The following is a 115,343-nucleotide window of genomic DNA, read 5'->3' on the forward strand; positions in this document are numbered from 1 at the left end:
TCCTTTGTAATCTCATTAAAGACCACACGGCAATCGGAATGAATATCAAGATCAAGCATATGGGCTAGATGCCAAGCGATCGCTTCTCCTTCACGGTCCGGGTCAGCCGCTAAAAAGACTTTTTTCGCTTTTTTAGCCGCTGTTTTCAAATCTTTAATGACTGGCCCCTTGCCGCGAATGGTAATATATTTTGGTTCATAATTATTTTTTATGTCAACGCCCATTTGGCTTTTCGGCAAATCGCGAATATGTCCCATCGAGGCTTTTACTTTATACTTTTTTCCTAAATATCGTTCAATCGTCTTTGCTTTTGCTGGTGATTCAACAATGACGAGATAATCTGACATACCGTTTCCTCCCTTAAGAGGTTATATTTAAAATCTTCATTATTATTAATGATTCTTATGACATTTGTCAAACAAGATGTAAAAAAATTTTTTATTTTAATGGAAAAATAGCGGAGAATTCCTCCATAATATCCCACGAAGAACGGACAAGCTTTGCGCCCATCTGAATCAATTGATTGGTTCCATCTGCCTGCTCAAGAAAAATGGAGCCCGGCACCGCAAACACCTCTCTTCCCGCTTCCAAGGCAAGGGAAGCAGTAATGAGTGAACCGCTTTTCTCTTTTGCTTGAACGACAACCGTTCCAAGCGACAAGCCGCTAATAATCCGATTTCGCAGCGGAAATTGCCATTTTTGCGGCTTTGTGTGCGGCGGATATTCTGAAACCACTAAATGTTCATTCATTAGCTTTTCTGCCAGTGAGCGATTTTGTTTGGGATAAATATGCTCGACTCCTCCGGCAATGACGGCAATCGTTTTTCCCCCGGATTGGACAGCCGTTTGATGCGCAGCTGCATCAATTCCTAAAGCAAGGCCGCTGACAATCGTCCAGTCATGCTGAATCAACGGCGGCACTAAAAGGCGCAGAGCACGAATCCCTTCCTCGGTCGGCTTTCTCGTTCCAACCATACTGATCATTTTACAAGATGAAAGCCATTCAATATTCCCTTTGGCATATAACACCCAAGGCGGGGCAAAGATGTGTTTGAGCCACTTCGGATAAATGTCATCAAAAACAGTAACGATATGAATATTTTTGTCCCTATATGTTTTTATCATACTTTGAATATCAATGGAATGTAAATCTTGGAAAAACAAAGAATATTGTTCGGGAGAAATCGACATGGAGGAAGCAAGAGTTGAATAAGAGAGTGAAAAAATCGAAGAAAGCGATGGATCTTGTTGCAAGAGGCGATGAATCGTTTTCCAGCCTGCACCGCGACAATGATGAAGATGAATCAGACGTTCACGAAGCGAGGTATACATTTCGTCTCTCCTCTCTTAAAATCCTTTCAAACACAGCTGCATCAGACACATATACGGAAACACATGACCACAAATTTTCTTCTTCTGGAACAAGAACACCGCTTGACCAGCGATTTATATAGAGCTGAGCTCACCTGTCAGCCTTTCTTTTTAGCGGCGCCATCCAGTCTAGCTGATTTGAATTCTATCAATCCAATCGGAGGTGTCCGTCAGTATCTATGACGGTCAAAGACCGTCGAAAAAAATAGGATTCTACCTCTGAATAGACTCATGGTTCCGTCTTTTTATTCGATCTCTATCCAAGTGTGTTGATGGGCTAATGCCTCATAAAACTAGCAATATCATGATCGGGGAAACGCATGCGAATCGTAAATGGTGACAGGAGAAAAGCAAACGATCTTGATGGAGACACCTACCTAGTTTGATCCATGATGTAGGAGAGAGGCAATCATGGAGGTGATTTCTTCATTGGCACAAATAACATAGCGATTTTTCAAGTTATCTATTTGAGCTGCAACTTGGCATATCAACCGCTTCACTTTTTCGCTGAAACAACGGCTTGATTTCGACTGTCGAATGACTGAGAACAATCACACATGTTGAATTTTCGTTTACCCATTTATGCCCCTTGTCAAAAAACCGCTCTCACACAATAAAGGACGTCAGTTATCCTTTGTAAGCAAAAAACCATCCCGCACTGAGCGGACGGGCTCTTGCATGCGGGACGGTTGCTCCTTATTGATTAATGTGTTTTACATTTTTCATAAAGCCCTTGCTCTTTTAACACGGCAATTAATGTTTCGCCGATCACAGCAGGAGTATCCGCTACTTTAATGCCGCATTCATTCATTTTCTTAATTTTTTCTGCTGCTGTCCCTTTGCCGCCGGAAATGATCGCACCAGCATGGCCCATACGTTTTCCAGGAGGCGCTGTTTGACCGCCAATGAAGCCGACTACCGGCTTTTTCATGTTCGCTTTGACCCACTCAGCCGCTTCTTCTTCTGCTGTACCGCCGATTTCACCAATCATAATGACTGCATATGTTTCTTCATCTTCATTAAATGCTTTTAAAACATCGATAAAGTTTGTACCGTTGACAGGGTCGCCACCGATACCAACTGCTGTAGATTGCCCAATTCCTGCTTGCGTCAACTGATGTACCGCTTCGTATGTCAATGTGCCAGAGCGAGATACGATACCGACATGGCCCTTTTTATGGATGTAGCCAGGCATAATGCCGATTTTGCATTCTTCTGGTGTGATCACGCCAGGGCAGTTCGGTCCGATCAAACGCGTTTTCTTTCCTTCCATGTAGCGTTTCACTTTGACCATATCAAGCACAGGAATGCCTTCTGTAATGCAGACAACAAGGTCTAATTCCGCATCAACTGCTTCCATAATCGCTTCCGCAGCAAATGCAGGCGGAACATAAACAACAGAGGCATTTGCTCCTGTTTTTGCAACCGCTTCAGAAACCGTATTAAATACCGGAACTCCTTCGACTTCTGTACCGCCTTTTCCTGGCGTTACACCGCCAACAATTTTCGTTCCGTATTCAAGCATTTGCTTCGTATGGAATAATCCTTGCGATCCTGTAATCCCTTGAACAATGACTTTTGTATCTTTGTTAACAAAAACGCTCATTCTTCTCCCTCGCCTTCTTAACGTACTAATTCCACGATTTTTTGTGCGCCGTCTGCCATCGATTCAGCAGCTGTAATGTTTAAGCCAGACTCCTCTAAAATTTTCTTCCCTAGTTCAACGTTGGTGCCTTCTAAACGAACAACAAGCGGAAGCTCCAAGCCGACTTGTTTCGTTGCTTCAACAATTCCAGTTGCAATGACATCACATTTCATAATGCCGCCGAAAATGTTAACAAAAATGCCTTTTACTTTCGGGTCAGACAAGATGATTTTGAACGCTTCTGTTACTTTTTCCGTTGTCGCGCCGCCGCCGACATCTAAGAAGTTCGCCGGTTCGCCGCCGTAGTATTTAATGATATCCATTGTTGCCATCGCAAGGCCAGCACCGTTTACCATGCAGCCGATGTTGCCATCAAGCGCAATGTAGTTCAAATCAAATTTAGATGCTTCCACTTCTTTTGGATCTTCTTCGTCCAAGTCGCGGTATTCAAGCACATCTTTATGGCGATAGAGCGCGTTGGAATCAAAATTTAACTTCGCGTCAAGCGCCATGACTTTGCCGTCGCCCGTGACGACAAGCGGGTTGATTTCGGCGATCGAGCAATCTTTTTCCACAAATACTTGGTATAAGCCCATCATAAATTTGACTGCTTGATTGATCAGCTCTTTCGGAATGTTGATGTTAAATGCCAAGCGGCGCGCTTGAAACGCTTGCAAACCTACCGCAGGATCAACATACTCTTTAAAAATTTTCTCCGGTGTTTTTGCGGCTACTTCTTCAATCTCTGTACCGCCTTCTTCAGAGCCCATCAGCACAACGCGAGAAGTTGCACGATCAACAACAAGGCCGATATAATACTCTTTCTTGATATCGCATCCTTCCTCAATTAAAAGGCGCTTGACCTCTTTTCCTTCAGGTCCGGTTTGATGAGTGACAAGCACTTTTCCTAGCAGTTCGCTTGCATATGTACGAACTTCCTCTAAGCTTTTCGCTACTTTTACCCCTCCGGCTTTTCCGCGGCCGCCAGCGTGGATTTGCGCTTTTACGACACAAACAGAGGTTCCTAATTCTTTAGCCGCTTCGACTGCTTCTTCAACAGAGAATGCTACGCGCCCGTTTGGCACGGCAACTCCGTAGCTTCTGAGGATCTCTTTGCCTTGATACTCATGAATATTCATATCCCATCCTCCTATGTATAAAAATAAAAGTACTAGCGCTTTCATTGTATAATGTTACTTTCCATATTGTCTACCATTTCGACACAAAATCAGAAAAATCCTCTCTGACAAAAGGCTGCTTTGCTGTTGAGCAAAGCAGCCTTTAATCATGTGCATCTAATTGGCGATCCATTTGATAGACAAAAGCAAACAGCTCTGCAACGACTTGATATAGCTGTTCAGGAATGGCTTCATTAATCTCTAGTTCGCTTAACAACTCGACAAGCGATGGATCTTTTTGAATCGGAATGCTATGCTCTTTGGCCGTCGCAATTAAATTTTCTGCTACCTTTCCTTTTCCTTTAGCAATAACGGTAGGAGCTGATTGCTCATGAGGACGATACGTCAATGCAACCGCTTGTTTCATTTTTTCTTCTTTCATATTCGATAATCCACCCCTGAATGGCTCATCAAAATACGCGAGAACAGCCAATCATTTTTCTGCTGCTGCTCGGCTGCTGCTACCTTTATTCCTGACAACACATATCCGCATGCCTCTAATCGTTCCTTTAATAACGGCTGCATTCGAGACACCAGCTGCTCGATTTGCGGTGTATGATTCCATAAGGTTACATGAAGAATACTGTTTTGAATGCGAACATCTACTATGGTTTCCTTCAGCTGCTCTAATTGCAAATAAAACAAGATATGACAATAGTGCGGATCAATTTCTCCACTTCTCTTCTTTCTTCCCTGCCAGCGCACGATTACATCCGTTACGTGATCTGCGAAGCGGAGCGGAAACTGCCAAAACAACTGCTGAATCGGTCCTTGTGATTGAGAAAGGAGCTGCTGCCCTGTCAAGCGATGAATCAGCGCTTCAAGCTGTTCCTTTAAAGCAGGGAGCTGTACTTCGTCGTACACGCGCAGCAGAAGCGGTTTTAGCTCGTCAAAATGGACGGGAGAATCAGCTTTCATCCATTTTTTTAATTCCGCTTCATAATTCAGCCCGAGCCATTGCCCGATCTTTTTCATATGGTGAGCAATCACCACAGAAGCCGCTTCATCGTCCAAAGATAACAGCGGCTGGTCCGGTAGCTCCCCTTTTAAATAAGCTTCATAAAAATCCGAAAGCCGAGAAGGTAGCTCTCCATCGTTGAGAGCGGTCATAAAAGCGCGCACCTGCTCGTTTGCTTTGCTTCGATTTGTTTGCCAATCGTGCTGCAGTTGTGCAATCCAATCAGAAAGCTGCTTCTTTGCATCATGCTCCTCAAGAAAGGCAGACGACAGCGGAAGGGAAAATGTCTTGCCGTGAATTTGAATTTGCTTGGCAAACCAACTCCATGAATTTTCTGTTACTTCCTGCGGCCATCCTCCTACTTTTTGTAAAGTTCGATATGCCTCCCGGTCTCCCTGCTGAATCCAATCTTTTAGCAAAAAAAAGAGGGTTTGATCGATGTCGTCCATCCGGCTTGTCATGCGCTGCAGCGTTGTTAATAGCGTACGAATGGCGTCCGGTTTTTGGTCATCTGGCATGGAGGCGAGCAAATCTTGCAGTTTTAGCAGCTGATTTGATAATAAATCGGGCTGTTGAACCGCCTTTATCGCTTGAAAGACGTCTTCGGTGAGCGGAAGCTGGTTTGTGTACATCCATTGAATTGCCCGTAAATTCATTTCTGTCTCTTTTGTTGCTATAAGCCATTTGGTTGCTTGAAGCACCTCTTCTTTCACAACAGGGAGCTGCTTTTGCAACAAAAAACGGAGAAGCGGTTGAGCCTCACGCGGAAGCCCCCAGCTTTTTGTCAAATGTAATACGGCGTGATTGATTCCTGCTTCATCGCCTGCTGTCTCTGATTTTGCAATGAGCTGTAAGCGAACGGTTTCATGTTCAGCTAAGAGCTGAAACCAGTAACGTCCTCCTTCTGATAATGGCGTCTGCATCTCCGCCAGAACCGTTTCCTGTCCAATTTTTACGAGCGCGCGATGCTGATCATTGATTTTTTCCACACTCCCATATATGACCTGGCCGCTGCGAAACGGCAGCGATTTTGCTGATTCCATGCGATGAAATTTTCCCCATCCATCCGTCTGCCGAATCGATGTCATTTTGCTCCTCCCCCTTGCTTGATGTGCCTGTGGGACATCAGTTCTGCTTAAGCGCCTCTTTTACTGGCGCGAAGGAACGTCGATGCTCGTTCATAATTCCGTATGTGCGAATGGCTTGCAAATGCTGCTCCGTTCCATACCCCATATGCTTTTCAAATCCATATTGCGGGTATTTAGCGCCAAGCTCTTTCATGATGCGATCGCGCGTCACTTTGGCCATTACGGAGCCTGCAGCAATTGAAATGCTGGCAGCATCTCCTTTAATGAGGCTTCGCTGCGGAATAGCCAATGGTAGTTCCATTGCATCAATCAGCAAATATTGCGGTTCTGGATCAAGCATCTTGACCGCCTGTATCATCGCTTTTTTCGTTGCCTGATAAATATTCAGCTCATCGATTTCCGCTGCGGAAACAATCCCAATTCCGACAGAAATAGCATGGCGCTGAATATGGACAAACAAGTGTTCGCGCTTTGCTTCTGACAGCTTTTTAGAGTCATTTAATCCCGGCAAATAAAAATCCTTTGGCAAAATAACAGCTGCAGCTACAACCGGACCCGCTAATGGACCGCGCCCCACCTCATCAATGCCAGCGATATACGAAATTCCTTGGCGATAGAGCTGTTGCTCATGCTGTGACATCTTTTCCCAAAGACGACGCTCTTTTTCCGCTGCTTGTTTTCGTTTGTGCCAGCGAGCAATAAGCTTTTGGACGCTAACCCGCTCGTCGTTCATAAATTCCTGAAACAACGGATGCTGGGCGTCGTCAATCGTTTGCAATAGCTGTTCGATCTCTTTTGCTGTACGCTTCATGTCATGATTCGTTCCTTTCTCTTATATCTTTTATATCGGCGCGCTTTCTAAAAAATAAAGCCTGTTTTTGGGGCTTTCAAACTGTTGATTCGCTCTTTCATCCTGCGTAACTTGCTTCGTTCATCCGCGCTGCTCCTTGTTTGACAAGGGGATTCAAAACAGTTCGAGGTAAAGAAGGGGGGGCCTAAAATGATTGTAGACAAAGTCCATTTTGACTTTGTCTACAATCTGACCTCCTGTTTTTCGAACGTTATGGTTTTTCAAAGCTGAGACGTCCTAACTTTTCTGTACGGACATCACGCAGAACAAGCTCTGCTACTTTATCGTAATCGATGGCCCCACCGGCCATTAAACAACCGCGGCGTTTGCCAATTTCATCAAATAGCTCAACGATATCTTCGGGAATTTCTTGAAGAGAATAGCGCTCTTTTAAACGATCTGGATAATGTTGGTTTAAAAAGCGAAGGGCATAAACCGCCACGTCCTGCAAATTTAAAATCGCATCTTTAATCGCTCCTGTGGCAGCGAGCTTTAGCCCTACCTCCTCCTCTTCAAACTTCGGCCACAAAATTCCCGGAGTATCTAACAGCTCCATTTCTTTTCCAACCTTAATCCATTGTTGTGCTTTGGTCACGCCTGGCTTGTCCCCTGTTTTGGCGATATGTTTGCCAGCTAGTCGATTGATGAGGGTTGATTTTCCGACATTGGGAATGCCGACAATGAGCGCGCGCATCGGTCGCGGGTTTTTAATTCCCTTGGCTGCCATTTTAGCAAATTTATCTTTCAGCATATTTTTAGCTGCAGCCACAATTTGTTTGGTTCCTTTTCCGCCTTGAGAGTCTATGGCTAACGCATGCAAGGCTTGCTGTTCAAAATAGGAAATCCACTGTGCAGTAATGGCTTCATCCGCCATATCTGCCTTGTTTAACAAAACGATGCGCGGTTTATTCGCTAAAATCTCATCAATCATCGGATTTCTTGAAGATAAAGGGATTCTCGCATCCACTAATTCAAAAACGATGTCAATTAATTTTAGTTTTTCCTGCACTTCGCGTTTCGCTTTTGCCATATGGCCCGGAAACCACTGGATTGTCATTGCTTCCACCTACTTACTTAATAATACGGGCATCAGAAAGCGGCCAATATACAATATTGGTTTTTCCCACTACCTTTTCCATCGGAATAAAGCCGATGTGACGGCTATCTTTGCTGAAGCGGCGGTTATCGCCCATCACAAACAAATAACCTTTTGGCACGGTTGCTTGCCCTCCTGGAATGTCCTCCAACGTAAACGGCTCTGTTAATGGCCCATCAATCACTTGTTTTTTATATTGGTCTAAGTACGGTTCTTTATAAGGCTTTCCGTTTACATACAATGTATCATCTTTATATTCGATGCGATCACCAGGCAAGCCGATGACCCGCTTAATATAATCTTTCCCCTCTTCAGCATGAAAAACGATAATGTCAAAACGGTGCGGCTCACCAATTTTATAAGACAGCTTATTAACAATCATGCGATCACGATCGTGAAGAGTCGGCATCATGGATTGGCCGTCAACGACAATCGGGGCAAAAATGAAATAGCGAATGCCTCCGGCCAACAACACCGCAATCACGATCGCTTTTAACCATTCCCATGTCTCACTTTTTTGTTTTGCCATTTCTTTCTCCCACCTACGTCTAATTTGATTAGAAAAAAGGAGCTTGAACACCAAGCTCCTTGTTTCATCATTGACATGTCCATGTTGTACGCTTCGACCCGCTGCCGTTCGGTCGGCGAATACAGCGGACCAACTAGCGGATTTCCTTGATGCGTGCAGCTTTACCGCGAAGTTGACGCAAGTAGTAAAGTTTTGCACGACGCACTTTACCGCGGCGAACAACTTCAAGCTTCGCAATTTTTGGCGTATGAACTGGGAACGTGCGCTCTACACCTACACCGTAAGAAACTTTACGAACAGTGAATGTTTCGCTCACGCCAGCACCGCGACGCTTGATCACAACGCCTTCAAACACCTGAATACGCTCACGGTTTCCTTCGACAACCTTTACGTGAACGCGCACTGTGTCACCAGGGCGAAACTCAGGCATGTCTGTACGTAATTGTTCTTTTGTGATTTCTTGAATTAAATGATGCATCATCTTCAACTCCTTCCAACAGATGCTCATACCAATGCTTTTCCATCATTGCAGCGGAACATCGTTCTAAACGACTTAAGCAGGCTTAAGTCACAAAGATTATACTAGCATAAAGGGGTATTGTATGCAATAGTTACCGTTCGTTTTTTTGAAATTCCTCCAACCACTTTTTTTGTTGTTCCGTTAATTCGTATGTTTCAAGCAAATCCGGACGGCGCAAAAAAGTACGGCGCAGTGATTCTTTTTGCCTCCATTCCTCAATTAAGCGGTGATTTCCTGATAACAGGACCTCTGGCACCTTGAAGCCGCGAAAATCGGCGGGGCGTGTATAATGAGGATGCTCTAGCAAACCCGAGCTGTATGAATCGTGTACAGAGGAAGCTTCGTTTCCTAAGACTCCCGGCAACAGGCGGACCACACTGTCGACGATGACCATTGCCCCTAGTTCTCCTCCTGTTAGGACGAAGTCGCCAATCGAAATTTCATCGGTTACTAAATGCTCACGAATCCGTTCGTCATATCCTTCATAATGCCCACAAACGAAAATTAAGTGAGATTCCTTAGCCAGCTCTTCCGCTTTTCGTTGCGTGTACCGTTCGCCTTGCGGACAGAGCAAAATAATGCGCGCGTTTGGCGAATGCTGCGTTAAATGAGCAACGGCATCGAAAATCGGCTGCGGCTTTAATACCATTCCTGCACCGCCTCCATATGGATAATCATCCACCGTCTGGTGCTTGTTATCAGCAAATTCGCGGAAATTCACCACATTAATAGCTACTGCTCGCTTTTCCTGCGCTTTTTTTAAAATCGATTCATTAAACACGCCTGCAAACATATTTGGGAACAATGTTAAAATATCAATTTTCATTATTCAAGCAATCCTTCCATCGGACGAATCGTAATTTTCTTTTCTTCAGGATTGACGCGGATGACGACATCATCAATGTACGGAATCAGCGCATCTTTCTCATGTTTCCGCTTGACTACCCATACATCATTGGCGCCAGGAGTCAATATTTCCTTGACGATGCCAATCGTTTCACCTTCTTCTGTGATCACGGTGCAGCCAATAATTTCATGGAAATAATACTCTCCCTCTCCCAACTGGCCAAGCTGGCTCTCAGGGACTTTCAAAGCCGCTCCCTTAAATTTTTCTACAAGATTGATGTTATCATATCCCTCAAAAGACAATAAATCAAACGATTTATGGACGCGATGGCTTTTCACCTTCACTTCGATCGGTTCCGATGAGTGGTCCATAAAAACGTAGAGAAGGTTGCCAATTTTATAGCGTTCTTCGGCAAAATCCGTTTTGGAAACGACTCGCACCTCGCCGCGAATACCATGTGTATTGACAATTGTCCCTACATGAAACCATTTTGTCATGTTTGATCCTCACCTCTTTTCAACGAATTTCTTTTACAAATCCATCTTCGATCACGATCGTTCGTTTCACGGCCACATCTTCCCAGCGGTCTCCTACGTTCACTTCAATTAACGCTTGCACTTCCCGCTCTTTCAATTCGCTCCCTAACGGAAGAATTTGCAATTGTTCGATTTGGAAATCAAGAAGCTTAATTTTTTCTAATCTCTCATTTAGTTCTTTGATAAAATATTGCTTTAATGCATGAGACGGTTGCTTTGTGCTCTTTTCAAGCCGCTTTTGCTCAAAACGCAGCTGATCACACTCCTGCTGGAGCTGCCGCTTTCTTTTCAGGAATCGATCATATAGCTCTTTTTTGCTTTTATTCGTTAAAATTTGCTTGATTTCGACGGTCTGAATAATTTTCATAGCCCCACCCCTAAAGCGGTAATCAAACAAGGGAGCACTCCTGTCTCTTAGGACAGAGCGCACCAGCTTTGAAAAAGAGGCTTCCTCTCGAGGCGATGAAAGCCTAGGTCATCCAAACATTGATGCTTCCTTATTATATAAAAAAAGGGGAGGATTTGTCCTCACCCTTTATCTTTAATTTGCACGATCACGCGCTTTGGCTGATCGGACGCAGCAGCGTACACGACCGTCCGAATGGCATGAATCGTGCGGCCCTGCTTTCCAATCACCTTTCCGATGTCTTCTTCGTGCACCGATAAAACATAGGTAACCGTATTTTCATGCGAAGACTCCGTTACCACTACATCTTCAGGATAATCGACAAGCGCCCGTACAATCGTCTCAATTAACGCTTTCATCTACGATCACGGCCATTACTTGCCGTATTTTAAATGATGGAATTTCTCTAAAATTCCTTGCTTAGAAAAAAGATTGCGAACTGTGTCAGATGGTTTCGCGCCGTTTTGTAGCCATTTTAACGCCAACTCTTCATTGATTTTTACTTCAGCTGGCTCTGCAACCGGGTTGTATGTGCCGATTGTTTCAATAAAACGGCCGTCGCGCGGTGAGCGAGAGTCCGCTACTACAATACGATAAAAAGGTGATTTTTTCGCACCCATGCGTTTTAAACGAATTTTTACTGCCATTTTTCTAGCACCTCCGTAAATAGTTCACACAAGATAGTATATTAGCAATAATCATCTAGTTTGTAAAGTTTTTTTTCTTAACACATTATCCCCTACATAAAAGGGAATTTAAACCCTTTTTTCTTTCCTTTTGGCATGGTTGTCATCATTTTCATCATTTTTTTCATTTCATCAAACTGCTTAAGCAAGCGGTTAACTTCCTGAACGGATGTACCGCTTCCTTTTGCAATCCGCTTTTTGCGGCTTGCATTAATGATTTCAGGATTGATTTTTTCTTCTTTTGTCATCGAACGAATAATCGCTTCCACGCGGCCAATTTGCTTGTCGTCAATTTGAATATTGTTTAATCCTTTAATTTTATTAGCTCCTGGAAGCATTTTTAAAATTTCGTCAAGCGGCCCCATTTTACGCACTTGACCAAGCTGTTCAAGAAAATCATCGAATGTGAAGGACATTGTGCGCATTTTTTGCTCAAGCTCTTTCGCTTTCTCTTCATCAACAGCGGCCTGGGCTTTTTCAATGAGCGTCAGCACATCGCCCATTCCTAAAATACGCGAAGCCATTCTTTCAGGATGAAACGGTTCCAGCGCATCCATTTTCTCGCCCATCCCGACAAATTTAATCGGCGTGTCTGTTACAGCTTTAATGGACAATGCGGCACCGCCGCGCGTATCGCCATCAAGCTTCGTTAAAATAACCCCTGTTAAGCCGAGCTGTTCATTGAAGCTTTGCGCAACATTCACCGCATCCTGTCCCGTCATCGCATCAACGACTAGAAAAATCTCATCCGGATTTGTCAATTCTTTAATTTGCTTTAATTCATCCATGAGCGTCTCGTCAATGTGAAGCCGGCCGGCTGTGTCGATTAGAACATAGTCATGATGTTCTTCCTTCGCTTTGGCAATTGCCTGTTTGGCGATTTCGACCGGGCTTACTTGATCACCGAGCGCAAATACTGGCATATTCAGCTGCTTACCGAGTGTTTCAAGCTGCTTAATCGCTGCAGGGCGATAAATATCAGCCGCAACTAAAAGCGGCTTGCGGTTGTACTTCTTGCGCAACAGATTTGCAAGCTTGCCCGTTGTTGTCGTCTTTCCGGCTCCCTGTAAGCCAACCATCATAATCACCGTGGGCGGGCGGCTGGCGACCGCAATTTTACTTTGCTCTCCTCCCATTAGCGCGGTTAATTCTTCTTTCACCACTTTAATAACCTGCTGGCCCGGAGTTAAGCTTTTTAAGACTTCCTGTCCAACAGCTCGCTCGCTGACACGCTTGACAAAATCCTTGACAACTTTAAAGTTGACATCCGCTTCTAACAAAGCAAGCCGAACTTCTCGCATCATCTCTTTAACATCGGCTTCTGTTACCTTTCCTTTGCCGCGGATTTTGTTCATGACACTTTGCAGACGGTCGGCTAATCCTTCAAATGCCATCCATTACCGCCTCCTACTCTAATTTCTCTAACGCTTCGATCATCTGAAGCAGCTCTCGGTCATCGGCATACTGCTGCAAGGTCCGCTGCTTTAGCTGCTTAATCAGCTTTTGCCGGTCCTGAAATTTTTGAAACAGCAGCAGTTTTTCCTCGTATTCCTCGAGCATCGCTTCCGTTCGTTTAATGTTATCATAAACCGCTTGACGGCTTACTTCATACTCTTCTGCAATTTCGCCGAGGGAGTAATCATCTAAATAATAAAGTGACATGTAGCTCCGCTGTTTCGGAGTTAACAACGATTGATAAAAATCGTATAGATAATTCATTCTCGTTGTTTTTTCAAGCACGAGACTCCCTCCTCGCTTGTTAAGTAAAATACCTTTACAAATGATTAGTTTAGCGTCTTTTCACAGCGGTGTCAAGTGTTGAGCTTTCAGCTTGTTTCATTTCTTTGCTTGAGTAATAAAACAGGCTCAAAATCGCTTTTTGTAAAAATCCAACAGTCCGTTGTAAAAGTTCGCCGGTCCCAACGATTGTTGTTGTCTAGTATAAACAGAGCTTTGTATTTGCAAAGATAGCGCCTTTCTTGTTTTTGTATATAGGGGCCACTTGACATACTAAGTGTTTGTCGCAGACACTGTGGGTTCCTTCTTGATAAAAAAAGATGTCTCAAAGTCTTGTTGAGACATCCTTTTGCTCTTTTACTCTTCTACCAAGTTGGCAAACAAACCGTATACGTATTGTTCCGGATCAAATTCCTGTAAGTCATCCATCTTTTCGCCAAGGCCGACAAGCTTGACCGGGATGTCCAACTCGTTGCGGATTGCTAAGACAATCCCTCCCTTCGCTGTTCCATCCAATTTCGTCAGCACAATGCCTGTCACGTTTGTTGCTTCTTTAAAAATTTTCGCTTGGCTCATTGCGTTTTGTCCGGTTGTCGCATCTAAAACAAGCAATACTTCATGCGGCGCCCCCGGGATTTCTCGTTCAATGACACGTTTTACTTTTTCAAGCTCTTTCATTAAGTTCACTTTATTTTGCAAGCGTCCTGCTGTATCACACAGCAAAACATTGACTTTGCGCGCTTTAGCTGCTTGAATGGCATCATACATGACAGCGGCTGGATCGGAGCCAGCGGATTGCTTGATTACTTCAACCCCGACTCGTTCTCCCCATACTTCTAGCTGCTCAATCGCCCCAGCGCGGAACGTATCCCCCGCTGCCAGCATGACGGTTTTCCCTTCTGATTTTAACTTATGCGCCAATTTGCCAATCGTCGTCGTTTTTCCGACACCGTTGACGCCGACAAACAAAATGACCGTTAAGCCATCTGGCTGCATATTCAGTGTGGCCAATTCATCATGGCTCCCGCGATAAATATCGACAAGCTTTTCCGAAATAACAGCTTGCATTTCTTTCGTCTCTTGAATGTTCCGCCGCTTTACCTCCATTTTTAACTCATCAATTAACTCCATGACGGTTGTAACGCCAACATCAGCGGAAATTAAAATTTCCTCTAATTCTTCAAAAAACTCTTCATCCACTTTTCGATAACGGGCAATTAAATCATTGACCCGTCCCGTGAAGGAATCGCGTGTTTTTGAAAGACCTTGTTTAAACTTCTCTGTGACTGCATCTGTTTGTTGGGTAATTTTTTCTTTTAGCTTCTTGAAAAAATTCATCGTTTTAATCACCTTTCCTGCCTTACGATTTCACAAGTTGTTTAGAATCTTCCAAGCGGACAGATACGAGCCTTGACACCCCTGATTCTTGCATCGTGACGCCATAAAGCACGTCCGCCTCCTCCATCGTTCCTTTGCGATGGGTGATAACGATAAATTGGGTTTGACTGCTAAATCGTTTCAAATACAGAGCATAACGATGGACATTGGCTTCGTCAAGAGCGGCTTCCACCTCATCCAGAACGCAAAACGGCACCGGCCGTACTTTTAAGATGGAAAACAATAGCGCAATCGCCGTTAGCGCTCGCTCGCCGCCAGACAATAGGCTTAAATTTTGCAATTTTTTCCCTGGTGGTTGTGCGACGATTTCCACCCCTGTATTTAATAGATCATTCGAATCTGTAAGTTGCAGATCCGCGCGCCCTCCGCCGAACAGCTGCTGGAATACATCACCAAAATGCGAGCGAATCTGTTGGAATGTCGTCAAGAAGCGCTTTTTCATCTCTTGATCCATCTCGTCAATCACTTGATGCAGCGTTTCCTTTGCATGCTGCAAGTCACTTTTTTGTTCTGTTAAAAATTGATAGCGCTCCGATACGCGGTCATACTCATCAATAGCGCCTAAATTTACCGTTCCAAGTTCATCAATCGCCCGCTTAATGAGCTTCACTTTTTTCCGAGCAGCCTCCGCTTCCATTTGCAGTGGATATTTTTCTTTCGCCGCTTCAAACGTAAGCATATATTCTTCACGCAAGCGGCTAAGCAAGTTTTCAAGCTCCACATCAAGACGATTTAATTTGACTTCTTCATCTTTAATAATCTCTGTTAATTGTTTATATTGTCGTTTTTTCTCTTTTAGCTCGCGCTCACTATTTTCGAGCATTTCTTGATATTGAAGTCTTTGTTCACGTCGGCTAGCTATGAGCTCAAGCGTTTCTTGTTTGTCTTGCACTTTTTGTTGACGCAACTGATCCAGCTGCTCCTCTCCAGAAACATTGGAATTCATTTCGTCTGTAAGTGTCAGTAAATCTTCTTTTGCCGCTTGAAGCTGCTTCTCTGTTTCCTCTTGCTCAAGGGTCAGCTGCGCGATCTTCTCCTGAATATGCTTCAACAGCTGCTGCTTTTCAGCAACCGCTACTTTCTGCTCCGTAATCGCAGCTTGCAACGCTTCTTTCGAGCTTTGCTCATCCTGCTTTTGCAGCGTAAGATGCTGCATTTGCTCGTCAATTTCAGCAAGCTTGGCTTCCATTTGGTAGAGCTTTTGTTCCACCGTTGTGATTTTTTCGCGCAGCTGCCTCATTTCCTGCTCGTCATGCGCTTTTTCTTCATCATATAAAGCCAAGCGTTCGCTCGTATTCTTTTCCTGCCACTCTACTTCGCGCCAAGCACTTTTTATTTCCTGCAAAGCAAAGCGTCTTTCCTCTATTTGCTTCCGCAGCTCCACCATTTCTGCCTCGCGCTGGGCCGCTTCCTTTTTTTTCGACTGTACAAATAATTCAAGCTGCTCTGTTTTTGCTTCCATGTCTCGGAACTTATCAGTGATCGTTTCTAGCTCTCGGTTTCTGCTAAGTAAAGAATTTGTTTTCTTAGCTACGCCCCCTCCAGTCATCGCTCCCCCAGGGCTAACAACATCTCCTTCAAGGGTGACAAGACGATAACGATAATGAAGAAGCCGAGCTAGCTCATTCGCTCCCTTTAAATTTGTCGTCACAATCACATTGCCAAGCAGATGGGCCAGTACTGTTTGATAGATGGAATCATAGGAAACCAGTTCGTTTGCTACGCCAACAAAAGCTGGATGATTTTTAACAATGGCCAGCTGTTCAGATGGAAGTTGTTTAGGCTGGAGGACGTTCATCGGCAAAAAAGTCGCTCGTCCATATGAATGCTTTTTTAAATAGTGAATGGCTGCGCGTGCCGCTTCTTCGTCAGCAACCACAATATGCTGCATCGCTCCTCCGAGCGCAATCTCTATCGCCGTTTCATATTTGCTGGATACATGAATAAGCTCGACAACGGCTCCGTGAATTCCTGAAAGCTGTTCACGCGCCTTTAAAATTTCCTTAACTCCTTGAAAAAATCCAGCATAATCATGCTGCATTTCCTCCAGCATTTCTTTTCTTGACTTGGTTTGCTGTAAATATTGATAAGCTTGATAAAGCATTGATTCCTTCTGCTCAATTTCTTGTTTCAGCTCGGCAAGCTGAGCGCTTTTTTGCTGAAGCTGTGTTTCCTGCTCCTTCAGCTTTCGCTCCGTTTGCTGATATTTGCTTTCCAAAGCGATATATTGTTCTTTTATACGATTTCGCTCTGTTAAATGTTTTTCGTTCTCTTTCGTTAGCACACTCTGCTTTTTTTCCAATTTTTCAAGCAAAGCCTGCAAATGAGTGCGCTCATTTTTTAACGAAGCTTGTTCATGAACAAGCTCAATATAATCGCTTTTTAACCTTTCCATTTGCTCTTCAACACTGATATCATAGGAGGCAAAAGCACGCTGCTTTTCCTTCAGCTCCGTTTGAAGCGCATGAAGCTCTTCGCGTATGCGGGTTAGCTGCTCCCTCTCCTTTTCCAAAGTTGAGCATAGCTTTCCGCTTTTTTCAGAAAGGGAGGAGATCGTCTCTTCAAGCTGCTTCTGATACTGTGCCGCATTTTTTTTTCGTTCTTTTAATACTTCCTTTCGCCCTTCAAGCTTTTCCAGTTCTTCACTTACAACAAGCAACACTTGCTGAAGACCGTCAATCGATTCATCAAGTGCGGTCATTTGGTCACGCAACTGCTCCACTGTTGCTTCTTCTTTTTGCAACGCCGCTGATAAGGCCATTTCCTTTTGCTGGTGGTCTGTCAGCTGATCGCGTAAATGATTCCATTGGCGATGCAGCTCTTCAATTTCATGGGCAATCAGCGCCACTTCAAACGTTTCCAGCTCGTTTCGTTTTTCAAGATAGTCCTGGGCAATAGAAGCTTGGATTTTCAACGGTTCCAGCTGGCTTTCTAGCTCATGTAAAATATCATTGACGCGATGTAAATTTTCTTGTGTCTCATTCAGCTTATGCTCCGCTTTCTTCTTACGAATTTTATATTTGAGCACCCCTGCCGCTTCTTCAAAAATCGTCCGTCTTTCCTCCGGTTTGCTGCTTAAAATTTCTTCGATTCGCCCCTGTCCAATAATTGAAAAGGCTTCTTTTCCCAATCCTGAATCCATAAATAGATCAATAATATCTTTTAAACGGCATGGCTGCTGATTAATAAGAAATTCACTTTCTCCTGAGCGATAGACGCGTCTCGTGACACTTACTTCCTGATAATCAAGCGGCAAAAACCCATCTTCATTATCGAGTGTCAAAGTAACCTCAGCAATATTTAGCGGCCTGCGTGAGTCGCTTCCCGCAAAAATAATATCTTCCATTTTCGCACCGCGAAGCGATTTGGCTGACTGTTCGCCTAATACCCAGCGAATGGCATCCGTAATATTGCTCTTTCCGCTGCCATTCGGGCCGACAACAGCCGTCACACCCGGCACAAATTCGATCGAGACCCGATCGGCAAATGATTTAAATCCAACAATATCTAATCGTTTGAGGAACATCCGTACCCCGCCTCGCTATCTTTCATCTAAATCTTCATTATTGTATCATAACTACTTGCTCAAACCTATATAGAACTTTTTCTTCAATTTTGCAAATGCAAAGCAGAAAAAGCTTAAAAACACGAAGCTGCTATCTAAATGGAACGGGCGATGTTTGTATTTCCACTTTCCTATCTAGACTAAAGCATCGCTTGTCTGTATGTCATTAGAGAAGAAAAAGGGCCGACTATTTTCGAATGAGCCAACCCTTTTTTCACAGCACTGTTTTTCTTATTCCTGTTTCGGCGTTTTTAGCTTTTGCAGCGCCATTTGTGCAGCTTTTTGCTCCGCTTCCTTTTTCGATCTTCCAGCACCAACTCCAAGCTCTTCACCATTTAAAGAAACGCGAGAAACAAACTCTTTGTTATGCGCAGGTCCTTTTTCTTGCAAAATGGCATATTCGATAACGCCACTACCATCCCGCTGAACAAGTTCCTGCAGCTGGCTTTTATAATCCATCACATGAGAAAAAGCACCTTCATTGATCTTCGGAAAAATGGTTTGCTCCAAAAACCGAATGACCGCATCAATTCCTTGATCTAAGTAAAGAGCACCGATAAACGCCTCAAATACATCTGCTAGAAGCGATGGCCGCATTCGCCCGCCGGTGATCTCCTCTCCTTTGCCGAGCAAAACAAGCTGGCCGAATGAAAGGTCATTTGCAAATTTTACAAGAGATGGCTCACATACAATCGCTGCACGCAATTTCGTTAATTCACCTTCCGTCATATTTGGAAAATGACGAAAGAGATATTGAGAAACGGTCAGTTCCAGTACAGCATCTCCTAAAAACTCAAGACGCTCATTATCCTCATGCGGTCGTTTGCGATGCTCATTCACATACGATGAATGGGTAAAAGCCTGAATTAGCAGCTTTTCATCCAGAAAAAATATGCCGATTTTCTCCTGCAACTGTTTAAATTTTACTCGTTTTTTTTCGCTCATGCGCTGCTCTTTGTCTTTCTGCTTCGACATAAATAAGGACCTCCGGGACTTCATTCAATCAAAGTATTCGGCAATTCATCAAAAGCATAGAAAGCCCCGTTAGAGCAACGGGACTTTTCTGCATTATATCGTTTACTTACATGCGGCTTTTTATGTAGTTCACAGCATCTCCTACTGTGACAATTTTTTCTGCTTCCTCATCGGAAATTTCCATATCAAACTCGTCTTCTAGCTCCATGACAAGTTCAACCACATCTAATGAATCAGCACCTAAATCATCTTTGAAAGAAGCTTCAAGTGTTACTTGAGACTCCTCCACGCCTAAGCGGTCAACGATGATTTTCGTTACGCGCTCTAATACATCTGCCACGACAATTCACCTCCTCTCATGATTATAGTAAATTTATCGGCAAAATACTAGCGGATAATCCAGATTCGTTACATGACCATTCCGCCATCGACATGAATCGTCTGTCCGGTAATATAGCTCGCTGCATCCGATGCCAAAAATGCGACCATATTGGCAATGTCCTCTGGATTGCCGAAACGGGCAAGTGGAATTTGCTTTAACATTTCTGTCCGAATCTCTTCATTCAAACGATCTGTCATATCCGTCGCAATAAATCCCGGAGCAATAGCGTTTACCGTGATGCTACGGCTTGCCAATTCCTTAGCGGCTGTCTTCGTTAAGCCGATCACACCTGCCTTAGCAGCTACGTAATTGGCTTGCCCTGGATTCCCCATTACACCAACCACTGAAGCGATATTAATAATGCGGCCGTAACGCTGCTTGAGCATTGGACGTGTAACCGCCTTTGTACAGTTAAACACGCCTTTTAAGTTAATATTGATGACATCATCCCACTCTTCTTCTTTCATGCGCATGAGCAAATTGTCACGGGTAATTCCGGCGTTATTGACTAAAATATCCACGCGGCCATAGCGATCGATCACCTCTTTCACCATTTGCTCAACCGCTTCTGTATTCGACACATCCGCTTGAATTGCCAGTGCTTCGCCGCCAAGACGGTAAATCTCATCCACTACTTCCTTTGCTTTCGCTTCGCTTCCGGCATAATTGACAGCTACCTTCGCTCCTTGACGGGCAAATTCTAAAGCAATCGCTCTTCCAATTCCGCGCGATGCCCCGGTTATAAGCGCTACTTTTCCTTGCAACATGTTTATTCTCCTTTCAACGCTGCGATTGTCGCTTCAAAAGAAGCCGTATCGTTTATCGCATAAACGCGCACATCGCGATGAATTTTCTTCACAAGACCTGATAATACTTTTCCTGGCCCAATTTCTACAAACGTATCGACACCGAACTCAATCATCGTTCTTACGGACTCCTCCCAACGAACAGGAGAATAAAGCTGCTCAATTAAAAGCGTTTGAATCATTTCTTTTTCTGTCATTGGCTTCGCTGTTACGTTCGCGATGACAGGCACATTCGCATCATGAATTGCTACTTCGTTTAGCACTTTTGCCAATTTTTCAGCCGCTGGCTTCATAAGCGATGAATGAAAAGGACCGCTTACTTCAAGAGGGATAACACGTTTGGCACCTTTTTCTTTCGCAAGCTGTGCTGCTCGCTCTACTCCTTCTTTCGATCCAGAAATAACAATCTGCCCTGGACAATTCAAGTTAGCAAGCTGAACAGGCTGGCCTTCTTCAGTAATCTGCTTCGTAATGGCTGCAAGTTCATTCGCTTCCATCCCAAGAACAGCAGCCATCGTTCCTTCACCGGCAGGTACCGCTTCCTCCATAAACTCTCCTCTTTTTCGGACAGCATACACTGCGTCTGTAAATGACATCGCTCCTGCTGCCACAAGCGCCGTGTACTCTCCTAAACTATGTCCAGCAACGTAGTCAGGCGTTAGACCGGCCTCTTTTACTTTTTCAAACAGCGCAATGCTCGTTGTTAATAAAGCGGGCTGCGCATTATATGTAAGCGTCAATGTTTGCTGCGGTCCTTCAAAAATAATCGTAGAAAGGGAAAGACCCAGACGTTCATCAGCCTGTTGAAAAATGGAGGCTGCTTTTGCATCCGTTTCTGCTAATTCTTTTCCCATCCCTACTGTTTGCGAGCCTTGACCCGGGAAAATCAAAGCTAGTTTTCCCATCTATCATTCCCTCCTTTATGAGTGAATATGTTCCATTTCCTGCTTAATCGTGCCAATCATATCCGTAATCACCATTTCGCGCGTCTGACGAATGGCGTGGAAAATCGCTGTCGCATCAGAGGAACCATGCGCTTTCACGACAGGAGCGTTCAATCCAAACAAAGCAGCACCGCCATACTCAGAATAATCCATCTTGCGCTTCATTTCTAAAAGCTTCGGCTTCAGCACAGCGGCTGCCAGTTTGCTAGAAAAACTGCTCGTCAACCCCTCTTTTAGCATCGAAAATACGGAAAGAGCCGTACCTTCAATCGTTTTTAGCGCGACATTTCCGGTAAAACCATCCGTTACCACCACATCAGCCACTCCTTGAAGCAAATCCCTCGCTTCAACATTTCCGATGAAATTCACATTCGCCTCTTGCAGCAGAAGAAAAGCGCGTTTAGTCAAATCATTTCCTTTTTGGTCTTCCGTTCCTACATTTAATAGACCGATGCGCGGTTTCGCAATTCCCCTTGCCTTTTTAGCGTAAACAGAGCCCATTAGCGCGTATTGCACCAGATGTTCAGGACGTGCATCGACGTTTGCGCCGACATCTAAAAATACAAATCCTTCGCCTCCTAGGGTTGGCAGCGTTGGTGCTAATGCTGGACGCTCAATCCCTTCGATTCTTCCGACAATAAATAGGCCAGCAGCCATCAATGCTCCTGTATTTCCCGCTGAAACGCAGGCATCGGCACGACCTTGTTTCACTTCTTCTGCCATTAATACCAAGGATGATTGTTTTTTTCGTCTGACGGCTCGAACCGGCTCATCCGTTGCTTCAATTACTTCATCGGTATGTACAATGTCAATGCGGTCAGCAGCGGGAAGATAGGAGCGAATTTGCTGTTCGTTGCCAAAGAGAATGATTTCTATGTCCTGAAAATGCTGAACTGCTTTCGCAGCCCCAAGCACAATTTCTTTTGGGGCATGATCTCCCCCCATGGCATCAATCGCTATTCTCATCATCTACTCCATCCTTTTTTGCGATGTTTGATCGATACATTTCAAATTCTCCTGAAAACACAAGCTCTTGTCCAACATAACTATTCACTTCGACCATCGTTCTTCCATTTTCATTGATTCCTTTTACTTTTGCCTTTGCCACGACCCGTTCATTTTCTTTCACTTGACGCGTAAATCGAATATTCGCTTTAGCAGTCAAGGCTAGTTCATCATTAATCACGGCAACCGCCAGCGAATTGGCCTGCGCAAACAAATGGTGTCCGCGCGCAATGCGATTCCGTCTAAACACATGCTCAGCCTTGACATCAAAAATAGAGATCGCACTTTTATCTAGAGCAATATCAATAATTTCGCCGACGACTTCTTCAATCGGCAGTGATTTTACCTTATCGGCAAATGATTTCTCGGCAACATGCTTAATTCGTTCGCGCAATTCAGGGATGGATAGCTCTAGTCGGTCTAAACGAATTGTTTGAATGCTGACAGAAAATTGTTCGGCCAATTCTTCGTCTGTAATAAATGGATTTTTTTCAATCGTTTCTTTCAGCATCCGCTGCCGCTCCCGCTTTGTTTTTCGCATGATGCATACACCGTCCAATTTTATGACTAGGTACTAATAGTAGTATATAATTAAAAAAAACAGATTGCAAGACTAAGTTTGCAATCTGTTTTTTAATCTAGTTTTTCACCGCTTAATGCACCGGATTCTTCTAAATAAAGGCGTAGCCAATGATACGCCTCGTCGTGCCAAAATGCATGAGATTCAATTAATTTAGCCGCATCACTTCGCGCTACTTCAAGTACTCGATAATCATGCACGACATCGCCAAGCTTAAAATCTGGCAGTCCGCTCTGCTTTGTTCCAAAAAAATCACCGGGACCTCGCAGCTGCAAATCTTTTTCTGACAACACAAAGCCGTCATTCGTTTCTGTCATAATCCGCATTCGCTCTTTTCCGGTTTCTGATTTAGGATCGGCTAACAAAATGCAGTACGATTGTTCATTGCCACGGCCTACACGTCCTCTTAGCTGATGAAGCTGCGCCAGACCAAACCGGTCGGCATCGTAAATCAGCATGACCGTCGCGTTTGGAACATTGACTCCGACCTCCACAACCGTTGTCGAAACTAAAATATGCACCTCGTTTTGGCTAAAGGCTTTCATGACTTCATCTTTCTCTTCCGAAGAGAGGCGGCCATGCATGAGGCCGATTCGATATTTTCCCCGATAATAATGGACAAGCATGCTATGGACGTCAATCGCATTTTGCACATCAAGCTTCTCCGATTCCTCAATGAGCGGACAGATGACATAGGCTTGCCTGCCTTTTTGCACTTCTTTCTCTATAAAATCAAGAACGCGCTCAAGCATGTTATGTTTTACCCAATATGTTTCAATTTTTTTGCGTCCCGCGGGCATTTCATCAATAATCGAAACATCCATTTCACCGAAAGCTGTAATCGCCAACGTCCGCGGAATGGGAGTCGCGGTCATAAACAAAACATCCGGAGATTCTCCTTTTTCACGCAAAATCCGGCGTTGCTCTACGCCGAAGCGATGCTGCTCATCGGTAATAACGAGCCCTAGTTTATGAAAATTGACTTCATCCTGAATGAGTGCATGTGTGCCAATGACGATATCAATTTGGCCTGCAGCAAGATTGGTAAGCAGTTCTTTTCTCCTCTTTCCTTTTACCGAGCTTGTCAGCAGCTCAACCGACACCTCAGCAGACGCCAGCAGCTGCTTCAGTGAGTATGCGTGCTGCTCTGCCAAAATTTCGGTTGGCACCATCAGCGCCCCCTGATATCCCGATAAAACGGTGGCATATAAAGCAATCGCAGCGACGACTGTTTTTCCCGAACCTACATCTCCTTGCAACAGTCGATTCATTCGATGCGGGGATCTCATATCTTTCATAATCTCTTGGATGACCCGCTTTTGTGCATGGGTCAATGAGAATGGAAGCTGCTGAATGAATTGCTCCAGCTTTTCCATCGAAAAACGATGGGAAATGCCACTCGAATGTTCACGCTGAATTTTGCGCAAAACATGAATTTTTAATTGAAATAATAAAAATTCTTCGTATACAAGCCGGCGACGTGCTTGCTTCAGCTCTTCATGAGAGCGAGGAAAATGAATGGCTGAAATCGCCGCATGTTTTGAGATCAAGCGATAGGTTTGACGAATAGAAGCGGGTAGCGGATCATGTATCGCTCCCCCATATTGCTCAAGAGCCAGTTTGATAAATCTGCGGATTCCTTTAACCGTCAAGGCTCCTCGCGCAGAATACACCGGTTCTAGCTCACATGCCTCCGATTGCGTTCCTATCTTTATTTCAACAGCGGTAATCGTTTGGCGATGCTGATCCCATTTTCCAATGACAGTGACTGTTTCATTGATGCTGAGCCTGTTTTTCAGATAGGGACGATTAAAGCACACGACGTTAATCAGATAGCGATCAACAAGCAATCGGAATGTCAGACGAGATTTTTTGCGGGAATAATGCATAAGAGAAGGCTCACTATGAACCTTCCCTTGTACGGTTACCTTCTCATCATGCTTGACATCTGCAAGGTCGCGTATTTCATAATCCTCGTAGCGAAACGGAAAATACATCAACAAATCTTCAATCGTCTCAATTCCCATATCCCGCAGCGCTTCGCTTGTTTCTTCTCCAATTCCTTTAATTTGTGTGACTGGTTGTTGCAATTCTTTATTCACGGTGATTGGTAGGAACGCCGAAAATTTTCGCCGCTAGTGCGCGGCCTGTCGGCGTCGCCGCTAACCCCCCTTGTGCAGTTTCTTTGAGTGCCGTTGGCATCGTTTCCCCGATGCGATACATCGCATCAATGACCTCGTCGCAAGGAATGCGGCTTTTAATGCCGGCCAGCGCCATATCCGCTGCTACCATCGCGTTTGCCGCTCCCATGGCATTTCGTTTAACGCAAGGCACCTCGACTAATCCAGCTACTGGATCACATACTAATCCTAACATATTTTTTAACGCAATGGCCATTGCTTCTGCTGCTTGGCTTGGCGTACCGCCCGCCATTTCTACGAGAGCTGCCGCCGCCATTCCTGTTGCGGATCCCACCTCAGCTTGGCAGCCCCCTGCGGCTCCGGAAATCGAAGCGTTGTTGGCGACCACAAAACCAAATGCTCCTGCCGTAAATAAATATTCAATCATTTCTTCACGGGTTGGATGCAGTTTTTCCTTCACTGCAAATAGTGTTCCTGGAACCACCCCTGCCGATCCAGCTGTTGGAGTAGCACAGATGGTTCCCATGGCAGCATTCACTTCATTCGTTGCCACTGCTTTGCTAACAGCATCTAGAATCGTTTCTCCTGACAAAAAACGGCCCTGCTTAATATAATTTTGCAACAGTACGGCATCGCCGCCTGTCAATCCAGAATAGGAAGAAACACCGGCTAGACCTTTCATGACCGCCTGCTCCATTACCTGCAAATTGCGGTCCATTTGGCTGAAAATTTCTTCTCTACTTTTTCCTGTTATTTCAATTTCTTGCCGGATCATAACTTCAGCAATTTTAATGTTCTGACTCTCGGCTAGCTGTACTAATTCTGCAACATTCCGAAACATCTAAGATGCCTCCTTTATATACGAAAACGCTTTCTTTGTTATTCGACAATTTTGGTTACTTGAATAATATGGGGAAGCTGTGAAAGTTCCTCAATTACTGCAGGATCAATCGGCTGGTCGACTTCAATGGTCATTAACGCTTCCTTCCCTTTTTCTTTTCGAGAAACTTCCATATGTCCAATATTAATAGCATATTTCGCCAACACATTTGCCACAGAAGCAATTGTTCCATAACGGTCGTTATGAACAACAAGAATGGCAGGGTGATGGCCTGACAATTTTAGCTCGAATCCGTTCAATTCTGTAATTTCGATTTTTCCGCCGCCAATGGAAATGCCGACAAGCTCTAGTTCCCCTTGTTCATCACCGATTCGAACTCTAGCCGTATTCGGATGAGTTGGGACGGCATCTTCCTCATAAAACACAATTTCCATTCCTTCTTGTCTTGCGATGTCAAGCGATGATTTAATTCGCTCATCAAATGTATCAAAATCTAACAGTCCGCCAACAATGGCTACATCTGTCCCATGGCCTTTGTATGTTTGCGCAAATGAGCCATAGAATGAAATATGGGCCCACTTTGGCTGTCTTCCGAATAAGCTTCGTGCTACTCTTCCGATTCTTGCCGCTCCTGCCGTATGAGAGCTTGACGGCCCAATCATAATTGGCCCAATAATATCAAATACGCTTTTATACTTCATGCTGCCTCTCTCCCTTGAATACCCAATAAAATAGAAGGGGATCCCCCCTTCTGTTATTCTAACATATTATTCGACCGAAAAGATAAATGGATACAATGGTTGTTTTCCATTATGCGCTTCTACCTCAATATCTGTATATGTGGCTTCAATGTAATCAACCAGTTCTTGAACCTCTTCTTCTGTTGCTTCTTCACCGTACAAAATGGTTAAAATTTCTGCATCCTCACTTAAAAGCTCATCTAACAGCTTTTTAGCCGCTTGTAGCTTATCCTTTTCTGACACAGCAATTTTTCCGTCAGCAATCCCCATATAATCTCCTTTAGCAATCTCAATACCATCAATCGCTGTATCGCGCACCGCGAACGTTACTTGTCCTGTTCTTACTTGAGATAGCGCTGCCGCCATCGCTTTCTCATTTTGTTCTGGAGACGCGGATGGATTGAACGCTAAAAGCGCCGATAGACCTTGGGGGATTGTTTTAGTTGGAACCACAATGACACGATTGCCCACTACAGAAGCCGCCTGCTCTGCAGCCATAATAATATTTTTATTATTTGGCAACACAAACACCGTTTCAGCATAAACGCTTTCAATAGCAGTGACGATATCCTCCGTGCTCGGATTCATCGTTTGTCCACCTTCAATGACAGCATGCGCTCCGATGCTTTTGAATAAATCGGCAATGCCGTCTCCCATTGAAATCACAATGATTCCGTATGGTTGCTTTTGCCTTGCAGTCTTAGGAACTGCTGATGCTGCTTCATTCACAATATGAGCGTGCTGTTCACGCATATTTTCAATTTTTATATTTAACAGGCTCCCATAACGCTGTCCGTAAGTGAGCACTTCTCCAGGATGTTCGGCATGGATGTGGACTTTTACAAGTTCATCGTCAGCAACAACTAATAACGAATCACCAAACTGGCTTAATTCTTTTCGGAATGTCTCCTCGGAAAATGGAGATTGGCGAAGCTTTTCCTCTTCAAATCGAACCATAAATTCCGTACAATAACCAAACTCAATTTCATCTGTGTGAATGTGGCTTTGTGCGCTTTTATGATGTTCTGTATTGATAAGTTCCTGCATCGAGAGGCTCGCTGCTTTTAATCCCTCGACATTTTCTCCCTTTAAACCGGCCAAAAATCCTTCATACACATAGACAAGACCTTGCCCGCCGCTATCAACGACGCCAACCTCTTTTAAAACTGGAAGAAGATCAGGAGTACGCTGCAGCGATGCTTTTGCTTCTTTCACTGCTTCTTCCATCACTATCACAATGTCCGTCTGTTTTTTTGCTACAGCAACAGCACGTTTAGCCGCGTCTTTTGCCACCGTTAAAATGGTACCTTCAACCGGCTTCATCACCGCTTTATAGGCTGTCGTCACTCCTGCCTCCAGCGCAGCCGCAAATTCCATGCTGTTAATGGTTAAGGCCCCTTCAATGGCCTTTGCAAAACCGCGGAATAGCTGCGATAAAATCACACCCGAGTTTCCGCGCGCGCCCATTAATAACCCTTTGGCAAGAGCGCCTGCCACATTTCCAATATGATCAGAAATGTGATTTTTCACTTCTTTAGCCCCAGATGTCATCGATAGATTCATGTTAGTACCTGTATCGCCATCTGGGACAGGAAAGACGTTCAGCGCATCCACAGACTTCGCATTGTTGGATAAATGCTGCGCTCCTTGTAACACCATGTCCGCAAAACGTCTTCCATCTAACGTCCGGATTGCCACCGATAAATTCCTCCTTACAGTCCTATAAGTTCGTAACGCGAACTCCTTGAATATAAATATTAATTGATTTCACAGCAAGTCCTAGTGTCTTGTCTAACGTGTACTTCACTTTCGTTTGCACATTATGAGCCACTTCTGAAATCTTGATTCCATAGCTGACGATGATGTACATATCAATATGTACTTCTCCATCCTCTTCACGTACAATGACACCTTTTGAAAAATTCTCCTTGCGCAAAATTTCTGAAAGCCCGTCTTTAATTTGATTTTTTGACGCCATTCCGACAATTCCATAGCAATCTACAGCTGCTCCACCCGCGATCGTAGCAATGACATCATTTGAAATTTCAATGCGTCCATACGTTGTTTGCATTTCAATGGACATATCGGTTCCCCCTTCGGAAATGTTCGCATAGCTACAGCCATTTTACTACAACAGCCTTCATTTTAAAAGTCCATCGTCCACTAGTATTATTTAGCCTAAAATCAAAATAGATGTCAAGGAGATTTTCTTGAAAGGCAGTGGATGGACTATTGCAATCTGCTATTTTGTATGATAAATTATAGTAGTATTTTGGGTATACGCAGTCCATGACTGAATTTGTTTGGCAAGTAAGGAGGGAAAAAAATGGCGAAATGCTTTGCAACTGGAAAGAAAAAATCTTTCGGAAACTCTCGTTCACATGCGATGAATGCGAATAAACGTACATGGAAAGCGAATCTACAAAAAGTGCGCATTTTAGTAGACGGCAAGCCAAAGCGTGTATGGGTTTCTGCGCGTGCGCTTAAATCAGGTAAAATCGAACGCGCATAATCCGGCATGCGTCTGGCGTCTTAAAAGAAAAACGGAGTTTTTTCCAAAAAAAAAAGCACCAGTACTGGTGCTTTTTTTATCCTTTTTTAAACGAATTCAACATCGCCCGGACAATTCCGCCAAGAAACTTTGGCAGCTTAATTGTATAAAACTTCATTCCGATCCCTCCCAAACTATCGTGACGAGCTTTGCCTCATTTCCTTATTAAGTATATTCGACTCATGAAAAATAGTACCTAAAAGGCCTCTTCTAAATCTTTGCTTCTTACCATCATTAATATGCCTTCCGAAAAAGAAAAAGTACCAAAAGATTGGATGAGTTCATTACTAATACATAGTGTAGAGCCAAGCTGAATATGACAATTTTCTAACGGATATTTAAAGCCTTTTAAAGTAATGCCTTTTACTTCATAGGAAATCGGAATGAATGAAATATAATGGTGCCTATCTTTTTCAACAGAATAAGTCCCAGGCAAATGAATGGTCACAACATTTTGTTTATCGACGATTTCGATGGGTTGAGCGATATATTTTGCTAAAAGCTGAATATTTCCAAGCAAATGATCAATTCTTCCTCCGGTCGCTCCAAAAATTCGAATCCGATCGGCTTGTTGCTCTGCCACCCAATCTAAAGCAATTTCCATATCTGTTTTATCTTTCTCCGATGGCCATATATCCAAATCTTTCAGCATCGTCTGTATATACTCTAGCTCCTGCTTGCTGATGGAATCAAAATCACCGAATGCCTTAGTAGGACGAATACCTGCTTGCAATAATGTCAATACTCCTCTGTCTACGCCAATCCATTGAATTTCCTGCTGCTTGTATGGCTGAAATGACGGGAGAAATTCTTTAGGACCTCCCCCTACAATATGAATCAACACCTGTTCCTCTTCCTTTCTATACGCTTTTAACAAAAACGGAAGGTATGCAACCTTCCGTTTTATTAGTGGCCTCGAATCGCTTGAATAGCCGCTTTTCGGTCGATTTCACCGTAAATCGCCGATCCAGCGACAAGTACGTTCGCCCCCGCTTCCACGCAAAGCTGAGCAGTCTTGCGATTCACCCCGCCATCCACTTCAATCTCAAGCTGTAATCCCCGTTCTTTTGCCATTTGCGCAACCTGACGAATTTTAGGCAATACAGAAGAAATAAATTTTTGTCCTCCAAACCCTGGATTGACCGTCATGAGCAGTACTAAATCGATATCATCTAAAATAGACTCAATCATTGCTACTGGAGTGTGGGGATTTAAAACCACTCCTGCTTTTACCCCCAATTCTTTAATCATATGAATGGTACGGTGCAAATGCGGACAAGCTTCTACATGCACAGATAAAATGTCAGCTCCCGCCTTTGCAAAAGCCGGAATATAACGATCCGGGTGTTCAATCATCAAATGGACATCCAAAGGCAATGTGGTAATGGGCCGAATCGCCTCCACAATCAGTGGACCAATCGTGATATTTGGCACAAAATGGCCATCCATGACATCAACATGAATATAATCGGCCCCACCTTGCTCAACATCTCGAATGTCGTCTCCGAGCTTTGCGAAATCTGCCGATAAAATGGAAGGCGCAATTTTAATCATCAGTAGTACCTCGTCTTTCTTTCCTTAATTTCCTCCATGAAATGGCGATAGTGATTATAGCGATAGACCGGAATATCTCCTGCTTCCAATGCGCTTTTTACCGCGCATTTTGGTTCTGTCATATGGGTGCAGCCGCGGAATTTGCATTCATGACTGCGTTGGCGAAACTCCGGAAAACAAAGCGGTAACTGTTCCTCTTCAATATCCTGAAACTCTAATGCACTAAAGCCAGGTGTATCCGCCACAAGCCCATCGCCAATTTCGATCAATTCAACATGTCTTGTCGTATGTTTTCCGCGACCTAAATGAAATGAAATATCATTCGTTTTCAGCTGTAAATCTGGACGAAGCGCATTTAAAAGTGATGACTTTCCCACACCAGACTGGCCCGCAAAGACAGAAATCTTTCCTTCTAAATAAGGAAGCAGTTGCTCAAGACCAGCTTTTGTGACGATCGATGTTTCGATGACATCGTACCCGATGCGGCGATAATCGCTGATGTACCCTTGCACAATCGGCTTTGTCTTCTCATTAAGTAAATCCATTTTATTAACGACAATAATCGGACGAATGTCCTTCGCCTCAATGAGCACAAGAAAACGATCCAGAAGCATCGTACTAAAATCTGGCTCCACCGCAGAAAATACAAGAATCGCTTGATCGACGTTAGCAATTGGGGGACGGATCAGTTCGTTTTTTCGTTCACATACTTCCATAATATATCCATCTGTTTTGCTTTCAGCTTGAAAAATGACATAATCACCGACAAGAGGAGTAATCTTTTGCTTACGAAATACCCCTCTTCCTCGACATTGAATGATTTCTCCATCGCTTAACACATAATAAAATCCGCTTAATGCTTTCATAATTTTTCCTTCTGCCATAGCTTCACCCCTTTGGATAAGGAATGGTTCCTTCCTGTTTTACAATATTATTAACAATGACACGATAGTATCCTTGACCATTATAAGGAATAACAAATTCAACCGTTTCTTTAACTGGTGCTGTAAGGCGATATGTTTTATACGGTTTCGTCATGTCATGGTTGGCATCTTGAATATAGAGCTGAGCCTCTACCGTTTGTCCCGGCTCCTCCGCATCATATGGAATTTCAATTTCCTTTACAACTGTCTTGTTCGGTAACGGTTCTTTTCCCTGCGAAATCACAACAGTAACGGTATCACCTTTTTGCAGTTCTGTATTAGCGCCCGGTGTTTGCGAAATCACGATTCCTTGCGGGACTTGATCAGAATATTCATGCTTCACTACAACATTAAGCTGCTGCTCTTGCGCATAATCACGCACGCTTTTTTCTGTATATCCCGTCAAATCTTTTAGCACAATTTTGGGCACCCCTACACTAATGGTAAATTCCACTTCTGTTTCCTCTGGAACGACCTGTTCACCTGGAGAAGGAAATTGTTCAAGAATGGTGCCAACCGGTTTATCGCTATAACGTTCAATGCGCTTCACCGCTAAATAATGTTCATCCTTCAATTGCTGCTCTACTGTCTCAATATCTTCGCCAACGTAATCTCCAAACTCTATTCTCTTTTTCCCGATGCTTTTATAAATCGTGATCTCTGTTCCTTCTTTGACGACTCGTCCTGCTTCTGGCTTTGTCCGAATGACATTTCCTTCGGCAATATCATTGCTTTCCATGTCAATCGTATCTTTAATTTCAAAGCCTAAGGAAGAAAGTTTTTCTACTGCTTCATCATAATTTTTGTTCGTTACATCCGGAACCGTCACATCCTTTGGAAAGAAGAGCGTCGGTCCCCATATGGCGGCACTGACTCCAGCCGCAATTAGGAATAAAAAAAGAGCAATCATCCAGCCAAGCCATTTTCTTTTCCGCTTTTTCTTCGTTTCAGCATCAGGCAGCTGCTTGTCTTCTTCCTTTTTCTCTTTCGCTTCCTCCCGTATAATAGTTTGCTTGGTTAACTCATGATCCTTCACAATAGGAATCGCCTTTGTCGGTTCATCATCAGCCGGAAGCGTAAACTTTTTTTCGTTCACCCGTTCTGGATCAAGGGCTGTGCGAATATCTTCATTCATCTCCTGTACCGATTGATAACGATAAAACGGATCTTTTGCTGTTGCTTTTAAAATAATATTTTCTACACTTTGTGGGATAGAAGGATTCCAAGCTTTTGGCGAAGGAGTTTCTGTCTGCAAATGTTTCAATATAATGGATACTGCTGACTCCCCTGAAAAAGGCAAATGGCCTGTAAGCAATTCAAACATGACAATTCCGAGCGAATAAATATCAGATTTCTCGGTCGCAATCCCTCCTCGTGCCTGTTCCGGAGATAAATAATGAATCGAACCGAGCACGGAATTCGTTTGGGTAATCGTCGTCGAGCTTAATGCAACAGCAATACCGAAATCAGTAATTTTTACGTTTCCTTCTTCGTCAATCAAAATATTTTGCGGCTTAATATCACGATGAATAATGCCATTGGCATGGGCGTGTGAGATCGCTGACGTGAGTTGCTCCATAATATCCAATGCCTTGGCAACGTGCAATGGAGCATGCTGCTGGATATATTGCTTAAGTGTAAAACCGCGCACATATTCCATCACAATGTAATAAATTCCTTCGTCCTCACCCACATCATAAATGCTAACAATATTTTCATGATTTAAACTTGTCGCTGCCTGGGCCTCACGGCGAAATCGTTTAATAAACTGTTCATCATTTGAAAAATCAAAACGCAAAATTTTAATGGCTACTTCGCGCTCCAGAATCATATCTCTCGCGACATAAACATTCGCCATTCCTCCGCCGCCAAGCAAACTTATGATCTTATAGCGCCCATTTAACCGTTTACCAATGAGCATGTGTGATCACCTACTTTCACATTCCGATGAAAATTCAACAATTACTAACGTAATATTGTCCTCTCCACCATGCTCATTCGCTAAATGAACTAGCGCTTGCGCTTTCTCTTCAAGCGATTGTTCCGATGTTAAAATGTCCATCATCGACTGTTCAGACACCTTGTTAGACAAACCGTCTGAGCATAAAAGCAGTCGATCGCGCTCCTCCACTTCAATCGTCTTAATATCTAATTTGACGCTCTTTTCGGTCCCAAGCGCGCGCAATAACACATTTTTGCGCGGATGATGCTCTGCATCCTCTTTAGAAATCTGCCCTGTTTTCACCAATTCATTAACAAGAGAATGATCTTCTGTGATTTGCTGGAATCCATGTTGGTTGAACAAATAACAGCGGCTATCGCCGATATGGCCGATTGTCACAAACTGATCCGTGCAAATCGCACTGACAATCGTAGTCCCCATTCCTTGGCATTCTATATGGCGCAGTGAATGGTCAAACAGCAAGCGGTTGATGCTTGCAATCTGTTCTTTTAACCACCGCTCGGCGATTTCTGGTGATGTAATGTTTTCGGTTTCTTCCCACTGCTTTTTTAAATAGGAAATCGTCATTTCGCTTGCTACATCACCAGCACGATGACCTCCCATTCCATCTGCGACCATCGCTAAGTAGTGGCCATCTTTATTTTTAAAAATACCGCCGCAGTCTTCGTTATGAGGACGAATTTTGCCAACGTCGGTTTGAAAAACGACTTTCATGGTTTCACCTCGTTTCCTCTTTTCGCTCCTTCGCGCGAAGCTGTCCGCATGCGGCATCGATGTCATGTCCTTGTTCGCGGCGAATCGTGACATTAATTCCATGTTGCTTTAGCGTGCGCTCAAAGGCAAAAATTTGCTCGCGTGGTGTTCGCACATAATTTCGTTCTGGCACATAATTGACTGGAATTAAGTTCACATGGCATTTAAGACCTTTGAGCAGCTCTGCCAATTGTTCGGCATGCTCTATTTGATCGTTCACTCCACCAAACAGTCCATATTCGAATGTTACTCTCCTTCCTGTTTTTTCAACGTAATAGCGAACGGCTTCCATTAGTTTAGGAAGCGGATAGGCTTTATTAATCGGCATGAGTTTTGTACGCAATTCGGTCGTTGGTGCATGCAAAGAGATCGCAAAATTAATTTGCGTCCCCTCGTCGGCAAATTGATAGATTTTCGGAATAATGCCGCTTGTTGATACGGTAATGTGGCGTGCGCCGATGTGCAATCCTTTCGCATGATTCACAATGTGTAAAAACTTAATCAATGCATCGTAATTATCAAATGGCTCACCTATTCCCATTACGACAATGCTGCTCACTCGCTCCGCATATTCATCAAGCGCTTTTTGAACTTTTACGACTTGCGCCACAATTTCTCCTGCTTCTAAATGACGCTTTAGACCACCGAGTGTAGAGGCACAAAAGGTACAGCCAATACGGCAGCCTACCTGTGTTGTGACACAAATGGAGTTGCCATAATCATGGCGCATTAATACCGTTTCAATTGAAAAGCCGTCGTGAAGCTCAAATAAAAACTTGATCGTTCCATCCTTTGAGGTTTGCTGAACAAGCGTTTTTAAGGTTGTCATCGTAAAATGGGCTGCGAGCTTTTCCCGCAACACTTTTGGCAGGTTAGTCATATCCTCAAAGGAGGTGACTCGCTTTTGATAAAGCCATTCATAAACTTGCGTCGCGCGAAATGGCTTTTCTCCCTGCTCTACCATCCATTCTCGCAGTTCCTCCAATGTGAAAGAATAGATGGATGGCTGAGACGCATCGGTTGCTCGTTGATGGCTCGTTTGAATTTTTGCTTTTCTCAATGAAGTTACACCTTCTTTCGTAATGATGCGATAAAAAATCCATCTGAATCAAAATAGTGAGGCAGCAAGCGCAATTGCCCATTTGCTACATAGGGACGCACCTTTTCTGGCAATCTTTCCGAAAGCGTATCATCGACGGTAAACTCGGGATGAAGACGCAAAAACTCAGCCACTACCTCCTCATTCTCATCGTGGTCAATCGTACATGTGCTATAAACGATCGTTCCACCTCGTTTTAACAGCGGAGCCACTTCCCTTAAAATAGCCAATTGCAAACGAGCAAGTTCCCGAAGATCCTTCTCATTTTTGGCATATTTAATATCCGGCTTGCGCCGTATCACTCCAAATCCCGAACAAGGGGCATCTACTAAAATTTTATCAAACGATTCACGAGCAAAATACTGCGAAGCTTGCCGGCTGTCTAATACATATGCAGCAATGTTGGGCAGATGAAGACGCTCAGCTTGCTGCTTAATCAATTTTACTTTGTGCTCATGAACATCTAGCGAAATAACTTGTCCCGTCCGTTTCATAAGCTCTGCGATGTGTGTCGACTTTCCTCCTGGAGCCGCACAACTATCCAGCACTCGTTCATGTTCGCTAGGATGGAGCGCTCTGGCCACAAGCATCGAGCTTTCATCCTGAATGGTCATATACCCGTTTCGGAAAGCTTTCGTATCCACCAAGTTTCCTTTTTTCGCTCGAATCGCTTCTTCTGCCAATTCTCCCCGTTCGACTTCCGTTCCTTCTTCTTCCAACATGGCAATCACTTCATCAACGGTCGCCAATACTGTGTTGACTCGCGCTGTTTGTTTTGGTGCGGTTAAATTAGCCATGCATATTTTTTCGGTTTCTTGAAGGCCATATTGTGATGCCCAGCGTTTGACAAGCCAATACGGATGGCTCGTTTTCACGGCTAGTCGTTCAACATCACCTTGAATTTCATCGACAGAAGGAACGCCATCCCGCTGAACGGCACGCAAAACGCCATTGACCATCGACGAAATGCCACGGTGGCCGCGTTTTTTAGCAATTTCAACCGCTTCGAAAATAACGGCGCGATCAGGAATACGATCTAAATATAGCATTTGATAGAGCGATAAGCGAAGCAGCATCCGCACCCATTTTTGCAGCTTATGTGATTTTTTAATAAATGGCTGCAAATAGTAATCGAGCGTATCACGTCTTTGAACCGTTCCATATACAAGTTCTGTCAATAAACCGGTATCTCTTTCTGGCAACCTTGTGGAACGGATCGTTTGATTGAGCAATAGGTTGCTATAGGCTTCCTTTTCATCAATAGCTAAAAGTACATCTAAGGCAACTTCTCTTACATTTTTATGTTTCATTTTCATCTCCTAGCTTCGTTCCGATTGCTATCGCTGCCCCGGCGCCGCGCAAAAATTGTTCAGCGCTCATCCGCTTTTTCCCAGCCGGCTGCAATTCGGTAATTTTAATGGCGACATCATTGCCAGTGGCTACGACAATGCCGTCGTTCACCACTTCCATAATCGTCCCTGGCTGTGTTTGTGAAGAAGCGCGAATTTTTTCTGAACGCCAGATTTTCCAAACTTGCCCTTGATACATGGTATAAGCCACGGGCCAAGGATTTAAACCGCGGATATGATTATAAATTTCTTCTCCTGTACGGGTCCAGTCAATTTTTTCTTGTTCACGCTTAATATTATAAGCAAATGTCGCCTTTTCTTCATCCTGGCGGATTGGTGTAATTTTTCCTTGAAGTAAAAGCGGAATAGTATCGGATAGCAGCTTGGCTCCGGCCATACTTAATTTGTCGTGGAGGGTGCCAACGGTATCGTCTTCCGTAATCGGGACTTCTACCTGTGTTAAAATATCGCCTGCATCAAGCTTTTCTGCCATGTACATAATGGTTATTCCCGTCTTTGTTTTTCCCTGTAAAATCGCATAATGAATTGGCGCACCTCCGCGCAATTCCGGCAACAAAGACGCATGAACGTTGATGCAGCCATATGGAGGCGCCTCCAGCAGCTCCTTCGGCAAAATCTGACCAAAGGCTGCAGTGACAATTAAATCCGGCTTAAATGCTAGCACCCTTTCATATTGTTCCTTCTCACGAATTTTGGTCGGTTGCCAAATTGGAATCCCATGCTTTTCTGCTTCAACTTTGACTGGCGGCGGCGTCAGCTCCCTTTTCCGTCCCTTTGGTTTGTCCGGCTGTGTAACAACCCCAACAACATCGTATCCATCATGGATTAACTGCCGCAATACTGGAACAGAAAAATCCGGAGTTCCCATAAAAACGATTCTTACCATATGATCCATCATCTACCCTTCTAATTCTTCCTCTTCATAATAACGAATGACCTTGGACGTAAATAAAACACCGTTTAAATGGTCAATCTCATGCTGTAAAGCGCGGGCTAAAAAACCGGTCGCTTCAAGCGTATATGCGCGCCCGCGGCGATCTTGCGCCCGAACTTTCACGTAATCCGCTCGTTTCACTTCTCCGAATAGCCCAGGAAAGCTTAAGCAGCCCTCAGGTCCGATTTGCTCGCCTCTCTGCTCAAGAATCACAGGATTTATGAGCTCAATTCTTCCATGCTCATCTCCGACATCTACAACGGCGATTTGCTGGGCGATGCCTACCTGCGGAGCCGCTAATCCGACACCGTCTGCTTCCAGCATCGTTTCATACATATCATTCAGTAATTTTACAAGTTTGCGGTCAAACTCTATGACTTTTTCACAAACGGTTTCTAACACTTCTGCTGGATATGTGACAATATTTAACTTAGCCAATGCAATTTCCTCCATTTTACATCATCATATACGGGTTTGTGTCGATCGTAATCAACAGTTCTCCTTGTGACATTTCCTGCTGATAGCGGTCGACCACATTCTTTAGTATTTTAGTAAAATTAGCCTCTCGCTTGTATTTTATCATGCATTGATAGCGATATCTATCATGGAGACGAGCAATAGGGGAAGCAACCGGGCCAAGAATGATGGCCTCTTTCGATAACTGCGCACGTAAATAACCCGCAATTTTCTCTGTAACCGAAACCGCTTTTATTAATTCGGGATGAGAAACGGTAATAAGCGTTAAATAATAAAACGGCGGATAACCGTGAAACCTGCGGAGTGCCATTTCTTTCTGATAAAAAGCTTCATAATCGTGACGAGCAGCTAGTTCAATGCTATAATGCTCCGGCGTATACGTTTGAATGACGACCTCTCCCGGCAATTCGTGCCGCCCTGCTCGCCCGCTGACCTGCGTCAGCAACTGAAATGTTTTTTCGCAAGCTCGAAAATCTGGAAGGTGGAGCATCGTATCAGCACTCAACACTCCCACAAGCGTCACCTTTGGAAAATCGAGCCCTTTAGCAATCATTTGTGTTCCAAGCAAAATATCTGCCTTTCCTGCGCCAAACTCCGACAATATCCGCTCATGAGCCCCTTTGCGGCTCGTCGTATCAACATCCATGCGAATGACTCGGGCTTGTGGAAGCAGTTTAGTCAGTTCTTCCTCCACTTTTTGCGTGCCTGTGCCAAAGAAACGGATATGCTCGCTGCCGCATGACGGACAGCTGTAAGCAAGCGGTTCCTCATGCCCACAATAATGGCATTTCAATCGCTGCTGCACACGATGATAAGTAAGCGAAATATCACAGTGCGCACAGCGGATGACATGACCGCAGTCCCGACACATCACAAAGGTTGAGTATCCGCGACGATTTAAAAACAACACAGATTGCTCACCTTTATCAAGACGTTCTCGCAATTTTTCAAATAACGTCCGCGAAAACATCGAGCGGTTTCCACTCCGCAACTCCTCACGCATATCAATGATGGACACAGCAGGCAGACCATTTTCGCTCATTCTTTTGGTTAAAGTAAGAAGCTGATAAACTCCTTTTTTGGCGCGAGCAAATGATTCAAGAGACGGAGTAGCGCTGCCCAGCACAACGGGACATTGATGAAAGCGCGCCCGGTAAATAGCCACATCACGTGCATGATAGCGCGGTGTTTCTTCCTGTTTATAACTCGATTCATGTTCCTCGTCAATGATAATCATACCTAAATTTTCAAATGGGGCAAAAATAGCAGAACGCGCTCCAACCACAAGCTTGACTTCTTTGCGATGAATTTTGCGCCATTCATCATACTTTTCACCAATCGATAATCCGCTATGAAGCACGGCCACCTGCGAGCCAAATCTCCCTTTAAATCGCTCAACCATTTGTGGCGTGAGCGAAATTTCTGGAACGAGTACAATGGCTTCCTTCCCTTGCTTTAATACGGCCTCAATCGCTTGCATGTATACTTCTGTTTTTCCGCTCCCTGTCACACCATAAAGCAAAAAGACTTGATGCTCATTCTCCTTGATGCTGTTAACGATCGGCTCGAGCGCTTGCTGCTGCTCCTCCGTTAACATAAGCGGTTGAGTGGCTGCAAAATGGTGCTGTCCATAGGGATCGCGATAAGCTTCAACCTCATATTCGCAAATGATTCCTTTTTGAATTAATGTTTTTACTGAGGCGTGCGAGGCACCGCTTCGCTCGAGCACCTCCTTTAATGGCAAGTGCTCATTGAAAAGCAGCAGCTCTAACAATTGCTTTTGCTTAACAGCATTGGCCGGAAGTGATTCAATCGCCTTCTTTCGCTGCTCTTCTGGCACGGAAAAAGCAACGTATTTGATCGTTTTCTTCGCTGCTTTGTCCTTAAGATGATAAATAACCTCCAAATAGCCGTTTTGAACGTCCTTTTGTAAGCGAGATAACACATTGGTATTCTCAAGCTCTTTCCACGAAACCGCAGAGCGGTTAGAAAAGAAAGGCTGGACATTTGGATGCAAACGATCGCGATATTTTTCATCTACAAGGCGTATCTCTTTTTCATACTTCGCTTTCATCGCAGCCGGAAGCATCGCTTGGTAAGCGGAAATAGCAAAGCAGAGCGTCGTTTCGGTTAAGTATTGGCCCAAACGCAACAGTTCTTCATTCAATACGGGAGCCACATCTAAAATGGCTTCAATCGCTTTTAATGACTTGACATCAGAATAAGTCTTAATATCTACTACAAATCCTTGTAGCCGTCGCGTTCCAAACGGAACAACGACTCGCATGCCAATTTGCAGGACATCCTCCCATTTCTCCGGTATTTTATAGTCAAACGGCCGGTCTGTTTGCCGTGAAGGCACATCAACGATAACTGCTGCAATTTTCATCCAATCGCCTCGGCAATCTCTTTTAAAATTTCTTCAGCTACTTTCTTTTTCGTTAGCAACGGAAGCTTCGTAATGGATCCATCCCGTTTAAAAATTGTGACAATATTCGTGTCGCTGGCGAATCCCGCTCCCTTTTGGGCAACATTGTTAGCGACAATCATATCCAAATTTTTCCTTTGCAGTTTTTGAAGAGCGTACTCTTCCACTTGCTCTGTTTCCGCAGCAAATCCGACTAAAAACTGCTCTGTCTTTTGCTCTCCAAGCGCTTTTAAAATATCAATCGTTCTTTCCAGTTCAACCACAAGATCCCCAGGCTTTTTTTTCATTTTTTCGTTAAATACATATTTGGGGCGGTAGTCGGCGACAGCAGCTGATTTAATAACAATATGAGCAGAAGAAAATCTTTTGATCACTTCTTCGTACATTTCTTGCGCAGACTCAATTCGGATTGTTTCTACATTGCGAGGTGATGGCAGATTGGTAGGCCCGGAAATGAGCGTCACCTCTGCCCCTAGCTCTGCCGCTGTTTCCGCAATGGCATATCCCATTTTCCCTGTCGACCGATTGCTGAAAAATCGGACAGGATCTATTTTTTCACGCGTCGGCCCTGCCGTCACAAGCACTTTCTTGCCCTTCAATAATAGAGATGAAGGAGAGGAAGAAAAATATTGTTCAATCAATGTGACAATATTTTCTGGTTCTTCTAGTCTTCCTTTTCCAACGTAACCGCAAGCCAAATGGCCTTCGGATGGTTCGATAAACTGGTAGCCAAAACGGGCAAGCCTTTCCATATTCTCACAGACAGTCGGATGTTCATACATATGGACATTCATAGCAGGGGCAAGCCACACAGGCGCCCTTGTGGCCAAAAGCGTCGTCGTGATCATATTATCCGCTATTCCATTCGCTAGCTTCCCAATGGTATTGGCTGTCGCCGGAGCTACTAATACAAGATCAGCCCAATCTGCTAAATCGATATGCGCTATTACTTCAGCGTGTTTCTCTTCAAATGTATCGACATAAACATCATGGCGTGACAATGCTTGAAAGGTTAACGGCGTTACAAATTTGCACGCTGCCTCGCTCATCATCACTTTCACATTGGCTCCACGCTGTGTTAATCGGCTCGTTAATGTGGCTGCCTTATACACAGCAATTCCACCCGTCACACATAATAAAATATTTTTTTGTTCAATCATTTTTTGGAGCTCCCCTCTCACTTTTGTAAAAAAATAACAACCTAAAACCTAGGTTGTTATTTTTACTCTTCTTTTACAAGTTCAATATGGCCTGCCGCAATTTCTTCTAACGCTTTTCCAACGAATTTTTTTGATACAGGCCTTTCAATTGTAAGATCGTCTTTTTCCTGCAGTTGGCGCGCCCGTTTTGCAGCAACGCTCACAAGCGTGTATTTGGAATCAAGTTTTTCCATTAAAAGATCAATGGAAGGATAAAGCATCGTTTATTCAACCTCCAACATTTTTTTATACCGTTGTGCCACGCGCTCGCGCTTGCAATGTTCAGCTGTGACAATGGCTTTAATGCGCTCGCACGCTAATTCGACCCGGTCATTTTCTACGACATAGTCATAGGCATCCATCATTTCTAATTCTTCTCTTGCCGCTTTCATGCGGTCGTTAATCAGCTCTTCTGTTTCAGTTCCTCTAGTAACAATTCGATTTTTTAGCTCATTTAAGCTTGGCGGGGCAAGAAAAATAAACAATCCTTCCGGAAATGCCTTGCGTACTTGCAGCGCTCCCTGCACCTCGATTTCAAGAAAGACATCCTTGCCTTCCTGCAGCGTCTTCTCAACGTAATCAATCGGCGTACCATAATAGTTGCCGACATATTCAGCCCACTCAAGCAGCTTATGGTCGCGAATCATTTGCTCGAACTCTTCGCGTGTTGTAAAAAAGTAGTCAATCCCGTCTACTTCTCCCTCACGCGGCTTTCGCGTCGTCACTGAAATCGAATAATGCAAATTAATATCGGCTTGCGAGAATAACGCCTTGCGCACCGTCCCTTTTCCAACGCCGGATGGTCCTGATAATACGATTAATAACCCTCTTTCGCTCATAAAAATATAGAAACCTACCCTTCCTCTGATAAATCTTCACGCTCATATAATCGATGTGCCACGGTTTCTGGCTGCACCGATGATAAAACAACATGATCGCTATCCATGATAATGACCGCTCGGGTTCTTCTGCCATGAGTGGCATCCACAAGTTTGCCGCACTCTCTCGCATCTTGAACAATCCGCTTAATCGGAGCGGAATCGGGATTAACAATCGATATGATTCGAGAGGCTGAAACCATATTTCCGTAGCCGATATTGACAAGTTTAACTCCCACCGAACTCCACCTACCATAAAAATTATTGTTGCCGCAACCTAGCCATTATAAACGATTACTCTATATTTTGTACCTGCTCTTTTACTTTTTCAAGTGCGCTCTTCATTTCAACAACTTGTACAGCAATGCGGCTATCATTAGCTTTTGAACCAATCGTATTTACTTCACGATTGAGCTCTTGAATTAAAAAATCCAGCTTTCGCCCGATCGGTTCTTGATGATGCAATGTTTGGACAAACTGCTCAATATGGCTACGAATTCGTTTGAGCTCTTCATTAATATCCGTTTTTTCCGCGAAAATGGCGACTTCCGTTAAAAGGCGAGCCTCATCTACGTCTCCCTGCACCAATTCCTTCATGCGTTTCGTCAATCGCTCCCGATATTGCTCAATAGCTTCAGGAGCAAGATGCTGCACATTTTGTACACATTGTTTAAGCGTCGCCAATTGCTCCTGTACATCGGAAAGCAATGCCTTCCCCTCTTTTTCACGCATCGTTTTCAGCTGCTGAGCCGCTTCATTGACAGCCGATATGAGCAGGTGTTCAATTTCTTCATTGCCTGCTCCTTCTTCAATGATCTCAGCTACTCCTTCAAGCTGGAATAAATGCGATAAAGTAATAGAATCATGAAGTGAGAAACGATGATTTGCTTCTTTTAGCTGTTCGTAATAATCGCTCATCAGCTGCCAATCGACTTGGAGCTTGCGATTTGTCCATCCTTCTCCTTCAATGGCGATAAAAACTTCTACTCTTCCTCTGTGTACATACTGCGAAATCACTTTTTTTATTTTATCTTCAAAGATAAATAGTTGTCTAGGCATGCGAACAGAAATTTCACAAAAGCGATGATTCACAGATTTTACTTCGACTGTTACTCCCATTGAACCATTTGTTGTTTTGCTTCTTCCAAAGCCTGTCATGCTGTATACCATACTATCACACCCATTATGTTAACATACAAAAAGAAAAGGCCATAGAGAAACTTCTCTATCACCTTGCATATTATAACATATTTGTTCGTGATTTTCTTGTTAAAAACGACCCAGCAAACAAAAATGTCGGCAGCGCCGCGAGCCCAACGATTAAAATCCAATCAAGCAGCTCAACTGAAACCGTATGGAACACACGTTGCAGCGGAGGATAATAAATCACCACAAGCACCAGCAATAGGGAGAGCAATACAGCCCAAACCAGATACATATTTCCGAGAGGATTGCGGTCAAAAATGGATCGTTCACAACGGCAATCAAACACGTGAATAAGTTGAGCCATCACCAATGTCGCAAACGCCACTGTTTGCGCATACGCCAAATTATTCCCACTTCGTTCATAAACCGTCATAAATGCGGCTAGTGTTACAATCCCAATAATCACCCCGCGGCTAACGATTTTCCAGCCAAGCCCTCTAGAAAACACTCCTTCTTTTGGATGCCTTGGTCTCCGTCTCATGACATTTTCTTCAGCACGATCCAGCCCTAAGGCCATAGCTGGCAGCCCATCTGTCACTAAATTTACCCATAAAATTTGAATCGGTACAAGCGGAAGTGGCAGTGCTAACAGCATGGCAAACAGCATCACTAAAATTTCGCCAACATTTGATGCAAGCAAGTAGCGAATGAATTTGCGAATGTTCTCGTAAATGTTTCTTCCCTCATGAATGGCCGATTGAATGGTCGCGAAGTTGTCATCTAATAATACAAGAGATGCCGCTTCCTTCGCTACATCCGTACCGGATTTCCCCATCGCTACCCCGATATCTGCTGCCTTAATCGCAGGAGCGTCATTCACTCCATCTCCGGTCATAGCAACCACATGTCCTCTTCTCTGTAAAGCTTTCACGATTTTTAGTTTATGCTCCGGCGACACGCGCGCAAACACATAAATGTCATCGACGACTTCTTCAAGCTCATCAACCGAAAGCCGGGATAATGTTGGACCATCCATGATCTTTCCTTTTGGTGGCAAAATACCGAGCTGTTTCGCAATCGCTTTTGCTGTCAACAAATGATCTCCCGTAATCATCACCGTTTTAATGCCCGCCTCTTTACACTGCTGTACGGCTTTCTTTACTTCCGGACGCGGTGGATCAATCATTCCTTGAATCCCCATCAACGTCAAGCCTTTTTCTGCTTCTTTTTCCGATGGAATCTGTTCCTTTGCAGTTAGCGGACGGTAGGCTACAGCAATCGTACGCAACGCCTTACCGGCCATTGCATGGATGACATGATGCACCGTTTTTCGCCAGTCCGCTGTCATCGGTTGTGTGCGTCCGTTCCACCATATATGTCCGCTAATTTCAAGAAGTACATCGGGAGCCCCTTTCGTAATAATCCATCTTCTCCCTGATTTATCTTTCACAATGACTGTCATCATTTTTCGTTCCGAATCGAACGGAAATTCCTGCTCAACCGTAAACTCTGATTCTAGCTGTGCTTTTGTTAATCCTGCCTTTGCCGCTGCCACAAGCAGCGCGCCCTCCGTCGGATCCCCGTCGATATACCGTCGATGTTCCTTTTCCTTAATTTGCGAGCTATTGCAAAGGACGCTAAATGTCAGCAACTGCTGCAGTACCGCTTCTTTTTTGATATTGATAGGCCGTTCATTTTCATAAAATTCTCCTTTCAGTTCAAGCCCCGTTCCGCTGACTGTCCACATCCTTCCGCTCGCCCATATGTTTGTTACTGTCATCATGTTTTCCGTCATTGTTCCTGTTTTATCAGAGCAAATGACAGATGCACAACCTAACGTTTCTACAGCAGGGAGCTTCCGAACGATCGCGTTTTTCTTAATCATCCGCTGTACACCAAGCGCCAAGGCAATGGTCACAATAGCAGGAAGCCCTTCCGGAATAGCGGCAACCGCCAGTGACACTCCCGCTAAAAACATTTCATACAGTTCATGACCTTGAATAACGCCGACAACGACAACTAAAACGGTAAGCAGCAGAGCAACAATAATCAAAATCTTACCGAGCTGCTCTAATTTTCGCTGCAATGGAGTCGTGACCGTCTCCGCCTCTTGTAGCAGGTTCGCAATTTGCCCCATCGCGGTTTTCATTCCTGTGGCAATCACAACTCCCACTCCACTTCCTCGCGTTACAAGAGTACCCATGAAAGCCATATTATGCAAATCACCAATTGCAGTGTTTTCATTTGCAAGCGGTGTTGCCAATTTTGCAGTCGGCACCGACTCCCCTGTCAATGCCGATTCTTCAATTTCTAAGCCCTTTGCATCAATTAACCTTACATCGGCACCGATACGATCACCACTGGTAAATTTAATGACATCGCCAACAACAAGCTCTTGAGAATGGATTTTCATCCATTCTCCGTCGCGTAATACGGTCGCTTGCGGAGCAGATAGCTGCTTGAGAGCTTCCAATGATTTTTCAGCGCGTCGTTCTTGAAAAAAGCCCAAAAAGGCATTCATAATCACAATTACAATAATCGCGATCGCATCAACATACTCTCCGAGAAAACCGGAAATAATCGTGGCTGCAAGTAGAACAAGAACCATAAAATCGCGAAATTGATTCAAAAATACAATGAGAGCCGATTGCTTTTTAGCCTCTTTTAGTTCATTATAGCCAAACCGCTTAAGCCGTTTTGTTGCTTCTTCCGTTGTTAAACCTTTAGCAAGATCAGTATGTGCCTCCTTTGCTACATCATTTGGCGCGAGCGTATGCCATTGCATCCTTACTCCTCCTCCCTTGTCGCTTTTCTATGAAAGCTTATTCAGACATGTCCAAAAAAATGATATGATAATTGCAGAAATAAAAAATGAGAAAGGTGTTTCATATGGCTTTTGACGGAATATTTACATATGCTATGACGAACGAATTAAAGAAAATGCTTGAAGGAGGACGAATCACAAAAATTTACCAACCTTTTCAGCACGAGCTGTTGCTTTACATCCGCTCCCATGGGCGAAATTACAAATTGCTGCTATCGGCACATCCTAGCTATGCACGTGTTCACCTTACAAATGAAGGATATGACAACCCTGCTGAACCGCCGATGTTTTGCATGCTTTTACGCAAGCATTTAGAAGGGAGCGTCATTGAATCGATTCGGCAAATGGATTTTGATCGGGTGATCATGATTGAAGTAAAGGGACGGAATGAAATTGGCGATCTCTCCATTAAGCAGCTAATGATAGAGATTATGGGACGGCATAGTAACATCATCTTGATCGATAAAGAAACAAATAGGATCATTGACAGCATTAAGCATCTATCGCCGGCTATCAACCGCTATCGCACGGTGCTTCCCGGCCAGCCATACGTAGCGCCACCGTCACACGGTAAACTCAATCCGCTGAAAGCCACTGAAGAAATGATCATGAAAATACTTGATTTTCACGCTGGAAAGCTGCCAGAGCAGCTTGTCGCTTCCTTTTCCGGCCTCTCGCCTCTGTTTGCCAATGAGGTGGCTTTCCGCGCAGGGCTCGCCAATCGCTCCACTTTGCCAAAAAGCTTTATATCGCTTATGGAAGAAGTAAAGAGCGGGCATTTTTCTCCTTGTATATATACAAATGGACAAAAGGAATGGTTTTACGTTCTGCCACTTATGCATTTACAGGCGGAAGCAAAGCCGTTCGTCACGCTCGGAGAAATGCTTGACCGCTTCTATTTTGGCAAGGCTGAGCGCGACCGCGTCAAACAGCAGGCACACGATTTAGAACGGTTTGTCGCCAATGAAAAGGCGAAAAATGAGAAAAAGCTTTTGAAATTGGAACAAACATTAGAAGAAGCAAAACAAGCCGAGCAATATCGGCTTTACGGGGAGCTGTTAACCGCCTATCTGTACGCAGTCAAACGAGGGATGAAAGAAATCGGGGTCATCAACTATTACGATGCAAACGGGGAAACCGTCATGATTCCGCTTGATGCACAAAAGTCACCGTCAGAAAATGCACAAAGCTATTTTCAAAAATATCAAAAGGCGAAAAATGCTATTCACATCGTTCAAGAGCAAATCGAACAGACAAACAAAGAAATCGTTTATTTTGATACGCTATTGCAGCAGCTCGACACCGCTGCACCGAAAGATATCGAAGAAATTCGTGATGAGCTGATCGAGCAAGGCTATTTACGAGCAAAAGCTACGAAACAAAAAAAACAAAAGCCGCGCACGATTGAACTCGAACGTTACGTAGCAAGCGATGGCACGGAAATTCTCGTTGGTAAAAACAATAAACAAAACGACTACTTGACAAACAAACTCGCACAAAAAGATGAAATTTGGTTGCATACAAAAGACATTCCCGGCTCCCATGTCGTCATTCGCAGCAAAAATCCGTCCCAACAAACAATTGCGGAAGCCGCTAACCTTGCTGCCTATTTCAGCAAAGCGCGGCAATCAAGCTCCGTGCCTGTCGACTTCACGCGGATCCGCTATGTCAAAAAACCAAATGGAGCAAAGCCTGGCTTTGTGATCTATGAAAACCAACAAACCATATACGTCACGCCGGATGAGGAATTGGTAATTCAAATGAAAAAAACCGTCTGATGAACAGACGGTTTGAACTCAAATTACAGGGAATTTTTGCTTTATTGGAATCTTGGCATGAAAAAGGAATGGCTTGCATAAAGCAGACTTGTGAACGAATCGCCACTTTGCTAGCGCTTCGAAGTGGGAGCTTCTCAGTTCCGCAACGAAAGCTACCTTTCGTCTCCCTGAGCGTTACTTGGGGTCGTCCCCACCCTAGATGTCCGACGATTCGGAGTTCTTTTGTACCTTGGATATTTTACGCATGGAAGGCTCGGCTCGGTTTTCGCATTTGATTTCTCCATGCAACCCCCTAATATCCCATTCACAAAGAACCTGATATACACGTATTCTATCATGCGTTTTGGCTAACGCCAACCGACATTCATCTCCCGTCTACTCACGGGGCTGTGCCCTTCACGTTCCTTGAGGCGGGAGACTTCTTTCGGAAATTACGTTAAACAGGCAAAAGCCTGTCCTTGCCCGAAGTCAATTCGTCTCCCACTTTCATCAAGTTGCACAAGACTTAGAAATGGGGGACTTCTCAACTGGATAAAGTTAAACAAGTTTCATGTTTTTTTATCTACTGAGAAGTCTTCTAAAATTGATAGAGAACATCAATAAAAGGATGCTATAATAATCTCGTAATCAAAAAAGGAGGTGAAAAAATGAAATGGATCAGATATTGAGTAGGATTTTTGACGAGCTGTCATTTTTGCGTCATCATATGGCGACGAAAGAGGACATGGCTGCTATGGAGAAGCGGATCGAGCGTGTGGAGCAAACCATGGCGACAAAAGACGATCTGGCTGCCATGAACAAACGGATCGAGCGTGTGGAGCAAACCATGGCGACAAAAGACGATCTGACTGTCATCGACAAGCGCTTTGATCGAGTTGAACATGCCATGGCGACGAAAGAGGACATGGCTGCAATGGACAAGCGGATCCAGCAAATTGAGGAAACAATGGCCACCAAAGACGATCTCAACAACATCGAGCAGCGCATGGCCACCAAAGACGATCTCAACAACATCGAGCAGCGCATGGCCACCAAAGACGATCTCAACAGCATCGAACGGCGCATGGCCACCAAAGACGATCTCAACAGCATCGAGCAGCGCATGGCCACCAAAGACGATCTCAACAGCATCGAGCAGCGCATGGCCACTAAAGACGATCTCAACAGCATCGAGCAGCGCATGGCCACTAAAGACGATCTCAACAGCATCGAGCAGCGCATGGCCACCAAAGACGATCTCAACAGCATTGAACGGCGCATGGCCACCAAAGACGATATGGTCGCTATGGAGAAACGGATCGAGCATATTGAACAAACAATGGCCACAAAAGAAGATATAAAAGATATTCCGTTTATCAAACAAGCCGTGCTGGAGATGCAGGAAACGGTTAAAGAAATTCCAACGATAAAGCAAACGCTCGCCGAAGCGTTGCAAAAGCTGGATGATGTTATCGCTTCACAAGCACGTCAAGAGCTTGTTCTCCAATCGCTTGCCTTTCGCTCGCTTGAGCACGAAAATGCCATTCGCGCATTAAAAGCAAAGTAACTCCTCTCGTAAATACAACGATTATTCCTCTTTTGACAAGATATCATTTCCCTCAAATAAACAGCAACCGCCAATTGGCGGTTGTTTCTTTGTAAATCGATGCGCAAGTCAGGAAAACACGCAGACTGCACCGTTCCTGTCTGCACTTGAATATCCGCTTGCTCATATAGCTCTTCTTCATTCAAAGCATAGACCGTCACAGCCTCTTTCATCGGATTGACAATTCAATACTCTTTCACACCATAAGCCATAATAAAAAAAGAGCGCGAATGATCGTATCATTCGCACTCCACATATATGTTTATTTCCCCCATGCCTCCGGCTGTTTTCGCCAATCGCGCAGCGTCGCGAGGTCTTGTTCGCCCACAACGCCGAGCTCCACCGCCGTTTCAATGAGGCTGTCATAATCCGTCAACGTATGCACTTGTACATCGCTTTCGGCAAACGCTTGCTTTCCTTTTTCCAAGCCGTATGTAAAAATAGCAACAACGCCTAATACATCACATCCGGCTTCTTTTAAGGCACCAACAGCAGTTAACGAACTGCCGCCCGTAGAAATTAAATCTTCAACAACAACGACTTTTTGTCCCCTCTCTACTTTCCCCTCAATTTGTTTTCCTCTTCCATGTGCTTTTGCTTGGCTACGCACATAACACATCGGTAACCCAAGACGCTCGCTCGTCCATGACGCATGCGGAATGCCGGCAGTCGCTGTTCCCGCAATAATCTCCACATCTGGAAAATGCGCGCGAATGAGCTGGGCCAATCCATCTGCGATTATGCTTCTCACATGTGGATAAGCAAGTGTCAGGCGGTTGTCGCAATAAATCGGTGATTTCAACCCGGATGACCATATAAACGGTTCGTTTGGCTGTAACGAAACTGCGCCAATTTGCAGCAAATGTGTGGCAATTTCTTTGTTCATGATGATTCCTCCTGATTCCATTCTTGTTTAAGGCGCTCATACGCCGCATGCGGATCAGCAGCTCGGGTGATGCTGCGGCCAACAACAACGAAGCTTGAACCGAACTTTCGAGCTTCTTTTGGTGTGACAACACGCGCTTGATCGTTCGCTTCCTCATCAGCAAAGCGGATGCCAGGAGTCACTGTTAAAAATGAGGCTCCACAGTGTTCACGGATCAGCGGTACCTCCTTTGCGGAACAAACAACGCCGTCCAAGCCACTTTCTTGGGCAAGCAAAGCGTAGTGAAGCACTGTTTCCGCCATCGTCCGTGAAATCCAAAGCTCGCGTTGCATCATTTGTTCACTCGTACTCGTCAGTTGTGTGACCGCTATACAAGCTGGACGAGGCGCTCCGCTTGGCGTCCCCGCTTCCAATCCTTCTAATGCTGCTTTCATCATGCTGGTCCCACCAGCAGCATGAACATTCACTAAGTCTATCCCAAGGCGGGCGAGCCCCTTCATCGCTTGCTTCACCGTATTTGGGATATCGTGAAGCTTTAAATCTAAAAAAATGCGGTGTCCTTGCTTTTTTAAAGCGGTGATGATGTCAGGCCCTTCTTGATAATACAGTTCCATCCCAACTTTTACAAAAAGCGGCTCACGGACAAATGGACGCAAAAACGCTTCGACTTCTTCGCGCGATTGAAAATCAAGTGCCACAATAAACGGTTGGTCCACCTTTGTTCCAGCTCCTTCCGATACATTGAGAAATATGGTCAAATCCGAGCTCGTCAAGTAATACCGGCAGCTCAGCCACAATAGTTGGACAAACAAACGGATCGACAAAATTTGCCGTTCCGATCGCAACAGCGCTGGCGCCGGCGTAGAAAAATTCCAGAGCATCTTCAGCCGTTGCAATTCCGCCCATGCCGATAATCGGAATGGATACCGCTTGGCTTACTTCATAAATCATGCGGATCGCGATCGGCTTAATCGCAGGACCAGAAAGTCCCCCTGTACGGTTAGCCAAAATCGGTTCAGCTGTTTTTATATCGATTCGCATGCCAAGGAGCGTATTAATCATGGTCAGACCATCTGCTCCCGCCGCTTCAATCGCCTTGGCCATTTCCACAATGTTCGTCACATTCGGCGACAGCTTTACATAGACAGGGACGGCGGATACTTGCTTAACGAGGCGAGTGAGCTCAGCGGCTACTTCTGGTACGGTTCCAAACGCAATGCCACCTTTTTTTACATTTGGACATGAGATATTGAGCTCAAGAGCATGAACATTCGGCGCTTGCGAAATCCGCTTGGCGACTTCCACATAATCCTCCATCGTCGAGCCGGCGATATTGGCAATAATCGGTACATCGTATTGCGCGAGCCATGAAAGTTCTTCCTCGATCACTTTTTCTAATCCTGGATTTTGCAGTCCAATCGCATTGAGCATGCCGCTTGGCGTTTCCGCAACCCTTGGGGTTGGATTGCCAAAACGCGGTTCACGTGTTGTTGCTTTGATCATAATGGCCCCTAATTGGCTTAAATCATAAAGCTTAGCGTATTCCCGCCCGAATCCAAAACATCCAGAAGCCGGCATAACCGGATTCTTTAAGGAAAGCCCCGGCAATTCCACCGCTAAACGGCTCATAGCACCACCTCCCCGACTTTAAATACAGGACCATCGCTACAAACTTTTTTGTAGGCTGTTTCATTGTTAGGAACGCGGCAAACGCAGGCAAAACAAGCGCCGATGCCGCAGCCCATCCGCTCTTCCAATGAAAGATACACCTCTTTATCCGGAAACTTCTGCTCAAGCGCTTTTAGCATCGGCTTTGGACCGCACGCATACAGCACGTCGAACGAAAGCCCGCGTCCGCCGATCACATCGGTCACAAATCCTTTCGTTCCGTATGAACCGTCAGCAGTAGCAATGTAGATTTCACCGAGCGAAGCAAACTCTCGCTCATAAAAAATAACATCTTGTGTTTGAAAGCCAAGTATACTCGTCACAGTTACCCCTTTTTTTACAAGCTGCTTAGCCAGTTCATAGAGAGGAGGAACACCAATACCGCCCCCAACAAGAAGCGCGCGCTGTCCCGCTTGAACGGCTTCAAGCGGAAAGCCGTTTCCAAGCGGACCGAGCACATCAATGACCTCTCCTTTTTTCTTTTCCGAAAGGAGCGCAGTACCCGCTCCTTCTTTTCGATAAATAATGGTACACTCACTTGCTTCTTTGTTAATGTCGCAAAGGCTAAGCGGACGGCGCAATAGCGGATCTGTACGCTCTCCTACTTTGACATGGACAAATTGCCCTGCTTCATTCATCTCTTGAACAAGTGTTCCACCTAGGATTAACTGATAAATGTTTCGGGCAATCGGTTCATGATAAACAATGGTCATTTTTTCCACTTTCATGCATGCACCTTCTTTTCCGACATCGCAGTCATCGCAAACGTCATCGACTCCATCACCTGCAGCATGGCTTTTGCCGTATCAAGCGACGTTAAGCATGGAATTCCGTTTTCCACCGCTTCACGGCGAATTCGAAATCCGTCACTTTCTGGCTGCTTCCCTTTCGTTAACGTATTAATGACCACTTGGGCTTTTCCTTGACGGATAATATCTAAAATATTGGGTGATTCCGAATGAATTTTGTTCACGATGGTTACCGGAATATGGGCGGCCCGCAACGCTTCAGCTGTACCATTTGTGGCAAGAAGCTGGTAGCCAATATGATGAAAGCGGCGAGCTACTTCAATCGCTTCAGCTTTATCTTTATCAGCCACTGTAAGCAACACCGCGCCATATGGACGAATATGAATGCCAGAGGCTAAAAGTCCTTTATATAACGCTTTTTCAAATGTTACATCCTTTCCGATGACTTCGCCTGTTGATTTCATTTCCGGGCCAAGCGAAATATCAACATTTCGCAGTTTAGCAAATGAGAAGACGGGTGCTTTAACATATACCCCTTCACTTGCTTGTTTCAATCCTGTTTGATACCCAAGCTCAACAAGCGTTTCTCCTAAAATGACTTTAGTGGCGATGTTGGCCATCGGCACATTTGTAATTTTGCTTAAAAACGGAACCGTTCGACTGGAACGTGGATTGACTTCTAGCACATATATTTCATTTTGGTACATGACAAACTGGATGTTGAGCAGTCCGACAATGCGCAATCCCTTCGCCAGTTTAATTGTATAATCCACGATTTTTTGTTGAATCTCATCTGTCAATGTTTGCGGTGGATAGACCGCAATCGAATCGCCGGAATGGACACCCGCTCGCTCGATATGCTCCATAATGCCTGGAATGAATACCGTTTCTCCATCGGAAATGGCATCGACTTCAATTTCTTTTCCGATTAAATACCGATCTATTAGCACGGGATGCTGCGGATTGACTTTGACTGCATGTTCCATATAGTATAAAAGCTCGGCCTCTTTATAGACGATCTCCATCGCTCGGCCACCGAGCACATACGATGGGCGAACAAGCACCGGATAGCCGATTTCAGCTGCGATCCGCACCGATTCTTCAACCGAATAAGCGGTTTTTCCTTTCGGCTGCGGAATGCCTAAGTGCGACAGCGTTTGTTCAAATTTATCGCGATTTTCTGCGCGGTCCAAATCCTCCAATGAGGTGCCAAGAATACGGACACCGCGCGCTGCTAATTCGGCAGCTAAATTGATGGCGGTTTGCCCGCCGAATTGCACAATGACACCAATCGGCTGTTCCAGATCAATGACATGCATCACATCTTCGATCGTTAGTGGTTCAAAATAGAGCTTGTCTGAAACACTAAAATCTGTCGATACGGTCTCCGGATTATTGTTAATAATAATCGCCTCATACCCTGCTTCTTTAATAGCCCAGACAGAATGAACGGTCGCATAATCGAATTCGATGCCTTGTCCAATGCGGATCGGGCCCGATCCCAACACAACGACGCTTTCCTTCTGCGTCACCACCGATTCATTTTCTTCTTCATAGGTTCCATAATAATACGGAGTTTCTGACATAAATTCAGCGGCACACGTATCAACCATTTTGTAAATAGGGACAATCCCCGCTTGTTTTCTTAATTGGTATACATCTCGTTCATTCATGTTCCAAAATTCTGAGATGGCTGCATCAGAAAACCCCATTTGCTTTGCCTTTCGCAGCACATCCAAATCTCCAACATGCTCGCGTACCATCGTTTCATAATGAACAATGCGGGCAATCTTGTGTAAAAAAAAGCGGTCAATTCGGCTCCATTCATGAATTTGCTCGATATCTATACCGCGGCGAATAGCCTCCGCTATATAGAAAAGGCGCTCGTCCCCCGCTTTGCGGATGCGTTTTTCAATCAATTCATCGTCAGCATGGCGAGCCTCTTTAATTTCTAAATGATGGACGTTTGTCTCAAGTGAGCGCACAGCTTTCAGCAGCGATTCTTCAAATGTTCGGCCGATTGCCATGACCTCTCCCGTCGCTTTCATTTGCGTGCCAAGGTGACGGTTCGCGGATTCAAACTTATCAAATGGAAAACGCGGAATTTTCGTCACCACATAATCGAGAGCCGGTTCAAAGCAGGCGTATGTTTGACCTGTTACTGGATTCATGATCTCATCTAACGTTAAACCGACAGCAACTTTGGCTGCTAGCTTTGCAATCGGATAACCGGTTGCCTTAGACGCCAGCGCAGATGAGCGACTTACGCGCGGATTTACTTCGATGACATAGTAATGGAAACTGTGAGGATCAAGTGCCAATTGAACATTGCAGCCTCCTTCAATGCCCAGAGCGCGAATAATGCGCAAGGAAGCGTTGCGCAACAATTGATACTCTCGGTCGCTTAACGTTTGGCTTGGAGCAACGACAAGTGAGTCCCCTGTATGAATGCCTACTGGATCGATATTTTCCATATTGCATACGACAATCGCGTGATCTTGAGCATCGCGCATCACTTCATATTCAATTTCTTTATAGCCGGCAATGCTTTTTTCTAACAAGCATTGATGAACCGGACTCATTTTTAAACCGCTGGAAACAATGTCAATCAGCTCTGCTTCGTTTGTACAAATGCCTCCTCCTGTCCCGCCAAGCGTAAAAGCGGGGCGGACGATAACCGGATAGCCGATTTTTTCAACAAATGCATAAGCTTCGTCTAAACTATGGATAATGTCGCTTTCTGGAACTGGCTCTCCTAACTCCTTCATTAACGCTCGGAACAATTCCCGGTCTTCAGCTTTCTGAATGGCCTCCAGCTTTGTTCCAAGAATTTCGACCCCACATTCTTCTAAAACGCCTGCTTCCGCAAGCTCCACAGCTAAATTCAAGCCTGTCTGTCCCCCAAGCGTCGGCAAGATCGCATCTGGACGCTCTTTGCGGATGATGCGGGAAACAAACTCCAGCGTCAATGGTTCCATATACACTTTGTCAGCAATCTCTGTATCCGTCATAATCGTGGCAGGGTTGGAGTTGACTAAAATGACTTTATATCCTTCTTCTTTTAGGGCTAAACACGCCTGTGTTCCAGCATAGTCAAACTCCGCTGCCTGTCCGATGACAATTGGGCCAGAGCCGATCACTAAAATCGTTTCGATATCTTGACGTTTAGGCATGAACGATCTCCCTCTCTTTTTTAAACTGTTCAATCATGGCAATAAATTCATCAAACAAATGATTGGCATCCTCTGGGCCTGGAGAGGCTTCTGGATGATATTGCACAGTAAATGCCGGATAATCCAAATGGCGCAGCCCCTCAATCGTTCCGTCATTTAATGCCACGTGCGTCACTTCTAAACGTGTTTGCTTTAATGATGATGCCATGACCGTATAGCCATGATTTTGCGAGGTAATAGCCACCTTTCCTGTTGCAAGATGCTTCACAGGATGGTTCGAGCCGCGGTGACCGAATTTCATTTTTTCAGTATCGGCCCCGCAGGCAAGCGCGAACAGCTGATGGCCAAGACAAATACCAAAAAGTGGAACGCGACCGAGAATGCCACGAATCATCTCAATAGCTTCTGGAACGTTTTTTGGATCGCCAGGACCATTTGAAAGCATCACTCCATCAGGATGAAGGTTTAGCACATCCTGAGAGGTTGCATGATAAGGAAGAACAATGACATCACAGTTCCGCTTATTTAATTCCCGTAAAATTCCATGTTTCATTCCAAAGTCAAGCAAAACAACACGATGTCCCCGTCCAGGGCTCGGATATGCGCTTTTCGTAGAAACCCGCTTCACTTGATCGGTCGGCAGCTTTGTTTTCTTCAAATCGCTTACGATCTCGGCAACACTGACATCTAAATCACAAATCATTCCTTTTAATGTTCCGTGCTGGCGAATCATGCGAGTGAGCTTTCTTGTATCGATTCCAGCAAGACCAGGAATATTTTTTTCTTTCAAATATTCATCAATCGTGATCTCACTTCGCCAATTAGAAGGAGTGCGGCATACTTCCTTGACAATCAGCCCATGAATATGCGGTTCAATCGCTTCAAAATCATCACGATTAATGCCATAATTACCGATCAAAGGGTAGGTCATCGTGACAAACTGACCACAATAGGAAGGGTCTGATAAAATCTCTTGATAGCCTGTCATTCCTGTATTAAACACGACCTCCCCCATTTTTTGTGCTGTACTTCCAAACGCTTCTCCAATAAAAAATGTACCGTCTTCTAAAATAAGCTGTCGTTTCATTCCTCTCTCCCTTTCTGCCATACAAGTTTTCCGTTCACAAACGTCATCGTTGGCCAACCTTTACATATCCAACCAGCAAATGGGGTATTTTTACCTTTTGACACAAACGTATCTGGATCAATTGGATGCTCTGTTTGCAAATCAATAACCGTCAAATCCGCTTTTGCGCCGACCGCTAATTTTCCTTGCCGGAGTCCAAACGCTTCTGCTGGCTTTTTGGTCAGCCAATCAATCAATTGCTTTAACGTACAAATGTGGGGTTCAACTAAATTTGTATAGAGCAGTGGAAAAGCTGTCTCAAGTCCAACAATTCCAAATGGAGCCAGCTCCATGTCTTCTCGCTTTTCTTCCTCCGTATGCGGGGCATGGTCAGTTGCGATAAAATCGATCGTCCCATCAAGCAGTCCCTCGATCAATGCAGCGCGATCTTCTTTGCTTCTTAACGGAGGATTCATTTTAAAATTGGCATCCAGCTCCGGAATATCTTCATCGCAAAGCAGGAGATGATGCGGCGTCACTTCGGCCGTCACGCGAATACCAGCACGTTTGGCTTCACGCACCACACGTACAGATTCCTTTGTGCTGATGTGGCAAACATGATAATGGCATCCAGCCGCTTCAGCCAATAAAACATCGCGAGCAATGTGAACGGATTCGGCAATCGATGGGATGCCCAAGAGTTCGTATTTTCGTGCGAACTCCCCATCATGAACACAGCCCTTATATGTAAGTGTTTCCTCTTCGCAATGGGCAACAATAGCCATATCTAAGGCAGCTGCTTCCTTCATGGCTTCATACATCATGCGCGCATTCTGCACACCTACTCCATCATCCGTAAAAGCGAAAGCCCCAGATGCCTTTAACGCTGCAAAATCAGTCCGTTCCTTCCCAAGCTGGCGAATCGTGATCGAAGCATATGGAAGGACGTTCACATAGGCTGTTTGGCGAATGCGTTCTTGAAGCCATTCCATTTGTTCCTTTGTATCAGGAACCGGACGAGTATTCGGCATGGCCGCAATCGTTGTAAATCCTCCTTTCGCCGCTGCTAATGAACCTGATGCGATCGTTTCCTTATGCTCACCGCCCGGCTCACGCAAATGGACATGCAAATCGATCAAACCTGGAGCGAGCAGCTGGCCGCCGACATCTACCTGTTCATCCTCTTCTCCTGCATCAATGCGAGATGCGATCTCTGTAATGACATCCCCAACCATTTTCACCTCTGTCGCCACAAGCTCTCCTTCTTCATTAAGCAAACGAGCATTTTTTAAAATAACCGCCATGCTTGATTCCTCCTTCACAAGTTTCCACAGCTCTTTTTAATACCGCCATGCGCACATAAACGCCGTTTTCCATTTGCTTAAAAATACGCGACCGTTCGCACTCGACAAGCTCGCTAGCAATTTCAACGCCGCGATTGACAGGAGCGGGATGCAAAATGATGCTGCGCGTTTTCATTTTTTGCGACCGTTCCACCGTTAATCCGTATTGTTGATGGTACTGTTCTTTCGTCAGTCCCATCTTCTCTCCATGACGTTCGTGCTGAATCCGAAGCAGCATGATGACATCCGCCTCTTTTACAGACACATCCAAATCAACATAAGTGCCATAACCATTTCGTTCATCCTTCCATTCCTCCGGACTTGAAAAAAGGACAGTCGCACCCAGTCTTGTCAATATTTCAGCATTCGAGCGAGCAACTCGGCTATGGCGAATATCCCCGACAATCGCAACGGTGATCCCTTGAAACGTTCCAAATTCTTGCTGGATGGTCATCAAATCTAACAATGATTGGGTCGGGTGATGGCCACATCCATCCCCTGCATTGATGATTGGAATGTGAATCGAATGGCGGAGTGTTTCAAAATAGCGGTCCTCTGGATGGCGAATGACGACCGTCTGCACGCCAATCGACTCCAGCGTACGGATCGTGTCATATAATGTCTCTCCTTTTTGAACGCTTGACATTTCTGCATCGAATGGTACGACATGGAGTCCTAGTCTTCTTTCTGCTACTTCAAAGCTACATTTTGTTCTTGTGCTCGGTTCAAAAAACAAGTTCGCCACAAAAAACGGTTTTGAACTGGCAAAACTGGCTCCCTGTCGAAACCTTTCTGCTTCATGAAGCAGATTTTGTATATCATCGAGCGACAATTCCGATAAGGTAAGCAAATGGCTCATTTTATTCCCTCCTGTTTTATAAAAAAGCACCCTGCCTTACTCGACAGGGTGCTACAGTTTTGGGCGCAAAAAGGTGTGCAGAAAGAAAGCCATATGATGACTTTCATTTCTTTTTTGCGCGAACAGCAACACCCTTTTAAGTCTCACAGGACTTAATTAAAAGGCGGCACTACGCGACATGATCTTTATTTTCTTCAAGTTCAAACATATTTTCATTTATTTCTGGGCGTCCAGGCAAAAGCAAGTTCAAAATAACACCGCTGATAGCCGCTAATGCCATTCCTTGAATCTGGAAATTCTCAGACACTTTTAAGATGGCTCCGCCAATGCCAATCACCAAGATGACAGAGGAAATCACTAAGTTTCGTTTATCTCCAAAGTCAATTTTGCTATCGACGAGCATGCGCAACCCGGACGATGCGATAATTCCAAACAGCAGGATCGAAACTCCGCCCATAACCGGGGTTGGGATCGTACTGATTAAAGCGGTCACCTTTCCGATAAATCCAAAGATAATAGCGAACGCCGCTGCGCCAGCCAGCACATACACGCTATACACTCGTGTGATGGCAAGCACACCAATATTTTCTCCATATGTCGTTTTTGGCGGTCCGCCAATTAAGGCAGAAATCATCGTCGCTGTTCCATCGCCCAAAATCGAGCGATGCAATCCAGGCTTTTTAATGTAATCTTGTCCAACAACTTTACTTAATACAAGTTGATGGCCAATATGTTCAGACAATGTGACAAGCGCTACCGGAACCATCAGCAAAATAATCTTTCCCGTTACATGCACAGGATAATCAACAAAAGGAATCAAGAAATCTGGCATTTCAAGCCATTTAGCTTTAGCAATCGGAGACAAATCCACCACTCCTACTGCTAGAGAATACACATATCCAACCACAATCCCGATAAGAATTGGCACTAAACTAAGCAAACCGCGCAAATAGACGGAACAGATAATGGTTGCCGCAAGCGTCACAAGCGCTACAGAAAAATAAGTGAGATTATATTTTCCATCTGGACCGTTCATTGCCATGCCAACGGCTGTATTCGCAAGGCCGAGGCCGATGACAATAATCACAGGACCGACAACAATCGGAGGCAATAATTTCATAATCCAACGATAGCCGGCTCTTTTAATGACTAAAGCGACAATTCCATAGACAGCACCGGCTAAGAAGCTGCCAACCATGGCTGCTCCAGGACCTCCTGCCGCTTTTGCTGCAATAATCGGTGAGATAAAGGCAAAGGAGGAACCGAGATAGGCCGGAACTTGCCATTTTGTAATCATTAAAAACGCGAGTGTTCCGAGACCGCTGGAAATGAGAGCCATTGAAGGGCTTAAACCGACAAGATAAGGCACTAAAATGGTCGCGCCAAACATGGCAAACAGATGTTGAAGACTAAGCGTCAACCATTGAACTGGCGAAGGTCTATCTTTAATTCCCAATACAGGCTTATTCATTGTTTTTTCAATCTCCTTCCGACTATGATTGAGTCATAAAAAAACCCCTCTTTGCCCACATGATGCAAAGAGGGTGCAATCGTTGCCTAAAAAATCGGCAGACCAATTTGACCCCCTTTGTCAGTCTCTCAGGACTGCCTTTAAAAGGGCGGTTACACGTTCTCATGAATGGTGACTTGATCCACTTGATCCACTTCTTTTAATTCTACTACAATAATTTCTGAACTCGAGGTCGGTACATTTTTGCCAACAAAATCCGCGCGGATCGGCAGTTCACGGTGACCGCGGTCAATCAGCACAGCCAGCTGGATTTGCGCCGGACGCCCAAAATCAATGATGGCATCCATGGCCGCACGCACCGTCCGCCCCGTAAATAAGACGTCATCTACAAGTACAACCTTTTGGTTTGTCACATCAAACGAAATATTAGATCCTTTTACAAGCGGTTCCTTATCGCCTGTTTTTACCGTTAAATCATCGCGATATAGCGTAATATCAAGCTCTCCGACAGGCATCGCCGCGCCTTCGATCTGTTCAATTCGCTCCGCCAGCCGCTTGGCTAAGTAAATGCCGCGCGTTTTAATGCCGACAAGCACACAGTTTTCAATTCCTTTATTTCGCTCAATAATCTCGTGAGCAATGCGCGTCAGGGCCCGGCGAATCGCCTGTTCATCCATCACTACTGCCTTTTGCATTTTTTTCACCTCCGCAAAAAACCCTCCCACCGATCGGTGAGAGGGCAGAAAACAACCACATTTGCTGTATTTAGATCCGGCTCCTTCTCAGCCTCACGGGACTGATTTTAAAGGACTACTATTCACTTAGCTTTATTGTAAAAGCGGATAAAGCTTTTGTCAACGATTATTTCTAAGCATGTCCAAAACCTCGACAAATTCATGCGGAAGCGGTGCTTCGAATTCTAAATACTCTCCTGTCCGTGGATGAGTAAATCCAAGTACACCTGCATGCAGTGCCTGTCCATTGATCGGTAGTGTTTTTTTAGGTCCATATTTTGGATCTCCGGCAAGCGGATAACCAATATATTTCATATGAACGCGAATCTGATGCGTTCTTCCCGTTTCTAGTTGACATTCAATAAACGTAAAATTAGAAAATCTCTCTAGAACACGAAAATGCGTCACAGCTTCCTTTCCATTCTCCACAACAGCCATGCTTTGACGATCATGTTGATCGCGGCCAATCGGAGCATCGACCGTACCGTAATCATGAGGAATGACTCCGTGAACGATAGCTTTATATTTACGCGTGACGGTTTTATGAACAAGCTGATTGACCAGCGCTTCATGCGCCATATCATTTTTTGCTACCATAAGCAAACCAGATGTGTCTTTATCAATCCGATGAACAATTCCAGGACGAAGTATGCCGTTAATGCCTGATAAATCCTTGCAATGGGCAAGCAAACCGTTAACCAGCGTCCCCCTCATATGACCTGGTGCTGGATGGACAACCATTCCTCTCGGTTTGTTTACAACCAAAACATCGGCATCCTCATAATAAATGTCTAATGACATCTCTTCCGGCTCTACATCCAGTGGTTCTGGCTCTGGAAGTTCCACCGCTACTTCATCCCCGACAGAACATTTATAATTCGCTTTTATTTCCGTTCCGTTGACGGTCACAAGTCCATCTTTGATCCATTGCTGAACCTGTGAGCGAGACCATTCGCCATTTAAAGCAGCAATGACTTTATCAATTCGTTCGCGGTCATACGCTTCCTCAATCTGAAACTGTATTACATCCATTACTGATTCTCCTTTTTCTTCGCTCCGCCAATAAAGGTTTGTAAAAAGACAAGGGCTACCCCGATGCATAAGGCGGAATCCGCAATGTTAAAAATCGGGAAATTAAAAATATATGTATGAATAAAATCCACAACCTCCTTGCGAACTAATCGGTCAATAAAATTGCCGATCGCTCCGCCGAGCATAAAGCCAAGAGCGACACCAAACAGACGCTCTTCGCGCGGCAGACGCCGAATATAGAACACTAACCCGATCACAACAATGATCGTAATTAAATAAAATAGCCAAAATTGACCTTGTAAAATTCCCCACGCCGCGCCACGATTTCGATGGGACGTAATATAAAGCACATTCGGAATCACTGAAATGCTTTCTCCTATTTGCATGCGTGTAGCCACGAGCCACTTTGTAAACTGGTCAATGATAATGACAATCAGGGCGATCAAATAATAAAACACGCAACTCCCTCCACAACTTGACATATGTACTTTATGAATTGTAGCATAACCGACGAATAATAGACAATGCATGTTTAGACGCTTTTGCATATGTCCAAAACCTGCCGGGCCTCGCACACATTGCTCTTCTCTTATATACAATTGAGCGAACCTTTCGCTCTTTCCATTTTCGCAATGTAATCCCGGGTAACCATATCAATAAATATATCAAAACCCCCGATCCAATGAACCAATATGACAGGCGGACAACCGTCATAAAATCGAATCGGCTTTTGAATAGGGGACATGTTTCATCTTTTCGTTTAATCTCGATCATTCGCAAATGGAGTCAATGCCGGAATTATGAATCCCTTATATATACGTCGTTCAACAGCGAAAGGCTTCGCGAACGGCGCATCAGCTAAAAAAGGCTGCCTGTGACGGCAGCCTTTTTGCTGTAACGTGACCTCTTATGCTTGGCTATATTCTTTAACAATTTGCGCGCAGCGTGGGCATAAAGTCGGATGCTCTTTATCTTGGCCGACTTCTGGTGTGACAACCCAGCAGCGCTCGCAAGTGTCTCCTTTTGCCTGTTGGACGACAATCGCCATGCTCGCAAATTTTTGTGCTTCTGCTGGCGCTTCGGCATAATCTCCTGCCACCGTAAATCCAGAAACGATAAATAACTGCTTCAAGCTTTCCGCGATGGAATCAAGCAGCTGCTTTGTTTCCGGAGTTGGATAAACCATTAAGCTAGCTGTCAATGACTTACCAATCACTTTTTCATTTCGTGCGATCTCTAATGCTTTTAGAACATCATCGCGCACACTCATAAACGCATCCCATTTTTTTAGCAGCTGATCGGCTCCTTCCAGCTCTTGCACTTCCGGCATATCAACAAGCTGGACGCTCTCTTCCTTTTCTTTTCGATTCGGAATATGTCCCCATACCTCATCGGCTGTATGCGGTAAAATTGGAGCCATAAGCTTCGTTAAGGCGACGAGCGTCTCATACAGAACCGTTTGAATAGAGCGGCGTTCTTGATGATCAGCTGTTTCAATATAAAGAACATCTTTTGAAAAATCGAGATAGAACGCACTCAAATCTACTGTACAGAAATTATTGATATCGTGATAAATGGTAGCAAATTCATATCTTTCATATGAATGCTTTACCTTTTGGATTAATTGATTTAATTTCGCCAGCATATAGCGGTCCACTTCGCGCAGCTTTGCCAATGGGACCGCATGAATTTGCGGATCAAAATCAAATAAGTTGCCAAGCAAGAAACGGAATGTATTGCGAATTTTTCGATATACTTCCGCTACTTGTTTTAAAATGTTATCAGAAATACGCACATCTGCCTGATAATCAACCGAAGCAACCCAAAGCCGCAGGATATCGGCTCCTAATTGTTCCATGACCTTCGCTGGAACGACGACATTTCCAAGTGACTTACTCATCTTGCGTCCTTCCCCGTCAAGCACAAAGCCATGGCTTAATACGGCTTTATATGGTGCTTTTCCCGTCACAGCAACAGCTGTGGAAAGCGAAGAGTTAAACCAGCCGCGATATTGGTCAGATCCTTCCAGATAAAGGTCCGCTGGGCGCTGCAGATCATCACGTTCCTCTAAAACAGCTTGATGTGATGAGCCTGAATCAAACCACACATCCATAATGTCTGTCTCTTTTGTAAAAATGCCATTCGGGCTTGATGGATGAGTAAAGCCTTCTGGAAGCAAATCTTTTGCTTCTCTCTCAAACCAGATGTTTGAACCATATTGTCTAAATAGGTTGGATACGTGTTCAATCGTTTCATCCGTGATGATTGGCTCACCGTCCTCTGCATAAAAGACCGGGATCGGTACTCCCCATGCGCGTTGTCGCGAGATACACCAGTCGCCTCGGTCACGAACCATGTTATATAAACGCGTTTCTCCCCAAGCAGGGATCCATTTAGTCTCTTGAACAGCTTTTAGTAATTCATCGCGAATTTGATCAATGGAAGCAAACCATTGTGCTGTTGCCCTGAAAATGGTCGGTTGCTTTGTTCTCCAATCGTGTGGGTATGAGTGCGTAATAAACTGCAGTTTTAATAATGCACCCGCTTCTTTTAACTTTTCTGTCACAGCTTTGTTGGCATCATCGTAGAACAATCCTGCAAATCCCGGGGCTTCCTCTGTCATATAGCCTCGTTCATCAACCGGACAAAGCACGCCGAGATGATATTTTTGTCCGATGAGGAAATCATCCTCCCCATGTCCCGGCGCTGTATGGACGCATCCTGTTCCTGCATCGGTTGTAACATGTTCACCGCAAACGACGAGTGAATTACGTTCATAAAACGGATGCTTCGCTACGACGTACTCAAGCTCGTTTCCTTTCAGTGTTTTGATCACCTCCGCTTCCTCCCAGCCAATTTCTTTTTTGACCGAAGGGAGGAGAGCAGAAGCAACTACATATTTTTCATCATTGACTCGAACAACGCTATATTCTAAGTTCGGATGGACGGCAATTCCTAAGTTAGCAGGAATCGTCCAAGGGGTCGTTGTCCAAATGATAATTTTCTCGTCACCTTCAAGAACGCCTTTTCCATCTTTAACAGGGAAAGCCACATAAATAGATGGAGAGCGTTTATCTTTATATTCAATCTCTGCTTCAGCTAATGCTGATTCGCTGGATGGAGACCAGTATACAGGCTTTAGGCCTTTATAAATGAGCCCTTTTTTCGCCATCTCGCCAAATACTTTGATTTGCTGAGCTTCATATTCCGGCTTTAATGTGACATATGGATTGTTCCAATCACCGCGAACCCCGAGACGCTTAAATTGCTGACGCTGACTGTCAATTTGTTCATAAGCATACTCTTCACAAAGTTTACGGAAGTCCGCAACACTCATTGTCTTGCGGTTGACACCTTTATTTTTTGTCAAGGCTGTTTCAATTGGCAACCCATGTGTATCCCAACCAGGAACATATGGAGCACAGTAACCGCTCATTGATTTATAGCGAACGATAAAATCTTTGAGAATTTTATTGAGCGCATGCCCCATATGGATATCACCATTTGCATATGGAGGGCCATCATGCAGCACAAATAGCGGACGTCCTTTCGTGCGCTCCTGAACTTTTCGATAGATATCCATCTCTTCCCATTTTGTTTGCATTTGCGGTTCGCGCCGCGGGAGATTTCCACGCATTGGAAAATTTGTTTGCGGCATCAATAATGTATCTTTATAGTCCATCTCCACATTCCTCCATCTTCATCATCATCAAATATAAAAAGCCGCTCTCTCCCAAAAGGGACGAGAACGGCCTCGCGGTACCACCCTTATTGGCTATGTATGATAGCCCTCTTTACATTCGTAACGGGAATGACGCGCCATCGCTTACTCACCAATTCAGCGTGGGAACTCCAGGGTGATCTTCACTCTTTCGCTTATGCCGGGCTTCCACCGTCCCCAGCTCGCTACAATAAGCATATGAAAGAGCTACTGTCCCTTTCATCGTTGATCACAATATTGTATCTTATACTTGAATGGTCATCCATTCATACGCCTTCATTCAGCTGCACAGCTGGTAAACTACTCACCACTTAGCTAACGCTTGAAGTGGGAGCTTCTCAGTTCTACGACAAAAGAACCTTTCGTCTTCCTGAGCGTTACTTCGGGTCGTTCCAACCCTAGTCGGGGTTCTTTCGTGCCTTGGATATTTTACGCATGGAAGGCTTTGCTTGGTTTTCGTATGCGATTTTCTCCATGCCCCCTCATATCCCGTTCACAAAGAACATGATATACATTTATTCTATCATGCGTTTTGGCTGACGCCCACCAAAATTCATCTCCCGCCTACTCAAGGGGCTATGTCCTTCACGTTCCTTGAGGAGGGAGACTTCTTTCGGAAATCCGTTAAAAAGCACATTTGATCCTCTTTATAGATACACATGGTCAATAGTTATTTTGATTATATGCGAAAAGGACAAAATCCGTCAAGATTGGCTCAATTTTTCATGTTCTTCCACTTCAATTTCCTTGACCTCATACTCCATTAAATGGTCCCAATCTCCGTTGTTCAACATTTCAAGCTGGGCTTCCACGAGCATGCGAAAGCGCGTACGGAACACTTTGGATTGACGTTTAAGCTCTTCGATCTCCTGTGCAATCTTCCGCGATTTTGCAAGCGCTTCGCTAATGATGCGATCAGCGTTTTTTTCGGCTTCTTTGATGATAAGCTTAGCCTCTTTTTGCGCATTTCGCTTCACTTCTTCCGCCGTTTCCTGGGCAATCAAAATAGATTTATTAAGCGTTTCTTCAATATTTGTAAAGTAATTAAGCTTTTCCGTTAATTCAGATACCTTTTCCTCGAGCTGTTTTTTTTCGCGAATAATCATTTCATAGTCTTTAATGACTTGATCTAAAAACTCGTTTACTTCGTTTTCATCATACCCGCGGAATCCTTTGCTGAATTCTTTATTATGAATATCTAATGGCGTTAAAGGCACGAATGCCACCTCCGTCTGCATAATTCCTTATATTTACTCGCAGTGCTAGATCAAATCGATTCACTTATGATGTGATGTATACTAGATGAACGAACGGTACCTATTAAATCTCACGACCAGAAGGCAAGGTGGTTCCTTGCCTCGGTTGCGCTTGGCGTGATCGCGCCGACCGTCGAAAGCGGATCATCGCCTGCTCACACAGGAACAAATGTTGAGCGATCGAGTGATATCGATCATCGTTGCATGTAATGTCCAACTAGCACCACAGGTTATATTTCATTTTCGACACATTTCGGCGATTTCCTGCAATTGCTTCATTATTTTTGCATTCCCACTTGAATGCGCCATCGTTCTTTTTTTGTTTTTCCATCGATTGCAATCATTTTAAGACGTCCGAATCCACGGGCAGACAAAACATCGCCTTCCCTGCATTCCCAATGCGCTTGATCCACTGTTTTCCAATTCACCTTTACAAGACCGTTTTCAATGAGCGATTGAATTTTTTGTCTGGATACACCAAAGGCCTGCGCTAATACAGCATCGAGCCGCAGCGATGAAGCCGTTATAGATGCTTCCTTCCACTGTTCTTCTAAAGCAATGATTTGGGTGAATGGTTTTTCCTTAAGAGAAATTTTCGTGCCCCCGATCATATGCAAATGAAGGAGAACATAGTCAGCGATTTCCGATGCGGCAATAAATTGAAGATCGCCGTTTTTCATTAAAATATCGCCGAATTTCCCTCGCTTTAATCCAAGAGACATCAGGGATCCAAGCACTTGCCGATGCTCCAGCGATACAAACTTGCTCGGATAGCCTATAGAAAATAGAGTAAGCGCAAAATCCTCCTCCCCCGGCTGAAAGTATGGGGGATATAAAAGGCCTCTTTTTCTTTCAGTAAATGGCGCTCCTCCAAAAAAAGACAGCTTCACATCTTCATCGCTTCCAATCACCATCCGAACGATTTCTTGTTCGCGCGGATCAAGAAAATCGGTTAGCTTTGGACAATAGTGATTTTTGACAAACTCTTTCCATTCCAGCACTTGATCGATAAAATGATGCTCTTCTTTGCGGAAATGCTGATATAAATTCATCATCCTGACACCTTCTCATAAAGAAGGGAACCCTTATGATGGATTCCCTACACTAAATGTAGCATATTAAACAGAGCATGCAAGCCTCTCGTTGCAAAATTTAACACTAAAAACGCAGCAATAGGCGAGATATCAATCATTCCAATAGGTGGAATAATGCGGCGAAACGGTTCTAAATATGGCTCGCAAATCGTCGCTAAAAGCCGGCCGATCTTTGTATCGCGAGCATTTGGAAACCACGACATTAAAATGTACACAATTAATGCGTACGAATAGATATCGATGAGCGTTGTTAAAAACCAAAGCAAGCTATACATAAACTACCACCTTTTCATCGATGTTTCATCTTCAGAAACAGCAGAGATTGAGCCGGTTACATCTACATTGTCAGGGGTGCATAAAAAAATTCTCGTTCCCACCTGCTGAATGTCTCCGCCGATCGCATAAACGGTACCACTTAAAAAATCAACAATTCGCTTCGCTTGGTCATGCTGAATTCGCTGCAAATTAACCACAACAGCGCGACGGTTTTTTAAATGATCAGCAATTTCCTGCGCCTCAGCATAAGCTCTTGGTTCAATCAACACAACCTTGGATGATTTTTGCACGCTTTGTAGGCTGACGATATTTTGCTTCGCCGTTCCTTTCCCGGCAGGTTGAGGATTTAGCTCCTCCTCTTCCTCATATTCTTCTTCATATTCCTCATAATCTTCTTCTAAAAAATAGTCTTTAAATTTCTTTAGTAAACCCATCTCTCAGCACCTCCTTATTGTTCCTTTCCAACAAGCGATGTTCCCAAACGAATAAATGTCGCTCCTTCTTCAATTGCAATCATGTAATCATTGGACATTCCCATTGACAGTTCTGTGCACGGAGCGTTTGGAATCCCCAATGCTTGTACACGCTGTTGCAACAGCTTCAATTGCCGAAAGCATTGACGCAAAAACGGCTCATCATCCGTGTACGGAGCCATTGTCATCAATCCAACAACCTCGATGTTCGAAAAGCTGCGCAATTGTTCGATAAACGGAAGCACTTCGTCCTTAGACAGCCCATGCTTTGTTGCTTCTCCCGAAACATTCACCTGCACAAAGCATCTGACCGGCTGAAGGGCCCGCTTCTCAATTTCACGGGCAAGAGAAAGGCGATCCAGTGAATGAATATAGTCTACTTTATCGATAATAGCTTTTACTTTGCGAGATTGCAATGTTCCAATAAAATGCCAAGTCGCTTTTTGCCCAATGGCTTCATACTTTTGCAGCAGACCATCATCACGGTTTTCTCCTAAATCGGTTATGCCAGCTGTCAGCGCTTCTTTCGCTCGTTCAATGCTCACATACTTTGTTACCGCGATGATTCGGATGGAGGCAGGATCACGATTCACTCGTTTGCATGCTGTTTCAATGTTAGCGCGGATTATGGCTGCGTTGTTGCGAACAGATTCCATGCACTATTCCTCCTTCCTGACGATAAATGCCATCATTCTTCCAGTTTGTCCATTGTCACGTCGATGGGAAAAAAATAAATCCTCGGCACAGCTTGTGCAATAATCGGACACTTGAATATTGGAAGCAAGTACTCCCTCTTTTATAAGCAATAGCCGATTTAGCTCTTTTAAATCAAGAGCATATTGTCCTAGACTGACTTCTCGATAAGGAAGATCTCTTTTTTCCCCTAATGCATTTTGTGCAGCATTCAACACGCGGTCATCTACAATGTAACAGCAGGAACCGATGGCTGGTCCAATCGCTACCATGATTTCCTGAAGCGGAATATGCTCACGCTCGCACCAAAGACGAACCATTTTGCCGGCGATATTTTTTACGGTTCCTTTCCATCCCGCATGGGCAACGCCGACCAGCCCATAGTTCGGTGCGGCAAAATAAAGTGGAACACAGTCAGCAAAGCAGAGAGCCAATAATAACTCCGCTTCGTTCGTATACAACCCGTCCGTCTGAGCAAGCGCTGTTTCCATATCCACTGCTCCTTTTCCGGCATCCTGCTTTGTTATTTTGGCAATATGTGAGTCATGCGTTTGCTCGCAGCATATCCATCTTGCTAGCGGAATTTGCAAAAGCTCTGACAGCTTTTGTCGATTGCGTACAACAGCAGGCTGAACATCTCCGACATGCAAACCAAGATTGAAGGTCGTAAACGGCTGCTGGCTGAATCCTCCTTGTTTGGTCGTAAAACCCGCCAGCACGTTCTGCCATTCTGTCAACATCAGCAATTCTTCGCCATCTTGATGAAAAATTTCTGGCATGAGTGTCATCCTCTTTGTAGATTTTTATCACTTTTTTTCCTATTTTATCATAGTTTGCTTATAGATGATAACCTTATTTATTCACTTTCGTTTAAACGGACTAAAATAACGTCGGCTCCAATCTTCACAATATTTTGCCACGGAATGACTGTTTCCGCCTCGCGGCCGAATAACCCGAGCACTTTGCCTGATCCCAAAATAATCAATGCATTAATTTGTCCTGTCTGTAAGTTGATATCAATATCACCGATATTCCCTAACTTTTTTCCGTTTGCGACATTCACAACATCTTTTGTTTGAAACTCAGAAATTTTGATCATATGAGTCCCCCGCTTTCATCATCTCTATAGATTGCCACCTCGGTAAAAACAGGCTGATCCGAACCATCCATATTTTTGATCGTGAAAAAACGGTCATGCTGCTCCTGCCCATCAGCGAAAATTCCTTGTGGTTTTTCCACAAACTTCCTAACATCAAAAAGACGAACCCTGAAAAAACAAACTTCATCATATATAAATACAACTTAACCCCCATGTAACCAGTGAATCATGATGCAAAAATAGATGTCTCAACAGCTTGAGCAAGTGATCATCGGATTTCACGAACAATCGGGCGACTGGCTTTTACACATCCGTTCGCATTTATGCACCGTAAGGACAATAACGGAATCTGCCACGAGTAATTGAAAGATTGGAACTGTTCAATCAAGAAAAGAGAATGGGCAATGTTTCGCAGGTCGGGAGTAAATATAATATTTTGTCTTTGCCGTACGAACGTATAAATCCATGCCCTCACATGAACTCCCCATCCATATAAATGATGAAGCCACATCATACACTAATATATATGATATGATGGCTCCTAGCTTTCCGAAAAAAAGAGCTGTTCTAAAATGAACAGCCCTTATACTTGAATATTTTTATTCATTTGACGAATCGCAGCTTTTTCCAATCTCGATACTTGTGCTTGTGAAATACCGATCTCTTCGGCCACTTCCATTTGCGTTTTTCCTTGGAAAAACCGTTTGCGAATAATCATTTTTTCCCGTTCATTTAAACGGCGCAGCCCTTCTTTTAATGCAATTTCCTCAATCCATTGGCTGTCGCGATTTTTTTCATCGCTTAGTTGATCCATGACATAGATAGGGTCGCCCCCATCATTATAAATCGGTTCAAATAAGGAAACAGGATCTTGAATCGCATCTAAAGCAAATACAACCTCTTCATGAGAAACCCCAAGGACATTGGCGATTTCCTCAGCTGTCGGTTCCTTTAGCGTCTCCCCTATTAATTTTTCACGCACTTGAAGCGCTTTATACGCAATGTCGCGCAACGAACGAGATACGCGAATCGGATTATTGTCGCGTAAATAGCGACGAATTTCCCCAATAATCATCGGAACCGCATACGTTGAAAATCTCACATTTTGACTTAAATCAAAATTATCAATCGATTTCATAAGACCGATGCAACCGACTTGAAACAAATCGTCCACAAACTCTCCACGGTTATTAAAACGCTGAATAACGCTGAGGACAAGACGCAAATTGCCATTCACAAGCTTCTCTCTTGCCTCTAAGTCCCCTTCATGCATCTTTTTAAACAGTTCTCTCATTTCCTCGTTTTTTAGTACCGGAAGCTTTGATGTATCTACACCACAAATTTCTACTTTGTTTCTTGTCAAGTCTTTCCCTCCTATCAGGAGATGCTGTCATTGTTCAGTATCTCCTTAGGAAGAAAAAATATGCACATGTCCCATTAAGGAAAAATGGGACATGTGCAATTTTTTACATCATCTTATTGAATTCCTTGCGCAATCGCTTAATAATTCGCTTTTCGAGACGTGATATGTAAGACTGTGAGATGCCAAGTAAATCGGCTACATCTTTTTGTGTTTTTTCTTCTCCGCCAGAAAGACCAAAGCGAAGCTCCATAATTTGTTTTTCACGATCACTTAACTGACGGAGTGCATTTAATAAAAGATGGCGATCCACATCTGCTTCTAAATCTTTTGTAATCACATCTTCTTCTGTTCCAAGTACGTCAGACAATAACAGCTCGTTTCCATCCCAATCAATGTTTAGCGGCTCGTCAAACGATACCTCTGATCTCACCTTATTATTGCGTCGCAAATACATGAGGATTTCATTTTCAATGCATCGCGAAGCATAAGTGGCTAACTTAATCTTTTTTTCAGGATTAAATGTATTGACCGCTTTAATGAGTCCAATAGTCCCAATGCTAATTAAATCTTCAATATTGATTCCTGTATTTTCAAATTTTCGCGCAATATAAACGACTAAGCGCAGATTTCTTTCAATCAGCAGCGATCGAGCCGTTTCATCCCCTAAGGAAAGCTTTTGCAGCAATTCCTCTTCCTCTTCTTTCGTGAGTGGTGGCGGTAGCGCTTCACTTCCTCCAATATAATAAATTTCATCGGTCTTGATTCCGAGTTTGATCAGCAACTTATACCATAAATGCAGAATTCGAAGTTTCCATCGTTTCATAAAAAATCCCCCTTCTAATTTAGATAAAGATGCGTATGATATAGTAACAACCCTATGAAGCGGTTAACCGTTTGCCCGCTTGAATCATTTTCGGATGCACAATGCATTGATATTCCCCGTCCGTCGATAAGCTTGCTTCATTTAAACCAACCAGTCCCTTCGACACTCGAATCCATTGTGCTTCATAGCGAATCATGATTTCATCTGGCTTAATAGCTAATAAAAATCTCTGCTCTTTTCCAATTACACGATAAGGAATGATTCGCAAGCGATTGGACCATTTTTCAAACATGGGATCATTTAACCATTGAAAATCGTCTTGTCGTTTAAATTGCTCAAGGATAAGCGGCGGCAATACATCTTTCATTTCATGGATACAGGTAATCATCACAGGCGTTTTTGTGATGGGATCATACAATTGATTTCCACTATCAATAAGCCCCTTCAGTGAAAGTGAAACATCATCAAAGATAAGCACAACATCCACAATGCTATCAAAACGTATTTTTTTCTCACGAATTCCGGCAATCCTCAAATGGGAAAACAACCATAAAAGCGGAAAGCCAACCAATACAAATAACCAGCTAACAGGATCTCCCGTTCCAAGCGAGTAGGTGGAGAGCATCCCTGTGGTCACTTGGATCTCATGCTGCAGAAAATAGTGAACAGCAATCATCCCTCCCCCAACCATAAAAGTAGCGAAGTAAAACGTAAATAAATTCTCGAAAAAATATCGAAACCGTTTAAAGCCAAATGATATCCAAACGATGATCAATGAGAACAATAACTTGCCAAGCGGTGTTTGTACATATGAAGAAAGCGGTGTAAACATCAAAATCACAAGAAGTGAGCCGATGAAAGCTCCTGCAACTATCCTCCACCATACGGCATTTCTTTTCAGGATAATCGCTGTTAACCAGAGCAGCAATCCGTCAAAGCAAAAATTTAATAACCAAATAACATCTAAATAAACGGTCAATCAGCTAGCCTCCTTTTACAAGGAACACGACAATCAATCTGAAAATAGTATATAGTACATCTTACTGGAAAGTCTGTCAATTTATGATGGTGAAAAAGTGAATTTTTTGTCAAAGGAAAACGAATAGCAGATCGAGAAAGTGCCGTAGGATTAAACTTCATATAGGCATGAACACCTGTCTAAGCCTTATTTACTTTGTCATAAAAAATTAAGATCTTCCACCTAATGCCCAAGTCATATTCATATGTTCACAGAAAAGCAAAAAGAGCATGAAACAGTGTTCATGCTCTTTTGTGAAGCTACATTTTGGCTTATTTTCTTTTTGCTTCAATTGAATGGGCAAGAATGAAAAAGAACGTTCCTACCCTTTTGCATTTTTAGCGGCGACGGTTGCGATTGCGCAGAAAAGCAGGGATATCAAGCGGATCTTCCACCTGTGAAGAGCGAAGCGAACCATAGTCTTGCACGGGCTCTTCACGTTTTTCACGCTTAACGGTCGTTGTCGCTTTTGGAGCGGTGCCAAAACCAGCGCGAACCGGACGAGAAGATGATGGTGTTTCGCTTTCATTGAACCCAGTGGCAATGACCGTCACGACAATTTCATCCTTTAAGTTTTCATTAATAACAGAACCGAAGATCATGTTTACTTCCTGATCGGAAGCCGAAGCCACAATATCCGCTGCTTCTTGCACTTCATATAGACTTAAGTTCGTGCCGCCAGTAATATTCATAAGCACTCCTTGCGCTCCGTCAATCGACGTTTCAAGAAGCGGACTTGAGATCGCTTTTTTGGCGGCTTCAGCCGCACGATTTTCACCGCTAGCGATACCGATTCCCATCAAGGCTGAACCTTTATTGGACATAATGGTTTTAACATCGGCAAAGTCAAGGTTAATTAAACCAGGAACGGCAATTAAGTCGGAAATGCCTTGCACCCCTTGCCGGAGTACGTTGTCTGCTTCACGGAACGCTTCAAGCATCGGCGTATTCTTATCCACGATTTCAAGCAGGCGGTCATTTGGAATCACGATAAGGGTATCGACTGCTTCCTTCATGGCTGCAATTCCATTAGCAGCTTGCATAGCCCGCTTTCTTCCTTCAAATGTGAAAGGACGTGTAACAACGCCAACTGTCAACGCTCCTAGCTCCTTAGCAATTTGGGCGATGACTGGGGCAGCCCCTGTTCCTGTACCGCCCCCCATTCCTGCGGTCACAAATACCATATCGGCTCCTTTTAGAGCTTCTTCAATTTGTTCTTTGCTTTCCTCTGCTGCTTTTTTTCCCACTTCTGGGTTTGCCCCCGCACCTAATCCGCGCGTCAGTTTTGCACCGATTTGCAGCTTAGTAGGAGCTTTCGATAAATTGAGCGCTTGTGCATCGGTGTTGACTGCGATAAACTCCACACCTTGTACGCCATGTTCAATCATCCGATTTACAGCGTTGTTTCCGCCGCCGCCAACACCGATGACCTTAATAGTTGCTAACTGATCAACAGTAGTATCAAACTCCAACATGACAAATCCTCCTAATAATTCGATCTCTACTCAAAGAAATAACCGAAAAATTTTTTCATTTTTTGTCCTAAATTTTCATCTTTACTTTTTTGTTTTGCTTTAGAAGGCTGTTGTTTAGGAAGCCGTTTTTCTGGCGTTTCCACCGTTGCAGCCACCGGAACTCCTCGTCCCTGCAGCTTGGCATGCCGATAAGCAAATTTAATCAATCCTACTCCCGTTGTATACTGCGGATCGCGCACGCCGATATAATCAGGAATCGCGATGCGTACACTATTCCCCAGCATGTCCTGGGCCAGTTCTAAAATTCCCGGCATGTTGGCGACTCCACCTGTCAAAACATAGCCGCCTGGCAAATCACGAAAGCCTAGCTTACGAGTTTCTTGGAATATAAGCTGAAAAATTTCTTCAAGCCTCGCTTCAATAATATCAGCAACATCAAGCTGAGTAAACTGCTGATGCTGATCCGTGCCGATGATTGGGACACTGAAAATCTCTTCTTCTGAGGCGAGATCATAAAAAGCATGTCCATGTTTAAGCTTAATTTTTTCGGCATCTTCTGTCGAAGTTCTAAGACCGATCGAAATATCTTTTGTAATATGGTCGCCTCCAACAGGAAGAACAGCGGTTGCCCGTAAAAACCCTTGCTCAAAAATAGCGACGGTTGTGGAGCCGCCACCGATGTCTACTAAAGCGACACCCAAATTTTTCTCATCCTTTGATAAGGCAAGCGAACCAGCCGCCAACGGCTGCAAACAAATATCACTTATTTCCAAGCCTGCTCTCTCCACACAACGAAGCAGGTTATGTAATACTGTTTTGGCTCCCGTAATCATCGTTCCTTCCATTTCAAGACGCACCCCGATCATCCCACGAGGATCGCTAATCCCATCAAGACCATCGACTATAAACTGCTTCGGGATGACACCGATGATTTCTCGATCTGGAGGAATCGAGACAACTTGGGCAGAGTCAATGACACGAGCTACATCTTCATCCGTAATTTCCCGGTTTTCACTGGAAACAGCGACAATGCCATGACAATCTTGCAGCTGCACATGGTTGCCGTTGACCCCGACAACGACCCTGTTGATTGTTAACCCAATCATTCGTTCTGCTTGATCAATTGCCCGCTTAATTGAATGTACGGTTTCATCTATATCAACAATGGAACCTTTTTTGAGCCCTTCAGATTTCACATTTCCAACGCCAATGATATTCAATGATTCATTTAGCATTTCTCCAATAATAACCTTAACACTGGATGTACCGATGTCAAGACTAACAACGATTTCATTGCTGTTCATTCTTTGGCACCTCCTTTAACAACTAACATATCGACGAATTGAACAGCTGGCAACAAGTTTTGTTTCATATATTCAACATATCAAGAAGCATTCCCTTTCATTAAAATGAACTTTTTAGGATTTTTCTCGTTTTTCCATCCATTTTGCGAGCCAAATCCGGCGAATGACAGCGATGTTTTGAAACAATCGAACCCCAAAAGCAAACACAGCTGCTAAATACAAGTCTACACCAAGATAAACACCGAGAAAAGCTAAACTTGCGGCTAAAATAATATTAAAAAAGAAACCTGTAAAAAAAACATTTTCATCATATACATTTTGCAAATGAGCGCGAATGCCGCCAATGAGTGTATCAAAGGCTGCGAGAATGGCAATCGATAAATAATTTGCGTATTCAGCAGGAATGCGCCAATCGGTTGAAAATCCTAACACAATCCCAATAATGAAGCCGATGACCGGAAGCCACATGCTATTTTTCCTCCTTTTCGGCTTTTACTGTTTGCATATAGCGAACGCGCCATTGTCCGTTATATTTAGGAATAGAGACTGCTGGCATCGGCTCTGAAACAGTAATTTGCAAATTTTCTGTAACAAAATCATCATAAATGGTGGATACTTTTAGATGATTGTATAGCGTCGTCACATCATCGGAAATAACCTTCACCTGTATTGGCAATGAAGAAATGGATTTCTTTCCAATCTTCGTTACACCGTTTACTTCACGAATTGCCGTTGTATTGGCAAGACGTTCATCAGCAACAGCAATCTCCTTGGCGCCGTACATATTCAACTCATTGATCAACCTCTTTAACAGCTCTGGAGAAATCGTGTATGTAATAGGCCCCACATAATCTTCCGGATAAAACGGTTCGATTGTCAAAACGACTCCTGGCCCCGTCGTCTCCGTCAATCCCGCCTCTTTCCTCAGTTCCTCCACCGTTTCTTGAAGCGTAGCTGCTTGGTTTCCGGCGGGATTTTGCAGGTAATTTTGAATTTTTTCATCATTGCGGCGAATTTCTAGTAAAAGCTGTTGCTCCAGCTGCTGCTCCTTTTTTAAATCTTGACGCAGCTGCCAAATATCCCGCGTATCGCGCACAGCAGGTTGCTTAGTTGTTTGCACCTGAATCGCAAGCATAAACCCGATAATCGCCATAATCACTGTAAAATGAACCAGCTTTTTTCGTACCAACGCGCTTCACCAAACTTTCTATTTTTACTCACGGTTTGTATGAAAAATCGGATCTAGTGTGATATCATCCTTTTGCTGAATATCAACAACAACATGGTCCCCTGTTAATTGATCCTTCACACCTCCGGCAATAGTAAGCGCTGAGGCAAGCACGTTGGAGTCGCCAATCGCAGAAATGGTAAAGGGAGCTGAATGCTGTGTCCCATCTACTTCAATAACAGGACCGTTGCAAACAATATAGGAGCGGTGTGAAATCCGTTGCCCGTTGATGGCAATCGCCTCTGCCCCAGAGATGAGCAGTTCATGCACTACTTTTAATACATGTTGCTCATGAACGATGTAGTTGGTCGCGCTTTGTTCGCTTGGAATATAAGAAGCATCTGAAAGCGTGACTTCAACCCCAGCTCCTCTGACCTTCACTTTTCCGATGTACATCCGCAATTGTTCTGCTTCTGTTGCTAAATCGCTATATGCCTTTTTTTTATCGGCAAGTGAAGCCTCCATTTTCCGCACTTTTTCCTGCTTGCTCATCAGTTCTGCTTTCAGCTTTTGGTTTTCTTTTTGCGATTGAATCAGCAATTGTCTGTATTCATATTCCTTATTCCATTGCTTATCAGTGATCGTCCGTTTTTCAACACGACTTTTTGTATATTCGTAGGAAAAGGAAAGCATAAACCCTAAAACAAGACAGACCAAGGAAAGGATGACATAATTACCGCGCACTACTTTCATTGTCATCGTCATCCTCCTTTTTTGGTTGATCATAAGCTTTAAAGTAGTTGCTGACCTCTAAATGAATTACACCTTTTACATTCGGATCAAGCTTCTTAACAATCTCAGGATAAAGAAGCATTTTTTCCGCAAAATTTTTGACACTCGCACTTACCTCGAATCCGTCATTCATATAAACGGTAATGTGATAGCGATCTTCATCGCTCGGCGCATAGTGGATTTCAGAAATAGCGCTTAATATGTATGGAGGCAGTTTGGCTAGCTGACCTGCCATGTCTTGAATATCTTCTCCTCTTTTCCAATCCACTAAAATTGGGGCATCGCTTAATACCGTTTTTGGAGCATTTTTCATTAAAATTTGACCGTTCTCAAGAAGGGGAAAGAACGTCTGTTTATGTTCAATGTAAGCAACCCGTCTGCGTTCTTTTATGTAAAGTACAATTGTATTGGGGAATTTTTTTTGCATTTCTACTTGTTTGATTTCCGGATGCTCTTCAATCGCCTGTTTAATTTTTTCTTCTTTTACTTTCCAAAAGCTTGTCCCATTCGCTAAACCGCTCAGTTGAATAATTTTTTCACTTGAAATATGTTGATTTCCTTTTATTTCAATATGCTTGACATAGCTTAAGGGTGATTGAAAATAAACAATACATAAAATAAGCATAAAAAAGAAGACAATGTAAATGGTTAATCGGCGATTGACTTTTTGCCTGCGCCGCTTCTTTAGTTTAGGAACACGTTCTTCGAGAACGACGACTTTACCTTTTTCCAATTTGCTCACCGCTTTCTGACACTTACAAAACAATAAAACAAACGGCATTTGTCTATGCCGTTAGTTTTTGAAGCAAATCTGTTTTTATTATAGCACAATATTGGAAAATAAGGTGATCTAATTTTCTAGGACTTACGACCAATAATCTCCACTTCTGTCTTCATTTCGATGCCGTATAGCTGCTGAATCGTCTTTTTCACATGAGCAATCAAATCCAATACGTCTTGAGCTTTCGCGTTCCCGGCATTTACAATAAAGTTTCCATGCTGCTCAGAAATTTTGGCGCCACCGATCGCATATCCTTTTAATCCCGCTTTTTCAATCAACTGGCCCGCATAATGTGGGAGAGGATTCCGAAAAACGCTTCCAGCACACGGATAATCCCACGGTTGCGTCTCGCGGCGGTAGTCTTTATTTTTTTGCATTTTCGCTACAATGCTTTCCCTTTCTCCCTTTTTCAATTCTAATACCGCTGCAATACAAATTCCAGGGCGCTTCTTTTGCAAAACGGAGGTTCGATAAGAGAACTCCATTTCTTCTTTACTTAACCATTCAATCGTTCCATCAGGAAACAAAACCTGTGCCTTTTGCAAAATATGCGACATATCCGAGCCGTGCGCCCCCGCATTCATATAAACAGCACCGCCGACTGAACCAGGAATTCCCCCAGCAAACTCTAAGCCTGATAACCCTTGCCTGCTGACGGTCGTTGCCAATTTAATTAAAGAATATCCTCCACCAACGGTTACTTCCTCTTCATGAATGGTCAGCTCAGCAATCCCGTCTCCTAATTTAATGACAACACCTTCAATCCCTTCATCCGCTACAAGCAAGTTAGAGCCACGTCCAATCACTCGCCAATTTACATGATGCTTTCGAATAATTTCCATTACTTTTTTTAGGCTTTCGATGCTGTCTGGCTCTACAAACACATCAGCTGGTCCGCCGATTCGAATCGTTGTGTGGCGGGCAAGCGGCTCCTTTTCTCTCACTTTTCCAATATTCGCTTGAGTGAATTCTTTGATGAGCTGTTCCACGGATTTCCTCCCCTTTCCTGTATTTCTTGTTGTCCTGATGATGGATCATCATGATCTTTTTTCCTGTCCACTACTGTCCACAAACAAAACGAGAGGGGCCGCCTCCCTAAGAAATTAGCTTAGAGAACCTCCCCTTTTCTCGTTCATTAATATCGGGCATGTTTACTGATATTCAACAAAACTCCAATCGCCATCAGCATCAAAGTCAGCGACGAGCCGCCGTAGCTTAAAAATGGCAAGGTAATTCCCGTTACTGGCATCAGTCCTGTTACTACCCCGATATTAATCATCACTTGAATTGCGATCATCGAAATAATTCCGATCGCTAAAAATGTTCCATATAAATCAGGAGCTCCAAAAGCGATGCGCACTCCTCTCCAAAGGAGCAAGCTAAACAATAACAGCACGAGTGAACCGCCAATAAATCCCAGTTCCTCCGCCAAAATCGCAAAAATAAAATCGGTTTGCGGTTCAGGTAAGTAAAAAAACTTTTGCCTGCTTTGTCCTAGTCCTAACCCTAGCAGTCCACCCGGCCCAATCGCATAGAGCGACTGAATCATTTGAAAGCCGCTGCCAAGCGGATCTTCCCAAGGATTTAAAAAGGAGGTGATTCGTTTGATTCGATAAGGAGCCGATAAAACAAGACCAGCAAAGCCAGCCAAGCCTATCATTCCAAGGCCGACAAAATGGCTGATGCGAGCTCCAGCAACGAAAATCATCGTAATACAAGTACCCACCATCACCGTTCCTGTTCCTAAATCGGGCTGCAACATAATCATGCCAAATGCTGAAAAGACAAGGGCTAAAGCAGGGAGTAATCCTTTTTTAAATAATGTAATCTTTTTTTGATTTTCGGACAAATACTTGGCCAAGAAGGCTGCCATCGCCAGTTTCATAAATTCAGATGGCTGAATGGAAAATGCCCCTACACCAATCCAGCTGCGCGAGCCATTGCGCACTACTCCAACTCCTGGAATCAGCACAAGCACAAGCAGCACAAAACATATAATCAGCAAAACTTTTGACCAGTCGCGCCAGACCCAATAATCGACATTCATAATAAAAAACATCGCTGCAATTCCTACACAAGCAAATAACAGCTGGCGCTTAGCAAAGAAAAAAGAATCGTGAAACTTATATTCTGCCCATACAGCGCTGGCACTATAAACCATGATTAGCCCGATTGCTAGCAGCAGAAACGTCAGCAATAGAAGTAAAAAATCAGGCGCAGACTTTTTTTGAGACACTGCCCAACACCTCAGCTTTTATGAACGGTATGTCCTTTCTATTCAAGCTTATGCACTGCGCTTATAAAAATGTCTCCTCTTTGTTCAAAAGTTTTATATTGATCCCAGCTTGCACATGCTGGTGACAACAAAATAATATCGCCAGGCTTCGATATCTCATAAGCAACAGGTACAGCTTTTTCCACATTATCGACATGATAAACCGTTTCTATTCCTGCCTGTTTCGCTACCCGCTCTAACTTTTGTGCCGTTTGTCCAAATAAAATAACGGCTTGAACCTGTTTAAGATAAGGGATCAAGTCATCGAATTCATTGCCGCGATCCAATCCTCCCGCAAGAAGAATGACTCGCTGATCACTAAAAGCAGATAACGCTTTTTGCGTTGCCAATATATTGGTTGCTTTGGAGTCATTAAAAAATTTTCTACCGTTCACAGTGCCTACGTATTGGAGGCGGTGTTTCACTCCAGTAAAGGTTGTTAGTACGCGGGCAATGGCCGCGTTATCTGCGCCTACTAGCTTCGCTGCTGCTACAGCCGCTAATATATTTTCTAGATTATGTTTGCCAGGCAACACAATATCTGATAGGGCGATCACTTTTTCGCTGTTCCAGTAGACTGCCTGATCTTTCACATAAGCGCCGCTATTTAATGGTTTGGTAGTGGAAAAAAATATTTTCGTTGCGCTCGATGCCTCAGCGAGCTTCATGACCCATTCGTCATCTGCATTCACGACAGCATAATCGCTTTCTGTTTGATTTTTTAGCAAATTTCCTTTCGCTTGTGCGTATGCTTCCTTCGTTCCATGATAATCCAAATGCGCATCAAAAATGTTAAGAAGCACAGCAATGCGGGGACGAAACGCTTCAATCCCCATCAGTTGGAATGAAGACAGCTCAGTGACAACCCAATTGTCTTCATGAGCCGTTTTGGCTACTTCACACGCCACCATTCCGATATTACCCGCAATCAACGGTTTTTTGCAAGCTTCTTTTAGCATTTCGTAAATCAGTGTAGTGGTGGTCGTTTTGCCATTCGAGCCCGTAATGCCGATAAACGGAGCTTCACAAATGGCATAGGCAAGCTCGACTTCTGTTATGATCGGCAGTCCTTTCTCAAGTGCTTTGGCTACCATTGGATTGGTATATGGAATTCCAGGATTTTTCACCACCAAATCAAATGGTTCATCAAGGAGACCAAGCGGATGCCCTCCGCAAATCACACGAATTCCCTTCTCATGTAACTGCTTTGCTGTTTCGTTTTCATCCAGCGGCTTTTGATCATTAACGGTCACGCTTGCTCCAAGCTCATGAAGCAGCATAGCCGCTGCGAGACCGCTTTTCGCCAAACCAATCACTAACACTCGTTTCCCCTGATACATCGTTACTTGTTTCAATTACATCCACACCTCGATATAGATTCCGAGTATTGCTAACAATAAGCCAATCGCCCAGAATGTGACAACAACGCGCCACTCAGACCATCCAATGAGCTCGTAATGGTGATGCAACGGACTCATGCGAAATACTCGTTTTCCTGTTGTTTTAAATGAAATAACTTGAATAATCACTGATAATGTTTCAATCACAAACACGCCGCCGATAATCGCAAGCAATAGCTCTAATTTCGTTAATATCGCAACAGTGGCAATCGCTCCTCCTAACGCAAGAGAGCCGGTATCGCCCATAAACACTTTAGCTGGATGGGCATTAAACACAAGAAATCCAAGAACAGCCCCAACGACAGCAACGCTAAAAATAGCTACATCATATTGTTGCTGGTTCCATGCAAGAACAGCATAGGCGCCAAAGGCAATCGCTGCCGTTCCCGACAACAAACCGTCGAGCCCATCCGTTAAATTGACGGCATTTGAGCCAGCCACAAGCATAAAAACAAGAAATACGATATATCCCCATCCTAAATCAAATGATAGATGGGTTCCTGGAATATGTAGCGCTGTGGAAAAATTTTGCTGGTGATAAACCATATAAAACACAAAGGCGATCAGGAGCTGCCCTGTTAATTTTTGCTTGCTTGTTAACCCCAGATTCCGCTTCATGACAACTTTAATAAAGTCATCAATAAAGCCAAGCAGTCCATATCCTATGGTAACAAATAAAAGCAAATAGGTCTCGATCGTGATATGGGAAAATTTTTTCGTCATGAAAAACGTTGTAATCACAATCGAGAGCAAAATCATCATTCCGCCCATCGTCGGCGTGCCAGATTTTTTGTGGTGCGTTTTTGGTCCTTCTTCACGTATGCTCTGCCCAAACTTTAATCTTCGTAAAAACGGAATAAAAAAAGGAGATAGCAGCACCGTAATGAAAAAAGCTGTTACAATTGAAAATATCATCACTTGTTCTAACATGACGGCTCACATCCTTCTTTCTCTTGAGCACCGAACCATTTTTGTTTCAGTTGCTGTAATTCATTTATTACCGCTATATCATATGAATGATTTTGTTCAATATGATGCTGCGGAGCGTCAATGGTCAATAAAAATTGCGTTTCTTTATTGTCCGCTTTTTTTAACGGCAAATACATTTCTAATATGGAAGCTAACGCCTTCAGCTCAGAAGGGACGAAAAAAATTGGAAACTGATTTGGAATGTAAGACGGCAATGTTCCGCCATTTTTCCAAAGAGAAGCAATCGCCCCTTGCTCAATAGCCACTTTTAGCTCCCATTCTGTTCCTGCTAGCGGAACAAATAGTCCTTTTTCTGCCTTGCAATAAGGATTCGTAAAAACGGTGCGAAATTCAAGCGCATTGTCGACAATCCCTCTTGTTAAAGGAAATAATTGCTTGACCATTTGATAAGTTAGCATTCTCCATTTCGCTCCTTAATGGCTTCGCGGGCAACGATGCGGTCATCAAAGTGCAGCACTTGATTTCCAATGATCTGATAGGTCTCATGGCCCTTTCCAGCAATTAAAATGACATCATCCTTTTGTGCGTGTTCTACTGCATAACGAATCGCTGCTTTGCGATCTGCGATTGAGATATATCGCTTGCCCGCAACTCCTTTTTCCATGTCATGTAAAATATCTTCCGGTCGCTCGGAACGGGGATTATCAGATGTAAAAATCGCTGTATCCGCATATTTTACGGCAATTTGAGCCATTAACGGACGCTTGGCACGATCTCGATCCCCGCCGCAGCCGACAACCACATAAATATTCCGTTTAGCGAATTGCCGAATGGTTTTTAACACATTTTCTAAGCTGTCTGGAGTATGTGCATAATCAACAATAACAGTAAAATCTTGCCCTTCATTCACTGTTTCAAAACGCCCCGAAACGCCTGATATTTCTTCTAGCGCCTCAGCAATCGTAGACAACGAGAGTCCCGAAGCAAGGCAGGCAGAAGCAGCGGCTAATATATTATACACATTAAAACGGCCGATCAGCTTCGTGCAAATTCGCACCGTTTCATCTGGTGTCACTAAATCAAATTTCATTCCGTTTGGCGACATTTCAATCTGCTTCGCCAGAATATCGCTGTCTTGATCAATCCCATACGTAATAACCGTAGCGGCTGTCATATGTTTATAGTATTCAGACGACGGATCATCTTGGTTAAGAATCGCAAATTTCGGCCGTTGATGATCAAAACGATTGCCGAGTTGAGCAAATAACAAACCTTTTGCCAAGCGATATTCTTCCATTGTACGATGGTAATCTAAATGATCCTGTGTTAAATTTGTAAACACCGCGATATCATAATCGCATCCGTGAACACGCCCCATATGCAACGCATGCGAAGACACTTCCATGATCGCCGTATCAATCTCTTCCTCCACCATTTGCTTAAACGTTCTTTGTAATACAAGAGCGTCAGGAGTCGTGTTTTTCACATCATAAGTTTTATCGCCAATTTTTATATGCATGGTTCCAATCAAACCTGTTTTCTTTCTCGCCTTTCGAAACACATAATCGATAAGGTGAGTCGTCGTCGTTTTTCCATTTGTGCCTGTCACTCCGATCAGATGTAGCTTATGCGTCGGTTGACCATAAAAAGCATCTGCCAGCACTGCTAACGCTCGTTTGCTGTCGCGGACAAGAATCACAGGTACGGAAACATCAACTTCACGCTCTGCTATAATCGCCACTGCCCCGTTTTCTACAGCTTGCTGGGCAAAATCGTGACCATCAACCGTAAATCCTTTAATACAAATAAACAGAGCACCTTTTGTTACCTTTCGGGAATCCATCTCAATCGATGTTACAGTCGGATTTTCGCCGACATATGTACCTAAATGATGCAAATAAGAAAGCAATGTTCGCAGTTCCATCTTGTTCATTCCTCTCGTTTAAATTCCCTCATAAAGAGAATTGTCAGTCGATTTGGCCAAAAAACGGAAAAGAAGGGAGCACCGATGTCCCTCCCTTGTCCTGTATGCCATCATCATGCTGATATCCAGTTAATCAATGGCAGGCAAAATCGTCATTACGTACGGATCAAAGAATGCAAGCAGCCAGCAAAAACAAATGAATGTTTCGCTGACTCCCTCGCGCAAAAATACCAATCACAAACGATACGCTTATTCACCGGCTCAACGAAGGCTAGATTTCGTGCCCAAATATACGCGAATCGTTGAGCCTTCCTTCACCTTAACCCCCGGCTTCGGTGCTTGATCAATGACGACATCGCCTTCTCCACTAACATCTAATTTTAAATCAAATAGCTGTTGTTGCAAGTCATTTTTTGTCAAACCTGACAAATCTGGAACTTCCACCATTTTTGTATCATTCCAAGCAAGCTCTTTTTCAATTTGTCCTTTCCGTGGTTTTACACCGATTGTACGCAAACTATCTTCCATAATTTTCCCTACAATTGGCGCAGCAACCACTCCACCGAATTGAACCGTTCCCTTTGGATGGTCAACCGCTACATATACAACCAGCTTTGGATCATCGGCCGGAGCAAAGCCAATAAAAGACACAATATAGTTATCTTTCAAATAGTGACCATCTTTCGCCTTTTGCGCTGTTCCCGTTTTGCCGCCTACACGATAGCCTTCCACAAACGCACCTTTTCCCGTTCCTTGAGCAACCACACTTTCCAGTGCATAACGAACTTGTTTCGATGTTTCCTCGGAAATAACCCTTCTTTTTTCCTTCGGGGTATTACGGCTGATCACCTTTCCGGTTTCCGGGTCCACCCATTCTTTAGCAATGTAAGGAGTATATAAAATACCGCCATTCACAGCAGCCGAAACAGCAGCCACTTGTTGGATCGGCGTAACTGAAACCCCTTGGCCAAAAGCTGTTGTCGCCTGTTCAACAGGTCCTACATTTTTTAAATCAAATAAAATGCCGGTCCCTTCTCCTTGTAAGTCAATACCTGTCTTTTCTCCAAAGCCGAACGCTTTAATATACTCAAACAACTTCTCTTTTCCTAGTCGCTCACCAAGCTCGACAAAACCCGGGTTGCATGAGTTTTGCACGACCTCTAAAAAGGTTTCAGAGCCGTGTCCCCCTTTTTTCCAGCAGCGCAATGTGGCCCCGGCGACTTTGACATAACCTGGATCATAAAAGTGATCTTTTAACAGATTCACTTTTTTCTCTTCAAGAGCTGCTGCCAGTGTAATAATCTTGAATGTAGACCCCGGTTCATATGTGCTCCAGACCGGCAAATTGCGATTATAAATTTCCGATGGCACATTGCGATAGTTCGCTGGATCAAACGTAGGACGGCTCGACATCGCTAGCACTTCGCCTGTATTAGGATCCATAACAATCGCAATAATGCCATCTGGATTATATTTCGTTTCAGCGATATCTAATTCTCGTTCTACAATCGTTTGAATACGCGAATCAATCGTTAGCTTTAAATTTAATCCATCCGTTGGCGGCGTGTAGTGATCGGCCATATTCGGCATTCTCTTTCCTTTTGCATCCGAATAAAACTCAACAGAGCCCTCCTGGCCTTTTAGTTCTTTATCATAATACAGCTCAAGGCCGGTTAAACCTTGATTATCAATTCCCGTAAAGCCAAGCACATGTGATAAGTAGCTGCCGAACGGATAATACCGCTTCGTATCCTCTGCAATATAAACGCCTTTTAAATTCAATTCTCTAATTTCTTTTGCTTTCTCATTGGAAATTTTTCTTCCTTCAGGAATCCGTTCGATCAATGTTTGTTTTGTCACATGCTTATACGCTTCCTCAACTGGCATATTTAGGGCTTTGGCCAGCTTTTGAGCTGTATCTGATGGATTTTCAACCTGTCTTGGTATCACATAAACAGTTGGAGCGCTCATATTAGTTGCTAGCGGAACGCCATTGCGATCTAAAATCTCTCCACGCTTCGGTTCAAATGGAATATTTCGGCTCCATGAATTTTTGGCTTTTTGCGCCAATGCATCTCCAATGAATAATTGGACATACCCTAAGCGAGTATCAATAATCGCAAAAACCAGCACCCCGACCAGCAACACAATGGCAAGCCGTTTGCGAACCGTAACATTTGAAACACGCATACGATGGGAACCTCCCTTATAATAGGCTCGTTCCACTATATGCTTGTACGTTTATTTATAGAACGCTTGAAAATGGATGATATGACACCTTTACTGCACAGGCTGAAAGAGAAGCTATTTGAGTTTCGACTGTCTTGAGCATCATCATTTTTAATCAACCGGCTGCTTTTTCTTTTCGTCCTTCTTCTCTTTTTGCTGGTTGATCCGATCCTTCCATTTGTCCGGTTCAGCTAGCTCAACAATTAAATAGTCATTCGCTTTGACAACCGTTTTTGGTCGAATGCTTTGTGTAATGACATAACCGCTCCCTTTTATGCTCGGATTGAGCTGCAGCAGCTCGGCTGCTTTCATGACATCACGCAATGACCAGCCATTTAAATCTGGCATCGTAGCTGTTCCATCCGTTTTTAAAACGACACGTTCATGAATGATCGTTTCGTCTCCTGCTGAAGGAAGCTGGGCTGCTATTTTTTCTCCATTTCCAATCACGACAGGCTGCAGCCCCTTGGCTTTCAAATCTTGCACGGCTTCATTCACCGGCCAGCCATGATACGACGAAAGTTCTATTCCTTTTTTACTAGAAGTCGTTTTCTCTGTTTCCTCCGAAGCAGGACGGATATTTAAATATTGCAGACTATTTTTCATCACACTGTTAAAAATCATCGAAACAGGTGCGGCTCCTGTTTCTGTATAGGAAAGCTTTGGCTGTTGAACCGCTACATACATTAATAGCTTTGGATCTTCCTTCGGCGCCATTCCTAAGAAAGAGAAAATGTAATTTTCATAGCCTGTCAAATAACCACCTTTTGGAGATGGAATTTGTGCCGTCCCCGTTTTTCCGGCTACATGGTACCCTTCAATTTGATAAGGACGGCCTGTTCCTTTTTCTGATGTCACAACCGTCTCCAGTATATCCAACACCTTCTCTGAAGTTTCCTTCGTAATCGGCTCTCCGACGACCTCTGGCTTATTTTGCATCACCACTTTTTTCGTATCCGGATCGATAATGCGGTCAACAATATACGGCTTCATCATTTTTCCGTCGTTCGCAATCGCTGTAGCCGCCTGAATTTGCTGGATCGGAGTGATGGATGTTCCCTGTCCAAACGCGGTTGTCAGCTTTTCAATGGGATATCGATACAGAATATTTCCTATTCCTTCTCCCGGTAGGTCAATTCCCGTCTTTTCATGAAAGTGGAAGCGATGCAAATATTGCAAAAAGCGATCCTCTCCCAACTTTTCCTTAACGAGTTTTGCAAAGGCTACGTTTGAAGAGCGCTGAACGCCTTCATTAAACGTAATAACACCCCATCCTACTTTATTATGGTCACGAATCTCATTTTTTCCCACTCGATAAGATCCAGAGCGATAGAGCTCATTCCCGTTATAAACGCCTTCATTAATAGCGGCCGCCAAAGTAAACACCTTCATCGTCGATCCCGGTTCATAAGGATAAGAAATCGCATCGTTTAAGTAGTTGGTAATGTTGCGCTTATTCGGATCAAAGCTTGGTCTTGTTCCCATTGCCAAAACCTCTCCTGTTTTCGGATTAACGACAATGGCAATGATTTTTTTCGGCTTGTATTGCTTTTCGACTTGATTCATGGCGTCTTCTAAAAACGTTTGGATTTTTTGGTCGATTGTTAAATATACCTCATCTCCATTATCCGGAGGAACAATCTTTTCTTTTGTATCCGGCAGCCGAAATCCTTCCTTATCACTTTGATAAAAAACATAACCATCTTTTTCATGCAAATAGCGGTTTAAGCTTTTTTCAATTCCCATTGCTCCTGCTGTTTTGCCCGTATCCTCTTCTTTTTGAGCATAACCGATTACATAAGAGGCGAATGTGCCGTTTGGATAAAATCTTTTCGTGTCACGAATGAAGCCGATTCCCGGCAGTTTGAGCGCTTCAATCTTTTTCTTGAGCTCATAACTGATGTTGCGCCCTTGTGCCCCAAACTCTACCTGCTTTGCCTTTTTAGTTAAGATGCTTTTAACTTCGCTGACCTCCATATGTAACAGCGGGGCTAATTTTTGCGCTGTCCTATCAGGATCCACTACATGTTTTGGATCTTTAGGATCGGTCGTCATCTTTGGATCAAGCACCGCTACAAGAGTATATGAAGGGGTATCTTCCGCCAGCACTTCTCCATTCCGATCCAAAATGGTGCCACGCTTAGCCTCGATGGTCCGCTTCTGCTCATATTTTTGCTCCGCCTTTACTGCCAAGACCTGTCCGTCTGCCTTGCCTGTTGTCTGCAACTGAACGAACCGAAAAAGTAACACAAAAAAGAGCAGGCTAAATATTCCAAACAATAATGCCGCTCCTTTATGCGTATTCTTATGCTTTTTGTAAGCCATCGTCCATCATTCCTGTACAACCTTTACGTTATTTTCGTTTAATGTGAGGCCTAGCTCCTTGGCTTTCTCCAAAATCCGTTCATACGTGCTAAGCTGCTGGACTTCTACATACAAATCATTGTTGCGCTTTTTCTGCTCATCCATTGTCCCTTCAAGTTGCTGAATATGCTTATTGACTTGATAAATCGTGACTTGATTGGAAATGATTTTGACAGACGAATAAAAGGCAAATAGCAAGAACGAGAATAAAACGATTTTCTCGCCAAGCGTGAGGCGAAGCTTCAACTTTCGTTTTGGTTTCGCCTGCGGACGGACCGATGAATGCTGTTGTTGCTTCTCTTGAACTTTGACAGCTGTATTACTCACATTTTCCCCTCCTTAAAAATTCTGTCCTTTTATAGCTTCTCTGCAATGCGCAGCTTGGCAGAACGTGCTCGATTGTTTTCCCCTATTTCCTTTTCTGAAGGAATAATAGGCTTTTTGGTAATGATCTTTAATTTTGGACGATATTCTTCTGGAATCAATGGCAATCCGGGAGGGAGCTTGGGCCCTTCACTCGCTTCCTTAAACGCCGTTTTGCAAATGCGGTCTTCTAACGAATGAAAGGTGATCACGCTCACTCGTCCTCCAGGTTTCAACAGATCAATCGCTTGAGTAATCGCTTCTTTAAATGCTTGCAATTCATCATTGACCGCAATACGTATAGCCTGAAAAATTCGTTTGGCCGGGTGTCCTCCGCTTCTTCGGGCTGGCGCAGGAATCGCTTCTTTTATGAGTTCCACCAGCTCCCCGGTCGTCTCAATGGGCTTCTGCTGCCGGAATGCTTCAATTTTTCTGGCGACTTGTTTTGAAAATTTCTCCTCACCATATTGGAAAAAAATATGTACAAGCCGTTCATATGGCCAGTGATTCACAATTTCATATGCAGTGAGCGACTCCTCTCGATTCATCCTCATATCGAGCGGTGCATCATAATGATAGCTAAAGCCGCGTTCTGGCGTATCTAATTGCGGGGAAGATACTCCCAAATCAAATAAAATTCCATCCACTTCGTAAATGCTGTGTTCAGCTAGTTTTTCCGCTAAAAAGCGAAAATTGCTTTTAATAAATACGACCTGCTTCTCATACTGCGCTAATTTTCTTTTGGCATGCTCAATCGCCGTTGTATCTTGGTCAAACGCGAACAGCCTTCCTTGCGTCGAAAGCTGCGAAAGCAAGTATTCGCTATGTCCGCCGCCGCCAAGCGTACAATCGACGTAAATGCCGTCCGGATTGATTCGCAGGCCATCTACTGTTTCTTTTAATAAGACTGTTGTATGCTTAAACACAGCCTCACCACCTTTTTCATGATGTATGCTCTATGTAAGTAGCCGTTTATTTATTATACAACAAAACAAAACAATTTTTTAGGCTTTTTCTGTAAAAATACGTCTATTTCCGCATCTTTTTGTCGCATTCCGTCTAACCCCCCTCCAATCAAAACAATCGTTCGCTTTTCCACCTGATTTTCTTGAATTGTTTTTCTCTGTACTATTCTTGTCCCCAAAAAAAAATCCTGTACAAAACAGGATTTTTCGTTCGACTCTTTCTGTTATAGATATACAATTTTATGCAAACCATTCCATTTATATTTGACATTCATCAGACGTTCGACAAAATCAAATCCGTATTTATTAATGTAATAAAAAATGTTCCAGACTCGCTCTTGTGGCGCTTGATTCGGGAACAGCGACATTTCAATGCGGGCAAATTTGCGCAGTTCCACCTCATATTTTCTCTCAATCGAGCGATGCAATGTTTGGTGAAGAAAATCGATCTGTGATTGAATAAAAGCGGCATTTTTCGCCAATACATCCGTTAAACCGCGATCAATCTCCACCCCTATCTCCCTCAGCGGCCGATGAATTTCTTCAATTTCTTCTTTAGCACGGGCAATCATCTCATCAAGCGGGTATTGGACTTGACGCGCGTACCATTCTGATTTAGCTTGCTCGATCTGTCCTTGCAACACATCAAACACGGTCATTCCAACTTCACGCAAATCGGTGTCAATCGAACGCTCGACAAGTGTAATATTGAATCTTGGAACAACAGGCGGCATCGCATAACCAAATAACGAAAACGCTTCCTTTAATTCTGCCCAATACGCAATTTCCCCTGGACCAGCGATAAAGGCGAGGGTTGGAAACAAGAATTCCTGCATAAGCGGTCTCGTCACCACATTATTGCTTAGCTGATGCGGTGAGCGTTTCGCCATTTGCAATAGCTCTTCCTTCTTCCATACGATCTCATTTTTTTTGCTTCGGAAATATTCTCCATTCTCCTCTGCTTCCAGCAACAATCTTTCCTTTCCGTCATAGTAAAAGAGATTGGCTGATCGCGGATGAATATCGAGCGTCTTGCGATATCCCAGTTCTTCCAATCGTTTTTGCTGGTATATGACTGCTTCTGTTACCTCACTGTAGCGTTCAATCAGCGATGCAAAAAATTCACTTTCAACGACTCTTAGCGATTCATCAGCTGCATTTACGACTACAAGTCCTTCTGAAGCAAATAACCGGAGAACAATCTGGGCAAAGAAGTCCACAAAAGTATTGGCTTGCTCTACACAATTCTCTAAAAAATGGAGCAGTTTATCTGTCGTTTCTGTCTCTCCATACGTTTCTATCACTTGCTGAATCCATTCGATACAGATTTGCCGATCAATCGGCAATTGAGCAACCATTCGCTTTTCCCGCACTGCATGCGGATATGTATGCTTTTTGATTTTTCCTTGATCAACTACATAAACATGATCCACTTCTGCAATATCGTGGTCTTCTCCAGCCATCCAAAACACCGGCACAACCGGAACTCCCAATTGCTCCTCCTGTTCTTTCGCTAGTTGAATAATGGTCATCATTTTATAAATGGTATAAAGCGGACCGGTTAGCAACCCCGTTTGCTGTCCTCCGATGACAACTACGCTAGATGGATTCAACAGTTTTTGAATATTGGCCATCGTCCGTTCACTCGCCTGGAGCGCTTGATGATAAGAAAGCAAATGATCCACCAATCTTTGGCGCGGGTACGTTCGCCTGCTTAGATCGCTCAAGCGCTTTGCAAATACGTCCTCCGCGCGAACGTCGTATGCAAATCCAGCATCCATTGGAAACGTTCCCGCTATGTAATCCGATGCTAGCGACGTCGTCGCTTGTAAAGGAAATTCATATATCTCCATACTTGAAAACTTCCTTTCTTATTTCTTGGTTTTATCAGCACTAAAAATCAAGATATTTCGCTATATCAGGAGATTTGTTTCGTTCTTTTAAGAAGCGAACACTCATGAGTATAGCATTCTTTTCTCCAAATGAAAAAATATGCGCTCACAGCTATTTTATATGTTGTTGACGATTCTTACCAAAATTCCATATCCAAGCAATCCAAAGTAAGCAAAGAAAAATAATAAAAAGCTAAATCGCCAAAATAAACGAAAAACAGTGGCAATATGTAAGTCCCCTTTTTTCTGCCAATATCCTACTGCAAACAATATATTAATTATAATGAGCAAAATGACCATAGGCCACCAATATGATTTTCCCCAAATGGCTTGAATCAAGAAATGAACCGCAATGATAAAAAAGATCGTTGAGATATTGATCGCTGTATAAAATGACTTTTTCTTTTTTTTCGTTAATTTTCTCGTTACCATATAAACGACAAAAAAAGCAAGCAGTGGCATTGTGACAAAAGCTGCTGCTATATGAGCAACCAAATTACCCATTAAATCCCCTTCCTTCCATCCCTTTTACGGCGTTCATTAAAAATTGGCAAATGGGCGTTTGCACACCTTTTTCTTTACCTTTGGCAATCACATATCCCAAAATCGCTTCAATTTCTGTCATCCGCCCATTTTCGAGATCGCACAGCATCGAGGAACGGTTATTAGCTGTTCGTTCGCATATCCGGACAATCCGCTCCCGCGCTTCGTTCTCATCAGGCAATGACAACGCTAAACATATTTCCGAAAATAGCAATTCCATCATTTTTTTATATTCTTTCGTTTTTACCAATTCTCCATTTGGAACACGTAACATCGCTGTTAGCGGGTTAATGACAGCATTGACAACGAGCTTATTCGTCAGCAACTGCTGCCAATTATGTTCAAATTCGATCGGAAAATCGGAACTAGAAACATCCAACAGTTGCTTTAACGGCCCGGTATCCCCCTGAAATAAAGCAATGGAAATCTTTCCAATTCCCGTATGTTCAACAGTCCGGTCATCCTTTTTAAACGCTCCGTGTTCAACGGTGCCCACGGCAATACACTGTGCTTTAAGCTGAGATAAAAGAGAGACATGCCCCATGCCGTTTTGCAAAAAAACAAAGGCCCCCCCATCTGTCCACTGATTGCACAGCTCGATTGCATGAACCATATCATATTGCTTAACGGTAACAAAGAAAACATCCGCTTGCATCTTTTCATATCCAGCTGCCCATGCACGGATCGGCACGATTCGTTCATCGCCATTCTTTATCATTCGCAAGCCTCGTTCATTAAGAAGATCCGCTTGCGTTTTCCGACGCGTATAAATCGTTACCTCGCATGTGCTCGATAAATAAGCTGCAATTAATAGCCCAATCGCTCCGCCGCCGATAATCCCTATTTTCATCTCGATTTTCCTCGCTTTCCATTCATACACTCCTGCGACTATTTTATCAAATTACGAATCGACCCGTTAATAGAAAAAGCTGATCTCAAAGGATCAGCTTTTTCTATTACTTTTCAATTTTTTCGAGATTGCCATTTCGGTCCATTTGGAACTTTACTTTCGATGTTTGCTCTTCTTCAAGTATCACCATTTTTCTCGCTCTTTCCATAATTCCAATAAACGTTTTGTAATCTTCTTGGACCGCTTTTAATTCTTTTTGCAGACGCTCTTTTTCTAGCTGCAATTTGGTAATCATTTGCTGCAGTTGTTCCATATCTCTTTTTAACGCGCGATTTTCATCCATCACATGCTGATATTGTGCGGAAGATTGTTGATATCTTTGCAAAAAGGCAATGATATCCTGCCATGTCAATTTCGCTGTTTTATCCTCTCCTTGCCCCGCTTCCTTTTGAACGAGCTGCGTACGTTCCTTTTTTACTTCTTTTCTCTGTTTTTTCGCTAGCTCAATGGCTTCTTTATATTGTTTCCTCACATAGGAATTCCAACGAAAACCGCAAGCAGCAGCTGTTCTCGAAAGACGCCTGCCTACTTCCTCAAACGCTTGCAGCTGCGTCCCTCCTTCACGAATATAGCGCAATACTATTTCTGCCAATAATAAATCCTCATCCTGCGTCCATGCATCTTGTCTTACACTCGTCATGGTTCCTTCCCCCTAGTCGCTTTTTTCAATATATGTATGCGACTAGTAGAAAAGATAGAAGAAGAATATTACGATCGATTCAAAAAAGTTCGCACTGCTTCTTCATGCTCATCAGATTCCCAAAGCACGGCACATTGTTCAATTTCCGCAAAAAAACGACCTCGAAACTCTTCTGTTTTCCATTTTTGAACAGCAGCTTGCTTATAGGCGCGAAGAACAGGGGCAGACTGCGCCAAATACGGCTCAAGCAACTTCCGACACTCTTCTTTTATTTCTTTATTTTCCGAAATTAATGAATGAATCCATCCATATTCATGCAATTGCTCAGAAGGCATACGTCTCGCTTTTAATAAAAGATCGAGGGCATGCGTATAAGGAAGCTTTTCGAAGAGCATCGTCGCTCCTCCCCATCCCGTCGTAATTCCTAACGTTCCTTGAATAAAGCCTGCTTTGATTCCTGTCTTTGCATAGCGAAAATCACAGGCCGTTGCAAGTTCACACCCGCCGCCGACAGCTGATCCATTAAGCAAAGCAACTGTCGGTTTAGAAATCGTTAACAAGGAATACAAAATCGCGCCCATTTTTGAAAGCATTTGATACGCTTCTTCCTTTGTATGTAAACGATGGAATTCACTTAAATCCCCGCCCGAACAAAAAGCTTGCTGGCCGGCACCTGTCAGCACCAACACCTTTACTTTATCATTTTCTTCCACAAGGCGAATCGTTTCTTGTAAAGCATCCATCACTTCATAATTAATGGCATTTCGTTTTTCTTGCCGATTAATAGTAAACCAAACGATGCCATCATCATCTCGTTCTAGCAAAACCGCACTCACTTTTCTTCCTCCTTTACTCTCATATTTATGTTAGCCACTTTTTCTTATTTTCCTTCTGCTCTGCACAATAAACCTCTGCCACCTACACTCTGTTTAGGGGGGAGAGAATATAAAAAAGAGGCTCTTGTCACACCATTCCTATGTAACCGCTTAACTTTACGTTTTTCTACAACACCGGCAAAGCAAGCATTTCACAATAGCCACGTGCCCCATGCTCTTCCATGAAAAAACAGGCATAAGGATACCCTTATGCCTGTTTTTTCATGATTATTTGTTCACAACTTCTTTTCCTTTGTAAGTTCCGCAAGACTTGCAGACGCGATGAGCTAATTTCATTTCACCGCAGTTTGGGCATGCAACCATGCCTGGAACTTGCAATTTGAAATGTGTACGGCGCATTCTTTTTTTCGTTTTCGATGTTCTTCTAAAAGGTACAGCCATTCTTTCCACCTCCTTAAACAGGATTTAGAAGTTATGATGAAGGCCGGATCAAGCCGGTTCTTCGCTTATTCTTCCTTTTTATCAAAAAATTTCGCCAATCCAGCTAGACGAGGATCAATTTTGTTTTTAGCCTGCTCCTCAGTAATAACCTCCCAACCAGCTCCGGATTGTGGTGCTCCATCTTGAATGTTTTCCTGCTCTGAAAATATTTGCATGGGAATTTCAAGCAAAATGAGCTCTTTCACAATCGGCAGCAGGTCAACCGCATCTCCTTGAACAAGGTGCGTTTCTTCATCCGGATGAACATCATAGTCGTTTAAAAAAAACGTTTCGGTCGTATGGATCGCAAACGGATAAGAAACATCAACCAACGTCCGGGAGCAAGGCAATACCATTGTCCCTTCAATCGTTAAATGAAAAGTAAACTTAGTAGCACCGATATCTGCCCGTCCTTTCACACGGACAGGGGAAATATCGCGGATCGATGGCTCCATCTGTTTTAAATCGGAAACATCGACCATTTCATCCATGACAAGCCCTTTTGCTTGCAGCTGATGAAGCTGATGAATAGACCATTTCATTAAAATCACCTCAAGGCAACAAAGAAAATTATACGTTTCGTTTCCCTGTTTGTCAATATTTTTTCTTTACAGTATAATGATTGTCAGTTTACATTCAATGTATCACGTTTTGATCAAAAAAACAAAATTTCAAGCGGGGAGGCAAAAATGAAGGCAGTTGGAATCGTCGTTGAATATAATCCGTTTCATAACGGACACTTGTATCATCTCCAAGAAACGAAAAAAAAGACAGGCGCTGATTGTGTCATTGCCGTTATGAGTGGCAACTTTCTGCAAAGAGGAGAACCAGCGCTCGTTTCCAAATGGGCTCGCACATCTATGGCCATCTCAGCTGGTGTCGACCTCGTCATCGAGCTTCCTTATACATTTGCCGTCCAATCAGCAGAACGGTTCGCCACTGGAGCTGTCGCACTGCTTGATGCATTGTATTGCGCCGAGCTTTGTTTTGGGAGCGAAAATGGCGAAATTGAGCCGTTTCTTCAAGCGGTCCAAACGATCAAATGGCAGCAATCACGGTACAACCAATCCATTCAGCAAGCTCTCAAAGACGGTATGAGCTATCCACAAGCAGTCACATATGCTTGTAGACAGCTTGAAATGAAGGAAATCGATTTAGCTCAACCAAATAATATTCTCGGTTTTTCCTATGTGAAAGCGATTATCGAGCAAAAGAGCGCGATGGTTCCCCAAACGATTCAACGGATCGCTTCCGGATATCACGATGAAGTTTTTTCTCATCCGTGGATCGCCAGTGCAACGAGCTTAAGAAAAGCACTAAATGGAGCGATTGAAGCGCTTGAACACATTTCGCCCTATATTCCCTTCTCTACCAAAAAGGCTCTTGAGAAATATTATGCAGTATATGGCACATTCCATCGTTGGGATCCATATTTTCCCTTTTTGAAGTACCGCATCATGACAAGTGAAGAAAGCGATTTACAAAGCATTGTCGGCGTAGATGAAGGCATTGAGTATCGACTCAAACAGGCCATTACAGAAGCCGAAACATTTGAGCAATTTCTCCATTCTGTCAAAACCAAACGATATACATGGACTCGTTTACAAAGAATGTGTGTCCATATTCTAACCCATTTTAAAAAAGAGCAAATGAATGGGATCAAAAGCCCCTCTTATATTCGTCTGCTTGGCATGAGTGACAACGGACGCCTCTATTTGCAAATGATAAAAAAACGGCTTTCGCTGCCGCTTGTAACAACCGTATCACGCCTGCAAAAGGATGTGATATACCAGCAAGAAAAAAAAGCGGTAGCTGCTTATACCGCTATTTTTTCCGAGACTACTCGCATTCAAGCACTTAAAGAGGAATATGCGACACCTCCTGTTCATTTCAACTCTTGCAAATAACGAAGGGCATCAGAAAACGTGTCGACCGGAACAATTTTCATCTTTGTTCCGATTTTTTTTGCCGTTTTGACAGCTTCGCGATAATTCGAGTTTTTCGCTCCCTTCTCGTTTGGAGCAAAGAAAATATCGGCACCAGCTTGATCAGCAGCCACAATTTTTTGCGATATTCCCCCAATAGGGCCAACCTCACCATTCATGTTGATGGTGCCGGTTCCAGCAATCTTATATCCCTTTGTAATATCTTCATCAACAAGCTGATTATAAATTTCTAAAGAAAACATCAGTCCTGCAGACGGCCCGCCAATTTTTTCTGAATCAACGCGAACGGAGGGCTGCGTCGTAATATGATAATCAGTCATTGGCGAGATACCAAGTCCGATTTGCTTTGGTTCTTGCGGAAATGGTGCCAACGCAATCGAGGCTGTCTTTTCTTTTCCATTTCTTTCCCATGTAATCGAAACGGAATCTCCTTTTTTCTTTTGCCGCACATATTGGATTAATTGTTCTGCTGTCCCAATTTCTTTTCCACCTACACGAACAATGCGGTCTCCCACATGCAAAATATGCGCTGCTGGCATTCCATCGACAAGGCTCATGACATAAACACCATTCGGACGATAAGAAACAGGTTTATGGGCATGTTTATAGGCGACAACAATCGCAGATTCTTTTGACTCCTTCATTAAATGGAGCTGTCGAAGGGTATACTCTTCATCCGTTTCCCCTTCTTGCTTGATTTCCTGCAATGGATAAAGCTCGTAATATGGACGGATATGAGCAAGCAAGTAATAGGCGATATTCGCTCGCCCCATTCGCACAGTTGTCAGCATAAAGCTCCCTTGATCCTCATCGCCTTGATCAACGTGAACGAGCGGTTCTAATTTTTGGGCTGTACCCGGCATCGTCACATAATACGGAAGCTGCACAAAAATAAAAAGCAGGCTAGCTGCTACCCCAATTAACAGTGAAATAATATAGGCTCTTGCTCTTTTTTTCATTTATGATGTTGCTCCTTCCATTTCGCAATTGCTTCACGGATTCTAGGAATTTGCTTTCGCGCCTCTTCTTCCCCGATTTCAATAATTTCTTCAATATGAGTAAATGCTCGAGAGCTATATTGCTCTACACGCGGACGGATCATAACATCTGAAGCAAATTCACGATGACGGACAAGTTCATCCTGGAGAATATCAATGCTTTGCAAAATGACATCAAAAATCGAGGAGATGGCATCGGTTACCTTTACATGAGAGACATCGACGCCAATCACGACATCCGCTCCCATCGTGCGCGCTACCGAAACTGGAATGCGGTCAATGACGCCCCCATCGACAAGCATCCGACCATCGATGGTTTCAGGAACAAAAATTCCCGGAATCGAAATACTGGCACGAACAGCATCCGCTACCACGCCGCTTCGAAACACCACTTTTTCGCAGCGCTGAAGATCTGTTGCTACAATGGCAATCGGAATCTGCAACTCCTCAATTTTTTTCCCTTTTGTTACCAACCAAATAAATTCCTTTATTCTCTTTCCTGCAATAAGCCCCATTTTCGGAATCGTCACATCAATGTAGTCGTTTCTGCGGAAGGCCTTTGCTAATTTGTATAGGCGCTCGACCCCTAATCCGCTCGCATATAACGCCGCGACAAGCGCCCCCATGCTGCTTCCTGCTATGTAATGAATCGGAATCCGCTCTTCCTCCAACACTTTAATAATACCAAGGTGCGCAAAGCCTCTTGCTCCTCCGGAACCTAGCGCTAAGCCAATTCTCGGTTCCATCCCCTTTCCTCCTTTTGACTCTTCCATCTCTTTCAGCCTCAGCTTCCCCTTGCATATTTAATTTATGTCGATCATACGTAAAAATGCTTTTTATCGCTCATGTGTCGAGACCACTTGCTTTGATCTTGAAACGATTTCTCCATCGCCATATGCCTCGCTTTACTTCCTGTGGACAGCAGCAAATCCCGTATGCCAAGCGAACCGCTCTCTGAACGTCGTTACGCCATACGAAAACTACATCGAGCAACTTGACATGTGAAGGGAATTGGCGTTGCTCCAAGCTTCGCCGCGCATCCGTGTGACAAAAAAGCGAGTCACGGGATTCTTCCAACTATGGATTTTTACAGCTACCGCTCGTTTCATTTTTAAGGTGTTTATATCGTTTCTATCCATCAAGAATTCTCTATTATTTTACTATGATAAGCGAACAAGAGAAAAGCTATGAGCATTTATATAGAGAAAGTCGCCTCCCTTGTGCCGCTTTCTCAATCGGAACTTATCTATTTCGTCTACTAGCTAAAGCGATTGCATTCGATCATGATCCGTTTTCGGTTTATATCGATATAGCTGTTAAGCATGACAAGCAACTATGTATAAAGATGAAACGTACCGTCCATTCAAAGGCTGACACTCATTTTTTCGACAACTGGAGGCAAGTTATACCGAAATAGGGCCTTTGTCCCTTTATAACTAAGCTAGCCCCAGACGACCGATCTCCCATCCGTCTTCAAGATTGTATGGACATAGCAGCTTTTTACGGCCATAATAAAGAGGCTGACTGAAGCAAGGACAATTCCTTTTCAGTCAGCTTTCTTTTTACAAGACTATTGCTGCGATAAAAAAGAATGAAATTTTTGGCGAAGCGCTTCTTCGACAATTGGCGGTACCAGTTCAGAAATGTTGCCGTTATATTTTGCCACTTCCTTAACAATACTTGAGCTTAAAAAAGCATACTGGCTATTCGTCATCATAAAAAAGGTTTCAATATTCTCATCAAGTACGCGGTTCATCGACGTAATTTGCATCTCATACTCAAAATCGGAGACTGCCCGCAGCCCTCTTAAAATAGCGTTAGCCTTCTTCGTACGAGCATAATCAATAAGAAGACCGTTAAAAGATTCGACCATAACATTTTTAAAAGGCTTGACCACTTCTTTCAACAGCTCTATTCTTTCTTCAACTGAAAACAGCGGCTTTTTTGACGAGTTATTCAAAACCGCAACATATACTTGATCAAATACCTTCGCTCCGCGGCGAATAATATCTAAATGTCCATATGTAACCGGATCAAAGCTGCCCGGACAAACAGCAATGCTCGCCATGAAACCTATTCCCCCTTCTGTGTATAAGCGTAAATAGAAACAGCGGTAATGCCGTAAACTTCGTGCTTTATTCTCACTAAGTTTCCGATTCTGTCAGGAAGCTCAATATCATGCGCATGCTCCGCAACAATAAACCCATTTTTCTCCAAAAGAGAATGCTCATCAATAAAGGAAATGAGCGCCTGCAATTTTTGCTTCTTATAAGGTGGATCAAGAAAAATTAAATGAAATCGCAGCTGACGTTTTATAATCGCTTTTAATGCTCGCTCTGCGTCATTGCGATAAATTTCTGACTGTTCTTTCAACCCGCACGCTTCTACATTTTTGCGAATCGTCTGGACCGCTTTTGCGTCATGATCGACAAAAATCATCGAATGCAAACCGCGGCTTAGCGCTTCTATTCCCAATCCGCCGCTTCCTCCGAATAAATCGAGCCCGATTCCTCCTGAAAAATAAGGGCCAACCATATTAAAAATCGCTTCTTTTACTTTATCTGTCGTCGGTCTTGTCGACATGCCTGGAACCGCTTGCAATACTCTCCCCTTACACTTTCCAGAAATTACTCTCATGATGCCTCACCATACTTCAAACATTTCTTTCCCTATCCTATCACAAACGTGCTGACCGTTTCCAGTCGTTTTTATCCCCGCGTTTTTGCAAAAAATAAAATAGGATGTATACAAATTCATTCATTGGTCATACTGATTAATGGCAACGTCCATATGGGTGTTGTTGCCAATCACGGAGAAGACTTACGTTTCCCCATAAGTTCTTCCTCCGGTTTCTCCTCTCCCTTTTCCTTTAGCTTATGCGTTCCTTTTCGATGCGCAGGAACAAATAAGCATAAAAGGCCCTGCAGGAAAACTGCAGGGATTTTTTTATGATATGAGAATTGATATATGACTCTTTTTTAAAGAAACCAAGCGCCATCGGTGAGCGCTTTTCTTATGAGCCATGCACATAAATATTTTGAGAGCTTGTCCAAACCTCGATGGAAAACCAGTGCTGAATCATATCTGCACTCATGTATAAAGTACCATTTAAATCATGGATGATGATGGAGGGCATCCCAAATTGATCGTTTTCTTTCATGTAAACAGGTGAATTGACAAAAAAACGCCAACGGTTGCTGCCCTTTTCAATAAATACAGCATCGCCGGACTGAGTAACGTGATAGCCAAGTTTCTCCATCACTTCTTTAAACGGCAATAGCAACTCACCGCCTCGCAAAACGGCTTTTCCTTCTTTCAAAACCTTGTCATTTACATATAGATTTCCTTCATTAGTAAACACGAGATCAAGATTTTTTTTGGCTGTTAATAAATCAGCAAAATAAGTCGTCTTCCCTAAATGAGCTTTTGTTAACGCCTTATCCAGCAAAGCCGGAGTCAGTTTTTCTCCTTTATGCTGCAAAATAGTGGAAAGAAACTCTTGTCTCTCTTCTTCCGTTAGATTTTGCTGAAACTGCTGCAGCACCGCTTTTGCCCGAGAGGTGGTCGCTGGCTTCTGAAAGGTGAGGGCTGTCAATAAATCTGCGAGCCACTCGTTCATCAAAGCATTTGGTGCAAAATAAGAAGCATAATAGGCCCACATATATTGTTCACGAACAGCAGAAAGTGATCCCGATTCCGGTATGACAACTAACACGGGGGATATGTGCTGATCGTTCTGTGGCGATTGTACAATCGTCAAGGATGGGACGTCTGCCCATTTTTGCAGCTTTCCATTCCCCATTGGACGCTTTCCATATACTTCAATGTCACCATCTACTTGCCTTGGCAGCTCAGAAGGATAAAAATAAAGCGGAAATGATAGCAAATTCGCTTGCGACCAAGAGTAAAGGGTGAACGCTTGCTTCTTGATCTTCGCTTCGAGCGGAGCCCCGGCTATCCACATTCCATCTTTCGTCGCATAATCGACAAACTGCACATGAAATTTCTGTGTTTGCTTTGTCACAAACATAACAGACCAATGTTCAAGCCAAATCGTTTTCGATATCGGCAGCGGAATCATGTATTGCATAATCAGCCGTTCATGTTCTTTTCCTTCAATAGACGACGCTCCAGCATTCAAGCCGTTCTGCATGTTTTCTTTATCTCCGAATCGATATCGAAATTGCTGCGCTTCCTTTGGTACAACAATTTCATACGATTGATTCTTTAGCCCATCAACCGTTTGCGTAATTTCTAGACTCCCCTCTTCATGTCGAATATCAATGGAATGAACCAGCGGTGCGTGATCGTTGACCTGATTACTTTTTTCATAATCTCGCCATTGCATATAAGCAGTGCCACCGCTTATCCCTAAAAAGATCATCATCATTAAAATGGCCGTTCGTACCATGCTGCGATCCCTCATTCGGTTAGTTTCTTACAATATTTACTACACATTAAAGATATCAAAAAAACGCTAGAATTTGTATAAAAATGTCGAAATTTGTTTATCTTTTTTGGAAACAATGGTAAAGTAATAAATTGGAGAAAAACAGGGAAGGGGGGAATCCTACATGATTCAGCGATTTATTGAACTTGGAGAAGGGTATTCAGATATTTATGAGCTCATTGAATTAGCCAAAGTCAACCAGCACCGCCTATCGGGACTTTTTGCCTTTCACACCGTTAAGCATGGACAGCCGGTTACATCCTTAGTCGTTGTGCTTCATCCAACAGATCCAGGCGATTTTCAGCCTTTGTACATTTGCCGCGAAGGCATTCCAAATCCGTCAGTCAAACCAAATAAGCGATACGATCTGTTTGCCGAGTTAGCAAAAGAGCTCAACCTTGAGATTATCCATCTTGAAGTAAAACCATCCACTTTTTTCGCGGAGGTAGAGCTCTATTATCAGCATTTGATTGGCATTATGCGAATGAATCGTTTCATTCCGCCTCTGCAGTAATTACAACGTCAATCAATAAAAAGCGGCTGACTTCAAGTACAAAGTCAGCCGTTATTCGACCGTATAGCCCAGCTTGTAGCTTTGTTCTTTTTCCTTCTCACCGTCTCCTTTTGACTCAAACTCCATCTTCAAAAACGGACGATAGGAAGGTTCCACTTTTTTTACAAATGGCAAAGAAGCGATCTTCTTCATAAGAACATCCGCCTCTTCCATATTGCAGTACAGCACTGCATATTTCAAGCGCTTCGATACATAATGAATGTTGCCAAATTTGCGTAAATGCTTACTATGCTTCAATGAGTATAGCCAAACAATGATTCCTTGACGTTTCCGAAACATACTCTTAATTCCCCTTTGACAGATTACGATCGGCAGCCGCAGCTTCCTCCTGTGCCACATCCGCCTGAACAGCCGGATAAAGCAGTAAAATACGGATTCCCTGTCGGTACTTTCACTTGTTCCGATACAGCTCTTCCAATAAGCACACTCACTTCATCTAACAATTCTTGCAGCTCATTTTCCGCTTTTTTAAATGCGGCAATGCTATCATGAAAGTCTAATTTTCGCTTAATTTCGCGTATTTCCTTCATCACTGTTTGGTAATCTGGATGGTACTTTCCAAAACGCTGTACTTCTTCATAACGCTCTTTTATGGCTATAAACTGCTTAATCAGCTGCTGTGCCACACGGTCATTTTTTAAACGCTGCCAACAGCTGCGGTAATATTCCGCCGCCGCCGACTGAACAATCATTTTTCCTAACGATTCGGCTTTATTTAAAATCTCGAGCCGTTCGAGCGTTGCAATCATCACTTTGTATAAGCACCTCCATGTTATCATCATATCATGAGAACAGTCTAGAAGAAAAGCAAAGCGCAGAACAAAAAAATAGTCTGACTTACCCGCCAGACCTTCCATTATGGAATATTCACTTCAAATTCGCTTGATACACCATATTTACTTTCATCATCACGAACAAGCTCAAGACGGATCTGATGCTTTCCTGATGGCAGCCCTCTTAAAACAAAAGCAGCTGTAAATACTTCATTTATTTTCTGTCCATTTAAATATACATTAATGTGTCCATTGCCATGAGCTTTGTCACCTTTAGTAAAGGAAAAATGATCGACAACGCATTCAACCAATACATCTTTTCCTCGCATTTCATGCTTAACATGCATCGTCTGAGCTGCTGGGGCTTGCATGGAAACAGCAGCCGAGACCTGCTGCATCGTTTCAGGCTGCGGCTTATGATTAACGCATGCGGTCAAAGCCGCTATCGCCAACACCATCGCTAGTTGTTTTAGTTGCAAAGACATCACTCCTTTAGGAGTAGTCTTTGCATTTTTTTTTAAATTACTCTTGCATCCCTTGGAACATATTGAACATAAGTGCCGCCATTTCCAGAGAATTAGCTATTTTCTCCACTTTTTGCGGCAATGTTTGTTCATAATATTCTTTCGCTGCTGCTTCGAATGCTGCCACTTGGTTTGGATCACGCGATAATGTTCGGTACCATCGCGGTTGCTCGCGAATAAATGCCTGAAGCATTTTTTTAGAATGAATGTATTGAACAAGTTCTTTTCTCATCAATCGCAACCTCTAATCTTTGCGGAATGAAAACGGATGATGCTCGCGCGAAACCGTTGACGACGGCTGTCTCATTCCTTGTAACTGTCCGATCATACTTTGAATAGCAGAAATGGCTTGTTGAGCACTTGAAATATGCTTCTGCACCTCATTCGGATCCATATTTTTTAACGTAGCTAAAAGTTTATTGATAAATGGATGATGCTCCCCGTCTTCCTCTGCTTGCTTTACTTGCTCCGCTTTGTATTCATTCCAGATCTCATCTTCTTCGCCAAACAAATACCAATCTTCATAAAACTGCTTCCACGTTTTTTTTCCGTTTCTTACTTCTTGAATGATTTTAGGATGCTTTTTTACAAACTGTTTAAACTGTTCCACAGAAGGATGTAGATTCTTTTCCATATCCCTTCTACCTCCCCTTTACTTACCTAACATATACTATTCGACTAAGCGAATACGGCGTGCGCCCATTTTTATCTAATGGAACAGATGGATCTCTCACACCTATCCCCCGTTAAAAGGAGAGCTTCTCGGTGGAGTATGTTCAACATGCGGGTTACGCCATGCTTTTTCTTTTTTGAATTGTTTTGGTTCAAGCGGAAAGGTACTTAGCCTTTTCCTATTGGAGCTTTCTATAAATTTAGATTGAAAAATCGACAGAATGAAAAACGTTTCTAATGAACGGAAAAGAACCACTGAAAATGGTTTTCGAAGGTTGAAAAAGAAACTGGCCTTTATTAAAATACAACTTTAATTCGCCAACATTTGTCCCCAAATGAGCGAGCCGTGATTTGATTTTGCCGATCGGGCAACCGAATAACGCCGCTTCCTGACCAATAAATTGGTCAGGAAGCGGCTAGTTGTTCGCTCATCAATCATCCGGGACAAGTCGATGACTGGACTCCGACCGTCGCTTCCCTTATAAAAATTAGGGTGAAAAAGAAAAAAAGTGAACAGCCATCACTTGCATTATAAAGTCATTGCCTAATTCGTCGAGACTTCCCATGGTTTCAGAAAATCTTGGGTATAATATTGTCCTGACACTCCAACACCAAGATGAGTAAATTGCGGGCTAAGCAGCGTGTCTCGATGGCTTTTGCTGTTGAGCCATCCTTTAACAGCCGCAATTCCATCTATATATTGGGCCGCAATATTCTCACCAGCGATTTGAAACGGGATATGAGCCGCTAACAAGCGTTTTTTTAGATCACCATAAATCGGAGACTGATGAGAAAAATAATGGTTTTCGTTCATATCCTGGCTATGCGCATAAGCAGCCTCCGCTGCTTTATCGTGCCAACGCAATGGTGCAACCTTATAGCGGCTCCTAATTACATTGGTAATCTCAAAAATTTGCCTTGCATTCGCCGTCTCTACTTGCTTTTGCTCCACTAAAGATAAAGGGCGTGCTGTCGGCAGCTCTCCTCGGTACACTAGTTCATACGGTCGCAGTTTTACCAGTGTTTCCCCATCCATAATTCGAATGCCTGAAATCGTTTCATTAAAATGATCAAGATAAAATTGCACATAGACATCATTTAAACGAACGATGGGCTGGATCGTCATATCTTGTTCCGATAGTTCAAAACGGTATGTTCCCGTACGGAGGGATACTTCCAGCGTTGAAGATACGGGAATCCGCTTAAATAACTGCTGCACAGGCTGACCAATTCGAAAAGGAGAGACATCTACCTGATCACCGCATATAAAGACAGTGACAACGCGGCCATTCAGCACGCCAATTTGTAAATACGTACTCGCTTGCTGGTTGTAAATCCACCATTTGTAGTCATAAGCTGAGGCGTCCACTCGCGTTGGTTGTCCAAACTGCTTTTTTATTTGCTCTTCTGTCTTGCCAATCAAAGACAATGCTCCTGTCATGATGACCGGTTGCTTTTCAAGCTGCTGCTGACTTTCTTTTTGTGATGATGAAGAATTTAACGGAGGGATATGGGTAGGGAAAAAATACAAAAAGCTAATTAATAAGATAAAAAACAGAAAAAACCATTTCACTAGGCAGCCCACCTTCATACAATCTCTTATTGACATTATATCCTGTTTTGTCTGCAAAAAAAACGAAACCCCTTATGAAAAAGGGATTTCGTTTTTAATCGACAATATGTTGCTCTGAAATAGAGGTCAATGCCTGACCAGCACTTTCATCCGAAGCTTCGTTTGTCGCCAAGTCTCCAAGAGAGATAATGCCGATCAGCTTATTATGTTCAACAACCGGCAAGCGACGAATTTGCTGCTTAGCCATTTGCTGTGCTGCCTCTTGAACAGATAGGTCCGGCGATATTGCCATGACATTTCGCGTCATCACTTCGGTTACTTGGCTAGATCCTGGTCGTTTTTCTGCGATCCCGCGAACAACAAGGTCACGGTCGGTCACCATTCCAACAATCTCACCGTTTTCTACTATCGGTATCGCTCCAACATTCAGATCCCGCATTTTTACCGCTGCTTCAAACACGTTATCAAGAGGCGTGCAATAATCCACCTGTGTTGTCATCACTTCACGTACCGTTTTCATGGTTTTCGTCTCCTCCTATTTTCTATTTTCCAATCAACATTTGCATCCAATAATAGCCATACGGGCCGCCCTTTGCATCCCCCACTCCAATCGGTGTATACTCCTTGTTGGAAAGATTAGTCCTAAGACTATCTATCTAAGCGCTGACCTCTTACCGAGTCGAGTATCACCACTGCAGCATTTTCTCCTGCTGATCGATCGCTAATTCCAAAATGATGGATCATCGTAAATGATGATTTACACACATATGAAAAATAATTTTTATCTCTCATGTCCACCGATTTATATCGTGCGACACCAGCCAATTCCCAATCAGTCTGCAGTGGACGCAAACAGCATTTTGCCCTCTGCTCGTTTGTTAAACGGATCACTTCACTTTCCGTTTGTTTGGCACAATCTAAAACGCAAATATCTCTGGGATCCATAAGCGTCGGGTGAAAAAATGGCGGATTGACAGCCATCTTCTCTGACAATCCAACTTTGTAACGAACGGCTATTTTCCACAAACTATCCTCCGGTTGGACCACATAGGTCGTCGTTCCTTGCTCATGAACGCTAAGTGGTATACTGATAGTAAAAATCGACATACTCATCAGTAAAGATATCCCGATTTTTCCGTGTTTATCTCCCTCCTTTGCTTTTTAGTTTCACCAAAAAAAATAAAAAACGACGAATATCATAAAATTTTTCACACTGTTTCGTCAAAAATAAACTATTGATTGAAAGTTGAACGCTTTCATACTATTATAAATGGAGAAGGATTTTTCCTTTACCGGGAATTGGTGCATAGGAGGGAATATAGAATGAAATTTGAAAATACAGGAATTGAAAACCAAACAGCTGAATTATCTGATTTAGACGAATTGATGGAAAATCTAGGATTTGTACGTGCAGGACAATGGGATTATGAACGTGTTACATACGATCGCAAATTCGAAATTAAAAACGATGTATACTATCTTCGAGTACAAGGCTATGCAGTTGAAGGAGAAGTTGATTCGCGTTATGCGCTCATCAAATTAATCACTCCGATTCTTGGCAAGCACTATTATCCGCACGGCGTTGAGTATGGGGAAGGAGAAAATTTTCCAACTTCGTTGATTAATCAATGTCAAACCCTTTTAGAAAAACTTAAAAGTGAATTAACAAAAATCAATGCATGAGATCACGATCTCATGCATTTTTTTCTTGATGATCTATTAGACGTTTTACAAAAATATGGACATGCTTGACCTTGAACGGAGTCATTGTTTCGATTTCACGAGCAATTCGCTCCTGCATTTCCTCACACACAGAAATAATGGACGAACTGGTCCGCATCACAGCAGTGATTATAATCGTACAGGCAAAACCTTCATTTAGCAAAATATCAACCGTTGTTTCATCTATGACGATTTCTTGCCGTTCGTGCAAACACATCATCGCAACGGTCATCAATGTCGAATAAGCTGCATTCGGTCGACGCAAGCGAATGGCCCCTTTCATTTTTCATCACCCGAACCTATATGAAGAAATTCATACCTTTTCTAACATCCAAACATGCGACCGATATACCATCGCTGAACACCTCAACATTTGTATGAATAAAAGCCCCGCATGTCTTTCAACTGATTAGACTTTGATCAATTCCTTCGCGTCGCACAACTTGTCTTCGAGCGCCAAAAACAGCTGCCACCTTCTCACTTTCCGGATCTGATTCATGCCCTCTCAAGTTTTATTTATATATTATAACCATGATGCTAGAGGAATGTTACGCGCAACGATATAGACATAACTTGACATGCCTCCATTTGCATGGAGACGGGGCTCAATAGTCAGGTGAGCGAACCGCGCTGATTCACAAAACCAGCCATGAGCCTGAACACGTTGTCGTTTCATCCTTTGCTACACAATTATCCTTCCATTCCGACCGTAAATTTTGCAGATACCGTTCGTTTCATCTTTTCCGTTGTCTTTATACAGCATGAGAACACTAAAGTGAATCGATTCTACCTGACGCCATGCTTCTATAATGATCAGGAGTGTTAATTAGCCAATCCCCGAAGTTGGCGAGCAAATCGGCTTCATGCTTAAGTAAAATAACGGATCTTCAACACTAGTGCTATATGATATTTATATGCTGCCTGCCCTCTCTTGTTTCTTCATAAAAGAAAACCCCCGGCATTTGCCGCGGGGAGCGCTAATACCCTAAAATCGCTTTAATCATGGAGGTAGTTTCCCCACCATGATAGACGACATAGAGAAGGCAGTAAACGACAACTCCTGTCACTGCCGTAAAAAACCAAATAACACTTGTAATCGGTCCTAATTTTTTATGTTTAATCAAATTGTTTTTCCATCCCGTTAAAAGTGTAACAACGCCAAAAACAGCGCCGACAGTCGCTAGTACGATATGGAAGAAGAGAAAAATAGTATAATAAACTTTTACTGAAGCAGGGCCACCAAAGCTTGTGTTCCCGATAAATACAGTTCTTGACAAATAAATCAGAAAAAAGGCAAGTGCAAAAATCGCTGCCCAAAGCATGGTTTTCTTATGCGCTTCGATCCTTTTTTTTCGAATGAGATACCAGCCATACGCTACCAGCGCAGCACTAATAACAATGCAGCTTGTACTGATAGTGGGCAAAATTGGCAATGAATGTGTCATATCCTCTCCTCGCTTCGTCTTGAATTATGATTCGGAAGGGTGTGGTGGTACAACTGTTTCTATCGATTCCTTCTCGCGTTCTTTTTGATACCATTCAATAAACACAAAAAACAGCATAGCTCCATACACAATTTCTTGAATAATTTTCATTAAAACACCGCCTAGCTGTTGGTCATGAAGAAGAGACATCGATAGAAACATTTCTGGTCCCGTTAAATGCAAAGATGCCAACGTTGCTTTAGGCACACACAGCTGCAAAGCGTTGAGCCATGCCTGCGGATCGGAAAATGTTCGATAAAGCGGTTCATCCGCAAAAATAATTAGAGCACATGCAGGCGTCAGCAGCACACCATTAGCGAAAATATACCCAACCTTTTTAATTCCTGAAAGAGTTTGCCATTCGGTCAGCTTGTTCAGCATCGGCCACCACATAAAAAACGCTGCTATAAAAATGAGGGTAGTCACAGCTGCATGATACAGCACATTCGTTTTAATAGCATCAAAAATCAATGGCACATGATAAAAAGAAAATAAGCCATTAAACAATAACAAAGAAATAAGCGGTTTTGTAAAAAAGGAAAACAGCTTTTTGATGATGGCCATACTGAACAATTTTTCATACATCCAATTAGGAATACCTAAAATAAAGCATGGTGGAATAATTAAATATAAAACTGCCATTTGCGTCATATGGGCACTAAACATTAAATGACCAAGTAAATCAATTGGCGATCCTTTTATTATATAAAGCAGAGCCATTCCGATTAAAAAATACGTTTTTTGCTTTGCCGATGTGGGGCCCTCTGTCGTCCATTTTTTTTGCCACGGCCCAACTGCCAATATATAAAATAAACTGATCAATAATAGCGCGATGAGAAAAAACGGGCTCCACAAAGCCATAAACCCAAACATTTGCAATGATGATAGCATACTTCCCCCTCCTTCACTATTATACTACACGACTGTCGTTTGTCCACGAACTTTCACCTATGACACGAAAAAGGAAATCAGCCCAAGCTGATTTCCTTTTTCTATTACCACCAAACAATTGTCATAAAAGCCCAGATCGTAACAAAAGCTACCAATACACCACCATAAAGAAACAAAGCTGGAATTTCATGGCCTTTATGACTCATATGCATAAAGTAATACAATTGGAACGCTACTTGCACAGCGGCAAGGAGCAAAATAAACGGAACGGAAAACCAGTGTGAAAATTCATCATAACCAACTGCAAAAAACGCCACAAGTGTCAAAGCAATCATTAAAGCAAACGAAATGACCTGATGCTTCATTTCAGCAGCATTTTTTTTGCGACGATACGCTAAGTCTACCTTTGGGTTGCCTGCATTTGTAGGATTTGCCATAAAATCACCCCACCATTCCCATTAAGTATACAACGGTAAAAATAAACACCCAGACAACGTCAATGAAGTGCCAATATAAACTTGCTACATAAAATTTTGGCGCATTGTACAAGTTTAAGCCTCTTTTCGCATTACGGATCATCAATGTTGAAATCCACAATAATCCGAATGCAACGTGGCCACCGTGTGTACCGACTAGCGTGTAGAATGCAGAAGCAAAAGCGCTTTTCGTAAACACATGTCCTTCATGAACATATTCATTAAATTCGTAAATTTCAAGCCCTAGGAAGCCGGCACCTAAGAGCAATGTAATTCCAAACCAAAGCTGCATTTTTTTAAAATCGAAATTTTTCATATGGTAGATCGCGTACACGCTCGTTAAGCTGCTTGTTAATAAAAGCATGGTAGCAACGAATACAAGCGGCATTTTAAACAATTCATCAGCAGATGGACCGCCAGCTGTTTTATCTCTTAGCGCCAAATAAGTGGCAAAGAGGGAGGCGAAGAGAACAGTCTCCCCCCCTAAGAATAGCCAAAAACCTAAAAATTTATTTTTCCCTTCAAGGGTGGCTTTTTCAGGCGATGCAGGAAACGTTTCTGCAGTCAATTTTTCTTCAACATGCATTATGCCTTAACCCCCTTTTCCGTTTCAAGGACTTCTTCCTTATGAATATGGAAGCCATGATCATCGACAACTGAACGTAAGAACATACAAATAAAGGTAATTAACAAGCCGCCTATTCCAACAAATAGGCTCCATGAATATTTTGCATGGTACATAAAACCAAATGCCGCAATAAATAAGCCAAGCGAGATCACAAATGGCAAAATTGAAGAATTCGGCATATGAATATCGCCTAAAGGTTCTGCTGGCGTTAAGCCTTTTTTGCCTTCCATTTTTTCAATCCATAACGCATCTAAACCACGCACAAGTGGCGTTTGAGC

118 protein-coding genes and 1 other annotated feature (2 of these 119 running past the window's edge) are annotated in these 115,343 nt (G+C 43.5%); of the genes, 6 read left to right on the top strand and 112 right to left on the bottom strand.

All coding sequences use genetic code 11. The features are described 5' to 3' along the window. The 30 genes from topA to GGQ95_RS02275 all read right to left on the bottom strand — a co-directional run. On the bottom strand, positions 1-347 hold the beginning of the coding sequence (topA, locus tag GGQ95_RS02130; RefSeq protein ID WP_044746154.1) for a type I DNA topoisomerase. The gene continues 1,729 nt to the left of window position 1, outside the view; 347 of the gene's 2,076 nt are visible here — the first part of the coding sequence; the start codon lies at positions 345-347; its stop codon lies beyond the left edge, outside the window. Positions 348-438: 91 nt separating this feature from the next. Continuing rightward, complete coding sequence (gene dprA / locus GGQ95_RS02135) at positions 439-1,332, bottom strand: DNA-processing protein DprA (protein WP_066147241.1); 894 nt, start codon at positions 1,330-1,332, stop codon at positions 439-441. A gap of 742 nt (positions 1,333-2,074) precedes the next feature. Further along, positions 2,075-2,977 carry a succinate--CoA ligase subunit alpha gene (gene sucD / locus GGQ95_RS02140; protein ID WP_044746156.1) on the bottom strand — a complete coding sequence of 301 codons (903 nt, stop codon included), beginning with the start codon at positions 2,975-2,977 and terminating at the stop codon, positions 2,075-2,077. 17 nt (positions 2,978-2,994) lie between these two features. Further along, positions 2,995-4,155, bottom strand: coding sequence for an ADP-forming succinate--CoA ligase subunit beta (sucC, locus tag GGQ95_RS02145; RefSeq protein WP_044746157.1), 1,161 nt, complete (start codon positions 4,153-4,155; stop codon positions 2,995-2,997). Between the two features lie 142 nt (positions 4,156-4,297). After that, entirely contained in the window at positions 4,298-4,576 is a 279-nt protein-coding gene (locus GGQ95_RS02150) for an EscU/YscU/HrcU family type III secretion system export apparatus switch protein (RefSeq protein ID WP_044746158.1), read from the bottom strand. After that, entirely contained in the window at positions 4,573-6,240 is a 1,668-nt protein-coding gene (gene fliK, locus GGQ95_RS02155) for a flagellar hook-length control protein FliK (RefSeq protein WP_183186278.1), read from the bottom strand. The genes GGQ95_RS02150 and fliK overlap by 4 nt, the downstream gene beginning before the upstream one ends. Positions 6,241-6,277: 37 nt before the next feature. Beyond that, positions 6,278-7,051 (bottom strand): ribonuclease HII, encoded by a 774-nt coding sequence (gene rnhB / locus GGQ95_RS02160; protein WP_066147237.1) that lies wholly within the window; start codon positions 7,049-7,051, stop codon positions 6,278-6,280. 250 nt (positions 7,052-7,301) lie between these two features. Continuing rightward, on the bottom strand, positions 7,302-8,156 hold the full coding sequence (gene ylqF / locus GGQ95_RS02165; protein ID WP_183186279.1) for a ribosome biogenesis GTPase YlqF: 855 nt from the start codon (positions 8,154-8,156) through the stop codon (positions 7,302-7,304). 4 nt (positions 8,157-8,160) lie between these two features. After that, positions 8,161-8,715 carry a signal peptidase I gene (gene lepB / locus GGQ95_RS02170; protein WP_066147233.1) on the bottom strand — a complete coding sequence of 185 codons (555 nt, stop codon included), beginning with the start codon at positions 8,713-8,715 and terminating at the stop codon, positions 8,161-8,163. A 133-nt stretch (positions 8,716-8,848) separates the two neighbouring features. After that, positions 8,849-9,193, bottom strand: a complete 345-nt coding sequence (rplS, locus tag GGQ95_RS02175; protein ID WP_066147231.1) for a 50S ribosomal protein L19 — start codon at positions 9,191-9,193, stop codon at positions 8,849-8,851. Positions 9,194-9,326: 133 nt separating this feature from the next. Continuing rightward, positions 9,327-10,061 carry a tRNA (guanosine(37)-N1)-methyltransferase TrmD gene (trmD, locus tag GGQ95_RS02180; RefSeq protein WP_066147229.1) on the bottom strand — a complete coding sequence of 245 codons (735 nt, stop codon included), beginning with the start codon at positions 10,059-10,061 and terminating at the stop codon, positions 9,327-9,329. After that, entirely contained in the window at positions 10,061-10,579 is a 519-nt protein-coding gene (rimM, locus tag GGQ95_RS02185; RefSeq protein ID WP_066147227.1) for a ribosome maturation factor RimM, read from the bottom strand. Before rimM ends, trmD begins: the two co-directional genes overlap by 1 nt. Before the next feature lie 19 nt (positions 10,580-10,598). Then, a complete protein-coding gene (locus GGQ95_RS02190) occupies positions 10,599-10,985 on the bottom strand; it encodes a YlqD family protein (protein ID WP_066147225.1) in 387 nt (128 codons plus the stop codon). Positions 10,986-11,146: 161 nt separating this feature from the next. Then, the gene (locus tag GGQ95_RS02195) at positions 11,147-11,383 is read right to left on the bottom strand and encodes a KH domain-containing protein (protein ID WP_044746167.1); all 237 of its coding nucleotides are present in this window, start codon (positions 11,381-11,383) and stop codon (positions 11,147-11,149) included. A 15-nt stretch (positions 11,384-11,398) separates the two neighbouring features. Further along, positions 11,399-11,671, bottom strand: a complete 273-nt coding sequence (rpsP, locus tag GGQ95_RS02200; protein ID WP_044746168.1) for a 30S ribosomal protein S16 — start codon at positions 11,669-11,671, stop codon at positions 11,399-11,401. 92 nt (positions 11,672-11,763) lie between these two features. Next, positions 11,764-13,104, bottom strand: a complete 1,341-nt coding sequence (gene ffh, locus GGQ95_RS02205) for a signal recognition particle protein (protein WP_044746169.1) — start codon at positions 13,102-13,104, stop codon at positions 11,764-11,766. Positions 13,105-13,117: 13 nt separating this feature from the next. Continuing rightward, positions 13,118-13,450 (bottom strand): putative DNA-binding protein, encoded by a 333-nt coding sequence (locus GGQ95_RS02210; protein WP_044746170.1) that lies wholly within the window; start codon positions 13,448-13,450, stop codon positions 13,118-13,120. Positions 13,451-13,804: 354 nt separating this feature from the next. Further along, complete coding sequence (gene ftsY, locus GGQ95_RS02215) at positions 13,805-14,785, bottom strand: signal recognition particle-docking protein FtsY (protein WP_080860851.1); 981 nt, start codon at positions 14,783-14,785, stop codon at positions 13,805-13,807. 22 nt (positions 14,786-14,807) lie between these two features. Continuing rightward, complete coding sequence (gene smc / locus GGQ95_RS02220; protein WP_183186280.1) at positions 14,808-18,371, bottom strand: chromosome segregation protein SMC; 3,564 nt, start codon at positions 18,369-18,371, stop codon at positions 14,808-14,810. 270 nt (positions 18,372-18,641) lie between these two features. After that, on the bottom strand, positions 18,642-19,385 hold the full coding sequence (gene rnc, locus GGQ95_RS02225; RefSeq protein WP_066147215.1) for a ribonuclease III: 744 nt from the start codon (positions 19,383-19,385) through the stop codon (positions 18,642-18,644). A gap of 106 nt (positions 19,386-19,491) precedes the next feature. Continuing rightward, on the bottom strand, positions 19,492-19,725 hold the full coding sequence (acpP, locus tag GGQ95_RS02230; RefSeq protein ID WP_027408166.1) for an acyl carrier protein: 234 nt from the start codon (positions 19,723-19,725) through the stop codon (positions 19,492-19,494). A 68-nt stretch (positions 19,726-19,793) separates the two neighbouring features. After that, positions 19,794-20,534, bottom strand: coding sequence for a 3-oxoacyl-[acyl-carrier-protein] reductase (gene fabG / locus GGQ95_RS02235; protein ID WP_066147213.1), 741 nt, complete (start codon positions 20,532-20,534; stop codon positions 19,794-19,796). A gap of 2 nt (positions 20,535-20,536) precedes the next feature. Beyond that, positions 20,537-21,478 (bottom strand): ACP S-malonyltransferase, encoded by a 942-nt coding sequence (gene fabD, locus GGQ95_RS02240; protein ID WP_066147211.1) that lies wholly within the window; start codon positions 21,476-21,478, stop codon positions 20,537-20,539. A 15-nt stretch (positions 21,479-21,493) separates the two neighbouring features. Next, positions 21,494-22,483, bottom strand: coding sequence for a phosphate acyltransferase PlsX (plsX, locus tag GGQ95_RS02245; RefSeq protein ID WP_066147720.1), 990 nt, complete (start codon positions 22,481-22,483; stop codon positions 21,494-21,496). Continuing rightward, on the bottom strand, positions 22,467-23,063 hold the full coding sequence (gene fapR, locus GGQ95_RS02250; protein ID WP_044746177.1) for a transcription factor FapR: 597 nt from the start codon (positions 23,061-23,063) through the stop codon (positions 22,467-22,469). The genes plsX and fapR overlap by 17 nt, the downstream gene beginning before the upstream one ends. 92 nt (positions 23,064-23,155) lie before the next feature. Beyond that, positions 23,156-25,204 (bottom strand): ATP-dependent DNA helicase RecG, encoded by a 2,049-nt coding sequence (gene recG / locus GGQ95_RS02255; protein WP_183186281.1) that lies wholly within the window; start codon positions 25,202-25,204, stop codon positions 23,156-23,158. After that, on the bottom strand, positions 25,197-26,084 hold the full coding sequence (gene sdaAA / locus GGQ95_RS02260; protein ID WP_044746179.1) for an L-serine ammonia-lyase, iron-sulfur-dependent, subunit alpha: 888 nt from the start codon (positions 26,082-26,084) through the stop codon (positions 25,197-25,199). Before sdaAA ends, recG begins: the two co-directional genes overlap by 8 nt. 38 nt (positions 26,085-26,122) lie before the next feature. Continuing rightward, entirely contained in the window at positions 26,123-26,785 is a 663-nt protein-coding gene (gene sdaAB / locus GGQ95_RS02265) for an L-serine ammonia-lyase, iron-sulfur-dependent subunit beta (RefSeq protein WP_044746180.1), read from the bottom strand. A 66-nt stretch (positions 26,786-26,851) separates the two neighbouring features. After that, entirely contained in the window at positions 26,852-28,522 is a 1,671-nt protein-coding gene (fakA, locus tag GGQ95_RS02270) for a DAK2 domain-containing protein (protein ID WP_066147207.1), read from the bottom strand. A 22-nt stretch (positions 28,523-28,544) separates the two neighbouring features. Then, entirely contained in the window at positions 28,545-28,907 is a 363-nt protein-coding gene (locus GGQ95_RS02275) for an Asp23/Gls24 family envelope stress response protein (protein ID WP_044746182.1), read from the bottom strand. Positions 28,908-29,150: 243 nt separating this feature from the next. Here GGQ95_RS02275 and rpmB point away from each other — a divergent pair, with 243 nt between their 5' ends. Then, a complete protein-coding gene (gene rpmB, locus GGQ95_RS02280) occupies positions 29,151-29,336 on the top strand; it encodes a 50S ribosomal protein L28 (RefSeq protein ID WP_044746183.1) in 186 nt (61 codons plus the stop codon). 76 nt (positions 29,337-29,412) lie between these two features. Here the strand turns inward: rpmB and spoVM are convergent, their stop codons facing one another. From spoVM to GGQ95_RS02365, 17 genes are all read right to left on the bottom strand, one after another. Continuing rightward, entirely contained in the window at positions 29,413-29,493 is an 81-nt protein-coding gene (spoVM, locus tag GGQ95_RS02285) for a stage V sporulation protein SpoVM (RefSeq protein ID WP_003394991.1), read from the bottom strand. Positions 29,494-29,571: 78 nt separating this feature from the next. Next, entirely contained in the window at positions 29,572-30,219 is a 648-nt protein-coding gene (locus tag GGQ95_RS02290; RefSeq protein WP_183186282.1) for a thiamine diphosphokinase, read from the bottom strand. 62 nt (positions 30,220-30,281) lie between these two features. Then, complete coding sequence (gene rpe / locus GGQ95_RS02295; protein ID WP_044746185.1) at positions 30,282-30,929, bottom strand: ribulose-phosphate 3-epimerase; 648 nt, start codon at positions 30,927-30,929, stop codon at positions 30,282-30,284. Beyond that, on the bottom strand, positions 30,929-31,813 hold the full coding sequence (gene rsgA / locus GGQ95_RS02300) for a ribosome small subunit-dependent GTPase A (protein ID WP_044746186.1): 885 nt from the start codon (positions 31,811-31,813) through the stop codon (positions 30,929-30,931). The genes rpe and rsgA overlap by 1 nt, the downstream gene beginning before the upstream one ends. 4 nt (positions 31,814-31,817) lie before the next feature. After that, entirely contained in the window at positions 31,818-33,773 is a 1,956-nt protein-coding gene (gene pknB, locus GGQ95_RS02305) for a Stk1 family PASTA domain-containing Ser/Thr kinase (RefSeq protein ID WP_066147203.1), read from the bottom strand. Positions 33,774-33,779: 6 nt separating this feature from the next. Next, entirely contained in the window at positions 33,780-34,529 is a 750-nt protein-coding gene (locus tag GGQ95_RS02310) for a Stp1/IreP family PP2C-type Ser/Thr phosphatase (protein WP_066147201.1), read from the bottom strand. A gap of 4 nt (positions 34,530-34,533) precedes the next feature. After that, positions 34,534-35,628: a dual-specificity RNA methyltransferase RlmN gene (rlmN, locus tag GGQ95_RS02315; protein WP_066147200.1), complete on the bottom strand. Its 1,095-nt coding sequence runs from the start codon at positions 35,626-35,628 to the stop codon at positions 34,534-34,536. Positions 35,629-35,633: 5 nt separating this feature from the next. Next, positions 35,634-36,977 (bottom strand): 16S rRNA (cytosine(967)-C(5))-methyltransferase RsmB, encoded by a 1,344-nt coding sequence (gene rsmB, locus GGQ95_RS02320; protein WP_066147198.1) that lies wholly within the window; start codon positions 36,975-36,977, stop codon positions 35,634-35,636. Then, complete coding sequence (gene fmt / locus GGQ95_RS02325; protein WP_066147716.1) at positions 36,967-37,923, bottom strand: methionyl-tRNA formyltransferase; 957 nt, start codon at positions 37,921-37,923, stop codon at positions 36,967-36,969. The genes rsmB and fmt overlap by 11 nt, the downstream gene beginning before the upstream one ends. Positions 37,924-37,935: 12 nt before the next feature. Next, positions 37,936-38,409, bottom strand: a complete 474-nt coding sequence (gene def, locus GGQ95_RS02330; RefSeq protein WP_044746203.1) for a peptide deformylase — start codon at positions 38,407-38,409, stop codon at positions 37,936-37,938. A gap of 16 nt (positions 38,410-38,425) precedes the next feature. Then, complete coding sequence (priA, locus tag GGQ95_RS02335; RefSeq protein ID WP_066147196.1) at positions 38,426-40,837, bottom strand: primosomal protein N'; 2,412 nt, start codon at positions 40,835-40,837, stop codon at positions 38,426-38,428. After that, positions 40,834-42,036 carry a bifunctional phosphopantothenoylcysteine decarboxylase/phosphopantothenate--cysteine ligase CoaBC gene (gene coaBC / locus GGQ95_RS02340; protein WP_183186283.1) on the bottom strand — a complete coding sequence of 401 codons (1,203 nt, stop codon included), beginning with the start codon at positions 42,034-42,036 and terminating at the stop codon, positions 40,834-40,836. The genes priA and coaBC overlap by 4 nt, the downstream gene beginning before the upstream one ends. Before the next feature lie 62 nt (positions 42,037-42,098). Continuing rightward, positions 42,099-42,296 (bottom strand): DNA-directed RNA polymerase subunit omega, encoded by a 198-nt coding sequence (gene rpoZ, locus GGQ95_RS02345; protein ID WP_066147192.1) that lies wholly within the window; start codon positions 42,294-42,296, stop codon positions 42,099-42,101. 3 nt (positions 42,297-42,299) lie between these two features. Further along, positions 42,300-42,914 (bottom strand): guanylate kinase, encoded by a 615-nt coding sequence (gene gmk, locus GGQ95_RS02350; RefSeq protein ID WP_080860881.1) that lies wholly within the window; start codon positions 42,912-42,914, stop codon positions 42,300-42,302. A 14-nt stretch (positions 42,915-42,928) separates the two neighbouring features. Further along, positions 42,929-43,192 carry an extracellular matrix/biofilm regulator RemA gene (gene remA / locus GGQ95_RS02355; protein WP_044746195.1) on the bottom strand — a complete coding sequence of 88 codons (264 nt, stop codon included), beginning with the start codon at positions 43,190-43,192 and terminating at the stop codon, positions 42,929-42,931. Positions 43,193-43,247: 55 nt separating this feature from the next. Continuing rightward, positions 43,248-44,123 (bottom strand): YicC/YloC family endoribonuclease, encoded by an 876-nt coding sequence (locus GGQ95_RS02360; protein WP_066147189.1) that lies wholly within the window; start codon positions 44,121-44,123, stop codon positions 43,248-43,250. 70 nt (positions 44,124-44,193) lie between these two features. Continuing rightward, the gene (locus GGQ95_RS02365) at positions 44,194-46,884 is read right to left on the bottom strand and encodes a calcium-translocating P-type ATPase, SERCA-type (RefSeq protein WP_183186284.1); all 2,691 of its coding nucleotides are present in this window, start codon (positions 46,882-46,884) and stop codon (positions 44,194-44,196) included. A gap of 104 nt (positions 46,885-46,988) precedes the next feature. On the opposite strand from GGQ95_RS02365, the gene GGQ95_RS02370 reads away from it, so the two are divergent. After that, on the top strand, positions 46,989-48,701 hold the full coding sequence (locus tag GGQ95_RS02370; RefSeq protein WP_183186285.1) for an Rqc2 family fibronectin-binding protein: 1,713 nt from the start codon (positions 46,989-46,991) through the stop codon (positions 48,699-48,701). 652 nt (positions 48,702-49,353) lie between these two features. Further along, positions 49,354-50,247, top strand: coding sequence for a hypothetical protein (locus tag GGQ95_RS02375; protein ID WP_183186286.1), 894 nt, complete (start codon positions 49,354-49,356; stop codon positions 50,245-50,247). A gap of 301 nt (positions 50,248-50,548) precedes the next feature. On the opposite strand, the gene pyrE is transcribed toward GGQ95_RS02375, so the two are convergent. The 46 genes from pyrE to GGQ95_RS02605 form a co-directional block, all read right to left on the bottom strand. Then, positions 50,549-51,172 (bottom strand): orotate phosphoribosyltransferase, encoded by a 624-nt coding sequence (gene pyrE, locus GGQ95_RS02380; protein ID WP_183186287.1) that lies wholly within the window; start codon positions 51,170-51,172, stop codon positions 50,549-50,551. After that, the gene (pyrF, locus tag GGQ95_RS02385) at positions 51,169-51,888 is read right to left on the bottom strand and encodes an orotidine-5'-phosphate decarboxylase (protein WP_183186288.1); all 720 of its coding nucleotides are present in this window, start codon (positions 51,886-51,888) and stop codon (positions 51,169-51,171) included. Before pyrF ends, pyrE begins: the two co-directional genes overlap by 4 nt. Then, positions 51,860-52,801, bottom strand: a complete 942-nt coding sequence (locus tag GGQ95_RS02390; protein ID WP_066147178.1) for a dihydroorotate dehydrogenase — start codon at positions 52,799-52,801, stop codon at positions 51,860-51,862. The genes pyrF and GGQ95_RS02390 overlap by 29 nt, the downstream gene beginning before the upstream one ends. Then, complete coding sequence (locus GGQ95_RS02395) at positions 52,798-53,568, bottom strand: dihydroorotate dehydrogenase electron transfer subunit (RefSeq protein ID WP_066147175.1); 771 nt, start codon at positions 53,566-53,568, stop codon at positions 52,798-52,800. The genes GGQ95_RS02390 and GGQ95_RS02395 overlap by 4 nt, the downstream gene beginning before the upstream one ends. Further along, positions 53,565-56,762, bottom strand: a complete 3,198-nt coding sequence (carB, locus tag GGQ95_RS02400) for a carbamoyl-phosphate synthase large subunit (RefSeq protein WP_183186289.1) — start codon at positions 56,760-56,762, stop codon at positions 53,565-53,567. Before carB ends, GGQ95_RS02395 begins: the two co-directional genes overlap by 4 nt. Beyond that, complete coding sequence (locus GGQ95_RS02405; RefSeq protein WP_044746569.1) at positions 56,755-57,849, bottom strand: carbamoyl phosphate synthase small subunit; 1,095 nt, start codon at positions 57,847-57,849, stop codon at positions 56,755-56,757. The genes carB and GGQ95_RS02405 overlap by 8 nt, the downstream gene beginning before the upstream one ends. Then, positions 57,846-59,132 carry a dihydroorotase gene (gene pyrC, locus GGQ95_RS02410; RefSeq protein ID WP_183186290.1) on the bottom strand — a complete coding sequence of 429 codons (1,287 nt, stop codon included), beginning with the start codon at positions 59,130-59,132 and terminating at the stop codon, positions 57,846-57,848. Before pyrC ends, GGQ95_RS02405 begins: the two co-directional genes overlap by 4 nt. Further along, the gene (locus GGQ95_RS02415) at positions 59,098-60,030 is read right to left on the bottom strand and encodes an aspartate carbamoyltransferase catalytic subunit (RefSeq protein ID WP_183186291.1); all 933 of its coding nucleotides are present in this window, start codon (positions 60,028-60,030) and stop codon (positions 59,098-59,100) included. Before GGQ95_RS02415 ends, pyrC begins: the two co-directional genes overlap by 35 nt. A 169-nt stretch (positions 60,031-60,199) precedes the next feature. After that, positions 60,200-61,501, bottom strand: coding sequence for a solute carrier family 23 protein (locus GGQ95_RS02420; protein ID WP_066147165.1), 1,302 nt, complete (start codon positions 61,499-61,501; stop codon positions 60,200-60,202). 152 nt (positions 61,502-61,653) lie between these two features. Further along, positions 61,654-62,196 carry a bifunctional pyr operon transcriptional regulator/uracil phosphoribosyltransferase PyrR gene (gene pyrR / locus GGQ95_RS02425; RefSeq protein WP_066147163.1) on the bottom strand — a complete coding sequence of 181 codons (543 nt, stop codon included), beginning with the start codon at positions 62,194-62,196 and terminating at the stop codon, positions 61,654-61,656. A 159-nt stretch (positions 62,197-62,355) separates the two neighbouring features. Next, on the bottom strand, positions 62,356-63,267 hold the full coding sequence (locus GGQ95_RS02430) for an RluA family pseudouridine synthase (protein ID WP_066147161.1): 912 nt from the start codon (positions 63,265-63,267) through the stop codon (positions 62,356-62,358). Then, positions 63,267-63,749, bottom strand: coding sequence for a signal peptidase II (gene lspA, locus GGQ95_RS02435; protein WP_183186348.1), 483 nt, complete (start codon positions 63,747-63,749; stop codon positions 63,267-63,269). The genes GGQ95_RS02430 and lspA overlap by 1 nt, the downstream gene beginning before the upstream one ends. A 425-nt stretch (positions 63,750-64,174) precedes the next feature. Then, on the bottom strand, positions 64,175-66,949 hold the full coding sequence (gene ileS / locus GGQ95_RS02440) for an isoleucine--tRNA ligase (protein WP_183186292.1): 2,775 nt from the start codon (positions 66,947-66,949) through the stop codon (positions 64,175-64,177). Between the two features lie 53 nt (positions 66,950-67,002). After that, positions 67,003-67,220: a binding site (T-box leader), on the bottom strand. A 472-nt stretch (positions 67,221-67,692) separates the two neighbouring features. Beyond that, positions 67,693-68,205: a DivIVA domain-containing protein gene (locus GGQ95_RS02445; protein ID WP_139788078.1), complete on the bottom strand. Its 513-nt coding sequence runs from the start codon at positions 68,203-68,205 to the stop codon at positions 67,693-67,695. Positions 68,206-68,522: 317 nt separating this feature from the next. Further along, positions 68,523-69,296 carry a YlmH family RNA-binding protein gene (locus GGQ95_RS02450; RefSeq protein ID WP_066147714.1) on the bottom strand — a complete coding sequence of 258 codons (774 nt, stop codon included), beginning with the start codon at positions 69,294-69,296 and terminating at the stop codon, positions 68,523-68,525. A gap of 47 nt (positions 69,297-69,343) precedes the next feature. Next, positions 69,344-69,613 (bottom strand): YggT family protein, encoded by a 270-nt coding sequence (locus GGQ95_RS02455; protein WP_044746577.1) that lies wholly within the window; start codon positions 69,611-69,613, stop codon positions 69,344-69,346. Positions 69,614-69,616: 3 nt separating this feature from the next. Further along, complete coding sequence (locus GGQ95_RS02460) at positions 69,617-70,048, bottom strand: cell division protein SepF (protein ID WP_044746578.1); 432 nt, start codon at positions 70,046-70,048, stop codon at positions 69,617-69,619. 14 nt (positions 70,049-70,062) lie between these two features. Beyond that, on the bottom strand, positions 70,063-70,743 hold the full coding sequence (locus tag GGQ95_RS02465) for a YggS family pyridoxal phosphate-dependent enzyme (protein ID WP_066147153.1): 681 nt from the start codon (positions 70,741-70,743) through the stop codon (positions 70,063-70,065). A 3-nt stretch (positions 70,744-70,746) separates the two neighbouring features. Then, entirely contained in the window at positions 70,747-71,559 is an 813-nt protein-coding gene (pgeF, locus tag GGQ95_RS02470; protein ID WP_066147151.1) for a peptidoglycan editing factor PgeF, read from the bottom strand. A gap of 77 nt (positions 71,560-71,636) precedes the next feature. Next, positions 71,637-71,879: a YlmC/YmxH family sporulation protein gene (locus GGQ95_RS02475; RefSeq protein WP_044746581.1), complete on the bottom strand. Its 243-nt coding sequence runs from the start codon at positions 71,877-71,879 to the stop codon at positions 71,637-71,639. A gap of 583 nt (positions 71,880-72,462) precedes the next feature. Next, the gene (gene sigG, locus GGQ95_RS02480) at positions 72,463-73,242 is read right to left on the bottom strand and encodes an RNA polymerase sporulation sigma factor SigG (RefSeq protein ID WP_044746582.1); all 780 of its coding nucleotides are present in this window, start codon (positions 73,240-73,242) and stop codon (positions 72,463-72,465) included. A 103-nt stretch (positions 73,243-73,345) separates the two neighbouring features. Continuing rightward, the gene (sigE, locus tag GGQ95_RS02485; protein WP_044746583.1) at positions 73,346-74,065 is read right to left on the bottom strand and encodes an RNA polymerase sporulation sigma factor SigE; all 720 of its coding nucleotides are present in this window, start codon (positions 74,063-74,065) and stop codon (positions 73,346-73,348) included. A gap of 52 nt (positions 74,066-74,117) precedes the next feature. Then, a complete protein-coding gene (spoIIGA, locus tag GGQ95_RS02490) occupies positions 74,118-75,044 on the bottom strand; it encodes a sigma-E processing peptidase SpoIIGA (RefSeq protein ID WP_066147149.1) in 927 nt (308 codons plus the stop codon). Between the two features lie 377 nt (positions 75,045-75,421). After that, the gene (gene ftsZ / locus GGQ95_RS02495; protein ID WP_044746585.1) at positions 75,422-76,558 is read right to left on the bottom strand and encodes a cell division protein FtsZ; all 1,137 of its coding nucleotides are present in this window, start codon (positions 76,556-76,558) and stop codon (positions 75,422-75,424) included. Between the two features lie 26 nt (positions 76,559-76,584). Continuing rightward, on the bottom strand, positions 76,585-77,862 hold the full coding sequence (gene ftsA, locus GGQ95_RS02500; protein ID WP_044746586.1) for a cell division protein FtsA: 1,278 nt from the start codon (positions 77,860-77,862) through the stop codon (positions 76,585-76,587). A gap of 114 nt (positions 77,863-77,976) precedes the next feature. Next, positions 77,977-78,330: a small basic family protein gene (locus GGQ95_RS02505; RefSeq protein WP_066147147.1), complete on the bottom strand. Its 354-nt coding sequence runs from the start codon at positions 78,328-78,330 to the stop codon at positions 77,977-77,979. Position 78,331: 1 nt separating this feature from the next. Next, the gene (locus GGQ95_RS02510) at positions 78,332-79,051 is read right to left on the bottom strand and encodes a DUF881 domain-containing protein (RefSeq protein ID WP_044746588.1); all 720 of its coding nucleotides are present in this window, start codon (positions 79,049-79,051) and stop codon (positions 78,332-78,334) included. A 24-nt stretch (positions 79,052-79,075) separates the two neighbouring features. After that, positions 79,076-79,783, bottom strand: a complete 708-nt coding sequence (locus GGQ95_RS02515; protein WP_066147709.1) for a DUF881 domain-containing protein — start codon at positions 79,781-79,783, stop codon at positions 79,076-79,078. Beyond that, the gene (locus GGQ95_RS02520) at positions 79,764-80,603 is read right to left on the bottom strand and encodes a cell division protein FtsQ/DivIB (protein ID WP_066147145.1); all 840 of its coding nucleotides are present in this window, start codon (positions 80,601-80,603) and stop codon (positions 79,764-79,766) included. The genes GGQ95_RS02515 and GGQ95_RS02520 overlap by 20 nt, the downstream gene beginning before the upstream one ends. 77 nt (positions 80,604-80,680) lie before the next feature. Beyond that, on the bottom strand, positions 80,681-81,592 hold the full coding sequence (gene murB / locus GGQ95_RS02525) for a UDP-N-acetylmuramate dehydrogenase (RefSeq protein ID WP_066147143.1): 912 nt from the start codon (positions 81,590-81,592) through the stop codon (positions 80,681-80,683). 146 nt (positions 81,593-81,738) lie between these two features. Continuing rightward, positions 81,739-82,839: a stage V sporulation protein E gene (gene spoVE / locus GGQ95_RS02530; RefSeq protein WP_066147141.1), complete on the bottom strand. Its 1,101-nt coding sequence runs from the start codon at positions 82,837-82,839 to the stop codon at positions 81,739-81,741. Between the two features lie 38 nt (positions 82,840-82,877). After that, on the bottom strand, positions 82,878-84,233 hold the full coding sequence (murD, locus tag GGQ95_RS02535; protein WP_066147139.1) for a UDP-N-acetylmuramoyl-L-alanine--D-glutamate ligase: 1,356 nt from the start codon (positions 84,231-84,233) through the stop codon (positions 82,878-82,880). Continuing rightward, the gene (mraY, locus tag GGQ95_RS02540) at positions 84,234-85,208 is read right to left on the bottom strand and encodes a phospho-N-acetylmuramoyl-pentapeptide-transferase (protein ID WP_066147137.1); all 975 of its coding nucleotides are present in this window, start codon (positions 85,206-85,208) and stop codon (positions 84,234-84,236) included. It lies immediately after the preceding gene. Next, positions 85,202-85,666 (bottom strand): hypothetical protein, encoded by a 465-nt coding sequence (locus GGQ95_RS02545; protein ID WP_066147135.1) that lies wholly within the window; start codon positions 85,664-85,666, stop codon positions 85,202-85,204. The genes mraY and GGQ95_RS02545 overlap by 7 nt, the downstream gene beginning before the upstream one ends. Next, a complete protein-coding gene (locus GGQ95_RS02550; protein ID WP_159719578.1) occupies positions 85,660-87,132 on the bottom strand; it encodes a UDP-N-acetylmuramoyl-L-alanyl-D-glutamate--2,6-diaminopimelate ligase in 1,473 nt (490 codons plus the stop codon). The genes GGQ95_RS02545 and GGQ95_RS02550 overlap by 7 nt, the downstream gene beginning before the upstream one ends. Before the next feature lie 261 nt (positions 87,133-87,393). Then, a complete protein-coding gene (locus tag GGQ95_RS02555) occupies positions 87,394-89,322 on the bottom strand; it encodes a stage V sporulation protein D (protein ID WP_066147132.1) in 1,929 nt (642 codons plus the stop codon). A 150-nt stretch (positions 89,323-89,472) separates the two neighbouring features. Next, the gene (locus GGQ95_RS02560; protein ID WP_066147129.1) at positions 89,473-91,686 is read right to left on the bottom strand and encodes a penicillin-binding protein; all 2,214 of its coding nucleotides are present in this window, start codon (positions 91,684-91,686) and stop codon (positions 89,473-89,475) included. Between the two features lie 6 nt (positions 91,687-91,692). Next, positions 91,693-92,052 (bottom strand): cell division protein FtsL, encoded by a 360-nt coding sequence (gene ftsL / locus GGQ95_RS02565; RefSeq protein WP_066147127.1) that lies wholly within the window; start codon positions 92,050-92,052, stop codon positions 91,693-91,695. A gap of 29 nt (positions 92,053-92,081) precedes the next feature. Then, positions 92,082-93,014, bottom strand: coding sequence for a 16S rRNA (cytosine(1402)-N(4))-methyltransferase RsmH (gene rsmH, locus GGQ95_RS02570; protein WP_159719577.1), 933 nt, complete (start codon positions 93,012-93,014; stop codon positions 92,082-92,084). A gap of 263 nt (positions 93,015-93,277) precedes the next feature. Further along, a complete protein-coding gene (bshC, locus tag GGQ95_RS02575; RefSeq protein ID WP_183186293.1) occupies positions 93,278-94,906 on the bottom strand; it encodes a bacillithiol biosynthesis cysteine-adding enzyme BshC in 1,629 nt (542 codons plus the stop codon). Positions 94,907-95,062: 156 nt separating this feature from the next. Next, the gene (locus tag GGQ95_RS02580) at positions 95,063-95,449 is read right to left on the bottom strand and encodes a DUF3397 domain-containing protein (protein ID WP_044746601.1); all 387 of its coding nucleotides are present in this window, start codon (positions 95,447-95,449) and stop codon (positions 95,063-95,065) included. Beyond that, positions 95,442-96,338, bottom strand: coding sequence for a 2-dehydropantoate 2-reductase (locus GGQ95_RS02585; protein WP_159719575.1), 897 nt, complete (start codon positions 96,336-96,338; stop codon positions 95,442-95,444). The genes GGQ95_RS02580 and GGQ95_RS02585 overlap by 8 nt, the downstream gene beginning before the upstream one ends. Before the next feature lie 106 nt (positions 96,339-96,444). Further along, the gene (locus GGQ95_RS02590) at positions 96,445-97,038 is read right to left on the bottom strand and encodes an RsfA family transcriptional regulator (RefSeq protein ID WP_044746603.1); all 594 of its coding nucleotides are present in this window, start codon (positions 97,036-97,038) and stop codon (positions 96,445-96,447) included. Between the two features lie 68 nt (positions 97,039-97,106). Continuing rightward, positions 97,107-97,874 carry an enoyl-CoA hydratase/isomerase family protein gene (locus GGQ95_RS02595; protein WP_139788079.1) on the bottom strand — a complete coding sequence of 256 codons (768 nt, stop codon included), beginning with the start codon at positions 97,872-97,874 and terminating at the stop codon, positions 97,107-97,109. 267 nt (positions 97,875-98,141) lie between these two features. Continuing rightward, positions 98,142-98,315 (bottom strand): 50S ribosomal protein L32, encoded by a 174-nt coding sequence (gene rpmF, locus GGQ95_RS02600; protein ID WP_044746604.1) that lies wholly within the window; start codon positions 98,313-98,315, stop codon positions 98,142-98,144. A 65-nt stretch (positions 98,316-98,380) separates the two neighbouring features. Further along, positions 98,381-98,896: a YceD family protein gene (locus tag GGQ95_RS02605; RefSeq protein ID WP_044746605.1), complete on the bottom strand. Its 516-nt coding sequence runs from the start codon at positions 98,894-98,896 to the stop codon at positions 98,381-98,383. A 147-nt stretch (positions 98,897-99,043) separates the two neighbouring features. Between GGQ95_RS02605 and GGQ95_RS02610 the strand changes: the two genes are divergently transcribed. Then, positions 99,044-100,261 carry a nucleotidyltransferase gene (locus GGQ95_RS02610; RefSeq protein ID WP_183186294.1) on the top strand — a complete coding sequence of 406 codons (1,218 nt, stop codon included), beginning with the start codon at positions 99,044-99,046 and terminating at the stop codon, positions 100,259-100,261. Here the strand turns inward: GGQ95_RS02610 and GGQ95_RS02615 are convergent. From GGQ95_RS02615 to GGQ95_RS02635, 5 genes are all read right to left on the bottom strand, one after another. Beyond that, positions 100,240-101,259, bottom strand: a complete 1,020-nt coding sequence (locus tag GGQ95_RS02615) for a SepM family pheromone-processing serine protease (RefSeq protein ID WP_159719573.1) — start codon at positions 101,257-101,259, stop codon at positions 100,240-100,242. The two genes, GGQ95_RS02610 and GGQ95_RS02615, sit on opposite strands and share 22 nt — an antisense overlap. Further along, positions 101,256-102,044: a patatin-like phospholipase family protein gene (locus tag GGQ95_RS02620; RefSeq protein WP_080860921.1), complete on the bottom strand. Its 789-nt coding sequence runs from the start codon at positions 102,042-102,044 to the stop codon at positions 101,256-101,258. Before GGQ95_RS02620 ends, GGQ95_RS02615 begins: the two co-directional genes overlap by 4 nt. Before the next feature lie 824 nt (positions 102,045-102,868). Further along, complete coding sequence (coaD, locus tag GGQ95_RS02625; RefSeq protein ID WP_066147113.1) at positions 102,869-103,366, bottom strand: pantetheine-phosphate adenylyltransferase; 498 nt, start codon at positions 103,364-103,366, stop codon at positions 102,869-102,871. Between the two features lie 5 nt (positions 103,367-103,371). After that, entirely contained in the window at positions 103,372-103,935 is a 564-nt protein-coding gene (rsmD, locus tag GGQ95_RS02630) for a 16S rRNA (guanine(966)-N(2))-methyltransferase RsmD (RefSeq protein ID WP_080860923.1), read from the bottom strand. 376 nt (positions 103,936-104,311) lie between these two features. Further along, positions 104,312-105,709 (bottom strand): stalk domain-containing protein, encoded by a 1,398-nt coding sequence (locus tag GGQ95_RS02635; protein WP_183186295.1) that lies wholly within the window; start codon positions 105,707-105,709, stop codon positions 104,312-104,314. Between the two features lie 163 nt (positions 105,710-105,872). Here GGQ95_RS02635 and GGQ95_RS02640 point away from each other — a divergent pair, with 163 nt between their 5' ends. Continuing rightward, on the top strand, positions 105,873-106,262 hold the full coding sequence (locus GGQ95_RS02640; RefSeq protein ID WP_044746612.1) for a DUF7147 family protein: 390 nt from the start codon (positions 105,873-105,875) through the stop codon (positions 106,260-106,262). 51 nt (positions 106,263-106,313) lie between these two features. On the opposite strand, the gene GGQ95_RS02645 is transcribed toward GGQ95_RS02640, so the two are convergent. The 8 genes from GGQ95_RS02645 to GGQ95_RS02680 form a co-directional block, all read right to left on the bottom strand. Continuing rightward, positions 106,314-106,601 carry a YlbG family protein gene (locus GGQ95_RS02645; RefSeq protein ID WP_044746613.1) on the bottom strand — a complete coding sequence of 96 codons (288 nt, stop codon included), beginning with the start codon at positions 106,599-106,601 and terminating at the stop codon, positions 106,314-106,316. Between the two features lie 23 nt (positions 106,602-106,624). Further along, complete coding sequence (locus GGQ95_RS02650) at positions 106,625-107,074, bottom strand: YlbF/YmcA family competence regulator (RefSeq protein ID WP_066147107.1); 450 nt, start codon at positions 107,072-107,074, stop codon at positions 106,625-106,627. Positions 107,075-107,178: 104 nt separating this feature from the next. After that, a complete protein-coding gene (locus GGQ95_RS02655) occupies positions 107,179-107,580 on the bottom strand; it encodes a hypothetical protein (protein WP_066147105.1) in 402 nt (133 codons plus the stop codon). 37 nt (positions 107,581-107,617) lie between these two features. Beyond that, a complete protein-coding gene (locus GGQ95_RS02660; RefSeq protein WP_044746615.1) occupies positions 107,618-107,851 on the bottom strand; it encodes a YlbE-like family protein in 234 nt (77 codons plus the stop codon). Between the two features lie 12 nt (positions 107,852-107,863). Continuing rightward, positions 107,864-108,253, bottom strand: coding sequence for a YlbD family protein (locus tag GGQ95_RS02665; protein WP_066147103.1), 390 nt, complete (start codon positions 108,251-108,253; stop codon positions 107,864-107,866). A 582-nt stretch (positions 108,254-108,835) separates the two neighbouring features. After that, on the bottom strand, positions 108,836-109,864 hold the full coding sequence (locus tag GGQ95_RS02670) for a CAP domain-containing protein (RefSeq protein WP_066147101.1): 1,029 nt from the start codon (positions 109,862-109,864) through the stop codon (positions 108,836-108,838). Positions 109,865-109,958: 94 nt separating this feature from the next. Then, positions 109,959-110,384 (bottom strand): CBS domain-containing protein, encoded by a 426-nt coding sequence (locus GGQ95_RS02675; protein WP_080860935.1) that lies wholly within the window; start codon positions 110,382-110,384, stop codon positions 109,959-109,961. Between the two features lie 128 nt (positions 110,385-110,512). After that, positions 110,513-110,977, bottom strand: coding sequence for a LysM peptidoglycan-binding domain-containing protein (locus GGQ95_RS02680; protein ID WP_183186296.1), 465 nt, complete (start codon positions 110,975-110,977; stop codon positions 110,513-110,515). A gap of 210 nt (positions 110,978-111,187) precedes the next feature. On the opposite strand from GGQ95_RS02680, the gene GGQ95_RS02685 reads away from it, so the two are divergent. After that, positions 111,188-111,547 (top strand): YugN family protein, encoded by a 360-nt coding sequence (locus tag GGQ95_RS02685; RefSeq protein ID WP_044746619.1) that lies wholly within the window; start codon positions 111,188-111,190, stop codon positions 111,545-111,547. A gap of 10 nt (positions 111,548-111,557) precedes the next feature. Here GGQ95_RS02685 and GGQ95_RS02690 read toward each other — a convergent pair whose 3' ends face one another. The 6 genes from GGQ95_RS02690 to ctaD all read right to left on the bottom strand — a co-directional run. Further along, complete coding sequence (locus tag GGQ95_RS02690) at positions 111,558-111,869, bottom strand: Asp23/Gls24 family envelope stress response protein (protein ID WP_066147095.1); 312 nt, start codon at positions 111,867-111,869, stop codon at positions 111,558-111,560. Between the two features lie 694 nt (positions 111,870-112,563). Continuing rightward, entirely contained in the window at positions 112,564-113,031 is a 468-nt protein-coding gene (locus GGQ95_RS02695; protein ID WP_066147093.1) for a DUF420 domain-containing protein, read from the bottom strand. 24 nt (positions 113,032-113,055) lie between these two features. After that, positions 113,056-113,961 (bottom strand): cytochrome c oxidase assembly factor CtaG, encoded by a 906-nt coding sequence (ctaG, locus tag GGQ95_RS02700; protein ID WP_080860938.1) that lies wholly within the window; start codon positions 113,959-113,961, stop codon positions 113,056-113,058. Between the two features lie 104 nt (positions 113,962-114,065). Continuing rightward, positions 114,066-114,398, bottom strand: a complete 333-nt coding sequence (gene ctaF / locus GGQ95_RS02705) for a cytochrome c oxidase subunit IVB (protein WP_066147089.1) — start codon at positions 114,396-114,398, stop codon at positions 114,066-114,068. Between the two features lie 4 nt (positions 114,399-114,402). Next, positions 114,403-115,023, bottom strand: coding sequence for a cytochrome c oxidase subunit III (ctaE, locus tag GGQ95_RS02710; protein WP_066147087.1), 621 nt, complete (start codon positions 115,021-115,023; stop codon positions 114,403-114,405). Continuing rightward, positions 115,023-115,343 carry the 3' portion of a cytochrome c oxidase subunit I gene (gene ctaD, locus GGQ95_RS02715; protein WP_066147085.1) on the bottom strand. The gene runs 1,536 nt beyond the window's last position, so 321 of the gene's 1,857 nt are visible here — the last part of the coding sequence; the start codon falls outside the window, past its right edge — the gene reads right to left on this strand; the stop codon is at positions 115,023-115,025. The genes ctaE and ctaD overlap by 1 nt, the downstream gene beginning before the upstream one ends.

The organism is Anoxybacteroides rupiense, from assembly GCF_014196195.1.
GTDB lineage: Bacteria > Bacillota > Bacilli > Bacillales > Anoxybacillaceae > Anoxybacteroides > Anoxybacteroides rupiense.

Coding starts and splice junctions, on each gene's coding strand:
- dprA (WP_066147241.1), bottom strand. CDS start 1,332: ATGTATACCTCGCTTCGTGAACGTCTGATTCATCTTCATCATTGTCGC.
- sucD (WP_044746156.1), bottom strand. CDS start 2,977: ATGAGCGTTTTTGTTAACAAAGATACAAAAGTCATTGTTCAAGGGATT.
- sucC (WP_044746157.1), bottom strand. CDS start 4,155: ATGAATATTCATGAGTATCAAGGCAAAGAGATCCTCAGAAGCTACGGA.
- GGQ95_RS02150 (WP_044746158.1), bottom strand. CDS start 4,576: ATGAAAGAAGAAAAAATGAAACAAGCGGTTGCATTGACGTATCGTCCT.
- fliK (WP_183186278.1), bottom strand. CDS start 6,240: ATGACATCGATTCGGCAGACGGATGGATGGGGAAAATTTCATCGCATG.
- rnhB (WP_066147237.1), bottom strand. CDS start 7,051: ATGAAGCGTACAGCAAAAGAGATCGAACAGCTATTGCAAACGATTGAC.
- lepB (WP_066147233.1), bottom strand. CDS start 8,715: ATGGCAAAACAAAAAAGTGAGACATGGGAATGGTTAAAAGCGATCGTG.
- rplS (WP_066147231.1), bottom strand. CDS start 9,193: ATGCATCATTTAATTCAAGAAATCACAAAAGAACAATTACGTACAGAC.
- trmD (WP_066147229.1), bottom strand. CDS start 10,061: ATGAAAATTGATATTTTAACATTGTTCCCAAATATGTTTGCAGGCGTG.
- rimM (WP_066147227.1), bottom strand. CDS start 10,579: ATGACAAAATGGTTTCATGTAGGGACAATTGTCAATACACATGGTATT.
- GGQ95_RS02190 (WP_066147225.1), bottom strand. CDS start 10,985: ATGAAAATTATTCAGACCGTCGAAATCAAGCAAATTTTAACGAATAAA.
- GGQ95_RS02195 (WP_044746167.1), bottom strand. CDS start 11,383: ATGAAAGCGTTAATTGAGACGATTGTACGGGCGCTTGTCGATTATCCT.
- rpsP (WP_044746168.1), bottom strand. CDS start 11,671: ATGGCAGTAAAAATTCGTTTAAAACGCATGGGTGCGAAAAAATCACCT.
- ffh (WP_044746169.1), bottom strand. CDS start 13,104: ATGGCATTTGAAGGATTAGCCGACCGTCTGCAAAGTGTCATGAACAAA.
- ftsY (WP_080860851.1), bottom strand. CDS start 14,785: ATGAATTTTTTCAAGAAGCTAAAAGAAAAAATTACCCAACAAACAGAT.
- smc (WP_183186280.1), bottom strand. CDS start 18,371: ATGTTCCTCAAACGATTAGATATTGTTGGATTTAAATCATTTGCCGAT.
- rnc (WP_066147215.1), bottom strand. CDS start 19,385: ATGTCGAAGCAGAAAGACAAAGAGCAGCGCATGAGCGAAAAAAAACGA.
- fabG (WP_066147213.1), bottom strand. CDS start 20,534: ATGTTGCAAGGAAAAGTAGCGCTTATAACCGGGGCATCGCGCGGAATT.
- fabD (WP_066147211.1), bottom strand. CDS start 21,478: ATGGGAAAACTAGCTTTGATTTTCCCGGGTCAAGGCTCGCAAACAGTA.
- plsX (WP_066147720.1), bottom strand. CDS start 22,483: ATGAGAATAGCGATTGATGCCATGGGGGGAGATCATGCCCCAAAAGAA.
- fapR (WP_044746177.1), bottom strand. CDS start 23,063: ATGCGAAAAACAAAGCGGGAGCGGCAGCGGATGCTGAAAGAAACGATT.
- sdaAA (WP_044746179.1), bottom strand. CDS start 26,084: ATGTTTCGGAATGTTGCAGAATTAGTACAGCTAGCCGAGAGTCAGAAC.
- sdaAB (WP_044746180.1), bottom strand. CDS start 26,785: ATGAAGTATAAAAGCGTATTTGATATTATTGGGCCAATTATGATTGGG.
- GGQ95_RS02275 (WP_044746182.1), bottom strand. CDS start 28,907: ATGTCCATTGAAATGCAAACAACGTATGGACGCATTGAAATTTCAAAT.
- rpmB (WP_044746183.1), top strand. CDS start 29,151: ATGGCGAAATGCTTTGCAACTGGAAAGAAAAAATCTTTCGGAAACTCT.
- spoVM (WP_003394991.1), bottom strand. CDS start 29,493: ATGAAGTTTTATACAATTAAGCTGCCAAAGTTTCTTGGCGGAATTGTC.
- rpe (WP_044746185.1), bottom strand. CDS start 30,929: ATGATTAAAATTGCGCCTTCCATTTTATCGGCAGATTTCGCAAAGCTC.
- rsgA (WP_044746186.1), bottom strand. CDS start 31,813: ATGGCAGAAGGAAAAATTATGAAAGCATTAAGCGGATTTTATTATGTG.
- pknB (WP_066147203.1), bottom strand. CDS start 33,773: ATGCTCATTGGTAAACGGTTAAATGGGCGCTATAAGATCATAAGTTTG.
- GGQ95_RS02310 (WP_066147201.1), bottom strand. CDS start 34,529: ATGAAAGTCGTTTTTCAAACCGACGTTGGCAAAATTCGTCCTCATAAC.
- rsmB (WP_066147198.1), bottom strand. CDS start 36,977: ATGAAACATAAAAATGTAAGAGAAGTTGCCTTAGATGTACTTTTAGCT.
- fmt (WP_066147716.1), bottom strand. CDS start 37,923: ATGGTAAGAATCGTTTTTATGGGAACTCCGGATTTTTCTGTTCCAGTA.
- priA (WP_066147196.1), bottom strand. CDS start 40,837: ATGAAAATTGCAGCAGTTATCGTTGATGTGCCTTCACGGCAAACAGAC.
- coaBC (WP_183186283.1), bottom strand. CDS start 42,036: ATGATTGAACAAAAAAATATTTTATTATGTGTGACGGGTGGAATTGCT.
- rpoZ (WP_066147192.1), bottom strand. CDS start 42,296: ATGCTTTATCCTTCCATTGATCTTTTAATGGAAAAACTTGATTCCAAA.
- gmk (WP_080860881.1), bottom strand. CDS start 42,914: ATGAGCGAAAGAGGGTTATTAATCGTATTATCAGGACCATCCGGCGTT.
- GGQ95_RS02360 (WP_066147189.1), bottom strand. CDS start 44,123: ATGGTATACAGCATGACAGGCTTTGGAAGAAGCAAAACAACAAATGGT.
- GGQ95_RS02365 (WP_183186284.1), bottom strand. CDS start 46,884: ATGCAATGGCATACGCTCGCGCCAAATGATGTAGCAAAGGAGGCACAT.
- GGQ95_RS02370 (WP_183186285.1), top strand. CDS start 46,989: ATGGCTTTTGACGGAATATTTACATATGCTATGACGAACGAATTAAAG.
- GGQ95_RS02375 (WP_183186286.1), top strand. CDS start 49,354: ATGGATCAGATATTGAGTAGGATTTTTGACGAGCTGTCATTTTTGCGT.
- pyrE (WP_183186287.1), bottom strand. CDS start 51,172: ATGAACAAAGAAATTGCCACACATTTGCTGCAAATTGGCGCAGTTTCG.
- GGQ95_RS02390 (WP_066147178.1), bottom strand. CDS start 52,801: ATGAGCCGTTTAGCGGTGGAATTGCCGGGGCTTTCCTTAAAGAATCCG.
- GGQ95_RS02395 (WP_066147175.1), bottom strand. CDS start 53,568: ATGAAAGTGGAAAAAATGACCATTGTTTATCATGAACCGATTGCCCGA.
- carB (WP_183186289.1), bottom strand. CDS start 56,762: ATGCCTAAACGTCAAGATATCGAAACGATTTTAGTGATCGGCTCTGGC.
- GGQ95_RS02405 (WP_044746569.1), bottom strand. CDS start 57,849: ATGAAACGACAGCTTATTTTAGAAGACGGTACATTTTTTATTGGAGAA.
- pyrC (WP_183186290.1), bottom strand. CDS start 59,132: ATGGCGGTTATTTTAAAAAATGCTCGTTTGCTTAATGAAGAAGGAGAG.
- GGQ95_RS02415 (WP_183186291.1), bottom strand. CDS start 60,030: ATGAGCCATTTGCTTACCTTATCGGAATTGTCGCTCGATGATATACAA.
- GGQ95_RS02420 (WP_066147165.1), bottom strand. CDS start 61,501: ATGAATAAGCCTGTATTGGGAATTAAAGATAGACCTTCGCCAGTTCAA.
- pyrR (WP_066147163.1), bottom strand. CDS start 62,196: ATGCAAAAGGCAGTAGTGATGGATGAACAGGCGATTCGCCGGGCCCTG.
- GGQ95_RS02430 (WP_066147161.1), bottom strand. CDS start 63,267: ATGGATGTAATACAGTTTCAGATTGAGGAAGCGTATGACCGCGAACGA.
- lspA (WP_183186348.1), bottom strand. CDS start 63,749: ATGTCAAGTTGTGGAGGGAGTTGCGTGTTTTATTATTTGATCGCCCTG.
- ileS (WP_183186292.1), bottom strand. CDS start 66,949: ATGGACTATAAAGATACATTATTGATGCCGCAAACAAATTTTCCAATG.
- GGQ95_RS02450 (WP_066147714.1), bottom strand. CDS start 69,296: ATGAATTTATATCAGCATTTCCGCAAAGAAGAGCATCATTTTATCGAT.
- GGQ95_RS02455 (WP_044746577.1), bottom strand. CDS start 69,613: ATGTATAGCTTGCTTTGGTTTTTAACAACGCTCATCGATATCTATTCG.
- GGQ95_RS02460 (WP_044746578.1), bottom strand. CDS start 70,048: ATGGGTTTACTAAAGAAATTTAAAGACTATTTTTTAGAAGAAGATTAT.
- GGQ95_RS02465 (WP_066147153.1), bottom strand. CDS start 70,743: ATGGAATCTGTTCGCAACAACGCAGCCATAATCCGCGCTAACATTGAA.
- pgeF (WP_066147151.1), bottom strand. CDS start 71,559: ATGCCAGAAATTTTTCATCAAGATGGCGAAGAATTGCTGATGTTGACA.
- GGQ95_RS02475 (WP_044746581.1), bottom strand. CDS start 71,879: ATGATCAAAATTTCTGAGTTTCAAACAAAAGATGTTGTGAATGTCGCA.
- sigE (WP_044746583.1), bottom strand. CDS start 74,065: ATGAAACGATGGAAACTTCGAATTCTGCATTTATGGTATAAGTTGCTG.
- ftsZ (WP_044746585.1), bottom strand. CDS start 76,558: ATGTTGGAGTTTGATACTACTGTTGATCAGTTAGCAACTATTAAGGTC.
- ftsA (WP_044746586.1), bottom strand. CDS start 77,862: ATGAACAGCAATGAAATCGTTGTTAGTCTTGACATCGGTACATCCAGT.
- GGQ95_RS02505 (WP_066147147.1), bottom strand. CDS start 78,330: ATGTGGCTTCCGGTCATCGGCTTCATTATTGGGATTGTGTTAGGATTT.
- GGQ95_RS02515 (WP_066147709.1), bottom strand. CDS start 79,783: ATGAAAGTAGTGCGCGGTAATTATGTCATCCTTTCCTTGGTCTGTCTT.
- GGQ95_RS02520 (WP_066147145.1), bottom strand. CDS start 80,603: ATGCCGTTTGTTTTATTGTTTTGTAAGTGTCAGAAAGCGGTGAGCAAA.
- mraY (WP_066147137.1), bottom strand. CDS start 85,208: ATGTTAGAACAAGTGATGATATTTTCAATTGTAACAGCTTTTTTCATT.
- GGQ95_RS02545 (WP_066147135.1), bottom strand. CDS start 85,666: ATGCTAACTTATCAAATGGTCAAGCAATTATTTCCTTTAACAAGAGGG.
- GGQ95_RS02550 (WP_159719578.1), bottom strand. CDS start 87,132: ATGGAACTGCGAACATTGCTTTCTTATTTGCATCATTTAGGTACATAT.
- GGQ95_RS02555 (WP_066147132.1), bottom strand. CDS start 89,322: ATGCGTGTTTCAAATGTTACGGTTCGCAAACGGCTTGCCATTGTGTTG.
- GGQ95_RS02560 (WP_066147129.1), bottom strand. CDS start 91,686: ATGGCTTACAAAAAGCATAAGAATACGCATAAAGGAGCGGCATTATTG.
- bshC (WP_183186293.1), bottom strand. CDS start 94,906: ATGGAGATATATGAATTTCCTTTACAAGCGACGACGTCGCTAGCATCG.
- GGQ95_RS02580 (WP_044746601.1), bottom strand. CDS start 95,449: ATGGGTAATTTGGTTGCTCATATAGCAGCAGCTTTTGTCACAATGCCA.
- GGQ95_RS02585 (WP_159719575.1), bottom strand. CDS start 96,338: ATGAAAATAGGGATTATCGGCGGCGGAGCGATTGGGCTATTAATTGCA.
- GGQ95_RS02590 (WP_044746603.1), bottom strand. CDS start 97,038: ATGACGAGTGTAAGACAAGATGCATGGACGCAGGATGAGGATTTATTA.
- rpmF (WP_044746604.1), bottom strand. CDS start 98,315: ATGGCTGTACCTTTTAGAAGAACATCGAAAACGAAAAAAAGAATGCGC.
- GGQ95_RS02605 (WP_044746605.1), bottom strand. CDS start 98,896: ATGAAATGGTCTATTCATCAGCTTCATCAGCTGCAAGCAAAAGGGCTT.
- GGQ95_RS02610 (WP_183186294.1), top strand. CDS start 99,044: ATGAAGGCAGTTGGAATCGTCGTTGAATATAATCCGTTTCATAACGGA.
- GGQ95_RS02615 (WP_159719573.1), bottom strand. CDS start 101,259: ATGAAAAAAAGAGCAAGAGCCTATATTATTTCACTGTTAATTGGGGTA.
- GGQ95_RS02620 (WP_080860921.1), bottom strand. CDS start 102,044: ATGGAACCGAGAATTGGCTTAGCGCTAGGTTCCGGAGGAGCAAGAGGC.
- coaD (WP_066147113.1), bottom strand. CDS start 103,366: ATGGCGAGCATTGCTGTTTGTCCGGGCAGCTTTGATCCGGTTACATAT.
- rsmD (WP_080860923.1), bottom strand. CDS start 103,935: ATGAGAGTAATTTCTGGAAAGTGTAAGGGGAGAGTATTGCAAGCGGTT.
- GGQ95_RS02635 (WP_183186295.1), bottom strand. CDS start 105,709: ATGGTACGAACGGCCATTTTAATGATGATGATCTTTTTAGGGATAAGC.
- GGQ95_RS02640 (WP_044746612.1), top strand. CDS start 105,873: ATGATTCAGCGATTTATTGAACTTGGAGAAGGGTATTCAGATATTTAT.
- GGQ95_RS02645 (WP_044746613.1), bottom strand. CDS start 106,601: ATGTTTCGGAAACGTCAAGGAATCATTGTTTGGCTATACTCATTGAAG.
- GGQ95_RS02655 (WP_066147105.1), bottom strand. CDS start 107,580: ATGTCTTTGCAACTAAAACAACTAGCGATGGTGTTGGCGATAGCGGCT.
- GGQ95_RS02660 (WP_044746615.1), bottom strand. CDS start 107,851: ATGAGAAAAGAACTTGTTCAATACATTCATTCTAAAAAAATGCTTCAG.
- GGQ95_RS02665 (WP_066147103.1), bottom strand. CDS start 108,253: ATGGAAAAGAATCTACATCCTTCTGTGGAACAGTTTAAACAGTTTGTA.
- GGQ95_RS02675 (WP_080860935.1), bottom strand. CDS start 110,384: ATGAAAACGGTACGTGAAGTGATGACAACACAGGTGGATTATTGCACG.
- GGQ95_RS02680 (WP_183186296.1), bottom strand. CDS start 110,977: ATGAGTATGTCGATTTTTACTATCAGTATACCACTTAGCGTTCATGAG.
- GGQ95_RS02685 (WP_044746619.1), top strand. CDS start 111,188: ATGAAATTTGAAAATACAGGAATTGAAAACCAAACAGCTGAATTATCT.
- GGQ95_RS02690 (WP_066147095.1), bottom strand. CDS start 111,869: ATGAAAGGGGCCATTCGCTTGCGTCGACCGAATGCAGCTTATTCGACA.
- GGQ95_RS02695 (WP_066147093.1), bottom strand. CDS start 113,031: ATGACACATTCATTGCCAATTTTGCCCACTATCAGTACAAGCTGCATT.
- ctaG (WP_080860938.1), bottom strand. CDS start 113,961: ATGCTATCATCATTGCAAATGTTTGGGTTTATGGCTTTGTGGAGCCCG.
- ctaF (WP_066147089.1), bottom strand. CDS start 114,398: ATGGCAAATCCTACAAATGCAGGCAACCCAAAGGTAGACTTAGCGTAT.
- ctaE (WP_066147087.1), bottom strand. CDS start 115,023: ATGCATGTTGAAGAAAAATTGACTGCAGAAACGTTTCCTGCATCGCCT.